Origin of the sequence: Brevundimonas sp. TWP2-3-4b2 (assembly GCF_049897345.1) — a bacterium.
Taxonomy (GTDB): domain Bacteria; phylum Pseudomonadota; class Alphaproteobacteria; order Caulobacterales; family Caulobacteraceae; genus Brevundimonas.
The window spans coordinates 54316-164881 of the sequence record NZ_JAFCWB010000003.1 but is presented as its reverse complement, the minus strand read 5'-3'; the positions used below and the strand labels follow the sequence as shown (position 1 = coordinate 164881).

Here is a 110566-nt window from a genome sequence, read left to right as displayed (position 1 = left end):
GAGAGGGTGCCATCGTCTTGCCGTGCGGGTCGCTGACACCCTATAGGCCAAGCGACACTCTCGCTGCTGATCCGCCAGGACCGACCATGCTCAAAGCGTTCCGCACCTTCGCCAAGTCAAAATGGGCCATAGGGCTGCTCGTCGTTCTCGCGATGGGACTGCTCGTCACCGGCGGCACCCAACTCGACATTCTCGGCAATATGGGCCCCAAACACGTGGTCAGCGCCGGAGAGCGCAGCCTCAGCCAGACCGAGTTCCGGTCCGAGATGGACCGTATCCTCCAGCAGTCCCAGGAGCAGGCCGGGCGCGCGCTGACCTTCGAGGAGCTGATCGGCCAGGGCGGCCTGGTCCAGTACCTGCAGCAGAAGTCCCAGCAGCTCGGTTTCCTGAACTGGGCCTGGCAGTCCGGCATCCGGCCCGGCAAGGAACTGGTTCTGCGGCAGATTCGCCAGGCACCGGGCTTCTTCGATTCAGTCACCGGCAAGTTCGACGAGAACCAGTACCGGGCTCGTTTGGCGGAAAGCAACGCCACGCCCGAGATGTTCGAGGAGCAGCTTCGGGACCAGTATTCGACCCAGCATTTCGGTGTCGCCCTCGGCGCCGGCATGCGCCTGCCCCGCATCTATGGTGCCATACTCGCCAGCCAGGCGCTGGAAACACGCGACGGTCGCTGGTTCACCGTCACCCAGGCCATGGCCGGCACGGCCCCTGCCCCGACCGACGCCCAGCTGACCACCTTCATGAACCAGAACGCCACCCAGCTGCGTCTGCCCGAGGCGCGCACGGCCTCGGTAGTGCTGTTCGATGACCAGGCCGCCGCCTCGACACCCATCACGGATGCCCGCATCGAGGAGCGGTTCAACTTCCGCCGTGACGCCCTGTCGCTGCCCGAGAAGCGTACCTTCGTGACGCTGACCGCCCCGAACCGAGCGGCCGCCGACCGTATCGCGGCCGCCCTGCGCGCCGGACAGACCCCGGCCGCAGTGGCCGGTGCCAACAACATCCAGCCCGCCGACTATGCGGACACGCCGCGCAGCGCGCTGGGCGACCCCGCCATCGCCGCCGCCGTGTTCGGACTGGCCGCGAACGAGGTATCCGCCCCGGTCCAGGCCAGCGTCGGCTTCGTCGTCGCCAGGGTTACGGCGATCACGCCCGGTCGCGCTGCGACGCTCACCGACGTGCGCGAGCAGGTTATTCAGGAGCTTCGCGCCGAAGATGCCCGCGCCGCCGTCTACAACCGGGTCGAGGCCTATGAGAAGGCGCGTCAGGACGGCAAGACGCTGGACGTCGCCGTGCGCGAGATCGGGGCCCGCATCATCCAGGTTCCGGCCATCCGCGAGGACGGAAATCTGCGCAACGGCCAGCCCATCAACCCCGCCCTGCCGCCCCAACTGGTTCAGGCCATGGCCACACTGGGCAAGGGGGCCGAAAGCGAAGTCATCGACATGGGCCAGGGCCAGTATTTCGTGGTTCGCGTCGACGAGGTCATCCCCGCCGCCCTGCCGCCGCTCGAGGGCATCCGCGGTCCGCTGGCCCAGCAATGGATTCTGCGTGAAAACGTCCGCCTGCTGACGACCCGCGCCAATGCCCTCGCTGCTCGCGTGCGTGGCGGCGAAGACATCGCCGCCGTGGCCGCATCGGCTGGTGCCACGATCCAGACCGCGACCGGGCTGACCCGACAAGCCGCACAGGCGCGGGGCCAGGGGGTCGTCCAGGGCGTGTTCAGCAGCGGCCGCGGCGAAATGTTCTCGCAGCAGAACACCGCCGACACCTTCGTGATTGGCCGCACCGACCGGATTATCGCCGCTCCCTCTGTCCTGGCAGCTCCGGTCGCCAACGAGTTCCGCCAGCGCATGGCCAGCGACAACGTCAACGCCGTCGGCGAAATGGCTCTGAAAGCCGCGGCGTCCGGCTCCAAGGCCCGCTACGACGAAGCCCTGGCCCGCGCTGCGCTTGGTTTGCCGGCCGAAGCGCCCGCGGCCACTCCGGGCGCGGCGACACCCGGCCGTCCGGCGCCCGCGCCGGGTCAATGACCGGAAGCAGCGACGCCGCAGCGTTCGACGACTTCCAGCGCGGGTGGGCCGCCGGCCTCCCGCGCGTCGTCGTCCGCCGGCTGGTGGACGACCTCGAGACTCCCGTCTCGGCGTTTCTGAAGGTCGGCCACGGTCGAACCCACGCCTTCCTGCTGGAATCGGTCGAGGGCGGCGCTGTCAACGGGCGCTATTCGATCATCACGCGAGAGCCGGACGTCGTCTGGCGCTGCCGGGACGGCCGCGCGGACCTGGCGCGCGGTCCGGCGATCGCTGCGGACCGGTATTCGGCAGAAGCCGGCGACCCCCTGGCTTCGCTGCGCCGGCTGATGGCGGCCTCTCGCTTCGAACTGCCCGATGGCCTGCCGCCGATGGCCGCAGGCCTGTTCGGTGTCTTCGGCTACGACATGGTTCGCCTGCTCGAACCCCTCGGCGCGCCCAACCCCGACCCGCTCGATCTGCCGGACGCCGTGCTGACCCGACCGGCCCTCGTCGCCATCTTCGATTCCGTCCGGCATGAGATCGTGCTGGTCTCGGCAAGCTATCCCGACAGCGGCGCGAGCGCCGGGGCTGCCTTCGCCGCCGCCGTCGCCCGACTCGATGCGTTCGAGGCCGAACTCCGCGCCCCCCTGCCGGCCCTGCCCGTGGCGATCGAGGCCCCGGCACCTGCTTTCGCCTCTCCGGTCGATGCCCCCGCCTTCAGCGCGCTCGTGGCCCGGGCCAAGGACTATATCGGTGCCGGCGACATCTTCCAGGTGGTGCTCAGCCATCGTTTCGCCGCGCCCTGGACCGCCGATCCCTTCGCCTTCTACCGCTCCCTTCGCCGGTCGAATCCTTCGCCCTATCTGTTCTTCCTCGACTTCGGCGACTTCCAGCTGGCCGGTTCGAGCCCGGAAATTCTGGTCCGGCTCAAGGACGGTCGCGTCACCATCCGCCCCCTGGCCGGCACCCGCCCACGCGGTGACACGCCCGAGGCCGACCGCGCGCTTGAGGCTGAGCTTCTGGCTGACCCCAAGGAACGGGCCGAGCATCTGATGCTGCTGGACCTGGGTCGCAACGACGTGGGCCGCGTCGCCGCGCCCGGCACGGTCGAGGTGATCGAGAGCTTCCGCATCGAACGCTACAGCTCGGTCATGCACATCGTCTCGGAAGTGCAGGGTAACGCCGATCCGAAGCTGGACGCCGTCGACACCTTGTTGGCCGCCTTGCCCGCCGGCACCCTTTCGGGCGCGCCCAAGGTGCGGGCGATGGAGATCATCGACGAACTGGAGACGACCAAGCGTGGCGTCGGCTACGGAGGCGGCGTCGGCTATATCTCGGCGGGAGGCGAGGCCGACATCTGTATCGTCCTGCGCACAGCCCTGTTCGCCGACGGCAAGATCCACGTCCAGGCCGGAGCGGGCGTCGTCGCCGACAGCGATCCGGCGGCCGAGTATGCCGAGACACAGGCCAAGGCCCGGGCCCCCATGCGGGCCGCGGAGGACGCCTGGCGCTATCCTTTCGGCAACCGCTAGCCCAGGGTCAGGGTTGGGCCGAGACGACCGTCTCGTCGAACCGGATGCCCGGCCCGAGGATCAGCACCCCGGCCATCAGCACCGCAGCCGTCGCCGCGAGGGCGGCCGCACCCAGGGTCGCGTACGGATTGGCCGGCCTGACCACAGGCGTCAGCAGCGTGCGGGCCTTCGAAATGGTCTTGTCGTTCATGGCCGGGCTCCGCTGGACTGTTCCAGTTCAGGACGGTTCGGTTAACGAAGACTTACGGCCGCACCCGCTTGGCGCAGGGCCCCGCAGCCCCTAGAAGCCAGACCATGATCCTGGTCGTCGATAACTACGACAGCTTTACCTACAACCTCGTCCACTACCTCGCGGAGCTGGGCGCGGAGACGCGCGTGGTCCGCAACGACGACCTGACCGCCACCGAGGCCTTCGCGTTGAAGCCCGAGGCGATCCTGCTGTCGCCGGGGCCCTGCACGCCCAACGAGGCGGGCATCTGCCTGGCGGTGATCGAAACTGCGCCGCACGACCTGCCGATCTTCGGCGTCTGCCTCGGCCACCAGGCCATGGGTCAGGCGTTCGGCGGTGAGGTGATCCGCGCGAAGACGCTGATGCACGGCAAGACCTCGCCGATCGAACATGCGGGTCAGAGCGTATTCCGGGGCCTGCCCTCGCCCTTCACCGCCACCCGCTATCACAGCCTCGCCGTCCGCCGCGAAACCCTGCCGGATGTGCTGGAGGTGACCGCCTGGACCGCCGACGGCGAGATCATGGGACTGGCGCACCGGACGCGGCCGATCCACGGCGTCCAGTTCCATCCGGAGTCGATCGCCACCGAACACGGCCACGATCTGCTGGCCAATTTCCTCGATCTGGCCAATGTCAAACGCCGGGCGATGGTCTGATGGCTGACGGCTTCAAGCCCCTGCTGGCCAAGCTGGTCGACGGCCGCGTGCTGTCCCCGGACGAGGCCCATGCCTTCTTCGCCGCCTGTCTGCGCGGCGAGCCCACCCCGGCCCAGGTCGCGGCGGCCGTGACCGCCCTGCGCATACGCGGCGAGACGGTGGAAGAGATCGCCGCCTTCGCCACCGCCATGCGCGATGCGGCCCTGACGCTGGACCATCCCTATGACGTCATCGACACCTGCGGCACCGGCGGTGACGGCCAGCACACCTTCAACATTTCCACCGCCGCCGCTCTGGTGCTGGCCGGTGCGGGCCTGAAGGTCGCCAAACACGGCAACCGGGCCATGAGCTCGAAATCCGGGTCCTCCGACGTCCTGTCGGTGCTCGGCGTCAATCTGCAGGCCAGCCCGGCCCAGCAGCGCCGCTCGCTGGACGAGGCCGGCATCGCCTTCCTCTTCGCCCCCGCCTACCACGGAGCCATGCGCCATGTCGGGCCGGTGCGCGCCGAGATCGGTTTCCGCACCGTCTTCAACCTCCTGGGGCCGCTGTCCAATCCGGCGGGGGCGAAACGTCAGGTCATGGGCGTCTATGACCCCCGCCTGCTGGAACCGCTGGCCGAGGTGCTGGGGCGACTCGGCGCGACCCGCGCCTGGACCGTCCACGGCCAGGGCCTCGACGAACTGACCACCACGGGCGAGACCGAGGTGGCGGAGTGGAAGGACGGGGCCGTCCGTCGCTTCACCGTCACGCCCGAGGACGCGGGCCTGCCCCGCGCCTCGATCGAAGCCCTGCGCGGTGGCGACGCCGAACAGAACGCCCTGGCCCTGCAAAATCTTCTGGCGGGTCAGGCCGGTGCCTACCGCGACATCGTGCTGCTGAACGCCGCCGCGGCCCTGGTCGTCGCCGACCGCGCCGCCGATCTGGCCGAGGGGGCGGCCCAGGCCGCCGCCGTCATCGACGACGGCCGTGCGGCAAAGGCCCTCGCCGATCTGGTCGCGGCCACCAACACCGTCATCGAGGAAGACCCCGCGTGAGTGATGTCCTGGCCGGTATCGCCGCCTACAAGCGTATCGACGTGGCCGCCCGCAAGGCCGCGACCTCGCAGGACGCCGTCGAGGCGCTGGCGCGTCAGGCCTCCGCCCCGCGCGGTTTCCGCGCCGCCCTTGACCGTCGCGCCACGCCCGGCCGCCCGGCACTGATCGCCGAGATCAAGAAGGCCAGCCCCTCCAAGGGCCTGATCCGCGCCGACTTCGACCCGCCCGCCATCGCCCGCGCCTATGAGCGGGGCGGCGCGGCCTGCCTGTCGGTCCTGACCGACGGCCCCAGCTTCCAGGGTGACGACACCTTCCTCGTCGCCGCCCGCGAGGCGACCGCCCTGCCCTGCCTGCGCAAGGATTTCCTCGTCGATCCCTGGCAGGTGGCCGAGAGCCGGGCCCTGGGTGCCGACTGCATCCTGATCATTCTCGCCATGATCGACGACGCCCTCACCGCCGATCTGCTGGCCGAGGCACGTCGGTTCGGGATGGACGCCCTGATCGAGACCCACGACGAGGCCGAAATGGCGCGGGCGTGCGATCTGGGCGGCGATCTGGTCGGCATCAACAACCGCTCGCTGCGGACCTTCGAGGTCGACCTGGCGGTGACAGAACGGCTGGCCCTGCTGAGCCCGGCCGGTGCCCTGCTGGTAGCCGAGAGCGGCATCTTCACGAAGGACGACGTCGCCCGCGTCTCGGACGGCCGCGCCCAGGCCATCCTCGTCGGCGAAAGCTTGATGCGTCAGGACGACGTCGAGGCCGCGACGCGAGCGCTGCTCGCCTGAAACCAACATCGTCATCCTCGGGCTTGACCCGAGGATCAGATCGTCCGCCTCGCGATACAGGCTGATGGGGCGCGGTCGTCGGGCCCTACCCGCCACCCGGACCCACGAACCTCTGATCCTCGGGTCAAGCCCGAGGATGACGGTCCAGGAGAGACGCGCTCCCGTTAAGTTGACATTAGGCAAGAACACTTACAGAACATCGGCAACGGTTCACGCCTTGTTCTGGACGATTCGACGCCATGCTCACGCGCAAACAGCACGAACTCCTGATGTTCATCCACGAGCGGATCAAGGAGACCGGTGTCTCCCCCTCGTTTGACGAGATGAAGGAGGCGCTGGATCTGGCATCCAAATCGGGCATCCATCGGCTGATCACGGCGCTGGAGGAACGCGGCTTCATCCGCCGTCTGGCGCACCGCGCCCGGGCACTGGAAGTCACCAAGATGCCGGAACAGGCCACCGCCGGTGCCCCGCGCGGTCGGGCGGGTTTCACACCTGGCGTCATCGAGGGCGGCGGCCGCTCTCTTCCCGCAAGTCCGGCCAACGACACCCGCGAGCTGTCGATGATGGGCAAGATCGCGGCCGGCACACCCATCGCCGCCATCGAACACGAGACCGCCCGCTATCCGGTGCCCGAGGCCATGCTGGGCGCGGGCGAGCACTATATGCTCGAGATCGAGGGCGACTCCATGATCGAGGCCGGCATCCTCGACGGCGACATGGTGGTCATCAAACGCGTCGACACCGCCTCATCGGGCGAGATCGTCGTCGCCCTGGTCGAGGGCGAGGAAGCCACGCTGAAGCGGCTGCGCAAGAAGGGCGGCTCGATCGCGCTCGAGCCCGCCAACCGCAACTATGAGACCCGCATCTTCGGCCCGGATCAGGTCGAGGTCCAGGGCAAGCTGGTCGGCCTTATCCGCCGCTATCACTGACCCCGTCCCGGATCAGGTCCGGGATGACAACGGCCTTTCCTAGTCATCCCGGAAGCGGCGCAGCCGTTATCCGGTCCGGGACCACGGTCGGTCGCCGCGTACGTCCGCTGACCAGACCGCACGCCAGCGCGGGCCGGATGGCGTGCGGTCACGCCACAGCTCAACGGCCCCGCCGCGCGCATAGTCGGTGCCGTCCAGCACCAGCCGTCCATCGCATGACGCCGGCAGTGCCGGAACAACCGGACGCACACTGACCACCAGGGCCGCACGGCACATCGCGTCGACCTGTTCCAGGGACGGGGCCCGATTGCCCCACCACAGGGCGAGGGGACCCGCCGACGGCGTGTCGGGCGCGCAGGAAGACCGGCTGCAGGTCCAGCCCGCCGGGGCCCGCTCGACCGGCAGCACACCGCGTCTCCGCGACCAGACATCGACCGCGAATTGGCGCACGCCGGGCCGCATGACCGTCGCCTGTCCCGCTTCGACAAACGCCGCATTGGTTCCCCCGTCGCCGATCCAGACATCCGGTGTGGGGCTGCGCGGCCACAGCATGACGGCGGCCGCGAACGGCAGTCCCAGCCACCGCAGCGGTCCCCGCCAAAGACAACAGAACAGCACGCCCAGAAAGGCGATCGGCAGGACGTAATCCGGCGCACTGGCCACCGTCCGCACCGCGCCCGGCAGTCCGGCCGTCCATGTGCCGATGGCCAGCATCAGTCCGATCCCCTGCCCCGCCAGCCACAGGAAGGGCGCGCCCAGTCCCGTCGGCTCCAGCAGGGCCCCCAGTGCCAGCATTGGCATGATCAGAAAGTCCGACACCGGTGCCGTCGCCAGGTTCGCCAACAGCCCGTACATGGCCGTGCGGTTGAAATGCTGCATGGCGAAGGGCCCGGTCGCCGCGCCCGCGACCAGACTGGCCAGAATGGCGGCACCCAGCCAGGCCCCGGCCCTCTGGACGATCAGGATCGGCAGGGGAGCCGAGAGTTCCTTCGGCCGCTGCGGCCAGGCCTCGACCAGGGCCACCAGAGCCGCGGTGGCCGCGAATGACATCTGGAAACCGGGCGTCACGATCGCCTCGGGCTGCATCAACAGAACCGCGAAGGCCGCCACTGCAAGGGCGTGCATGGTGATGGCCTGCCGGTCCAGCAGGATGGCCATAAAGGCGATGGACGCCGTAATCGCCGCCCGCTCGGCCGGCGGCGGCGCGCCCGAGACCACCAGATAGGTCCCGACCGCCAGCAGGCCCCCGACCGCCGCGACCTTCTTGCCCGACACGCGGAGCGCCAGCCAGGGCCAGGCGGCGACCAGCAGGCGCACGAGGAAGAACGCAAAGCCCCCGACCACAGCCATGTGAAGGCCCGAGATCGACAGGATATGCGCCAGTCCGGAATCCCGCATCACATCGACGTCGTCCGGGTTCAGCCAGGCCTCCTGCCCCGTGGTCATGGCGGCGGCGATTCCGCCGGTCCGCTCGCCCAGACGGGCGACGATGCGGCTGGCCAGGTCGAACCGCATCCCGTTGACCGCCATGGCCGCCCGCACCCGCCAGGGAGGCGGTGCCAGATACGCAGGTCGGGTCTCGCCGAGCGCGAACGCCACCCCGCCCAGGCTCTGGAAGTAGGCGTTGCGGCCGAAATCATAGGCCCCCGGGCTGGCCGGGGCCGGAGGCGGATTGAGGATGGCGAACAGCCGCACGGCCTGGCCCGGGGCCGGGACCTCGCCCCGCACGGTCGCGCGCAGGCGGACCGGCGTCTGTTCCGGCGTCAGCCCCCGGATACGCACCGGCGCGATCACCACCCGGGGCCCGGCCGATCCCGGACTGTCGACATCGATCACCCAGCCTTCGACGAGGGTCGGCTCGGCCATGGCCGGGACAATGGGGGCCGCGACGGCATCCGTCCGCCACTTGGCGACCGCGACCCCCAGGGTGAAACAGGCCAGCATCAGCAGCGGCAGGGTCCACATCCGGCCCAGCGCCAGCCGTCGGGCACCGAGCCACAGACCCGCCGCCACCATCGCCCCGACCCCCAGCGTCCAGGCGGACGGTTCGCTCTTCAGCGCGAAATAGCCGGCGCAACCGCCGCCGAACGCCACGGGCGACCACATCCGCCACCGCAGGGTCTGGGCCGCCACCTGGTCCCTCACGAAAAGACGCGCCCGTTCGCCGAGGCTGGGCTTTGGCGGCGTCGGCGCTATAACGCCCGCCATGGCCTCCCCATCTGATACCAAGCCCGCCGTCGTCACCCGCTTTGCCCCCTCGCCAACCGGTTCCCTGCACATAGGAGGCGCCCGGACGGCGCTTTTCAACTATTTGTATGCCAAGGGACACAACGGGAAGTTCCTCGTCCGGGTCGAGGACACCGATCGCGAACGCTCGACCGACGAAGCGGTAAAGGCCATTTTCGACGGTCTGAGCTGGCTGGAGCTGTTCGCCGACGAGGAACCGGTGTTCCAGTTCAGTCGCGCCGATCGCCACCGCGAAGTCGTCAACGCGCTGCTGGAGCGCGGGGCCGCCTACCGCGACTTCACCTCGGCCGATGAGACCGGCCGCCTGCGCGATCTGGCCAAGGCCGAACGCCGAACCTTCGAATCGCCCTGGCGTGACCGCGAACCGACGGTCGACGACCTGTCCCGGGCGCACGTCGTGCGCTTTCGCCGTCCCCTGCCCGGTCAGGTGACGGTCGAGGACGCGGTCCAGGGCACGGTCAACTGGGCCAATGACGATCTCGACGATCTGGTCCTGCTGCGCTCGGACGGGGCGCCGACCTACAATCTGGCCGTGGTCGTGGATGATCACGACATGGGCGTAACCCACGTCATTCGCGGCGACGACCACCTGAACAATGCCGCACGCCAGAGCCTGATCTATGACGCCCTGGACTGGGCACGGCCCGTCTTCGCCCACATCCCCCTGATCCACGGCCCGGACGGCGCCAAACTGTCCAAGCGTCACGGGGCCCAGGCGGTCCACGAATATGCCGCCATGGGCTATCTGCCCGAGGCCATGCGCAACTATCTGGCGCGGCTGGGCTGGGCCCACGGCGACGACGAACTGTTCAACGACGCCCAGGCGATGGAATGGTTCGACCTGGACGGGGTCGGCAAGGCCCCTGCGCGGCTGGACTTCGACAAGCTGGCCCATGTGAACGCCCACTGGATCCGCCTCGCCGATGACGACCGGCTGGCCAAGATGACCCTGGACATGCATCTGGCGCGCGGCCACGCGCTCGGACCCGACGACGAGGCGCGTCTGCTCAAGGCCATGCCGTTCGTGAAGGACCGGGCGAAAACCGCGCTCGAACTGGCCGACCAGACCGCCTTCGTGCTGCGGTCGCGACCGCTGAAAGTCTATGAAAAGGGCCTGCCCATGCTGACGGGCGAATCGGGCGAACGCATCGCCCGCCTGCGCGATCGACTAAAACTGTTCGCCAGTTGGGACGTCTTCGCGCTCGAGGCCGAACTCAAGGTCTTCGCCGAGGAAGAGGCGGTCGGCTTCGGCAAGATCGGCCCTGCGGTCCGCGCGGCCTTGACCGGAGACGGCGTCTCGCCCGACATCGCGAAAACATTGGCGGCTTTGGGGCGCGAAGAAAGCCTCGGACGCTTGGATGATGCGCTGCAACAGACTATCTGACAATTCATCAGACCGTGGATTGCGCCTCTCCGCGCCGGTCTCCGCCTAACCCCCAGGGGCTGCAATGACTGAACAAGCCAAACCCGCCGGCACGGCGACCCTCACCTACGGCGACAAGAGCGTCGAACTGCCTGTTCTGGCGGGTTCGACCGGTCCGAACGTCATCGACATTCGTAAGCTTTACGCCGCGACCGACGCCTTCACCTACGATCCCGGCTTCACCTCGACTGCCGCCTGCGAAAGCGCCCTGACCTTTATCGACGGCGACGTGGGCACCCTGCTGCACCGCGGCTATCCGATCGACCAGCTGGCCTCGCAATCCAACTTCCTCGAAGTCTGTCACCTGCTGCTGCACGGCGAACTGCCGACGGCAGCAGAGTATGAAGCCTTCGAGCGGAACATCACCATGCACACCATGCTGCATGCCCAGTTCGACCGCTTCTTCGAAGGCTTCCGCCGCGACGCCCATCCGATGGCGATCATGGTCGGTACCGTCGGTGCCCTGTCCGCCTTCTATCACGACAGCCTGGACATCCATGATCCGGTCCAGCGCAATATCTCGGCCATCCGGCTGATCGCCAAGATGCCCACGATCGCGGCCCGGGCCTATAAATACCACATCGGCCAGCCCTTTGTTTCGCCGCGTAACGAACTGACCTACGCCGAGAATTTCCTGCGGATGTGTTTCGCGGTCCCGGCCGAGGACTATGTGGTCAATCCGGTGCTGGCCAAGGCCATGGACCGCATCTTCATCCTGCACGCCGACCATGAGCAGAACGCCTCGACCTCGACCGTCCGCCTGGCCGGGTCTTCGGGCGCCAATCCGTTCGCCTGTATCGCGGCCGGCATCGCCTGCCTCTGGGGCCCGTCGCACGGCGGCGCCAATGAAGAAGCCCTGAACATGCTCAAGGAGATCGGCACTCCCGACAAGATCCCGGAGTTCATCGAGGGCGTGAAGGCCAAGAAATACAAGCTGATGGGCTTCGGCCACCGCGTGTATAAAAACTATGACCCTCGCGCCAAGGTGATGAAGGAGAGTGCCGACGAGGTGCTGGCCGCCGTCGGCGATCCCAACGACCCGCTGTTCCAGGTCGCCAAGGAGCTGGAGCGTATCGCCCTGTCGGACGAGTATTTCATCGAGCGGAAGCTGTTCCCGAACGTCGACTTCTATTCGGGTATCACCCTGTCGGCGATGGGCTTCCCGACCTCGATGTTCACCGTGCTGTTCTCGCTGGCCCGCACCGTCGGCTGGATCGCCCAGTGGCAGGAAATGATCGGCGATCCGACCCAGAAGATCGGCCGCCCGCGCCAACTCTACACCGGGCCGACCGAGCGGGACTATGTGCCGATCCAGTCGCGGGGCTGAGACTCAGAACCGGCCGTTGTCGTTGGCGGCTGTCGCCGGGATGGGCTGAACCACGTCCCAGTGTTCGGCGATCTTGCCGTTCTCGATCCGGTAGATGTCTATGACGGCCTGGCCGCGCTCGGTCGGGCTGTCACGCCAGTGCGAATGAACCACGACGAGGCTGTCGGCGGCGATGATGCGCTTGATGTCCACCGTCAGGCCGGGAACGGCGGCAAAATAACCGGTAAAGGCGGCGATGAAGGCGTCCCGCCCGGTCTCGATCGCCGGATTGTGCTGGATGTAGTCGACCGCGATCAGATCCGGCACGGCGGTGAGGTCCTTGCCGTTGAAGACGCGGCTGTAGAGCGCTTCCACGATCGCCCGATCCTCATCCGGACCGGCATTGGCAGGCCCGCCGAGCGCAAGCATGCCGACCACCACCAGGGCCAGGGTTCGCATCATCATCATGGCCGCCTGCCTTTCTGTATTGCGCCGTTCTCTCTAGCTGGTGTGTCCGGCGATGACCCGCAATATCGCCTCAGCCGCGATCTCCGACGGGTCACGTCCCTCCCGGCCCATCAGCTCCAGCGCGGCCGTCTGCCTTTCCGCCTGCACCCGCCGAGCCTCCGGGTCGGCCAGCAGACGGCCGACCGCCGCAGCCAGCTTCTCCGGCGTCGCATCATTCTGGATCAACTCCGGCGCGATCTCCGAATCGGCGGCGTGGTTGAACAGGGTGGCGTATTTGCCGGTGAAGAACGGCTTCATGATCGCATAGCTGAGCGGCTGGAAGCGGTAGGCGATGACCATCGGCGCGCCGGCCAATGCGAGTTCGGTCGAGACCGTCCCACTTGTGGCCAGCGCCACTGTGGCGGCACGCATGGCGGCGTATTTCTCGCGTTCGGCGACCAGATGCGCCCGGAACGGCCAGCCGGCCACACGGCCCGTGACATCGTCCGCCACCGTACCCGCTGCGACCACCGCGACCTCGAGCGCCGGGTCTGCTGCCTTGAGCTGCGCGATGGCGGCTTCATAGACCGGGGTCATCAGCCGGATCTCGGAGGGGCGACTGCCCGGCAGGACCAACAACAGCCGGGCATCGGTCGCGATACCCCGTAAAGCCCGCCACGCCGCCGGATCCGCTTCGCCGAAATCGACGTGCAGCGCCTGCGATCCCACGACCGTCGTCGGCAGACCCTCGCGCTCGAACCACGGTGCGTCGAAAGCGTACAAGGCCAGCAGATGATCCACGGACGCCGCCAGGGTCTTCGCCCGGCCAAGCCGCGACGCCCAGACCTGCGGTCCAACGTATTTGATCAGAGGTACCCCGGGCAGGGCCGTCTTCAGCGCCTTGGCGACCCGGATTGTGAAGCCCCAGCTGTCAATCAGGACCACGGCGTCCGGTTTCTCGGCGACAGCCAGCGCGACGGTGTCGCTCACCCGGCGCTTGACCAGGCCATAGGCCTTCAATCCCTCGATCCAGCCGAGAATGGACAATTCGGCAATATCGAACGGGCTGCGGACCCCCTGTTCGGCCATGCGCGGCCCGCCTACGCCGACAAAGGTCACCTTCGGACCCAGGCGAGCCTTCAGTGCCCCGGCCAGACCCGCGCCCAGGGCGTCGCCGGACGCTTCGGCAGCGACCAGCATGACCTTCAGCGGCCGGCTCATGCGCCCATCTCGCCCCAGACGAACAGGCCCAGCCGGTCGGCGGTCTCGACGATGGCGGCATGGTCGATCAGGATCAGCTTGCCGGCGACGCCGCCGACGCCTGCCAGACCCGCAGCCGCCGCCATCTCGATCGTGCGCGCACCCATGACGGGCATGTCGACGCGCAGGTCCTGGATCGGCTTGGGCGTCTTGCCGAGCGCGCCCTTTCGGTGGGTCGTTGATCCGCGCAGGTCCGCCGGCAATGCGGCAACCCGCGCCAGCATGGCGTCGGTCCCCTCCTGGGCCTCGACGGCCAGGACCAGGCCGTCGCAAACCACCGCGCCCTGACCAATGTCGAGTTCTCCCGCCTTTTCCGCAACATGTAGCGCTTTCCGGAGGTCGGATAACTGCTCCGGTGACGGTCGAACGGCACCGAGAGCTCCAGCCGGAAGCGTCTCACCGCCCAGAATGTCGTCAGCCCCCTCGATGGCGTAACCCTCATTCTCGAATACCGACAGGATCTTGCGCAACAGCGCATCATCGCCCTTCGTCGCCGCGGCCACGATGCCCGGCAACAGGGTCGCGCCCTTCAGGTCGGGCTTCAGAGTCCTGAAATCCGGTCGGTTCACCGTTCCAGCGAACGTCACCGCGGCACAGCCCGCCTTCTTCAGCGCCGACAAGACCTTGCCGATCTCGGCCAGGCCCGCCTCGATGCCGGGATAACGGGCCAGATGCGGATCAGCGAAGCCGGCAAGGCGCACCACGAACACCGGCCGTCCTTCGGCCTCACACCGGGCAGCGACCGATATGGGAAGCGCACCGCCGCCGGCAATCAGGCCCAGCTTGCTGCCGATCCCGGCGCCGCTCATTCGCCCGGCAGGCAAAGGGGCCGTTTGCCGTCCTCGCGAATGAAGGCCGTGATTTCCATGATCTCGGGCAGGTCCGCATAGCCGCCTTCAACCGCGTCCAGCCGCTCGGCAAAAGTCCCGCTGCCCTCGAAGAGGTCGCGATAGGCACCCAGCAGGCGGCGGATCGCCGTCCTGTCATAGCCCTTCCGCTTCAGGCCGATCAGATTCAATCCGTGCAGTTGGGCGTGATTACCCCAGGCCGAACCGTAGGGAATGACATCGCGCGTTACCGCAGCAAGACCACCGACGATGGCCCCCTGCCCCACCCGGCCGTTCTGGTGCACAGCGGCCAGACCGCCGAGGAAGACCTTTGAGCCAATGCGTGCATGACCGCCCAGTGTGGCATTGTTGGCCATCACGACATGGTCCCCGACGACGCAGTCGTGGCCGACATGGGCTCCGGTCATGAACAGGCCGTGGGAGCCGACGCGGGTCACGCCCGTACCCTGCGGTGTACCCCGGTTGAAGGTCGAGTGCTCGCGGATGCTGTTGTCGGGCCCGATCTCGAGCCGCACCGACTCGCCCTTGTAGCCCGTATGCTGCGGGTCGCCGCCCATGACGCAAAAGGGATGGATGACGGTGCGCGCCCCGACCGTCGTATCCTGCTGGACAACGGCGTGACTGACCAGCCGCACATCGTCTTCCAGAACCACGCCGGGGCCCACGACGCACCACGGCCCGATCTCGACCCCGTCGGCCAGCCGCGCACCGGGATCCACGACGGCTGTGGGATGGATTCGGCTCACGCGGGCACCGGCTTGTCGATCGTGACCATCATGGCGGCGAAGTCCGCCTCTGACGCCAGCTTGCCGTCGATGAAGGTCTCGCCACGGAACTTGAAGATGTCGCCCCGGATCTTCGTTACCACCACCTGCATCCGCAGCTGATCGCCGGGACGGGCCGGCTTGCGGAACCGCACGCCGTCGATCGACATGAACATGATCACCTTGCCCTCGACCTCGACATCCATCGACTTGGACATCAACAGCGCGCCCGTCTGGGCCATGGCCTCGATGATCATCACACCAGGCATGACCGGATCGATGGGAAAATGTCCCGGGAAATAGGGTTCGTTGTGCGTGACGTTCTTGATGCCGGTAATCGAGGTGTTGGCGACGAAGTCTTCCGCCTTGTCGACCAGCAGGAAGGGATAGCGATGGGGCAGACGCCGCATCACCTCGGCATAATCGATCTTGCCGTCTTCACTCATCCTGCGGGCTTCCTCGCCGTCGGCGCTTACGACCGCGCCTTTCCGGATGCCTGTTTGGCGAGCCAGATCGTTTCGCGCAAGAACTGACGCAGCGGTTTGGCCGGGTAGCCGGACCAGGTCTCGCCGGCGGGGACATCCGCGAGGACGCCGGCACCGGCCGCGATCCGTGCGCCTTCACCGATGCGAATGTGGTCGCCGATGCCCGCCTTGCCACCGAATATGACGTTGTCACCGACGATAACCGATCCGGAAATGCCGGTATTCGCCGCCATCAGGCAGTTGCGGCCGATCACGCAGTTGTGGCCGATCATGACCAGATTATCGATCTTCGTGTTCTCGCCGATCACCGTGTCGTCATAGGCACCGCGGTCGATACAGGAGTTCGCGCCCACGGTGACGCCGTCCTGCAGAATCACGCGGCCGAGTTGGGGAATGTCGATGGGGCCATCCTTTGACCCGGAGGCGCCGAATCCCGGCTCCCCGATGCGGGCTCCGGCCAGAATCTTCACTCGATCGCCGATCAGGGCGAATCCGATCGTGACGTTGGCGGCGATCTGGCAGTCGCGCCCGATCTGGACACCCGGCCCGATGACCGTATTCGCGCCGATACGGCTGCCGCGCCCGATGCGGACACCGGGCCCCAGCACAACGCCGGGCTCGACCACGACAGACGGGTCCTCAGACACCTCGCCCGCATCGGCGGCCCGGGCCAGGACGACCGGTCGGTGAAACAGGCTCGACGCCCGCGCCCAGGCCGCCTGCGCTTCGCCCGACACGATAACGGCCGCACCAGGCGGTGCCGATTCGATTGCGCTCTTCGGCAGGATCACACAGCCGGCGCGCGTTTCGGTCAGGGCGGAGAGGAATTTGCGGTCGCCGAGGAAAGCGACTTCGGTTGGCCCCGCCGAAGCCAGCGGGGCGACGGCGGAGACCCGAAGGTCTCCGCCTCTTTGCGTTTCGCCCCCGATCCGGTCGGCAAGCTCGGCGACGCTCAGCGCCGGCAGGCTGTCGAAAAAGCGCGGATCGGGCATGGCGGCCTTACTGCGCGGAAGCCTGGGCCGGCACCGGGGTGCGGTTGAAGCTCAGCGACGGCAGGGCCGTGTTCAGACGCTGGATGACCACGTCGGTGATGTCCATCGCCGGGTTGGAGATATAGACGGCCGAACGGTCCAGAAGCAGGCCGCAGCCGCGCTCCTGATAGACGGCGACCAGGATCGGATCGGCGGCCTGGGCGATAGCCCGGACCTGAAGCTGCTGGGTGTATTGCAGCTCGGCCTGGCGAGTCTGCTCCAGCTGCTGGGCTTCCTGCACCCGCTGCTGAAGCGCCTGACGACGCGTGCCTTGCGGGTCGGCTGCGGCACCGCCCTGTTGCAGCTGCTGCACCTCGGTCTGGATCACCGCGGCGTAGGGCTGGATCTCGCCCTGCACCTCCGTAACCAGGCGCTGCATACCGGCCTGAACCGACTGGCCGGCAGTGGACGTCGCGAGAAGGCGGTCGTTATGGAAGACGCAGACGCCTGCGATCACCGGGCCCGGGTTGGACGGAGCCTGCGCCTGGGCGGCGGCAGCGCCGGCGGCCAGGGAAGCGAGCGCGAAAGCGCCGAGAGCGAACAATTTCATCTTGAACCTTTGAAGCGGAAATCGGGTCCGCGGCTAGAACTGTGTTGAGGTCGAGAAGCGGAACGTTTCTGTTTTGTCGTAGATTTCCTTGCCGATGATCTGGCTCAGGTCGAATCGGATCGGCCCCATCGGCGAACGCCAGTGAATGCTGACACCCGCCGTGGCGCGGAGCTTCAGCTCATCAACGATGTTGGGGTCCGGGCTGCCCAGAGAATTCACCGTATAACGCGCGTCAAGCACGCCGAGTGTCCCCACATCGGCGAACAGGGACGTCTTGATCCCGTACTGTTCCGGCAGGAAGTTCGGGACGGTCAGTTCCAGGGTTCCGATGGCATAGAAATTGCCGCCCAGAGCATCTCTCGTGGTCAGATCGCGCGGACCCAGGCCGGCGGTTTCAAAGCCACGGAAACTGTTGCCGCCTTTGAAGAAGCGGTCATTGATCCGGATCGGATCCCCACCCCAGCCCGCGATATAGCCGGTCGAGGCCGAGGCCGTAACGACCCATTCCGGCGTGATACCCCAATAGGCAGAGACATCACCTTCGGTCTTCACATAGTTCACGTCGCCGCCGATGCCCGCGAAGTCCTGACGGAACGAACCGGTCCATCCGCGCGTGGGCCGGACGGGATCGTTCCGCCGGTCGACCAGCAGGGTGTAGCCCGCCGATGAATTGAGGAACGATCCGACCTGGTCACAAAGAGCGCTCGAGCCTGAACCGGAGGCGTTGCAATAGCCTGTGGGAACGATGATCTCGTCGCTCTTGAGGAAGTAGCGCGTGCTCAGCAAGGTGTAGCCGTTCAACGGGTACGACAGCCGCAGCCCCCCACCGGTCGAGCGGTAGTCATATGACGAGTATTTGCTCAGGTCATAGCGCGAGTGGAACGCGTCGAACCCGGCGCGAAGATCGCGGCCGAGGAATTTGGGCTCGGTGAAGCGGAAGTCGATCTGCTGGCGCAACGAGCCCCACTCGAGACGCGCCACGACGTTCTGGCCACGGCCGCGGAAGTTGCGCTCTGTGATGCCAAGGTTGACGACAAAGGAGTCGACCGAACTGAAGCCCGCACCGACCGAGAGTTCGCCGGTGGGCTGCTCGGTGACGGTCACATTGACCACGGATCGGTCAGGCGCCGATCCACGCGCCTCCTCGACCGTGACGTCCTTGAAGAAGCCCAGGGCCCGCAGATTGTTGCGCGAACGCTCGAGGAGCGTGCGATTGAAAGCGTCGCCCTCCGTCAGCATCATCTCGCGGCGGACGACGTTGTCTAGGGTGCGGGTGTTGCCGATCACATTGATCCGGTCGACGTAGACCCGCTGGCCTTCCTTGATGTTGAAGGTGACATCGACGGTGTCGGTCTCGGGATTGGCCCTGTAGGTCGGCTCAATCTCGACAAACGCATAGCCCGCCGAACCGGCGGCGAAGGTCAGGGCATCAACCGCCGTCTCGATCTTGTCGCTCTCGTACAGATCGCCGCTCCTGATCGGCAGAAGCAGCTTCAGGAACTCGGGGTTCAGCCGGTCGTTCTCGGTGACCACATCCACTGTGCCGAAATTATACCTGTCCCCTTCGTCCACCGTCATGGTGATGCCGAAGGCGGTGTCATTGGGCGTCAGTTCCGAGATCGCCGACAGAACCCGGAAATCATAAAAGCCGCGGTTGGTGTAGAATTTCCGAAGTTGCTCGCGGTCATAGTCCAGGCGGTTGGGATCGTAGTTGTCGTTGGTCGTGAACAGCCGGTACCAGGCCGACTGCTGTGTGACCATGACACCGCGAAGATCGTTGTCCGAGAAGGCGCTGTTGCCGAGGAAGGTGATCGCACGCACGCCGGTTTCAGGACCTTCGTCGATCTCGAACACCACGTCGACGCGGTTCTGTTCCAGCTGGACGATCTTGGGCGTGACGGTCGCAGAAATACGGCCGGACAGGCGATACAGCTCGACGATCTTGCCGACGTCTTCCTGGATGCGGGCGCGGGTGTAGATGCCCCGTGGCTTCAGCGTAACTTCCTTGGTCAGCTTGTCTTCGCTGAGCGCCCCGTTCCCCTCGAACACCACCTGGTTGATGATGGGGTTCTCGACGATCTCGACGATCAGATCGCCGTTCGAGATCCCGAGCTGGACGTCTGCGAACAGCTGGGTCCGGGTCAGGGTGCGGACAGCGACGTCGAGGACCGAGGCATCGACCACATCACCGGGCTGGATCGGCAGATAGGACAGGACTGTGGTCTGATCGATGCGCTGGTTGCCACGCACCAGGATGCGGTTGACGACCAGCCGCTCTTCCTGGACAGGCGCGGCCTGGGCTGCCGGAGCCGGTTCGGCCGGCGCGCCGGCCTGCATGGCGGAAGCTGCCGCCGGCGCGGACTGAGCCAGCACCGGGCCAGCCATTCCGGCCGCGACCACAAGGGCTAGCAAGCTCGGGCTCAGGCGCCGGGCGAAACGGAGGGCAGACGCGTCTTGTCGGATCATGCGGGAAACCATCGGGGGCTGGCGTCGGCTCGTCATGCGAGCCCGCCGAGGAATTTGAACAGGCTCAGCTTTTGCAAGTCGTTCCAAGTGGCGAACAACATCAATCCCGCCAGCAAAGCAAGGCCGACGCGATAGCTGACCTCCTGAACGCTGGCGGGGACTGGCCTGCGGGCCACAGCTTCATATGCGTAAAACAGCAGATGCCCCCCATCCAGAACCGGAATCGGCAAGAGGTTTACAATGCCAATTCCGATCGAAACTATGGCGGCGAACTGAAGAAACGTCAGCGCGAGGTTCGCCGCCATCCAGATCGGGTCGGGATTCGCCGCCACAGCCTGACGGGTGACCCCCCCGGCCGCCTTGGCGATTCCGAGCGGTCCGTTCAGCAGGTCACCCGATTCCTTGCCCGTGAAGATGCGGCCGATGTAGGTGGCGGTCGTTCCCACGGTCTCGCTGATCGTCTCGGCACCCTTGCCGGCGGCCTCAAGCGGATTCAGGCGGCGGAAGCGGTAGTCCTGCGCCAGCGGTGCCATCTCCAGCCCGATGCGAGCGATCTTGACCCGCCCGGCCAGTTCATCCTGCTCTTCGCGGCGCTGCGGCGTGGCCGTCAGGAACACCTGCTGTCCTCCGCGGTCCACGGTGAACCGGAGGGGATCGCCGGCGCTCATGATGACGATGCGCGTGACCTCGGCACCTTCCTGAACCGCCTCGCCGTTGACGGCTACGATCAGATCGCGAGGCTGGAAGCCTGCCTCGGCCGCGGGCGTGCCGGGAACGACCCGCGCCACGCGGGGGGCCACGATCTGCTCACCCACGACACTGAACAGGATTGTGAAAAGCACGATGGCCAGCAGGAAGTTGGCCGCCGGTCCCGCGGCGACGATCAGCGCCCGCTGCCAGATCGGCTTGAAATGGAAATAGTCGCGCTCGGCCCCGGCACCGTTCTCGGCGATGACCCGCTGGCGTAGTTCAGCCAGCCCGGCGTGGTCAGGCACGCTGGACGCGTCCAGATCGCCTGAAAACTTGACGTATCCGCCCAGAGGCAGCCAGGCCAGACGCCATTCCGTACCGTGCCGGTCAGTCCGGGCGACGATCGTCTTGCCGAAGCCGATCGAGAACCGGTCGATCTTCACGCCGAAAGCGCGCGCGACGAGGAAATGGCCCAGCTCGTGGATGGTGACGATAAACGTCAGCACCAGCAGGAAGGGTACGATGGTCAGCAGTGCCTGGCCGAGAAAGCCCGTCATCCGGTTTAGGGTCCCTTCGCCGTCAGGCTGCCGCCGCGATGCCCTGGAGGATCAATTCCGCCGTCCTTCGTGCCTGCGCATCAACCTCGAGGGCCGCGTCGCATGCATCGTTGGAAGAGGAAACTGCCCCCGGGCCCGTCACGCGCGACAAGGTGTCGGCGACGACTGCGGCAATATTGAGAAAGCCCAGGCGACGGTCAAGAAAAGCCAGGGCCGCAACCTCGTTGGCCGCATTGAATACGATCGGCGCGACGCCCCCGGCCTCGAGTGCCTGACGGGCCAGTTTCAGGGCCGGGAAGCGCGCCTCGTCCGGTGCCTCGAACGTCAACTGCCCCAGGCGGGCGAGATCCAGACGCGGTGCCTGCCAGGCGATCCGGTCGGGCCAACCCAGGGCAAAGGCGATCGGCGTCTTCATGTCCGGCGGCCCCATCTGGGCGAGCGTCGAGCCGTCGATGTATTCGACCATGCTGTGGATGATCGACTCGGGATGCACCACCACCTCGATCCGCTCGGCTGGCATGTCGAACAGATAGGCCGCCTCGATCGTTTCCAGTCCCTTGTTGGCCATGGTCGCGCTGTCGACCGAAATTTTGGCCCCCATGCTCCAGTTCGGGTGGGCCACGGCCTGTTCCGGCGTGATCGCGCCCAGCGCTTCGCGCGGCAGGGTCCGGAACGGTCCGCCCGACGCCGTCAACACCAGTTTGGCGACCTGTTCGGGCGCGTCGTGCGGGAACACCTGATGGATGGCCGAATGCTCGGAGTCGACCGGGATCAGCCGCCCGCCGGATTGTTTCACCCGATGGATCAGGGCCGGGCCACAGCAGACCAGGCTCTCCTTGTTCGCGAGCGCCAGAGTGCCGCCCGTCGAGGCCGCGGCCCAGGCCGAACGCAGCCCCGCCGCACCGACGATGGCCGCCATGATCCAGTCCACCGGCCAGGTGGCCGCCTCAATGATCGCCGCCTCGCCTGCCGCCACCGCCACGCCTGTTCCGGCGAGACCGTCGCGCAGCGCCTCCAGCCGCGCCGGATCCGCGGTCACCGCAATCTGCGGCTTCCAGCGGCGGGCCTGTTCCACAAGCCGCGCGATATTGGCCCCGCCCGTCAGGGCTATAACCTCGAATGTCCCGGCACCTGCGCTCTCGATCTGATCCATCAGATCCAGCGTCGAACAACCGACCGAGCCGGTCGAACCGAGAACCGTGATGCGACGGTGGATCATGCGCCTCCCCCGAAGAGCCCGACCAGCAGGCGGCCGCAGGCCACCACCACAACAGCAAACATCAGTCCATCGACCCGGTCCAGCAGGCCACCGTGGCCGGGGATCAACTTGCCGGCGTCCTTGACGCCAAAGCGCCGCTTGAGAGCGGACTCCCACAGGTCGCCGGCCATGGTCGCCAGCGCCGCTGCCAGGCCCAGGACCGCGCCCCAGACCGGACCGATGCCCAGCTCAAGGAAGGTCGCCAGCAGGCTGCCCGCAACCGTCCCGGCCGCCAGTCCGCCGATAAAGCCTGACCATGTCTTGTTCGGCGAGAATCGCGGCCACAGCTTGGGACCGCCGACCAGATTTCCCACCACATAGGCCATGATGTCCGAAGCCCAGGCGATGGCGAACGCGGACACCGTCCAGGCCAGACCCGCCTGGCTCTCGGAATCCCGCAGCCAGATCAGCAGCACCGCCGGCCAGCCGAGGTAGAGGACACCATAGGCCGCATCCAGCGCTTCCTGTCCCCGATTACGCGCGAACAAACCCGCCGCAACGGCGCCGAAGACAAGCATGACCAGCGCCAGAGACAGCTGCTGCGCGTAGGCCGCCACGACTCCCGCCACCAGGCCGAAGCCGACGGCACCGGCCATGACGCGCCATGCCCGCGAGGCGCTCATCCTCGCCCATTCGACAGCCAGCAGGGCGCACGCCGCCAGCATCAAACCCAGGAACCACGGCCCGCCGGCCCAGATGGCCAGCACGGCTGCCGGTGCGAGCACAATGGCCGACAGGGCCCGCGGCCCGAGGTCGCTGACCTTGACCGCCATCAGCCGACCGCGAGGGCTGGGGCCGCATACGGCGTCGCCCGGCCGCCGAAACGCCGGTCCCGGTTGCGATACTGCAAGACGACATCGGCCAGCGCTTCAGGGCCATAGTCCGGCCACAGCACGTTCTGGTAGACCAGCTCGGCATAGGCCGCCTCCCACAGCAGGAAGTTCGAAAGCCGCTGCTCGCCCGAGGTGCGCACGATCACATCGACGGGAGGCGCGCCGGCAGTGGACAGACCCAGGCCCAGGGTCTCCTCATCAAGCGGACCCGTCGCCTTGCCGGCGAGGACCAGATCGACATGACGCTGCGCCGCATCGACGATGTCGGCCCGGCCGCCATAGTTGAAGGCGACCTGAAGGATGAATTTGTCATTGTGGGCTGTCGACTTCTCCGCCCGTTCAATGATGGCTTCAATGTCGGCGGGCAGGCCCGTTCGGCGGCCCAGCACCCGCACCTTTACGCCCTCGCGTTCCAGGCGCTTCAGGTCACTGGCGACATACGACCGGACCAGCCCCATGAGGTCGGAAACCTCTTCGGCCGGCCGCCGCCAGTTTTCGGTCGAGAAGCCGAACACCGTCAGACATCCGATGCCCAAATCGGGCGCGGCCTGAACCGTCCGCTTCAACGCCTGCACCCCCTCGCGATGGCCAACGGCGCGCGGAAGGCCTCGCGCTTCCGCCCAGCGCCCATTGCCGTCCATGATCAGGGCGACGTGACGCGGCCCTTCAATCGGCGCGGCGGGCTGGGAGGGTTTGGCGAACATGGACGCTTATCCTACGACAAATCGCGCCGTCAAACCTGCATGATCTCGACTTCCTTGGCCCTCAAGGCCTCGTCGATGCGTTTGATGGCCGCATCGGTGTCCTTCTGGACCTCTGTTTCCATCTTCTTCTGCTCGTCCTGGCTGATCTCGCCCGCCTTCTCGGCCTTCTTCAGGTCCTCATTGGCGTCACGGCGAACGTTGCGGACGGATATCTTCTGCTGTTCGGTGTATTTGCCGGCCAGCTTGGCCAGGTCCTTGCGACGTTCCTCGGTCAGGGGCGGCACCGGAATGCGCAGGGTCTGACCGTCGACGATCGGGTTCAGGCCCAGTCCCGCGGCGCGGATGGCCTTCTCGACCGGCCCGACCATGGACTTGTCCCAGACACTGACCGAGATCATGCGCGGCTCGGGCACACTGATGGCGGCGACCGAGTTCAAAGGGGCATTGGAGCCATAGGCCTGCACCTGCACAGGATCCAGCAGGCCGACGTTGGCCCGGCCCGTGCGCAGGCCGTTGAACTCTTCCTTCAGGGCGGACACAGACTTGTCCATGCGGTCGCGGTAGGTCTTGAGGTCGGGCTTGGCCATGGTCGTTTCTCTCGCGTTTTCTTGTCTTTGGCGGCTCAGGCGGCTTTTTTGGACGAGATGACCGTAAAGGTCCCCTCCCCCTTCAACGTCCGACGCAGCGAATTGTGTTCCCGGATCGAGAAGACCACGATCGGGATGCCCGAGTCACGCATCAGGGCGATGGCCGAGGCGTCCATGACCTTCAGGTCTTTCGCCAGCACATCGTGATAGGTCAGGGTCTCGTAACGCGTGGCGGTCGGGTCCTTCTTCGGATCGGCCGTATAGACGCCGTCCACGCTGGTGCCCTTCAGCAGGGCGTCGCAGCCCATCTCGGCGGCGCGCAACGCGGCGCCCGAGTCGGTGGTGAAGAACGGCGCACCCACGCCGGCGGCGAAGATCACCACCCGGCCCTTTTCGAGATGACGCAAGGCCCGGCGGCGCACATAGGGCTCGGCTACGGCGTTCATGGTCAGGGCGCTCTGCACCCGCGTCTGGACGCCGATTTTCTCGAGCGCGGCCTGCATGGCCAGGGCGTTCATGACGGTCGCCAGCATGCCCATATAGTCGGCCGTCGCGCGCTCCATATCGCCGGCGGCCTTGCTCAGTCCCCGGAAGATGTTGCCGCCGCCGATGACCAGGCAGATTTCCACGCCCTCGCGTGCGACGTCGGCCACGGCCTGGGCAACGCCGGCCACCGTCGCCATGTCGATCCCATAGGCCTGCTCGCCCATCAGCACCTCGCCCGAGACCTTCAGCAGGACGCGCTTGTAGAGAAACTCGGGGGGTGCGTCGGGCATGAGGGAGGTCCTGGGCGGCGGATTCGGCTCCTTATAGGAAGCGAACCCGCCCGTTCAAAGGCCTGACTACCCGGATTAGAGCCGAAGAATGATCGTTTCCACGATCGGGCGGCGATCCCAGATCTGCTGGCTGGCCTTCTTCAACGCCCGGGCGACGGCCTGTTCGATGACCATCTCGTCCTCCAGCGATGCGCCCTTGAGCTTCATCACCGCCTGCTCGGCGCGCTCGGCCAGGCTGTCCAGCGAGTCTCCCAGCGGCGATTGTGCATCACCCGGCAGGCCGATGGCGCGGACGTCGATGTCGCTGACGATCTTGCCACGCTTGTCCATGGCGAAGCTGACGATCAGCACACCGTTGGTCGAGGCATGACGACGCTCATTCAGGGCCTCGCCCTGTTCGGTGACCAGACGCCCGCCGTCGACGTACAGCCGGCCGCTCGGGACCTCGTCGATGATGGCAGCCGGCCCGGGAGCCAGACGCACCATGTCGCCATTCCTCGGCGTGACTGTCTCCGGCACGCCCATGTCCTTGGCGAGGTTGGCGTGCTCGGCCAGATGGCGGCGCATGCCGTGGGTGGGCACCGCGATCTGCGGCCGCGCCCAGCGATACATCTGGCGCAGTTCCTCGCGGCACGGGTGGCCGGAGACGTGAATGCCCGGATGGTCCTTCTCGGTGTAGAGGCGCACGCCGCGGTCGGTCAGCTTGTCCTGCAGACGGCCGATGGAGAGCTCGTTGCCCGGGATGACACGCGACGAGAAGATACAGTGATCGCCCTTGCTGAGCTTGATGTAGGGGTGGGTCCCCTCGGCGACGCGCGACAGGGCCGCCCTCGCCTCGCCCTGGCTGCCGGTGCACAGATACAGGATCTGGTCGGCCGGCCAGACGCGGGCCTCCTCGTCCGACAGGAACGGCTTAACGTCGTTCAGCATGCCGACGGACTTGGCCGCCGAGGTGATGCGATGCATCGACCGTCCCGCCAGCGAGACGCGCCGCCCGGCCGCCTCGGCGGCGCGGATCACGCTGTCCATACGGGCCACGTTTGAGGCGAAACAGCCCACCGCGATTCGGCCCTTCAGACCGCCGATCAGATCGATCAGAGCGTCGCGGACGCCGCCTTCGGAGCCCGCCGATCCCTCGACGAAGACGTTGGTGGAATCACAGACCATGGCCAGGACACCGTCATCGCCCAGGCGGGTGATGGCACCCGCATCGGTGACCTCGCCGATGATGGGATCGTCGTCGATCTTCCAGTCGCCGGTGTGCAGCACCGTGCCCAGCGGCGTCTTGATGGCCAGGCCGTTCGGCTCGGCGATCGAATGGGTCATGGTGACGAAGGTCACCTCGAACGGCCCCAGATCGACGGTGCCTCCCAGCGGCACCTCGATCAACTGGACCTGATCCAGAATGCCCGCCTCGCGCAGCTTCTCGCGGATCAGGAAGGCGGTGAAGGGCGTGGCGTAAAGGGGTGCCTTCATCCGCGACCACAGCCAGCCCAGGGCCCCGATATGGTCCTCATGCGCGTGGGTCAGGACGATGCCGCGGATCGTCTCGCCTTCCAGGAAGGCCGGATCGGGCACGATCACGTCCACGCCGGGCGTCGACAGGTCGCCGAAGGTCACGCCCACATCGACCACGAGCCACTCGCGGTTCGCCTCGGGGCCGTAGCCGTAGAGGTTCAGGTTCATACCGATTTCGCCCGACCCGCCCAGCGGCAGGAAGACGAACTCGTCGTTGGTTTTCTTTTTCATGTGTCCTTTAGATGGGTGTTCCGCCGCCAGATTTCGAGCAGGCCGCGGATGGTCAGGTCCGGATCAAACCGGTCGATTGAATCTGTTGCGCCTTCGAACAGCGAGGCGACCCCGCCGGTTCCGATGACCGTCATGGGCTTGCCCCACTCGGCCTTGATGCGCGCAACCAGGCCTTCGATCAGGGCGACATAGCCCCAGAATACGCCCGATTGCATGTTGGAGACGGTGTCCTTGCCGATCACCCGGTCCGGCTTCTGGATGGCGATACGGGGCAACATTGCGGCGGCCTCATGCAACGCCTGCAGCGACAGATTGATCCCCGGGGCGATCAGACCCCCCTCGAAAGCCCCGTCAGCGGCCACGACATCGAAGGTGGTGGCGGTGCCGCTGTCGATCACGATCAGGTCGCCGGGATAGAGCAGGTGCGCGCCGATGGCATTGACCAGCCGGTCCGCCCCGGCCTCGCTCGGCTTGGTGATCCGCGCGGTCATGCCGAGGTCGACATTGTCGCCGACGACCAGGGGTTCGACCGACAGATAGCGGCGCGCCAGGTTGCGCAGGTTGAAGATCGACTGCGGCACCACGCTGGAAATGATGCAGCCGTCCAGTTGGCTGATCGACAGGCCGCGCATGGAAAGAAGCTGGCTCAGCCAGACGGCGTATTCGTCGGCGGTGCGGTTGGCGTGTGTGGCCGTGCGCCACTGGGCGACCCATTCGGTCCCGTCATGCACCGCAAACAGCGTGTTGGTGTTGCCCTGCTCGATCGCCAGAAGCATTACGCGGCCTCCCCGAAGAAGACATCGCCGGCCGAAATCAGCCGCAGCGAACCGTCCGCCAGTCTCAGTTTCAGCGCGCCGTCCGGTGCCACGCCCTCGGCCCGTCCCTCGACGGTCTCGCGGCCCAGCCGGGCCACCGCCGGCCCGTCCAGCCCCGGTGTCCGGGCCTGCCAGGCGTCAAGGATCGGCTGGAAGCCCAGCGTTTCCCAACGCTCCATCCAAACCGCGAAGGCCTCGGCCAGGGTCGCAGCGGCGGCTTCGACGGTCGGCGGCACCGTCACGTCACCGCGCAGATGATGCACCAGCGCCGTCGCGGGCCGCTCGGTCGCCTGCGGGGCATGGGCCAGGTTCACCCCGATCCCGACCGCCAGCCACAGGCCCCCGGTCTGATGGGCCCCGGACTCGACCAGGACGCCCGAGACCTTGTCACCCGCCAGCATCACGTCATTGGGCCATTTGATCGTGACCAGGGACGGCGGCGCAAAGGCATCGATCAGGTCGGCGACGGCCAGTGCGGCGACAAACGTCACCTGCGCCGCTTCGGCCGGCGGTTTTCGGGTCAGTTGCAGCAAGGTGGAAAACAGGTTTCCCCCTTCGCTCTCCCAATTGCGCCCTCGCCGTCCGCGACCGGCGGTCTGACGGCGCGCGACGATCCACAGCGGTCCCGTCTCGCCCGCGTCGGCGCGGCGGCGGGCGTCCGCATTGGTCGAGTCGGTCTCCTCCAGCAACAGGATCGGGGCGGCGGGCATCGCGCCCTATCCGGCTCCGAACCCGACGGCGGCGGCCCGGCTCAGGGGCTCGATCCACGTCAGACCGACGATCACCAGCGGGAAAGAGAAGGCCGCGGCGACCCAGGCGATGGTCTTCGCCTCGATCGGCGAAGCATCCGTCGGCTCGATGCCCTCGGGGGCCTTGTCGAACCACATCAGCTTGATGATCCGCAGATAGTAGAAGCCCGCCACGACCGAGGCGACCAGGCCCGCCGCACCGACCATCCAGTAACCGGCGTCGGCGGCCGCACCAAAGACGTAAAACTTGCCCCAGAAGCCCGAGAACGGCGGCATGCCCAGGACCGACAGGCATAGCGCGGTCAGGGCCAGGGCCGTCACCGGCTTGTCCCTGCGCAGACCGGCAAGGTCCGAGATCTGCCGGATCGGCCTGCCACCGCGCGACAGCGACAGCAGGATGGCGAAAAAGCCGAACTGGTCGATCACATACAGGGTCATGAAAACCAGCATGGCCTGGATGCCCGCCGTCGTGCCGGCAGCAATGCCCAGAAGGGCGTAGCCGATGTTGGCGATCGACGAATAGGCCAGCAGGCGCTGGAGATCCTTCTGCGCCAGACCGCCGAACGCGCCGACAGCGAAGCTGATCAGCGAGATCAGGATCAGCACCTGCGCCCACTGGTCGTGCGATCCGGCGAAGGCGCCCTCCAGCGTGCGGGCGATCAGCACCATGGCCGCGACCTTGGGCGCGGTGGCGAACAGGGCGACGACGGGCGTGGGCGCGCCCTCATAGACGTCGGGCGTCCACATGTGGAATGGCGCGGCCGAAACCTTGAACGCCAGACCGCAGATCAGGAACACCAGCCCGAAGATCAGGCCCGGCGACGGGTTGGTCGCGGCATAGGCGGCGATCTCGTCGAACCGCATCGAGCCCGAGAAGCCGTAGATCAGGCTGGCCCCATAGAGCAGCAGGCCCGACGACAGGGCCCCAAGCACGAAATACTTCAGCCCGGCCTCTGAGGCCTTGAGGTCGTCGCGGTGGAAGGCGGCCAGCACATACAGGGCCAGCGAATGCAGCTCGATGCCGATGTAGAGCGAAATCAGATCGCCCGACGACGCCATCATCCCCATGCCGGCCGAGGCCAGCACGATCAGGATCGGGTATTCGAACCGCGCGATCCGCGCCCGCTGCATCCAGCCGCCGCCGAGGATGATCGCCACCGCGCTCGACAGGAAGATCACCGCCTTGCCGTACACGGCCAGTGGATCGGCGACATAGGCCCCGTTAAAGGCCCGCCCCAGCGGACCCGTCACGGTGACGGCGGTTGCGGCGACCAGCAGGGCCACAGACAGGATCGACACCAGCCGCGCGCTCTTCTCGCCCATGAAGGCGCCGAGCATCAGCAGCACCAGGCCGCCGACGGCCAGCGTCGCTTCCGGAGCGGATAGGTGAAGGGCGGAAATCAGGTCAGGCATGATCGTCTCACCCACCGATCGCGATACGATAGGCGGAAGTCAGGGCCTCGACCGAGGCGGCGGTATAGTCCAGCACCAGACCGGGCTGCACGCCCAGCCACAGGGTGCCGATGATCAGCGGCGCGAAGATCAACAGCTCGCGCTTGTCGATGTCGGTGATGGCCTTCAGCGCCGGATTGGTGATCTCGCCGAACATGACATTGCGGTACAGCGTCAGGGCATAGACGGCCGAGAAGATCACGCCGGTCGCCGCGAACAGCGCTGTCCAAGTCGACACGCCATACACGCCCGTCATGGTCAGGATTTCGCCGATGAAGCCCGATGTGCCCGGCAGGCCGACATTGGCCATGGTGAACATCAGGAAGATGGCCGCGAACCAGGGCATCCGGCTGGTCAGACCGCCGTAGAAGGCGATCTCGCGGGTGTGCATCCGGTCATAGACCACGCCGACGCAGAGGAAGAGCGCGCTCGAGATCAGGCCGTGGCTCAGCATCTGAAACACTGCGCCCTGAACGCCGAGGGCGTTGCCGGCGAAGATACCCATGGTCACGAAGCCCATGTGCGCCACCGAGGAATAGGCGATCAGCTTCTTGATGTCCGTCTGACGGAAGGCGACCAGCGAGGTGTAGACGACGGCGATGGCCGACAGGGCGAAGACCAGGGGCGCAAACATCTTCGACGCGTCCGGGAACATGGGCAGGTTGAACAGGATGAAGCCGTAGCCCCCCAGTTTCAGCAAGATGCCGGCCAGGATCACCGAGCCTGCCGTCGGGGCCTGCACGTGGGCGTCGGGCAACCAGGTGTGCACCGGCCACATCGGCATCTTCACCGCGAACGAGGCGAAGAAGGCCAGCCAGAGCAGCGGCTGAACCGAGGGGCTGAAGGCGTATGCCTTGAGGTCTGGAATGCTGGTCGTGCCCGTCTCGGCCGCCATCCACAGCATGGCCAGCAGCATCAGCACGGACCCCAGCAGGGTGTAGAGGAAGAATTTGTACGAGGCATAGATCCGGTTCGCCCCGCCCCACACGCCGATGATGATGAACATCGGCACCAGGGTGCCTTCGAAGAAGATGTAGAACAGGAACAGGTCCAGCGAGGTGAACACCCCGATGACCAGCGTCTCCAGCACCAGGAAGGCGATCATATAGTCGACCACGCGGTCAGTGATCGTCTTCCAGCTGGCCAGGATGCAGATCGGCATCAGGAAGGCCGTCAGCAGCACGAACAGGATCGAAATCCCGTCCACGCCCATGTGGTACTGCGCACCCGCGAACCAGTCTTGCCGCTCCACGAACTGATAGGCCGCGCTCGACGGATCGAAGGTCGCCACCAGCACGGCCGAAACCGCCAGGGTCACCAGCGTGGCCGCCATGGCGATCCAGCGCGCCGCATTGTCAGCCGAACCCTTGTTGACCAGGCGCGCCAGCAGGATCAGGCCGGCACCCACCATGGGCAGGAAGGTGACGAGACTGAGGATGTAGGGGATCTGGGGCAAGATCAGGCTCCCCACGTGAAGATGGCAAAGGCGAGGAAACCGGCCAGGCCGAGCAACATCACGAAGGCGTAGAAATAGACATAGCCGGACTGGAACCGGGCCAGACCGCCCGCGAACATCCGCGACACCCAGGCCATGCCGTTGGGTCCGCCACCGTCGATGATCTTCACGTCGCCGATCTTCCAGAACAGGTCGCCGAGCGCCTTGGCACCGCGCACGAACACGGCGTCATACAGCTCATCGAAATACCATTTGTTGTAGAGGAAGGCGTGGATCACGCTGCCCCTGTCGGCCATCCGGCGGGCCATGCCTTCCTTGAGGACATAGAGCCAGAAAGCGGCGAAGGTGCCGATCAGCGTCAGGATCAGCGGCGACCATTTCACCCACGTCGGAACGTCGTGGCTCTCGTGCAGGACGTAATTGTCCGGCCCGGTGAAGATCGCCCCGCGCCAGAACGCATGCTCGCCATCACCGATGAAATGCGGTGCGAAGGCGAAGCCTGCCGCGACGGCCCCGACGGACAGCAGGATCAGCGGAACCAGCATCACCCACGGACTCTCGTGCGGCTTCAGCGGACCATGATGGCCGTGGTCGTCATGGGCATGCCCGTCGTCGGCGTGCGTGTCGGCGATCGGCTCGGAGTGGGTCTCCAGCTGGGCATGGGAGGCGTGGTCGTCATGGGCGTGATCAGGCGCATGCTCGTCGTGATGCGCGTCCTTCCAGACAGGCGTGTTGTGGAAGGTCATGAACACCAGACGCCACGAATAATAGGCCGTCAGGCCCGCGGCGAGGATGCCGATCATGAAGGCGAACAGGCCCATGGCGCTGTGGCCGCTGGAGAACGAGGCAAAGGCGCTCTCGATGATCGAGTCCTTGGAGTAGAAGCCCGCGAATCCGCCGACGCCGGGGATGCCCAGGCCGGTGATGGCGATGGTGCCGATGGTCATCACCGCATAGGTGACCGGCAGCAGCTTCCACAGCCCGCCCATCTTCCGCATGTCCTGCTCGTGGTGCATGCCGTGGATCACCGAGCCGGCCCCCAGGAACAGCAGGGCCTTGAAGAAGGCGTGGGTGAACAGGTGGAACATGGCGGCCTGATAGGCGCCGACGCCCGCCGCAAAGAACATGTAGCCCAGCTGCGAACAGGTCGAATAGGCGATGACCCGCTTGATGTCGTTCTGCGCCAGACCGACCGTGGCCGCGAACAGGGCGGTCACCGCCCCGACCAGGGCGACAATCGCCGAGGCGACCGGCGCATATTCGAAGATCGGGCTCAGCAGACAGACCATATAGACGCCGGCGGTGACCATGGTCGCGGCATGGATCAGCGCCGACACGGGAGTCGGGCCCTCCATCGCGTCCGGCAGCCAGGTGTGCAGGAAGAACTGGGCCGACTTGCCCATGGCGCCGATGAACAGCAGGAAGGCCGCCAGATCGATCGCCGACCAGGTGTGGCCCAGGAACGCCCAGCCCGTGCCCGCCTTCGAGGCGATCATCGGGAACAGCTCGGCGAACTGGATCGTGCCGAACATCCAGAAGACGGTGAAGATGCCCAGGGCAAAGCCGAAGTCGCCGACCCGGTTGACGACGAACGCCTTGATGGCGGCGGCGCTGGCGGTCGGCTTCTTGTACCAGAATCCGATCAGCAAATAGGACGCCAAGCCCACCCCTTCCCAGCCGAAGAACAGCTGCATGAAATCGGCGGCCGTCACCAGCGCCAGCATGGCGAAGGTGAACAGCGACAGATAGGCGAAGAACCGCGGCTTGTCGGGGTCCTCGGACATATAACCCCAGGAATACAGGTGCACGAGCGATGACACCGTGGTCACCACCACCAGCATGGTCGCCGACAGGGCATCGATCCGGATCGACCAGACGGACTGGAAGTCGCCGACATTGATGAAGGGGAACAGCTCGACGGTGAAAGCCTGAAGACCGCCCCAGGTCCACTGGCTGAACACCGTCCAGGACACGGCGCAGGCGAAGAACAGCAGGCCCGTGGTGATGGATTTTGAAATCAGGTCGCCGAGCCGGCGGCCCGACAGGCCGACGATGACCGCGCCGAGCAGCGGGGCGAAGACGCCGAGGGTTACGAGGGTCTCGATACTCACGGTCAGCCCTTCATAACCGAGGCGTCGTCAACCGCGATGTCGCCGCGGTTGCGGAAGAAGGTCACCAGGATGGCCAGACCGACGGCGGCCTCGGCGGCGGCCACGGTCAGGACGAACATGGCCATGATCTGCCCCTGCACGTCATTGAGATAGGCCGAGAAGGCGACGAAATTGATGTTCACGGCCAGCAGGATCAGCTCGATCGACATCAGGATGATGATGACGTTCTTGCGGTTCACGAAGATGCCGAACACGCCGATGGTGAACAGCATGGCGGCGACCGCCAGATAGTGTTCGAGGGTGACGACCATCAGACCAGATCCTCGGGGGTAATGCCCGCGCCGGTCGTGACCGACTTCACTTCCATCGCCGTCTTCGCGTCGCGGCCGACCTGGCGCGCGACGTTCTGGCGTTTGATGTTGGGCTTGTGGCGAAGGGTCAGGACGATGGCCCCGATCATGGCGATCAGCAGCACGATCCCCGCCGCCTGGAAGACATAGACATAGTCCGTGTACAGAACGCGTCCGATAGCCTCGACATTGGACATTTCCGCCGTCGACGCGACCGGCCCGATGGCGTCGGCTGCCGCGCCGCCGCTGACCACGGTCAGCGAGATCATGATCATCTCGGCCAGCAGGATCCCGGCCACGATCATCGCCAGCGGCAGATAGCGCGCATAGCCCTCGCGCAACTTCACAAAGTCCACGTCCAGCATCATGACGACGAACAGGAACAGCACCGCCACCGCGCCGACGTAGACGACGACCAGCAGCATGGCCAGGAACTCGGCCCCCAGCAGGACGAACAGCCCCGCCGACGAGAAGAAGGCCAGGATCAGCCAAAGCACACTGTGAACAGGGTTCCTGGCCGTGACGACCATCAGGCCACCCAGCACGGCGACCGCCGAAAGAATATAGAAGGCCAGGCCTTGCAAGAGCATCGCGCAATCGGCTCCTAACGCCTTGCCGGCGAGCGAAGCGGCGGCCAGCGAATCGTTCAGACAAAAACCGAAACCCGGTTGCGAATCCCGCCCGGAATGCCTCGGAAAGCGCGCGACTTCTAACCGCCGCCGGGGCCTTTGCAAAGACCGAATACGACGGCCGACAACCGCGCCTTCCCATCTTGCCCCGGGGGGGCCGCGGTCCCAGTTTGGAGAGCAGGCAAGGAAACCGTCATGAGTGAAGAACGCGACTATCTTCTGGGCACTCATGACGGCGAGGTCGAGCGTCTCGGTCTGCAACACCGGGTCTGGCGGCCGCGCGTGCTGGACGCGTGGCGGCGGGCGGGAATCACCGTCGGCTCGAAGGTTATCGACGCCGGGGCCGGTCCAGGTTGGGCCAGTCTGGATCTGGCCGAGATCGTCGGAGCCGGGGGCCGCGTTCACGCCCTGGAGCGATCGGCCCGGTTCGTCGATGTGCTCAGTCGATCCGCCGAAGCGCGGGGTCTGCGCAACATCGACGCCGCGACCGTGGACCTCGTCACCGACCCCCTGCCCGCCGCCGGCGCAGACGCCTTCTGGATTCGCTGGGTCCTGGCCTTCGTCAGCGATCCGGCACTGGTGCTGGCCAAGCTGCACGCCGCCCTGCGCCCCGGGGGGGTGGCGGTGATCCACGAGTATCTCGATTACAACACCCTCGCCATACTGCCTGACCAGCCGGCGATGGAGGAGTTGAAGCAGCTTGTGGTCGAGGACTGGCGCGCGACCGGCGGCGAGCCCAACATCGGTCGCGCCCTGCCCGCCCTGCTGCCCGCCGCAGGCTTCCGCATCCGCTCGATGCAGCCGATCGTCGAGACGGTGCGCAAGGGCGATCTGGTTTGGCAGTGGCCGGCGACCTGGGGCCGCAACTATCCGCGCCATCTGGTCGAGGCCGGCAAGGTCGACCAGGCCTGGGCCGATCGCGTCACCGCCGCCTTCGACGCCGCCGAGGCCGATCCGAACGCGGTGATGATCACACCGATGGTGCTGGAGATCATAGCCGAGAAGATCTGAGTCCGTCTCCTCCTCGCAGTGCGGGGAGGAGCCCGGTCACCGGTAAGGCGCGTCGAGTTCCAGATTCTTCGCGATCAGCCGTTCCCAGCGGTCGCCGTTCGCGAGCAGTCGATCCTTGTCGTACAGCAGCTCTTCGCGGGTCTCGGTCGTGAACTCGGAGTTCGGCCCCTCGACGATGGCGTCCACCGGGCAGGCTTCCGCGCACAGGCCGCAGTAGATGCATTTGACCATGTCGATGTCGTAGCGGGTCGTGCGGCGACTGCCGTCGGCGCGCGGTTCGGACTCGATGGTGATGGCCTGGGCCGGGCAGATCGCCTCGCACAGCTTGCAGGCGATGCAGCGTTCCTCGCCGTTGGCATAGCGGCGCAGGGCGTGCTCGCCGCGGAAGCGCGGCGACTGCGGATTGCGCTCGAACGGATAGTTTACGGTCGCCTTGGGGCGGGCCATGTATTTGAACGACAGGCCGATCGCACCGATGGCGTCGATCAGCAGCGCGCCCTTCGCGGCCTGGACGAGACGGTTGAACATTAGGGTCTGGCTCCGGACACGCCGCGGCAAAGCTCTTCCTTGCGCGGGTCGTCCTCTTTTGTGATGCGGCACAGGCGTTCGCGCTCGGCCTGCCGGCGCTGGATGCCTTCCTGGCGCCGTTCCCACTGATAGACCGACACGGGATCGGCCTCATAGGTCGGGATGGTGCAGGCGCTGGTCATGGCTGCCAGCAGCCCGAGGATCAGGATCCGGCTCATGCACCCACCGCGAACACGCGCCAGGCGGCGACCACGACGACGCAGACCAGCGAGGTCGGCAGGAAGATCTTCCAGCCCAGCCGCATCAGCTGGTCATAGCGGTAGCGCGGCACGAAGGCCTTCACCAGGGCGATGAAGAAGAAGACGACGACGATCTTGGCGAGGAAGGTGACCAGATAGATCGCCTGTTCCAGCCAGCCCGGCAGGGCGTCAAGCCAGTCCTGCGGCACGCCCGGGTTCCAGCCGCCGAGGAACAGCAGGCTCATCATGGCGCACATGAAGACGATGTTGGCGTATTCGCCGATCATGAACAGCAGATAGGGGGTCGAGGAATATTCGACCTGGTAGCCGGCCACCAGTTCCGACTCGGCCTCGGGCAGATCGAACGGCGGGCGGTTGGTCTCGGCCAGGGCCGAGACGAAGAAGATCACCGCCATCGGGATCATCACCACAATGGTCGGCCAGGTCCCTGCCCCGCCGCCGAAGGCGAACCAGTTCCAGAACATGCCCTGCTGCTGTGTCACGATCGACGACAGGTTCATCGTCCCGGCCAGCAGGATCACGTTGATGATCACCAGACCGATGGACACCTCATAGGACACCATCTGCGCCGCGCTGCGCAGTGACCCCAAGAACGGATACTTCGAGTTCGAAGCCCAGCCGCCCATGATGATGCCGTACACGCCGAGGCTCGAGATGGCGAAGATGTACAGGATGCCGACGTTCAGATCCGAGATCACCCAGCCCGGCGCAAACGGAATGGCTGCCCAGGCGATGAAGGCGAGGATGAAGGTCAGCAGCGGCGCAAGAAGGAAAACAAGCTTGTCGGCACCGGCCGGGACGATGATTTCCTTGAGCACGAATTTGAAGAAGTCGGCGAACGACTGCAGCAGGCCGAAGGGCCCCACCACGTTGGGGCCTTTGCGCATCTGCACGCCCGCCCAGATCTTGCGGTCCGCCAGCAGCAGGAAGGCCAGCGAGATCAGGATGCCGACGGTGACGATCAGAATCCCGCCGATGGTGGCGAGGGTCCAGCCGAGCGGAGTGGTCCAGAATTCCATCGGGCCTTACTCCGCCGCCATGGCGACCGGGGCGATCCGCAGGGCGGACAGCTCGGCCATGGTCACGCTGGCGCGCGTGATCGGGTTGTTCAGATAGGGGTCGCGCACCGCCGAGGTGAAAACGACGTCGCCGAGATCGCCCTTCTTGCCCAGCGCGCCGACGTCGAACGCTGCCGGGGTCGGCAGGTAGTCGATGCGGCCGAAGGTCGGATGATCGGCCATCAGCTTCGTGCGCAGCGCGTCCAGGGTATCGTACGGGAGGGTCTGGCCGACCTTGGCCGACAGCGCCCGCAGGATGGCCCAGTCCTCTTTCGCCTGCCCCTTGGGGAAGACGACGCGTTCGGCCATCTGCACCCGGCCCTCGGTGTTCACATACAGGCCCGACTTCTCGGTATAGGCCGCGCCCGGCAGGACCACGTCCGCGCCGTGCGCGCCGCGGTCGCCGTGGCTGCCCAGATAGACGCGGAACGCCTTCGACGCCGTCGGATTGACCTCGTCGGCACCTAGCAGGAACAGCACGTCCAGGGCGTCCGGCTTCAGCATGGCCGACACCGTCAGCCCGCCCTCGCCCGGCACGAAACCCATGTCCAGACCGGCCACGCGCGATGCGGCGGTGTGCAGGACGTTGAAGCCGTTCCAGCCTTCGGAAATCACGCCGACCTTTTTGGCCAGTGCACCGATCGCGTTCAGCACCGCCGGCCCGCCCTCACCCGCCAGGGCTCCGCCGCCGACGATGATCGCCGGCCGCTCGGCCTTCATCAGCGCGTCCAGAGCGGCCTTGGGCAGTTTGGCCAGCGCCTTCGAGCCGGCGCCGAGCCAGCTGTAGTCATAGGTCAGTTCCGCCTGATCACCGATCAGGCCGATCTCCGATGCGCCCGCCAGCCACGCCTTGCGCAGCCGGGCGTTCAGCAGCGGGGCCTCGGTGCGCGGGTTGGCCCCGATGATCAGCACGGCGTCGGCCTTCTCGACGCCCGCCAGACCCGAGTTGAACAGCCAGCTCTCGCGCGGGCCATGGCCCAGCGGTGACCCGTCCTGACGGCAATCCGTATTGTTCGAGCCGAGGGCGCGGAACAGGTCCAGCGCCGCCTTCATCGATTCCGCGTCCTGCAGGTCGCCGGCGATGACGCCGATCCGGTCGGCCGGGGCCGCCGTCAGCCTGGCCGCAACGACGCCCAGGGCCTCGTCCCAGGACGCTGCGCGCAGCTTGCCATTCTCGCGCACATACGGCTGGTCCAGCCGTCGGGCCTGCAGGCCGTCGACGGCGTAGCGGCTGACGTCGGACAGCCACTCCTCGTTGATGCCCTCGTGGACACGCGGCAGGATGCGCATCACCTCGGAGCCCTTGGCATCGGCGCGGATGTTCGAACCCAAGGCGTCCATCACGTCGATGGTCTCGGTCTTCTTCAGTTCCCACGGGCGATAGTGGTACTGCCACGGCCGGTGGGTCAGGGCACCGACGGGGCACAGGTCGTTGACGTTGCCCGACAGTTCGCTGTCGACCGCCTTTTCCAGATAGGTCGTGATCTCGGCGTCCTCGCCGCGCGAGATCATGCCGATGTCCGGCACGCCCGCCACTTCGGTCACGAACCGCACGCAGCGGGTGCACTGGATGCACCGCGTCATGAAGGTCTTGATGGTCGGACCCATGTTCTTTTCTTCGACCGCGCGCTTGTTCTCGGCATAGCGGGAACCGTCGCGGCCGTAGCCCATGGCCTGGTCCTGCAGGTCGCACTCGCCGCCCTGGTCGCAGATCGGGCAGTCCAGCGGGTGGTTGATGAGCAGGAACTCCATCACCCCTTCGCGCGCCTTCTTGACCATCGGCGTGTCAGTGAAGATTTCCTGGCCCTCGGCGGCCGGCAGGGCGCACGACGCCTGCGGCTTCGGTGGTCCGGGCTTCACCTCGACCAGGCACATGCGGCAGTTGCCGGCGATCGACAGCCGCTCGTGATAGCAGAAGCGCGGAATCTCGTGCCCGGCGCGCTCGGCGACCTGGAGCACGGTCATGCCGGGCTCGAATTCGGTTTCTACGCCGTTGACCTTGGCGACGGGCATCAGCGGGCCTCTTGCTCAGCAGCCACGGAATAGGTTTCCGTCGCGGTGCTCCCATCGGGGAGCGTCGTGTTGATGGTGATGGCGTCGCCGTCAAGGACGAAGCGCGCCACGGGGTCGCCGGACTGGTTCATCCAGCGGTCCTGTGCGGGATTGGTCGCGCCGACCGGCTTCCAGGTGACGATGTCGCCGTCGACCCGGCACTGGGCCCGGCGGCGGCCGCCATCGACCGGCGCGCGCCACGAGGCGTTGGCGACCTGGCCTTCCAGGCCGTCGATCTGGATGTCCTGCAGGCCCTGACCATGGATCGCGGCCAGACCGGCGCGACACACGCGGCGCAGGTTGGCGGCGGTCAGCACGACCGGCACGCTGGCCTCGGCGTCGGACGCCGGGTTCCCGGCCGAGACCGTCTCGGCCGGCGTCGGTGCGGGCGAGTTCGCGCGCTCGCCGCAAGCGGCGAGAGCCACAACGGTCCCGAACATGACGGCGTGCGCGCGCATCCCTACTCCGCCGCGATCGCGTGGCCGGCGAAGTTCGCACGGCGGCTGCGGTAGGAGGCGATGCGCTCCTCGATCTCGTGGCGGAAATGCCGGATCAGCCCCTGCACCGGCCAGGCGGCGGCGTCGCCGAGCGCGCAGATGGTGTGGCCCTCGATCTGGGTCGAGACCTCCAGCAGCAGGTCGATTTCGGACGGGTCGGCCTCGCCGACGGCCATCCGCTCCAGCACCCGCCACATCCAGCCCGTACCCTCGCGGCACGGCGTGCACTGGCCACAGCTCTCATGCTTGTAGAAATAGCTGATGCGGGCGATGGCGCGGACCAGATCGGTCGACTGGTCCATGACGATCACCGCCGCCGTGCCGAGGCCCGACTTCATGTCGCGCAAGGAGTCGAAATCCATCAGCGCGACTTCCGACATCTCGCGCGTGATCAGCGGCACCGAGGAGCCGCCCGGGATGATGGCCTTCAGATTGTCCCAGCCGCCGCGCACGCCGCCGCAATGGTCTTCCAGCAGCTGACGCAGCGGGATCGACATCGCCTCCTCGACATTGCACGGCCGGTTCACATGGCCGCTGATCGACATGATCTTGGTGCCGGTGTTGTTCGGCCGGCCGAAGCCCGCGAACCACTCGGCCCCGCGGCGCAGGATGGTGCCGACCACCGCGATCGACTCGACGTTGTTCACCGTGGTCGGACAGCCGTACAGACCCGCGCCGGCCGGGAACGGCGGCTTCAGCCGCGGCTGGCCCTTCTTGCCCTCGAGCGACTCCAGCAGCGCCGTCTCCTCGCCGCAGATATAGGCCCCCGCGCCGTGGTGGATATAGACGTCGAAATCCCAGCCATGGACGTTGTTCTTGCCGATCAGCTTGGCCTCATAGGCCTGCTTGACCGCGGCCTCCATGCGCTCGCGTTCCAGCACATATTCGCCGCGCAGATAGATGTAACAGGCGTGCGCCTGCATCGCGAAGCTGGCGATCAGGCAGCCCTCGATCAGCAACTGCGGATCGTGGCGCATGATCTCCCGGTCCTTGCAGGTCCCGGGTTCGGACTCGTCTGCGTTGACGACCAGATAGTGCGGCCGGTCCTTCACCTCTTTCGGCATGAAGGACCACTTCAGACCGGTCGAGAAGCCAGCGCCGCCGCGGCCGCGCAGGCCCGAATTCTTGACGTTGGCGATGATCCAGTCCCGACCGAGGTCGAGCATGTCCTTGGTCGCGTTCCACGCGCCGCGCTTCTTCGCCCCCTCGAGGCCCCAGTCCTGGAGCCCGTACAGGTTGGTGAAGATGCGATCCTTGTCTTCGAGAATTCCGACCATGATTCAGTCCATCTCCGCCATGCGGCGGCGGTGATAACGCGTACGAAGGAAGATGGCCGCCAGCATCAGCGCCCAGCCGAAGGCCAGACCGGCATAGCCCGCCCATTGCACGGCCGGGCCCGCAGCCCCGGCAAAGCTCGCGGACCAGACCGCGATCGCCCCGAGAACGACGAGGGCGAACCCGGCCAGGCGTTGGTTACGGCCGACCGTGCGCAGTTCGGCACGGTACTCGGCGATCTTCGCATCATCGGACAGATCGGGCTTGGCCATCACAAACACCCGTTCATCCCGGCGAAAGCCGGGAACCAGTTCTTTGGGCGATCGGTGGTGCCGCTGACCCGCCCGGCCAGTCCCATGCACCCAGCCTCATGAAAGGACTGGGTCCCGGCTTTCGCCGGGATGAGCGGAGTGACAACGATCATGCCGTCACCGGATCGGAGTTCGGCAGTTTCTTGATCGTCTTGCCCGCCGTGCCGTCATAAAGTTTCGGATCGGTCAGGGTCAGGGCCCCGCCCTCGGGCTCGGAGCTGGCGCGGCCGACGCGCGAGCCGGGCTTCGGTTTCTTGCCGGCGGCGAAGTCGTCGATGATCTGGCCCATCGTCTCGGCCGTCAGGTCTTCGAAATAGTAGTCGTTGATCTGGGCCATCGGTGCATTGGCACAGGCCCCCAGGCATTCGACTTCCTGCCAGGTGAAGCGGCCGTCGGCGCTCAGCGTGTCCTTCGGACCGATCTTCTTCTTGCAGACGTCCATCAGGTCGCCCGCGCCGCGCAGCGCGCAGGGCGTCGTGCCGCACACCTGGATCAGCGCGCTCGTGCCGACCGGCTCGAGCATGAACATGGTGTAGAAGGTCGCGACCTCCAGCACCCGGATATAGGGCATGGCCAGCAGCTCGCCGATGGCGCGCAACGCCGGCTCGGGGCACCAGCCCTCCTGCTTCTGCACCAGCCACAGGATCGGGATCACCGCCGACTGACGGCGGTTTTCGGGATATTTGGCGATCCACCAGTCGGCCTTAGCCTTCGTCGCCTTCGAGAAGGCGAACGAGGCGGGCTGTACCTTGGCGAGACGACGAACGCTCATCAGACTTCCATTTCAGAGGCGACGACGCCTTCGCCCATCATTTTCTTGCGGATGGTCAGCACCTTGTGCTGTCCCTGCCGGCTCAGCAGGAAATTGTGCTTCCACGTCTCCCCGCCGCTGTCGGTCACCGTATAGCCGACCACCGCCCAGCCCTGCCGGACCGCGTCGCTCAGAGGTTTGTCGGTCACCGGGCCGGCTCCGACGCGGCTGGAGTCCTCTGGAACGGCAAATAGTCCGCGCGGGTGATCTGACAGTTCTGCACGCGATAGATGACGACGGCCCGTCCGCCGCCCTGCGCCCACGAAACCGTCTCATCGTCGACGACGTAGTCGCCGGAAACGATCCGGGTCTCGATGACCACCTCTGCCGGTCCCCGCGTTGCGAAGGCCTGGGCGTAGCGCGCCTGGATAGCCTCGCGGCCGCTGAACGTCACCACGCCCGGGTGATCCGCCATCACCGCGTCGGCGGCATAATGGGATGCAAACGCCTCCGCGTCGCGCGCGCGCCATGCGGCGAGCTGCTGGTCGACGACGGCAGCGGGATCGCAGTCGAACATCACCGGTCGACTTCCCCGAACACGATGTCCAGCGAGCCGAGAATGGCTGACACGTCAGCCAGCATGTGGCCGCGGTTCATCCAGTCCATCGCCTGCAGCGAGCGGAAGCCGGGGGCCGAAATCTTCACCCGGTACGGCTTGTTGGTGCCGTCCGAGACCAGATAGATGCCGAACTCGCCCTTCGGGGCCTCGACCGACGCGTAAACCTCGCCCACCGGCGTCTTGAAGCCTTCGGTGTAGAGTTTGAAGTGGTGGATCAGCGCTTCCATCGACCGCTTCATCTCACCGCGCCGCGGGGGGACGATCTTGTTGTCCTCGACCATCACCGGCTCGCCGGGGCAGTTGCGCAGTTTGTGGATGCACTGCTCCATGATCCGGACCGACTGCTTCATCTCCTCGATGCGGCAGAGGTAGCGGTCCCAGCAGTCGCCGTTCTTGCCGACCGGAATGTCGAACTCCATCTCGGCGTAGCATTCGTAGGGCTGCGACTTGCGCAGGTCCCACGGAATGTCCGAGCCGCGCAGCATCACCCCGGTGAAGCCCCAGTCCAGCGCCTGCTGTTTCGACACCACGCCGATGTCGACGTTGCGCTGTTTGAAGATGCGATTCTCGGTGACGAGGGATTCGATGTCCTTCAGCGCCGCCGGGAACTCGAGGCACCAGCGGCCGATGTCGTCGATCAGGGCGTTGGGCAGGTCCTGATGCACGCCGCCGGGGCGGAAATAGTTGGCGTGCAGACGCGCACCCGAGGCGCGCTCGTAGAACACCATCAGCTTCTCGCGTTCCTCGAAGCCCCAGAGCGGCGGCGTCAGCGCGCCCACGTCCATGGCCTGGGTGGTCACGTTCAGCAGGTGCGACAGGATCCGGCCGATCTCGGAATACAGCACCCGGATCAACTGGGCGCGGTACGGAATATCGAGCCCCAGCAGCTTCTCGATGGCCAGGCAGAAGGCGTGCTCCTGGTTCATCGGCGCGACATAGTCGAGGCGGTCCAGATACGGCACGTTCTGCAGATAGGTCCGCGCCTCCATCAGCTTTTCGGTGCCGCGGTGCAGCAGGCCAATGTGCGGATCGACGCGCGTGACCAGCTCCCCGTCCAGCTCCAGCACCAGACGCAGCACGCCATGGGCGGCCGGGTGTTGCGGGCCGAAATTAATCGTGAATTTGCGGTCGTCCAGCGCGCGGGCGTGTTCGGTCAGACCGTCGTCGAAGATGTCCGTGGCCCCGATCGGCAGGGGCGTGTTGTGGCCGTCAGCCATCAGCGGAATCCTCGTCGTGCAGCCGTGTCTTGCGGGTCAGGGCCACGACCCAGCCCAGAGCCAGGGTCAGCACGCCCATGCCCGAGACCGCGGCCGTCGAGAGCTCCCAGTTGCCGGTCAGCACCGCCAGCGCCAGCGGCGTCGACAGCAGCACCGCCGAAGCGCCCAGCAGCGCGCTCTGCAGCTCGCCGGGGGTCAGCCGGCGAATGCCAGCGCCGACGGCCAGACAGACCACAGCGACCATGATGGCCACGCCGAGAGCCTGAAGCTGCTGGGCGGGGATCTCCGGCGCGCGCGTGAACCAGCCGGTCAGCCGGGCACCGAGGGTAAACAGGAACGCCGTCGAGAAGGTCACCAGGAAGAAGAATGACGCCGAACGGATCGCTGCACGATTCATGGCCATGGATCACCGCGCTTTCTCGTCCCCTGGCAGAACGGTCGCCGGGTATTCGGCACCTTCCCAAGGCGACAGGAAGTCAAAGTTCCGGAATTCCTGTGTCAGTTTTACGGGTTCGTAGATCACCCGCTTCTGTTCCTCGTCGTACCGGACCTCGACATAGCCGGTCATGGGGAAGTCCTTGCGCAGCGGATGTCCCTGGAAGCCATAGTCGGTCAGCAGCCGGCGCAGGTCCGGATGGCCCTCGAACAGCATGCCGTACATGTCGAACGCCTCGCGCTCGAACCAGTCGGCGCAGGGGAAGACACCGACGGCGCTGGGTACCGGCTGGACCTCGTCGGTCGTCAGCTTGACCCGCACCCGCACGTTCCGCGTCATCGACAGCAGGTGATAGACCACCTCGAAGCGCTCGGCCCGATCGGGGAAGTCCACCCCGCACAGATCCAGCAACTGCTGGAAGCCGAACCGGTCCTTCAGCGACGTCAGCACCGACAAAATATTGCCCCGCGTGGCGATCAGCGTCAGCTCGCCGAACGCGATCTGCGCCTCGACGCCCAGCTCGCCGACCATCTCGGCACCCAGCGGTGTCAGCGCGGTCTCGATCTCTTCAACACGAGCGAGCGCGTTCATCGGTCGATCGTCCCTGTCCGCCGGATCTTCTTCTGCAGCTGCAACAGCCCGTAAAGAAGCGCCTCCGCTGTTGGCGGGCAGCCCGGTACATAGACGTCTACAGGAACAACACGGTCACAGCCGCGCACTACACTGTAACTATAGTGATAATACCCGCCGCCGTTGGCGCATGAACCCATCGAGAGCACATAGCGTGGGTCCGGCATCTGATCGTATACTTTACGGAGCGCCGGAGCCATCTTGTTCGTCAGCGTGCCGGCCACGATCATCAGGTCGGATTGCCGCGGGCTGGCGCGCGGGGCCATGCCGAACCGCTCCATGTCGAAGCGCGGCATCGAGGCCTGCATCATTTCCACGGCGCAGCAGGCGAGACCGAACGTCATCCACATCAGCGACCCCGTCCGGGCCCAGTTGATGACGTCGTCCAGCGAGGTGGTGATGAAGCCGCGCTCGCCCAGTTCGGCGTTCACGGCCTCAAAGAATTTGTCGTGGATGGCAGGGTCATAGCCCTCGACCGACGAACGGGCGCCGGTGTTGAACATGGTCGTGCTCATCGGCCCTGCCAGGCGCGAGGACGCCGGCCCCACGGGCGAGGCGCCCTGGTTGCCGACCCCGATCAGCGGGACGGTGTTGGTCGTCACTCCCATTCGAGCGCGCCCTTCTTCCATTCGTAGATGAAGCCGACGGTCAGCACGCCCAGGAAAACCATCATCGACCAGAAGGCGAACACCATGCCCGCCTGCGACAGGTCGAACATCGACACGGCCCAAGGGAACAGGAAGGCGACTTCCAGATCGAAGATGATGAACAGGATGGACACCAGATAAAACCGGACGTCGAACTTCATCCGCGCATCGTCGAAGGCGTTGAACCCGCACTCATAGGCCGACAGCTTCTCCGAGTCCGGGTTCTTCGGGGCCAGCACCCAGGCCGCGAGCATGAAGCCGAGCCCAAGCACGGCCGCGATCCCCGTAAAGATCACGATCGGCAGATATTCAAGAAGGAATGCATTCATCCTGGGGGACCTTGTCCGCCTTTGAAGGGAGGGGCGGATTCGGCGCTTTCTAGCCCCGGAACCGCGCCCGTTCAAACCCCCGTTCGACCCCATATGACGAAAGGTTTTTCTTGAGAACGGTTCGCAGTTTTTGGGACAGCGTGTCGCAGGCCCGGCACCTTGCCTCGAAACACCCGCTCACGCCCTATGGCCCCTCATCCAGGGATCGTCGGGGAGGGACGCATGGCCATGGGAAACCGGGTGCTGAACGGCATCGAACGCATCGGCAACCGGCTGCCCGATCCCGTATTTCTTTTCCTGTGGCTGATCGGCGCACTGATCGTTCTCAGTCTGGTCGGAGCCGGCCTCGGCTGGTCTGCGGTCAATCCCGTGACCGGAGACACGCTCGTCGCCGAAAGCCTGCTGTCGCCTGCCAATCTTGAACGACTGCTCATCGGCATGCCCTCGACCCTGACGAACTTTCCGCCGCTCGGGATCGTGGTCATCATCATCTACGGTGCCTCGGTGGCCGAGCGTAGCGGCCTGTTCGCGACGGCTATCCGCGGCGCGTTGCTGAACGCGCCGAAAGCGATGTTGACCCCTGTCATCGTGATCACCGGCATGGTCTCGCATCACGCCTCGGACGCCGCCTATGTGGTGGTGATTCCTCTGGCCGCCGTCATGTTCGCCGCCGCGGGTCGTCATCCCCTGGCCGGCCTGGCCGCGGCCTTCGCGGCGGTGTCCGGCGGCTACGCCGGCAATCTGTTCCCGGGTGCCCAGGACGCCTTGTTGCTCGGCATAACCGAGCCCGCCGCGCGTCTGATCGATCCTTCCTACTCCGTGAACATCGCGGGCAACTGGTTCTTCATCGTCGGCGTCGTGATCGTCTTCACCCCGATCGTCTGGTTCATCACCGACCGGATCATCGAGCCTCGCCTCGGACCCTGGGCACCGAAAGGCACGTCCTCGCCGACCGCGGACGAGAAGCAACCCCTGTCCTCCGACGAGAAACGTGGCCTGGCATTTGCGGGTCTGGCGGTCGTCGCAATGATCGCCCTGTGGGCCCTGATATCCGCCCTGCCCGGCTCGCCCTTCGTCGACCCTGACGCCGATCCCCAGGAGCGGTTCAACCCGCTCTTCAAGTCCCTGGCCGCCTTCTTCGCCCTGACGTTCTTCGTGTCGGGCGCGGCCTTCGGCTTTGGCGCGCGCAGCGTCACCAGCCACCGGGATCTGGTCCGGATGATGGGAGAGGGCATCATCCAGCTGGCTCCCTATCTGGTCCTGGTCTTCTTCGCCGCCCATTTCGTGGCCATGTTCAACTGGTCGGGTCTCGGCCCCATCCTGGCGATCAACGCCGCCGAACAGCTGCGCCAGATCAACATGCCCGCGCCGTTGTTGTTGATCAGCGTCGTCCTCGTCTCCTGCTTCTTTGACCTTTTCGTCGGTTCGGCCTCGGCCAAATGGTCCGCGCTCGCCCCCATTGTGGTGCCCATGTTCATGCTGCTCGGCATCAGCCCGGAGATGACCACGGCGGGCTACCGCATGGGCGATTCGGTGACCAACATCGCCACCCCGCTGATGAGCTATTTCCCGCTGATCCTGACCTTCGCCCAGCGCTGGGATCCGAAATTCGGTCTTGGATCGCTGATGTCGACCATGCTGCCCTATGCGGGAGCCTTCCTCGTGGCGGGTCTGACCATGGTGGCGCTGTGGGTCACGCTGGACCTGCCGCTGGGTCCGGGCGTCGGCGTCTACTATGAGCCACCTGCCCCTGCGGTCGCCGTTCAGTTACCCGCCGATGGCGGTATCGCGGGCCCGGTCGCCCCGCCCGAGGCCGCCGCCGTGGCGGGGCCGGGGGTCAGGGCACGATGAGCGTCGTTTTCCTCTCCAGACTCGCTTGACAGTGCGAGCCCCCCCCGCCTAAACGACGCCCCTCGCCGCGACGCAACGTTCAGCGCCGCGGCCGGGATACGCGGGTGTAGCTCAGTTGGTTAGAGTGCCGGCCTGTCACGCCGGAGGTCGCGGGTTCGAGTCCCGTCACTCGCGCCATTCCTTTTGATCTTGCGATCAGGGAATGGCGCGACACCGCCCGTCTCGATCATTTCAGCGTCAGAACCGCATCATCGACCGTCAGCGCATGGTCACTGCCGTCCGCTCCAGCCGTGATCTGGACGAAGGTGAACCCCCGCGCGGACAACTCATCCAGCAGACCCGGCAGGGCCCGAATCATCTGCGGCCGGGTCTCATGCAGGATCAGCAGCCCGCCCTGATTTTCCTCGATGACCGTCAAGGCAACGCGGGTGATGGAACTTGCGGAATAGCCGCGCCAGTCGTCGGTGCCACCCTCAGCCGAAACCACAATGATCCCGCGCCGGTTCAGCCACTGGCTCATGAACGCACCCTCCCCCAGGCCGGGAAAGCGGAACATCGGTTCCAGCCGGGCACGCTCTTCAGGCGGCGAGTCGGCGAGCGCAGCCTCAAGCGCTTCATATCCCCGGCGGACCTCCCGGACCTGCGCATCCGGCGACAAGTGGCGAAGTCTGGTCGGATGAGACCAGCTGTGGCTGCCGACATTGTGGCCCCGCCTGACCACTTCGCGGACCTGCTCGGGATGGGCTTGTGCGTACTGACCGACGAAGAAGAAGGTCGCCTTGATGCCTCGCGCATCGAGAATATCCAGCACCCGGCCGTTGTAGGTCGGGTCGGGCCCGTCATCGAAGGTCAAGGCCACGGACCGCGGCGGCAAGGGTGTGCGGATGTGCTGAAGATTGCCGAACCGCCCCGGTTCAATCGAAAGCAGGGCCTGGTTGACGCCAAGGACCGGCAGTACAGGCTCGGGAACTTCCCTGCCCTCGGCGGGCGGGCGGGGAAGCCAGACGGCGAAGGCGACCGTCAGGGCGATCAGAAACAGACGCACACACCATCCCCCGAAGCCAGGCCGCACGCTAATCAAGGTTTGCCGCCCGGCGAGCCCGCGCAACCCGTGGGGGAGAAGAGGGTTTAGGGGGCCCGCCCGGCCACCAGCACGTTCTGGACGCGCCGCCCTATAGGATCACGGGACTGCCAACTCTCGCCGACCGCAGCCTCGATCACCGTGGTGCAGAAGCGTGGCACAAGCATATAGGGGCGGATATCTGTCAGGCAGATCCGGTCGCCGCTGACCGTCCAGCGGGCAGCCAGCCTTCGGCCATCGGAAAATTGGGCGGCGTAGCTGCCGTCAGGGTTGAACCAGTGCTTGACCCAGCCACCGTCGGGATAGCGAGACACGACCGTATTGCCGAAGGCGGAATTCATATCGGCCCGAACCGAACCGGCCATCAGGCAAGCGACCGCCAGGATCGCGACGCCGAGCGTACGCAGCATACTGTTCCCCCACCAACCCTTCCCGACGCGGACTATTAACAAACGTTTAAGAAATGCCAACCCCTGCCGGGACGCGACACGAATAGTTGACTCTGTGGTGGGACTTCTATACCCGGCGCACGTTCGGGACAGGACTGGCGAATTCGCGCCGCCCGCTCGCCCAGAGATTCAGGGCGGTTCCGCGACATCGCACGACGGCCCGATGCGCGGGACGTCCTTCTTCCAGTCCCAAGGACCCATGACCGAATTCTCAATGCTGGGCCTGTCGCCCACGACCCTCAAGGCCGTCGCCGATACCGGCTACACGACCGCCACCCCCATTCAGGCCTCGGCCATTCCGGTCGCCCTGGCCGGCCGTGACATTCTGGGCATCGCCCAGACGGGTACCGGCAAGACCGCCGCCTTCACCCTGCCGATGATAGACCGGCTGTCGTCCGGCCGGGCCAAGGCCCGCATGCCGCGCGCCCTCGTTCTCGCCCCCACTCGCGAACTCGCCGACCAGGTCGCCTCGTCCTTCGAGAAATATGCCAAGGGCACCAAGCTGAGCTGGGCCCTGCTGATCGGCGGCGTCTCCATGGGCGACCAGGTGACCCTGCTGAACAAGGGCGTCGACGTCCTGATCGCCACCCCGGGCCGCCTTCTGGACCTGTTCGAGCGCGGCAAGGTCATGCTCAACGGCGTCGAGATCATGGTCATCGACGAAGCCGACCGCATGCTCGACATGGGCTTCATCCCCGACATCGAGCGCATCTTCAAACTGACGCCGCCGCGCCGCCAGACCCTGTTCTTCTCGGCCACCATGCCACCCGAGATCACGCGGCTGACGACCCAGTTCCTCAAGGATCCGACCCGGCTCGAGGCCTCGCGCCCCGCCATGACGGCCGAGACCATCACCCAGTATCTGGTGCGTATCCCGACCAGTGATCCGAAGGCCAAGCGCGCCGCGCTGCGCGCCCTGATCGGTCGCGCTGACGTGCGCAACGGTATCGTCTTCTGCAATCGCAAATCCGAAGTCGATGTCGTCGCAAAGTCGCTGAAACAGCACGGCTTCGATGCGGCACCAATCCACGGCGATCTTGACCAGTCGCTGCGGATGAAGACGCTGGCGGCCTTCCGCTCCGGCGAACTCAAGCTGCTGGTGGCATCCGACGTCGCCGCTCGTGGGCTCGATATTCCGGACGTCAGCCACGTCTTCAACTACGACGTCTCGCACCACGCCGACGACTACGTCCACCGCATCGGCCGTACGGGCCGAGCCGGCAAGACCGGTCAGACCTTCATGATCGTGACGCCGGGTGACGACCGTTCGCTCGACAAGGTCCTGAAGTTGATCAAGATGGATCCCGAGGAACTGGTGCTGGACGGAGTCGATTTCGCCCCCGGCAAGGCTCCGGCGACCCGCGACAGCGATCGCTCGGACACGGCCCCGGCTCGTGGCCGCAGCCGTGGTGCCCGCGCGCCGAAGGCAGAGTCCGCTCCCGCGGCCCAGGCTGAACCGGCACCGCCCGTCGAGCCCGATGCCCCGGTCCACGTTTCCAACGAAGTCGTCTCCGAGCTCGCCACCGCCGCCGCACCGGCCGCTCGCCGCTCGCGCAGCCGCCGCAGCGCCAAAGCCTCCTCGGTGCCAGGAGCGGAGGTCGCCGCACCCGCCCCCGGGCCCGCCGAGTCCACGCCCGTCTCCGCTTCGGCCCCCGCACCCGCAATGGCCACCCCGTCGGACCGCCCCGTTCAGGAAACCCACCTGCGCCAGTCCGACCGCCGCGGCGACCGGGCCGACGCCCAGCCGGACCGCTCGAATGGCCGCCCTTTCGGAGAGGGCGACGTGCCCGCCTTCCTGCGTCGCCCCATTTCTCTCAAGGGTTGAAAACGCTCACCTATCGACCAGACTGACTGCAATTTAACCCGCCGTTACCAACCCCCGAGGCATAGCTCGACCGCACGGGATCGCTGCGTCGTCCTGGTGTTGGGGGATTTGCATGACGGCCAAGGTCGAAACCACCCTGCGAAGTCCGCAAGCATACGGGCTCGCGCGTCAGGTTGTCGACGAGATAGAAGCCGCCGGAGTCTGGCCGACGCCGCTGAATTTCGAGCTTTGGGCCCATGCGCTCGGTGACCCCGACGGTGCGCTCGCCGGCGAGATCAAGCGCCTCGTAGCAGCGTCCGAACCCTTCACCGAAGCCGTCACCGACATGCTGGCGGCCGAGCACCTTCCGCGCAGTCGCCTGACCGAGCAGATCCGCGACGCCGGCCGGGTACTGGACCGCGAACTGTCCAGCGTCTCCAGCGTCATCGCCCAGGCGCACAAATCACAGGCTGCCTACGGCCAGACCCTGGATCAGGCCGCCACAAGCATCGAGGCCGCTGCTAATGGCGACGGGCTCAGGACCATCGTATCGGGCCTGACCACGGCCACCCGGCAGGTCCAGCACGAGACCGAATCCCTTGAGAAGAAGCTGGAAGTCTCGACCCAGGAGGTTGTCCGCCTGCGCGAACACCTGGAACTGGTGCGTCGTGACGCGATGACCGATGCCTTGACCGAACTCGCCAACCGCAAGGCCTTCGACGAGCACCTGGCCGCAGCCTGTGACCATGCCGAGAGCAGCGGATCGGCTCTGACCCTGGCGGTGCTGGATATCGACCACTTCAAACACTTCAATGACACCTGGGGTCATCAGACCGGCGACCAGGTCCTGCGCTACGTCGCCAGCGTCATTGGGCGGACAGCTGCCACGCCCCGCTTCGCCGCCCGCTACGGTGGCGAGGAGTTCGCCATGGTCTTCCACCATGAGAGCGTCACCATGGTCGAAGCCGCGCTCGAGAGCGTCCGCAAGGAAATCGCCTCGCGGAGCCTGCGCCGCCGCTCGACCAATGACGAACTGGGCGCGGTCACCGTGTCCGCCGGATTCGCCGTCCGGCAGACCGGCGAGACGGCATCTGCCTTCCTCGAACGGGCCGATGCCGCCCTCTACGCCTCCAAGCGCAGCGGACGTAACCGTGTGTCCTGTGCCGAACGGTTGCCCAAGGCGGCCTGAAGCCTTTCCCGTCCGCCAATTCGCGCGATAGTCGCCGGATGCGCAGTTTCGCTTTCAACATCGCCTACTGGGTCCTGTCGATCACCTATGCCTCGGCGGCGGCCTTCGCGGCCCTGGCCCCCGGGCGAGGTGCCACCAGCTGGATCATCCGCCGCTATGTGAAGCGCATGGTCCAAGTCATGCGCCTGCTGGCCGGCATCCGCATTCAGGTGCGCGGCCGAGAGCGGCTTCCGCAGGGGGCTTTTATCATCGCGTCGAAACACCAGAGCTGGGGCGACGGCTTCGCCACCTATGACCAGTTCGACGACCTCGCCTTCGTCACCGGGGACCATCTGGAAAAATTTCCCCTGCTGGGCACGGTGTTGCGCAAGCTCGGGGCCATCGTCGTCAACAACTGCGGCGGCCGTGAAGCCCGCGAGGCGCTGAAGCACCGTTCAGCCGACGCCCATGCCGCCGGGCGCAGGATCCTGATCTACCCGGAAGGCAACCTGGCCAGGGTGGGCGAGAAATTCCGCTATCGCTCGGGCGTCTGGCACATGTACCGCGACTTCGACATGCCGGTGGTGCCGCTGGCCACCAACCTGGGGCTGTTCTGGCCGCAGGAGGCATTCGCAAAGACACCGGGCACGGCGACGCTCGAATTCCTCGCCCCCATCCCGACCGGACTGGGCAAGGACGAGTTCCTGTCCCGGCTGGAAGCCGCCGTCGAAGGCAAGACCGCCGAGCTGATCGCCGAGGCTACGGGCCAGCCGGTCACGCCGGCCGTCCTGGTGCAGGCCCCCGATGAAGTGGCGAAGGCGGCCAGACTGGCAGGCTCTACGGCTTAGGCCTGGGCTTTCGCACCTTCTTCGCCGCCGCCTTTCTCAGGGCCGCATCGATCGATTGCCTGGCCCAGTCCACGGCCTCATCCGGATCGTCCAACGCGCTTTCCGGCAGTGACCAATAGGCCATCGCCATCTGGTTCCCGTCCTTGGTCGGATAGGTGAACTGCCGCGCCCCCGCAGCCTGCAGAACCGGCGCATTGACCTCGTCGGCCTTCAGCCAGATCACGCCGTCATCCAGCAGGGCGAAGATCAGGCCGTTGGCGTAGACTGAGGCCCCACCGAACATTCGCTTGATCTCAAGCTGCCCCAAGGCCGCGAAATGCTCGCGCACCCATTCGCCGAAATCCGGGTCGTACGCCATCAGGCTGCCGGGATCACTGCGCCGTCGTATTTGGCGGCGATGAAGTCCTTGACCGCTTGGCTGCGCAGCATGGCCGCCAGGGCCACGATCCGGGGATCGGTCCGGTTGTCCGCACGCGTCACCAGATAGTTCACATAGGGGCTGTCCGCGCCTTCCAGCGTCAGGGCGTCGGTCTTCGGCTTCAGCCCGGCGTCCAGGGCGTAGTTGGTGTTGATCACGGCCATGTCGACCTGGTCCAGCACCCGCGGCAGCGTCGCCGATTCCAGCTCGCGGAAGCGCAGGTTGCGGGAATTGTCGACGATGTCACGCAGGGTCTGCAGCGGATTCGCCGGATCCTTCAGACGGATCAGTCCGGCCTTCTGCAACAGGATCAGCGAGCGTCCGATCGACGAAGCGTCGTTCGGCACCGCCACCTCGGCCCCGTTCGGCAGCTGGGCCAGTGAGCGGAAGCGGCGCGAATAGGCACCCAGGGGCTCGACGTGCACGCCGGCGACGGTGACCAGATCGGCTCCTCGCGACGCGTTGAACTCGTCCAGATAAGGCTTGGTCTGGAAATAGTTGGCGTCCAGACGGCGTTCGACCAGCTGGGTGTTCGGCTGAACATAGTCATTGAACACCTTGATCTCGATCTGGATTCCATCGGCGGCCAGCAGCGGCTTGATATGTTCCAGGATCTCCGCGTGCGGAACGGCCGTGGCTCCCACGATCAGTGGCGCATTGACGTCCGCCTGTTTGGCACCGCCCTGCCCGCAGGCGGCGAGGACAAGGGCGGCGGCGGCGAGGGTCAGGAGCGAGCGGCGGAGCATGGGCGGGCCTTATCGAGAAGTGTGATCAGCGGTGGGAAACGGAGGCGACCAGACGGTCACCGAGCATCTGAAGGATCTGCACCAGCAGGAGCAGCAGCACGACGGTAACCACCATGACATCGGTCTGGAAACGCTGATAGCCGAAGCGGATGGCCAGGTCGCCCAGACCCCCTGCCCCGACGACACCGGCCATGGCGGTATACGACACCAGGGCGATTGCGGTCACAGTCGCGCCGGCCAGAATGCCCGGCATGGCCTCGGGCAACAGAGCGCGGGTGACGATCTGCCAGGTCGAGCCGCCCATGGCCTGGGTCGCCTCGACCACGCCCTTGTCGACCTCGCGCAGCGCCGTCTCGACCAGGCGCGCATAGAAGGGCGCGGCCCCGACGACCAGCGGCGGAATGGCCCCCGCAACGCCCAGCGAGGTCCCGACCAGCAGCACCGTCACCGGCAGCATGACGATCAGCAGGATGATGAACGGCACCGACCTCAGGATGTTGACGATCAGCGACAACAGGCTGTTCAGCACGGGATTGGCGGCCAGCCGCCCCTTGCCCGAGAGGTACAGCAGCACACCCAGCGGAATGCCGAACACCACGGTCAGGGCCATCGATCCGCCCAGCATCAGCAGGGTGTCGCGCGTCGCCCGCGCGATCTCGGGCCAGTCGATGTTTGCGAAAAAAGCGTCCATCACGCGGTCGCTCCGACACTCTCAACCACCACGCCCCGCGCGGTCAGCTGGGCGACGGCCGCCTCGGCATCGCCGCCTGTGAAGGCCACGACCAGCTGGCCGTAGGGCTCGCCCCGGATCCGGCTGATACGGCCCGACAGGATGGAATAATCCACGCCCACCGAGCGCGCGACGCGGCTCAGTTCCGGCTCATAGGTCGAGCCCCCCCGGAACGTCAGCTTCGCCAGCCGCCCGCCCGTCGGCACGTCGGCGGCCTCGAACCCTTCCTCGCCCTCGGCCAGCATGGCGCGGGTCGCGGCGTGTTTCGGATGCAGGAAGACGTCGGCGGTCGCCCCCTCCTCCACCACCCGCCCGTCCTTCAGGACCGCGACCCGGTCACAGACGCGACGGACCACCTCCATCTGATGGGTGATCAGAACGATGGTCAGCTTCAGGTCCCGGTTCAGCTGGTCCAGCAGGGTCAGGATTTCGTCGGTCGTCTCGGGGTCCAGCGCGCTGGTGGCCTCGTCGCAAAGCAACACGCCCGGCTCGCAGGCCAGGGCCCGGGCGATGCCGACCCGCTGCTTCTGACCGCCCGAAAGTTGGGCCGGATGCTTCCTGGCATGTTCGGACAGCCCCAGCTGTTCCAGCAGCTCGGCGACGCGCCGGTCCACCTCGGCGGACGGCCGGCCCTCAAGCCGCAGCGGGAAGGCCACGTTCTCGGCGATGGTCTTGGCATTGAGCAGGTTGAAATGCTGGAAGATCATTCCGATCCGCCGCCGCGCCGCCCGCAGATCAGCCGGCGACAGGGCCGTCATGTCGCGACCATCGACGGTCACGGTGCCCGCGTCCGGCCGCTCCAGCAGGTTGATCGTCCGGATCAGGGTGGACTTGCCCGCACCCGAACGCCCGACCACGCCGAACACCTGACCCGCCGCGACGGTCAGATCGACCGCGTCCAGAGCCACACGTTCGCCCGCAGCGCTTCGAAAGCGCTTCGTCACACCCTCGAGCCGGATCATCAGTCGGCGTCCAGAGCCTTGGCCGGGATGATGGTGACGCTCTCGCCGCAGCCGCAGGCGTCGGTCTGGTTCGGATTGCGGAACACGAATTTCGAAGCCAGCTTGGTCGTCGCGTAGTCGATCTCCGACCCGATCAGGAACAGGATCGCCTTGGGATCGATCAGGACGGTGACGCCCTTGTCCTCGACCACCTCGTCCATGGGCTCGATCGTTTCGGCATAGGCGAAGGTGTACTCCTGCCCCGCACAGCCGCCGTTCTTCACCCCGACGCGCAGACCGACGTAAGGCCTGGCCGCATTGGCCATGATTTTAATCACGCGCGCGGCGGCGGCGTCCGTCAGGCTCACGGCCTTGGGACGCGGACGGCGGGGGCGGGTCGTGGTCTGAAGCTCGGTCATGCGCTCACTCAGAACATGTTCAGGGCCAGCTTGGCCTCGTCACTCATCTTCGAAGGGTCCCAGGGCGGTTCGAACACCAGGTTGGCGCGCGCCGACTGGACGCCCTCCACCTTCTTGACCGCATCCTCGATCCAGCCGGGCATCTCTCCCGCCACCGGACAGCCGGGTGCCGTCAGGGTCATGTCGATCAGCACCTCGCGGTCGTCGGACAGGTCGACCTTGTAGATCAGGCCCAGCTCATAGACGTCGACCGGAATTTCCGGATCGAAGACCGACTTCAGCGCCGCGATGATGTCGTCCGTCATCCGGTCGATCTCGCCCTGGGCCAGGGCGCTCTTCTGCGGCGCGTCCCAGGCTTCGGCGAAGGCCGCTGAATCGGCCGCCGGGATCGTTGCGGGGGTCGTCGGGTCGCTCATGCGAAAAACTCTCGGGCCTTGATCAGGGCGTCGGCAAAGGCGTCGACGTCCTCATGGGTGTTATATAGGGCGAAGCTGGCGCGGGCGCTCGAAGTGATGCCGAACCGGCGCGACAGTGGCTCGGCGCAGTGCAGGCCGGCACGGACGGCGACGCCATAGCGGTCCATGACCTGGGCGATGTCATGGGCGTGGGCCCCGTCGACGGTGAAGGTGAAGATCGCCCCCTTTCCCGCCGCCGTGCCGATCTCGGTCAGCCAGTTCCGGCCCTCCAGTCGCTCGCGCACGCGGTCCATCAGCGCCTGTTCGTGGGCCCTGACCGCCGCCGCGTCGGACTGCACCAGCCAGTCGATCGCCGCCCCGAGGCCGATGACCTCCAGGATCGGCGGTGTTCCCGCCTCGAACCGGTGCGGCAGGCCGGCATGGGTCACGCGGTCCTCGGTCACCGTGGCGATCATCTCGCCGCCGCCCTGGTAAGGCGGCAGGGCCTCCAGCGCCGCGCGCTTGCCGTACAGCCCGCCGATGCCGGTCGGGCCGAACAGCTTGTGCCCGGTGAAGACATAAAAATCGGCGTCCAGCGCCTGGACATCGGGACTGCAGTGCACCGCCCCCTGACAGCCGTCGACCAGCACCAAAGCGCCCGCCGCATGGGCCAGGTCGGCGATGGCGCGCACATCATTCACCGTGCCCAGGACATTGGACATATGGCTCACGGCCACCAGCCGCGTCCTCGGCCCGATCAGCGCCGCCAGCGCCGCCATGTCCAGCGCGCCGTCGTCCAGCACCGGGGCCCATTTCAGCACCGCCCCGAACCGCTCGCGCAGCATATGCCAGGGCACGATGTTGGCGTGGTGCTCCATCTGGGTAATGACGATCTCGTCACCCGGCTGGATCGACTGACCAATCCCCGCCGCCACCAGATTGATCGCCTCGGTCCCGCCCTTGGTCCAGACAATCTGATCAGGGCTTTCGGCATTGAGGAACCTGGCCACGGTCTCACGCGCCTGTTCGAACGCCTCGGTCGTCTCATTGGCCAGGGTATGCAGGCCGCGGTGCACATTGGCGTAGGAGTGCTCCATCGCCGCCGTCAGGGCGTCGATCACCGCCCGCGGCTTCTGCGCCGAGGCGGCCGAGTCCAGATAGACCAGCGGCTTGCCGTTCACCGTCCGCGACAGGATCGGGAACTGCGCCCGGGCGGCGTAGGGGTCGAAAGCCCTCACAGTCGAGCCGTCAGCCATTCCCGCACCACCTCTCTCGCGCCGTCGTGTTCGATCCGGTCGACGACCTCGATCAGGAAGGCCTGCGTCAGCAAGGCCCGCGCCTCGTCGGCCGGCAGGCCGCGCTGTTGCATGTAGAACAGGGCGCTCTCATCCAGATTGCCGACGGTGTTGCCATGCGCGCACTGCACGTCGTCGGCATAGATTTCCAGCTCCGGCTTGGCGTCCACCTCGGCCCGTTCGCCCAGGATCAGGGCATGGTGCCCCATCCGCGCATCGGTGCCGTCCGCGCCGCGCTCGACCACGATCTTGCCTTGGAAGACCCCGCGCGCCGTGTCGCGTACCACGCCCTTGGTCAGTTGGGAGGTGACGCCGTTCAGGCTAGCGTGACGGACCACCGTGGTCAGGTCGGTCTGGCGCTCGCCGGACAGGGCATAGAGGCCATCGAGACGCACCGACGCCCCCTCACCCGGATGCACGACCTGCGTCTCAAGCCTTTGCAGTTGCGCGCCCGAAGCGATGGTCGTCTGGGCGAAGGCCGCGCCCTTCGACAGATGAACTTCCGCCGACGAGATCGAGATGGCGCTGGCCGGTTCCTCGATAAGGACGATCCGCTCAAGGGTCGCGCCTTGCTCGATGAAAATCTCGACCAGATGGTTGGCCAGATAGGCGTCGCCCCAGCCTTCGTAGGATTCCAGCAGTGTCGCGTTCGCCCCTGCCTCCACCACAATGCCGACGCGCGCGTGATGGCCCGTCTTCACCGCGTCCGACAGCCAGCGAAGCGCCAGCGTCCGGGGACCGCCCGCCTTGAACGAAACGATGAACACGTCGTCCAGCGCCTTGGCCGCGGCCAGGGCCGCCATCGGCATCACTTCCGCCATGCGCGGAGCACTCGGCGACGCATGGCTGGCAACCTCGACACCCTCGGTCAGATCGTCTTCCGACCACCAGTTCATCCGCCCGTTGGCGATCAGCAGCTCGTTGCTGGTCAGCGCCTTGAACGGTCCATCGTTCGGCTCCCCCTCAGGCAGTTTGGGCGAGATCGGCGGCTCGTCGCGCAGGTACCGGCGCAGGTCGGAGTATTTCCACGCCTCCGTCCGGCGGGACGGGATCGTGGAGACGTCCTTCAGATCGATGCGGACCGGAGCGTTCAAGCCGCCTCCGGCAGATACTTGTCGTACCCTTCCGCCTCCAGCTGCAGCGCCAGCTCCGGTCCGCCCGACGCCACGATCCGGCCACCGGCCAGCACATGCACCCGATCCGGTTTGATATAGTCGAGCAGCCGCTGATAGTGGGTGATCACCAGCATGGCGCGGTCGGGGCTGCGCAGGGCATTCACCCCCTCCGACACGATCCGCAGGGCGTCGATGTCGAGGCCGGAATCGGTCTCGTCGAGGATCAGCAGCGACGGCTCCAGCAGGGCCATCTGCAGGATCTCCATCCGCTTCTTCTCGCCGCCCGAGAAGCCGACGTTGAGCGGCCGCTTGAGCATGTCGAAATCCATCTTCAGCGCCGTCGCCGCCGCCTTGACCAGCTTCAGGAAGTTCGGCGCCGAGACCTCCTCCTCGCCGCGCGCGCGCTTCTGGGCGTTCAGCGCCGTGCGCACGAACGTCAGCGCCGGAACGCCGGGGATCTCGATCGGATACTGGAACGACAGGAACACGCCCCTGGCCGCCCGCTCGGCGGGCTCCAGACCCAGCAGGTCTGCGCCCTTCCACGACACGCCGCCTTGCGTCGCCTCATAGCCGGGCCGTCCGGCCACGGCGTAGCCCAGCGTCGACTTGCCGGCCCCGTTCGGCCCCATGATGGCGTGCACCTCGCCTGCCGGAACGTCGAGCGTCAGGCCCTTGAGGATCGGCTTGTCGCCGACGGAGACGTGGAGGTTGGATATGGAGAGCATTACGCGCCTAGCACTTCGACTTGGTGAGTTTTGTAGATTCCCTGAGCCAACCCTTTGGGGAGACGGATGGAGACGCGAATCTCTCCGTCGTGCTCAGCCTTGCGACGATCGACCGTCCCTTCGGACTTCTCAGGAATGTTTCGAATGGAGTTGTCGGAAGCCCACTTGGCGTGGGTCTTCACCAAAACCCGAACTTTGGCTTCGCAATGGACCGATCGCCCATATGCGTCATTGCCCCGGAAGCTATCCGCGCTCACCCAACGCTCCCCTCAAGACTGATCGCCACTAGCTTCTGCGCCTCGACGGCAAACTCCATCGGCAGCTTCTGCATCACGTCGCGGACGAAGCCGTTGACCAGCAGGGCCACCGCCTCCTCCTGCGACAGCCCGCGCTGCTGGGCGTAGAACAGCTGGTCGTCGGACAGGCGGGTCGTCGTCGCCTCATGCTCCAGCTGGGCCGAGCCGTTGCGGGCCTCGATATAGGGTACGGTGTGGGAGCCGCAGTCCTTGCCGATCAGCAGGCTGTCGCACTGGGTGAAGTTGCGCACCCCGGTCGCCTTGGGATGCACCGAAACGAGGCCACGATAGGTCGAGTCCGACTTCCCGGCCGACACCGCCTTGGCGATGATCCGCGACTTCGAATTCTTGCCCAGGTGGATCATCTTGGTGCCGGTGTCGGCCTGCTGATGTCCGTTGGTGATGGCGATCGAGTAGAATTCGCCCGAGCTCTCCTCGCCCTTGAGGATGCAGGACGGATATTTCCACGTCACCGCCGAGCCGGTCTCGACCTGCGTCCACGACACCTTCGAGCGGTCGCCGCGGCAGTCGGCCCGCTTGGTGACGAAATTGTAGATGCCGCCCTTGCCCTCGGCGTCGCCGGGGTACCAGTTCTGCACCGTCGAATATTTGATCTCGGCGTCGTCCAGCGCGACCAGTTCGACCACGGCCGCATGCAGCTGGTTCTCGTCGCGCATCGGGGCGGTGCAGCCCTCCAGATAGGAGCAGTAGCTGCCCTTGTCGGCGATGATCAGGGTCCGTTCGAACTGGCCGGTGTTCGAGGCATTGATGCGGAAATAGGTCGACAGCTCCATCGGGCAGCGCACGCCCGGCGGGATGTAGACGAACGATCCGTCGGAAAATACCGCGCTGTTCAACGCCGCAAAATAGTTGTCCGAGACCGGCACCACCGACCCCAGATATTTGCGCACCAGCTCAGGATGTTCGCGCAAAGCCTCGGAAATCGGCATGAAAATCACGCCCACTTTCGCCAGCTCGGCCTTGAAGGTGGTGACCACCGAGACACTGTCGAACACCGCATCCACGGCATAGCGCGGCGCGCCCTCGACCCCGGCCAGAACCTCCTGCTCCTTCAGCGGGATGCCCAGCTTGGCGTAGATGGCGAGGATTTCCGGATCGACCTCGTCCAGCGACTTGAGGCCGACCTTCTCCTTGGGCGCGGCGTAGTAGAACAGGTCCTGATAGTCGACCGGCGTGTATTTCACCGACGACCAGGTGGGTTCCTCCATGGCCAGCCAGCGCTCATAGGCGGCCAGACGCCATTCCAGCATCCACGCCGGCTCGCCCTTCTTTTCCGAGATGAAGCGGACGATGTCTGCGCTCAGCCCCTTGGGGGCGTATTCCGTCTCGATGTCCGAGGTGAAGCCGTGCTCGTACTTCTCCAGCGCGGCGACGGCGTCGATGGTCTTCTGAACAGCGGCCATCAGGCGACTTCTTTCGCGCGGGCGGCGGTCCGCTCACGGTGTTTGGCATAGGCGGCCGGCCAGGCCTCGGCGAACCGCTTCCAGTCCTCCTCGACCGTGCCCCAGCCACCCGAAATGCGGATGCCGCCGGTGGCCAGGCTGGTCCGCCCGGTCGCCAGAATGGCCCGCGACGGCTTGGTCTTGCCCGACGAACAGGCTGATCCGGCTGACACCATCAGCCCCATCAGGTCCAGCGTGATCAGTTGTTGCGGACTGTCCCAGTCGGGCACGGCCATGAACAGGGTGTTGGGCAGGCGTTCGGCCCCCTCGCCGATGATCGTCGCGCCGGCCGCCTTGACCACCGCCTCGGCCGAGTCGCGCCAGACCGCGTGTGCCATGGCCTCGGACAGGTCGCGCGCGGCACAGACGGCCGATGCGCCAAAGCCGGTGATGCCGGGCACATTCTCGGTGCCGGCCCTGAGCCCACGCTCCTGGCCCGCGCCGTGCACGATGCGGATCGCCTCGCGTGCCTCGCCCATGACCAGGGCACCGACACCCTGAGGTCCGCCCAACTTGTGCGCCGACAGGGTCAGGCTGTCGGCCTTCAGCGTCCGGATATCGACCGGGATCTTGCCCGCCGACTGGATGGCGTCGATGTGCAGCCAGCCGCCCGCGGCGCGCACCAGCCGCGCCGCCTCGGCGATCGGCTGGATGACGCCGCTCTCGTTGTTGGCGTGATGGATCGCCACCACCGCCTTGCCGGGTCGTTCCAGCAACTGGCTCAGCTTGTTCAGGTCGACGACGCCGCGCCCATCCACCGGCAGCATCTTCACCGGCTTGCCAGAGGCAACGGCCGCTTCGGACACGCACGGATGTTCGGTCGCGCTGACGACCAGCCGCTCGCAGCCGGCCGCCAGCGAGCTCAGGATCGCCTGGGCATTGGACTCGGTGCCGCCCGACGAGAAGATCACCGCCGTCGCATCGGCCCCGACCAGATCGGCGACCTGCGCCCGCGCGGTCTCGACGCGCGCCCGGGCCCGGCGTCCGGCCGCATGCACCGCCGACGGATTGCCGTTGTCGGCCAGAGCCCTGGCCATCACGTCCTGCACCTCGGGACGCACCAGACCCGAGGCATTGTAGTCCAGATAAATCCCGCTCACGCCGCTACCCCGACTTCTTCGTCCGTCGCGCGCCGACGGGCACCCGTGCGGTTCATGACCACGTCTTCCAGCGAAACCCCGGCCAGATAGCGGTGAATCTCGTCGCCCAGATCTTCCCACAGATTGTGGGTGATGCAGCGCTCGCCGGCCAACATACAGCCCTTGGGCGACGAATGGCCGCTGCAGCGGGTGGCGCGGATCGGCTCGTCGACCGCCAGCACGATCTCGGCCACAACCGTCTCGTTCGCGCCCTTGGCCAGCCGATAGCCGCCGCCGGGCCCACGCACGCTCTGCACCAGACCGCTTTTCCGCAGGCGCGCGAACAGCTGCTCCAGATAGCTGAGCGAGATTTCCTGACGCGTCGCAATTTCCGCCAGGGACACGGCCCGGACGACGCCGTCGGCCTGCCCGTTCCGGGCCAGATCGGCCATTGCCATCACGGCGTATCGTCCCTTGGTCGACAGACGCATCACGGACCTTCAAAAATCGCGCGCTTTTCGAGGGTCCTGTGCTAGAACCCGCGCCTTCGCGAAGGCGTCGGCGCGCACGTTGGACTTAGAAAGTCCTACCGCTGCGGTCAAGTATTACGCCGGTGCGAAACGACAGTTGAACACGGATTTTCGCCGCTCATGCCTGAAGTCATCCTGCCCGGCGCCTCTGGCCGTATCGAAGGCCGCTACTCGCCCGGCAAGCGCCCGAACGCGCCGATCGCCCTGATCCTGCATCCGCACCCCAAGGCGAACGGGCATATGAACAACCCGGTCACCGTGACCCTGTACCAGCTGTTCCAGAAGCGCGGCTTCGCGACACTGCGCTACAACAGCCGTGGCGTGGGCAAGTCGCAGGGCGAGTTCGACAGCGGCATCGGCGAACTGGCCGACGCGGCCACCGCCCTCGACTGGCTCCAGTCCAACAATCCCGGGGCCTCCCAGACCTGGGTCGGCGGCTATCAGTTCGGGGCCTATATCGGCATGCAGCTGCTGATGCGCCGTCCCGAGACGGACGGCTTCATCTCGGTCTCGCCGCCCTCGAACATGTACGACTTCAGCTTCCTGGCCCCCTGCCCGGCCTCTGGCCTGTTCCTTCACGGCACCAATGATACCGTTGTGCCGCCGGTCGAGGTCGAGCGCGTGGTCAACAAGCTGCGCACCCAAAAAGGGATCGTCATCGACTACGAACTGGAAGAGGGCGCGACCCACTTCTGGCAGGACCATATCCCGGCCGTCGAACGCCGCGTCGGGGCCTATCTGGACAAGCGGCTGGCTGAGAAGCCGGCGTAACAACACTCCCATTCCGTTCATCCCGGCGAAAGCCGGGACCCAGTTCTGTCCAGCTTGACGCTGGCGCTCCGGGATTGGCGGCTGGGCATACTCGGATGGACCGTTCGTCCAAAGCACTGGGTCCCGGCTTTCGCCGGGATGAGCGGATATTTTGATAGCTCAATACAGCAGGTACGGCTTCCTCAGCTCCACCCACACCGCCTCATCCGGCCCCGCCAGCGTGTCCAGATCACCCGGCGTCGCCGCCGCGTCATCGACCCATTCCCGCAGACCCGGCCCGCCGTTGATGACGTCGATGGCCAGTTTGTCGAAGACGTATTCGTACGGGAAATCCCGCCATAACGGATAGTCCGGATACAGCCGCCGGATCGCCTTGAACCCCAGCGCCTGCAGCCGCCAGGGCTTGAACGCCGCATGGTCATAGGCAGGGTCGTCGACGTGGATCTGCACCCCGTTGCACAGCTTGCCCACGTGCTTGTGGAAGGTCGGCTCGAACCAGCAGTCGCGCAGCCGGCAGCCCGCCAGCCACTGTGGCGCGAAGGCCTGCATCTCGGCGATCACGGCTCGCGCATCGATATCCGGAGCCCCGAACAGCTCCAGCGCCCGCGTCGTGCCCCGGCCCTCGGACAGGGTCGTCCCCTCCAGCATCACAGTGCCCGCATAGGCCCGCGCCATCGACAGGTTCGCCGCATTGGGACTGGGGTTGATCCAGCTGCGCTCCCCGATCGGCCAGCCGAAACCGGGCCCCTGATCCGGCGCCCAGCCCTGCATCTCGATGACGCGGTGTTCGACGTCCAGTTTGAAGTGGTCGATGAACCAGCGGCCCATCTCGCCCAGGGTCAGGCCGTGGCGCATCGGCATCGGCCCGGCCCCGACGAAACTCTCCCAGCCCGGCAGCAGCGTCGTGCCCTCGACCGGCCGACCGGCGGGGTTGGGTCGATCCAGCACCCAGACCGCCTTGCCGTGCTTCGCCGACTCTTCCAGCACATAGAGCAGGGTCGTCACGAAGGTGTAGATGCGGCAGCCCAGGTCCTGCATGTCGACCAGCAGGACGTCGAACGTCCCCATCGCCTGACCGCTGGGCCGGCGCACCTCGCCGTACAGGCTGAAGACCGGAATGCCGTGCCGCGGATCGGTGAAGTCCGGAGACTCCATCATATTGTCCTGCAGATCGCCCCGCATGCCGTGCTGCGGCCCGAACGCCGCTGTGACGTTCAGGTCGGGACAGGCCATCAGGGCGTCGAGCGAATGCGTCAGGTCCGCCGTCACCGAGGCTGGATGGCCCAGTAGCGCCACCCTGCGCCCGTTCAGATCGGCCCGGAGCGCTGGCTCGGACAGCAGGCGGTCGATGCCGAATTTCATGGGCGCTCCATGGCGGACAGGTCGAAGGCGAAGGCGGCGGCGTGATGGAAGTCCGGCTGGCCGGACGGATGGGCCAGCGCCCACCACGCCTTGTCGCCGTCCGCATCCTCGATGACAGCCGAGAGCCCGAGTCGCCAGTCGGATCGCGCCAGTTCCGGAATGGCGCCGAGGTCGATCAACGCCTCCAGTTCGTAGCGATCAGGATAGGTTCGGCTTTCAATCTGGGGCGGGGGCACATCGAGGTTCGCCATACCGTCACGATAGCCCGCGAAACGATAGGCCGCCCACCGGGTCGAGGGGGACAGATTGATCTCATAGTAGGCGTCGCCCGTCGGGGTCCGGACAAAGGCTTCAAGGCAGGTGTGCCGCCACAGGCCATCGACGCGGCTTGAGTCCGCGATCGGCGGCAGGCGCAGTTCCTCTGCCGGGGCATGGATCACATACCGCAGGGCGAGGCGACCATGCTGCGGACGCCAGGCGGTCGCCTCGACGCGGGACGCCGCCTCACCGACGGAGTCGGCGTGACGCTGCAAAGACAGTCGCTGTCCGGGCGTCCCGGCGGTTCGCGCTTCCATTTGCCCGTGCTACACGCCCCTTCCCTCCCAAGCCAAGCCTGATCCCCAAGTCCGAGCCCATGACCGAGCCCGCCTTCCAGTCCGACTTCCTGCGAACCCTGCAGGCGCGCGGCTACATCCATCAGATCACCCACCCGGTCGAGCTGGACGCCGCGGCCGCCGCGGGCGTGGTCACCGGCTACATCGGCTTCGACGCCACCGCCCCGTCGCTGCACGTCGGCAGCCTGATCCAGATCATGATGTTGCGCCGCCTCCAGCAGGCCGGCGGCAAGCCCATCGTCCTGATGGGTGGCGGCACCACCAAGGTGGGCGACCCGACCGGCAAGGACGCCTCTCGGCCCCAGCTGACCGACGAAACCATCCAGGCCAACATCGCCTCCATCAAGACGGTGTTCGAGAAATTCCTCACCTTCGGCGACGGCCCGACCGATGCGGTCATGGTCGACAATGACGCCTGGCTGTCGACCTACGGCTATGTCGAATTTCTGCGCGAATACGGCACGCATTTCACCATCAACCGGATGCTGGCCTTCGATTCGGTCAAGCTGCGGCTGGAACGCGAACAGCCGATGACCTTCCTCGAGTTCAACTACATGCTCATGCAGTCGGTGGACTTCCTCGAGCTGAACCGCGCCCGCGGCTGCACCCTGCAGATGGGCGGCTCGGACCAGTGGGGCAACATCGTCTCGGGCGTCGATCTGGTCCGCCGCGTGGACTACAAGGCCGCCTTCGGCCTGACCACGCCGCTGCTGACGACCGCCTCGGGCGGCAAGATGGGCAAGACGGCGCAGGGCGCGGTCTGGCTCAATGCCGAACAGCTCAGCCCCTATGACTACTGGCAGTTCTGGCGCAACGCCGATGACGCCGACGTAGGCAAATTCCTGCGCCTGTTCACCGACCTGCCGCTGGACGGGATCGCCGGGCTCGAAGCACTGGACGGCGCGGCGATCAATGACGCCAAGAAGGCATTGGCCGATGCAGCGACGACGATGCTGCACGGTGCTGATGCCGCTGCGACGGCCCGGGCGGCGGCCGAGGGGGCCTTCGAGCGCGGCACGCTGTCGTCCGACCTTCCGACCATCGACCTGCCGTCGAGCGAGGTCATCGGTGCGATGCTGGCTGCCGTCGCAACCCGCGCGGGCCTGACAGCCTCAAACGGCGAGGCGCGCCGCCTGGCCCAGGGCGGCGGCCTGCGACTGAATGACGAGGCGATCGCGGACGGCGCGCGGCTTATTGAGGCCTCCGACGTCAATGCGGACGGCGTTCTGAAACTGGCGGCGGGCAAGAAGAAGCTTCTGCTCGTGCGCCCCATCTGACCGGGGGACGACCATGACTGACATACCTGAAGGCACCAGGGCCCCCGCGTTCGACATGCCAGCCGACGGCGGCGGCCGCGCCACCCTCTCGGGTCCGACCGTGGTCTATTTCTATCCGAAGGCCGACACACCGGTCTGCACCAATGAGGCGAAGGACTTCTCTGAACACGCCGACGCCTTCGCCGCAGCCGGCGTTTCCGTCATCGGCGTGTCGAAGGACCCGGTGAAGAAGCTCGACAGGTTCAAGGCCAAATACGATCTGAAGGTCGTCCTCGCCTCGGACGAAGAGGCCGGCGTCACCGAGTCCTGGGGCGTCTGGGTCGAGAAGAGCATGTACGGCAAGACCTATATGGGGATCGAGCGCGCCACCTTCCTGATCGACGGCGCGGGCGTCGTTCGCCGGGTGTGGCGCAAGGTCTCAGTCAAGGGTCACGCAGCGGAAGTCTTGGCCGCCGCCCAATCGCTCTGACTACGGACTGTTCTCCGCAACCTCAGATGTAACAACCGTTACACAGATTCGCGCACTCGCCTCGCAGGCGTATTTTGGACGCGAATACCGCTCTGGTTCGCGCGAACACGCTCAGGCGTGGTTAACAGATCGTGAAGAGACTTGCCCCGACCGGATCGCCCGGCGCATATACCCGATCGTACGTGGGGGCGTTGCGTGATGACCGAACACGATCCGACCGTCGGACGGTCTCTGATCGGAAAGTGGTTTCCGACCCGATACCTGTATCTGCGTGATGGCGAGGCCGTTCGCGCCTGGGCGCTGACTCCCGGAAAACAGGTTCTGGCGGCCGTCGCGGCCGTCCTGATCGGCGGCTGGACCCTGACGGCCTCGGGCAGTCTGATCTACGACATGGTGGCGCAGAGCCAGGCCGATCGCACCGTCGCCCGCGCCCGCGCCGCGTCCGAGCGCATGAATGCCGACCTCCAGGCCCGTCTCGACAGCGCCGTCGTCCGCATGACCGCGACCACCGGTTCGCTCGACGAAATGGCGCAGATGGTCGAACGGCGGCATGCGGCCCTGACCCAGGTCATGGGCATGTTCCGCGGCGTGGACGGAGCCCAGGCAGCCTTGCGTCCGGCCATACTGCTCGATTCCGGCCGATCCTCACCCGTGCAGCGGATGATCGCGGTCCGCATGGATCAGGAACGGCTGATCGCGCGCGCTGAAAGCGAGGCCCAGACCCGGGCCGAGCGCCTGCGCCTCGCCTTCCGCCTCGCCGGTCTGAACCCGGCCGCCTACACCCCGCACGACGCAGCATTGGGCGGCCCGCTGGTCGAAGCCCGCGATCCTCGCGCCCTCGCCGCCGTGCTGGACGTCGACGAACCGTTCGCCATCCGCATCCGCCACGCCGCCGACGACCTGAAGGATATGCGCAACCTGGCCAATGCGGCCGAGGGCATGCCCTTCCGAAGGCCGACCCAGGCGCGTACCACCTCTGGCTTCGGCGTTCGGTTCGACCCCTTCAACGGCCGCCCCGCCCTGCATCAGGGACAGGACTTTGCGGCCCCGCTGAACACGCCGATCTATGCCCCGGCTCCGGGAATCGTCTCTTTCGTCGGTGTCCGTTCAGGGTATGGCAACACCGTTGAGATAGATCATGGCCGCGGTTTCAAGACGCGCTACGCTCATCTCAACGCCACGGCGGTGACGCCCGGCCAGCGGATTCCGCTCGGCCGGCGCATCGGCGCCATGGGAACCACAGGACGCTCGACCGGTGTCCACCTGCACTATGAGGTGTGGATGGACGGCCGGCCGCAAAACCCCGCCCGCTTCATGAGAGCCGGAGACCAACTTGTTCAATAAAACCAAATCCCCCGTCCCGTCGCCCGAGCCCCGCGCCAACAGCGGCTCGTCGATTCCGCCCCTGCCCGACCTGCCGACTCCCGGCGGCACCGCGGCCGGCGCATCGCGCGCGGCCGCGCCCGCACCGGTCAACCAGCGCGGTCTGTCCACCCTCTCTGCAGACCTTCAGTTTGATGGCAACATCACGGGCGGCGGCGATCTGCAGATCGATGGCGCGATCAAGGGCGATGTCCGGGTCGGCCGGCTGATCGTCGGCGAGACCGGTGCTGTCGAAGGCAATGTCTCGGGCGACTATGTCGAGATCCGCGGCCGCGTCGTCGGCGCCATCTCGGGCAAACAGGTCAAGCTGATCGCCACCGCCTATGTCGACGGCGACATCACCGCCGAGCAGATGTCGATCGACATCGGCGCCTATTTCCAGGGCCGCGTGCTGCAGGGCCGTCGCGAAGCCCCGGCACCGACCCCGGCACCGCGCCCGGCGGCACCCGAGCCGGCACCGCAGATCATCGACATGAAGGGCCCGACCTGACCTTACGGGACGTCTGAAACACAAAAGGCCCCGGAGCGATCCGGGGCCTTTTCCTTATTCGACGGTCGATCCGCGCGTCTCGCCGACCCGGGCAGCCAACGCTGCGCCCATGAACAGGTCCAGATCGCCGTCCAGCACCCCTTGCGTGTCCGAGGTCTCGACGTTGGTCCGCAGGTCCTTGACCATCTGGTACGGCTGCAGGACGTAGGACCGGATCTGGTGGCCCCAGCCGATGTCGGTCTTGGCGTCCGCCACCGCCTGGGCCGCCGCCTCGCGACGTTGCAGCTCGAGTTCATAGAGTCGCGCCCGCAGCATCTTCCAGGCCTGTTCGCGGTTCTGGTGCTGCGACCGGCCCGCCTGACAGGCCACGACCGTATTGGTCGGAATGTGCGTCAGACGGACCGCCGAGTCGGTCTTGTTGATGTGCTGACCGCCCGAGCCCGAGGCGCGGTAGGTGTCGGTGCGCACGTCGGACGGATTGATGTCGATCTCGATGGCGTCGTCGACCACCGGCGAGACCCCGATCGAGGCGAACGAGGTGTGTCGCTTGGCGGCCGCATCATAGGGGCTGATGCGCACCAGCCGGTGCACGCCCGATTCCGACTTCAGCCAGCCATAGGCATTGGGTCCGGTGATCAGGATCGTGGCCGACTTGATCCCGGCCTGGTCGCCGGATTCCTCGGCCTCCAGTTCGACCTCATAACCGTGCGCCCGGGCCCAGCGCGAATACATCCGCAGCAGCATACCGGCCCAGTCGCAGGACTCGGTACCACCGGCACCGGAGTTCACCTCCAGATAAGCATCGTTGCCGTCGGCCTCGCCGGACAGCAGGGCTTCCAGTTCAGCCCGCCCGGCGCGGTCCTTGATCGCCTTCAGCGAGGCGCGCGCCTCTTCCAGCGTCGCCTCGTCATTTTCCTCATCGGCCATTTCGGACAGCATGACGCCATCCTCGAGGCCACTGGCCATCTCGCGGACGGTGTTGATCTGGCTCTCGAGCCGCGAGCGGTCGCGCGACACGATCTGTGCGGCTTCCGGGTCGTTCCACAGCGTCGGGTCCTCGACCCGCGCGTTCAGCTCATCGAGTTTTCGAAGCGCGACATCCCAGTCAAAGACGCCTCCTGAGCAGAGCGATGCTCTGCTCGATGTCGGCCTTCATGGCCTCGACATCCGGTCTCATCGCATTCTCCAGCGATACAAAAGTGAGGCGCGGACATAGGACGCGCCGGAGCAGGTGGCTAGTGGTTAGTGGCTAGTGGCTGGTGGTTAGTGGTTGCAGCTTCACTCTGGGCGGAAGAGCGGCGCTGTCCGTGCGGCCTCGCGGGCTGCGACCAGTCACTAACCACCAACCACCTAATACAGTCCGCTCAAATCCTCCGCCGGCTCCTTCTTCGGTGGCGGCGGTGTAGTGACCGGCGGCGGGGCGGACGGCGACGCCGCGGAGGGCCCCTCCTGCTCGCGCCGGACCACGTCGTTATAGGTCTGCGGCCCGAGCGGAATCTGCTCCACCGGGGCGCGCTGTTCTTCCTCGCGACGACGTTCAGTACCGGGGCGGAAGGCTTCCTCAATGCCGTTGACGGTGCGGAAGACCGCGTTGCGGGGTCGCACGAACGGTCGCGCCGGACGTTCACGCAGCGCAGCCCGCATAAAATCAGCGAACACCGGCACGGGCCCGGTGGCACCTGTCTCGCCCGATCCCAGAGGGCGGTTGTCGTCGAAGCCGATGAACACCCCCACCACGATGTCGGACGAGAAGCCCACAAACCAGGCGGACCGGTATTCGTTGGTCGTACCGGTCTTGCCGCCGACGTTGGGCCCGAGGCCGGCCGCGCTGGCCGCCGTGCCGCGCTGGATAACACCCTGCAGCATGGAATTGACCTGGTAGGCGGTGATCGGATCGATGACTTGGGTTCCGCGCTGCTCCAGCCGGGGCGACTCCTGCCCGGTGAACGGCCGTCCGCAGTCGCGGCAACGCCGCCGGTCGGCGCTGAAGATCGTCTCGCCGTCCCGGTCCTGGACCATGTCGATCAGATAGGGATCGACGCGCCGCCCCCCGTTGGCAAAGGCGGCATAGGCGGCGGTCAGTCGGTACGGCGTCGTCTCCCCGGCCCCCAGGGACACCGACAGATTGGGTTGAAGATTGTCCGACACGCCCATCTTCTTCGCCAGATCGACGACATTGCGCATGCCGATGGCCTGGGCCAGCCGCACGGTCATGACATTGCGCGACAGTTCGAGCCCGCGGCGCAGGGTCTGCGGGCCATAATACTCGCGACTGTAGTTTTCCGGAGTCCAGCGCTCCCCGTTGCGGCCTCCGGCGAAGCTTATGGGTGCGTCGAGGATGATCGACGCCGGCGTGTAGTCGCCCTCCAGCGCTGTTGCATAGACGAACGGCTTGAACGCCGACCCCGGCTGCCGGTTGGCCTGGGTCGCCCGGTTGAAGCTGGACAGGGCGTAGGAATAGCCGCCGACCATGGCCAGGACCCGTCCCGACTGGGGCTCGATGGCGACCAGCGCGCCGTTCACACGCGGCACCTGTTTCAGGGCGTATTGACCACCCTGCGCTTCCACAAAGATCAGGTCGCCCCGCTTCAGAGGCTTGTTCGCATTGGCCCAGGCCGCATCCCCGGTCAGCAGATAGCCGGTACGGTCGTCGCGGGCCGTGCGAATGCGCACACTGTTCCCCGCGACGTTCTCGACGGCGGCAGCTTCCCAGGCCCGGCGTTCCGGCGGACGCTGGCCCCGAACAGCCGTCTGCCGCCAGCCGTCGGCGAAGTCCGTCGTGCCCCAGGCCCCGCGCCAGCCGTGGCGGCGGTCATAATTCTCAAGCCCCTTCATCAGGGCGTCACGCGCCGCCGACTGTAGCGAGGGGTCCAGCGTCGTGCGCATGTAATAGCCGCCGCGGTTGACCTCTTCCTTGCCGAAGCGGTCGATGGCCTCACGGCGGGCCTGTTCGACGAAGAAGTCGGCATCGGCATACTGGGCCCGGCGCGGCGCATCCTGGGTGGTCAGCGGCCGGGCGCGTGCGGCGACCAGGTCCGTGTCGCTCAGCCACCCGCTCTGGTTCATCTCGCCCAGCACCCAGTCCCGACGACCCTTGGCGGCGGCCGGGTGCCGTTTGGGGTGGTAGTTGTTGGGCCCCTTGGGCAGGGACGCGAGGAAGGCCGCCTCGTCCGGCGTCAACTGGCTCAGCGACTTGCCGAAATAGTTGTAGGCGGCCGCCGCCACGCCGAAGGAGCGATAGCCGAGGAAAATCTCGTTCAGATACAGTTCGAGGATCTGCTGCTTCGTCAGCGTCGCCTCCAGCCGGTTGGCCAGGATGGCTTCCTTGACCTTGCGGTTGATGCTGCTCTCATTGGTGAGCAAGACGTTCTTGGCCACCTGCTGGGTGATGGTCGAGCCACCTTCCAGCCGCCGTCCCGTGGCCGCGTTGAACACGTTCTTGAACATGGCCCGGCCCAGGCCGCCCACATCGATGCCGCCGTGGTTGAAGAAGTTGCGATCCTCAGCGGCCAGGAAGGCCTGGATCACCGGCAGAGGGATCTGCTCATAGGGCACATAGATGCGCCGCTCGTCAGAGAACTCGCCGATCAGGGTGCCGTCGCCGGCATAGACCCGCGTCGCCGTCGCCGGCCGATAGTCAGCCAGGTCTGAGGCGTCCGGCAGGTCATGGAACAGCCAGGCCGCATAGACGGCGACGATCAGCCCCGCCAGGGCGATCGCGCCCAGCAGCGCGACACCCGCCATTACGAACCAGCGTTCGGCAATCTTCACCGCAGTCTCCGAAAGGCGGGCCCGGCCACGGGTTTAGCTTGCGTCGTCCGCGTCCGCCATAGCAACCGTCACACCCCCGGCGCGACGAGCGATTTCCTGTCGCGCGGCGGCCACGACATCGATGTCCATATCCTCCTCCCCGGCCATCCAGCGCAGATAGTCGTCGGGTGGCTCGGCCCATGTCTTGCCGCGATGCTTGCCGAAGGGAATGCGGTCCAGGCGGCGCGGCTCGTTGGTCCAGGCGATCATCTGCTCGACGGTCGATTCCTTGAGCAGGTCCATCAGGATGTGGGCGGTAACCCAGGCGTCCGGCCCCGCCCGATGCGCCGGATCGGCGAGCGCCGGATCGAGCGGAAAGCCGCGCCAGTATCGCAGCACCTGGTTGGAATGCCCCGGTGCCTGCGGCCACACAGCCTTGGCCGAGCGCACGGTACAGATCCACGGCACGCCCCCGACCGCCGTATCGGCGATGAAGCCCCGCTCGAACCGCGCGCTGTGCGCCACCATCACGTCGGCCGGCTCTGTGAACATCTCGCGCAGCGCGTATTCGTCACAATGCGGATCGTCGGCACAGAAATGAGCCGGCGTCAGATGGTGCACCGCCATGGCGTGAAACGAGATGTCGCCGCGCGGCCGGAACAGTTTCGACACCGGCGGCAGCGCCCGCCACCCTTCCCCGTCGCGCACCACATCGACGAACCCGACCTCGATGATTTCCGAGGTCCGGTCTCCCCCGCTGGTTTCCAGATCGACGACTCTCAGACGCATGAAGCGGAGATACGGGTTTTGGTTCGCAAGGGCGAGGTCGATCTCCGGATCCCGGTCCGGCGCCCGGGGCTGCCAGAGCGAGGGCGCGTTCCTCGTCCGGCGACCGCCTAGGGCTGCCCCTGGGCCCCGCCGACCGAGGCCATCTGCAGTGTCCCCGAGGGTTCGCGGAAATAGCGGTCGATGCCCTCGGCGACCGCGCGCATCAGGCGACGACGGGCGCGGTTGTCATTCAGCAGCCGCTCGTCCTCGGGATTGGTGATGAAGCCCATTTCCAGCAGCACGGCGGGCACATCGGGAGCCAGAAGCACGGCCAGGCCGGCGTCGCGGTGGCTGCGGCGCAGCAGCGGGTGGTCGGCCCCCTCCAGCTCGCCCAGCAGCGTCCGGGCCAGCTGGGCCGAGCGGTTCTGGGTGGCGCGCTGGGTCATATCCAGCAGGATGCGGTCCACCGACGGATCGCGCCCCGGCAGATTGAGGCTGCGGTGCCAGTTGTCGCCGCGCGTGAACTCGCGCACGGCCCGGCCCGCCCCCTGTTCAGACAGGGTGTAGACACTGGCACCGCGCGTGGCCGGATCGGACCCGGCGTCGGCGTGCAGGGAGATGAACAGGTCGGCATCGGCCTGACGGGCGATGGAGACGCGGCGGTACAGGGCGACATAGGCGTCGCTTTCGCGCGTCAACCGCACGCGGTACCGGCCTGTGCGCTCCAGCTCCTGTTTCAGGGCCTGCGCCGCCGCCAGGGTGATGGCACTCTCACTGGAGCTCGCGCCATGGGCCCCGGGATCGCGCCCCCCGTGACCGGCGTCGATGAAGATCAGGGGTTTTTCGGCCGCCCGGGCAGGGGCCCTCGACTGGGGGCGCCCGGGCTGACGGGTCGGTGCACGGCCCGTGGCCTTGAGGTCGATGACATAGCGATAGTGGGCGATCCCGTCGCCGGGCGGCAGCAGGAAGCGGCGCTCGATCTCGGCACTGGTGGCCAGGTCGAGCTCGACCCGCGAGGCCACGCCTGCCCCGGCGACGCGCCAGCCGCGCACCAGTCCGGTGCCCGTGCCGTTCAGCCCGCGCTGCGGCGCGACGCCGGCCAGCGACAGCACAACCTGTCCCTCATCGCCGGACTGGATCACCTGTCCGCGCGAGGTCCGGTCCAGATCGACCACCACGCGCGTGTGCTCGGCGTCGCCACCCAGCCGCACGCGCAGAACCTCACCCATGGCCCCCGATGCCAGCCCCCGCCCGGCCGCGAACGCGGCGACACAGAAGACAACGAAGGCCAGAGCCGTCATCGCCCACTCGCGAGCCGTCATCCTCCGGCTTGACCGGGGGAGCCATTGCGCCAGGTTGATACCGAACAGTCCGTGCATTGTGACGGCAGACCCACCTTCCAGGTTGGGGCCATCATGACGCAACGTCGTCGCCAACCGGTTAAAGCGCGCGGCGCTTTTATTTTACGATCCACATGCCTATGCTTGTTCCATCCGCGAATGATCGCGTCCCCTGATCATCAGGCCGGGCGCGCCCTCCTCGCGGCGTGACTTTCACTTATCCGAAAGCCGGCCGGGTTTGCGCTCGCCGGTTTGAAGACGGGACCGGGACGCGCCTGAGACGGCGCGTTCGGCCCCAGGACCGTACTGAAACCCCATGGGCTCTATCGCCTGCGCTCCCTTCCGGTCTGAACAGACCGACACCGCCCGCGGCCTTCGTCGCGGCGACGGGATGCCGTCTGCGCCTGCCCTCAATCCCATTCGGCGAGCCGCCTGCCCCCTTCGCGGGGATGGCCGCGCGCGCCAGAGAGAAAATTTCCATGTCAAAGACCATGTTGATCGATGCGGCGCACGCGGAAGAAACCCGCGTCGCCATCGTCGAGGGCCGTCAGGTCGAGGAATTCGACTTTGAATCCCGCGCGAAGCGCCAGCTTCGCGGCAATATCTATCTCGCCAAGGTCGTTCGCGTAGAGCCCAGCCTGCAGGCTGCGTTCGTGGAATACGGTGGCAACCGCCACGGCTTCCTCGCCTTCAGCGAAATCCACCCGGACTATTACCAGATCCCTGTCGCTGACCGCGAAGCCATCATGGCCGAGGCGCATTCGGACGACGACGACCACGACGAACACGCCCGCGAGGGCGATGACGAATCCGAAGGCGGCATGGCCGAGGAAGAGCGGCTCAAGCGCCGCCTGATGCGCCGCTACAAGATCCAGGACGTCATCAAGCGCCGCCAGGTCATGCTGGTCCAGGTCGTCAAGGACGAGCGCGGCGGCAAGGGCGCGGCCCTGACCACCTGGCTGTCGCTGGCCGGCCGGTACTGCGTGCTCATGCCCAACACCGGCAAGGGCGGCGGCATCTCGCGCAAGATCACCCAGGCCACCGACCGCAAGCGCCTGAAGGCCGCCGCGGCCGCCCTGCATGTGCCCCAGGGCATGGGGCTGATCATCCGCACCGCCGGCGCCAAGCGCACCAAGGCCGAGATCAAGCGCGACTATGAATATCTGCTGCGTCTGTGGGAGACGATCCGCGAGACCACGCTGAAGTCGAACGCCCCGTCGATCATCTATGAGGAAGAAAACCTCGTGCGCCGCGCCGTGCGCGACATGTTCGACAAGGATTTCGACGGCATCCAGGTCGAAGGCGTCGAGGGCTTCAAGGAAGCGCGCGATTTCATGCGCGTGCTGATGCCCTCCCAGTCGAAGAAGGTGCATCTGTACCAGGGTGCGCGTCCGCTGTTCGCGACCAACGGCATCGAGGAGATGCTGACCCAGATCCACCAGCCGATCGTGCCCCTGCCGTCGGGCGGTTATCTGGTCATCAACCAGACCGAGGCGCTGGTCGCCATCGACGTCAACTCGGGCCGGTCGACGAAGGAACGCAACGTCGAGGCCACCGCTACCAAGACCAATATCGAAGCCGCCGTCGAAGCGGCCCGCCAGCTGCGGCTGCGTGACCTCGCCGGTCTGATCGTTATCGACTTCATCGACATGGATGAGTCCAAGAACAACCGCACCGTCGAAAAGGTGCTGAAGGACGCACTGGCCAAGGACCGGGCCCGCATCCAGATGGGCCGCATCTCGGGCTTCGGCCTGATGGAAATCAGTCGCCAGCGCCGCCGCCTGGGCGTGATCGAGGGGGCCACCGAGGTCTGCCCGCACTGCCAGGGTGCTGGACGCGTGCGCTCGGCCGAAAGCGCCGCGCTGATGACCCTGCGCGCCGTCGACATCGAAGCCGGCAAGAACGGCGCGGGCTCTGTGAACCTGCGCCTTTGCACCGCAGTCGCCCTCTACATCCTCAACCACAAGCGCGACTATCTTCAGCGCCTGATGGCCCAGCGCGGCCTGAACGTCGTCATTCTGATCGATGACAGCCTGGGCCAGGGCGACCATTCGCTGGACCGCACCGAGACCAATGAGGACTTCGTGCCGGAAGTCCGGCCCGAAGCGTTTGTCGACCTCGACGACGATTTCGACGACAGCGCCTATGACGACGAAGACGACAGCGACGACGAGGAAATCATCGCCGACGACGACGCGCTGGACAGCGAGGACACCGACGACGACGAACCGCGCGAGCGTGCAGAGCGGGTCGAGGGCGACAGCGGCCGGGGCCGTGGGCGCCGTCGTCGCGGTGGACGCCGCGACAGTTCGGAAGGCTCTGCTGACGAGGCCGTGGCAACGGCACCCGTTCCGGCCGCCGGCGAGGACGATGACGACAGCGAAAACGGCCGTCGCCGCCGGCGCGGGCGCCGTGGCGGACGTCGCGTCCGCGAGGAAGGCAGCGAGCGCGACGGCTTCAACTGGGTGCGCGGCCGCACGCCGTCGCTCGAAGACCCCTACGTCTGGTTCGACCCGATCAATCCCGAGCGCACCGAAGCGCGCGAAGACAACGTCGTCGCCGCCACGCCGATCGGCGATGTCGACGAGATTGTCGGCGAACGCTCCGAAGGAGAGATCGGCGGCGAACGCGGACCTCGCTCACGCCGCCGTCGGGGTCGCGGTCGCGGCCGGGATCGCGGCAGCGATCAAGGCCTGACCCACGAAACCAAGGTCGAGACCCGCGCCACCAACGAAGGCATGCCCGCTGACGGGTCGGTCGACACGCCGATGGCCGTGATCATCGACGACATCGAAACTCCGCCGGTCGCCATCGTCGAAGAGCCCAAGCGTCGCCGCGTGCGCCGCAAGGTCTCGACCAGCGACGCCGTCGAGGCGGAAGCCGAGGTCGTGTCGGCACCGGTCGAGGCGAGCGATGCAGAGCAGGAAGCCACGCCCGCTGTACTGGACGTCATGCCCGCCGAAGCCGCCGAAGCTCTGGTCACGCCCGAGCCAAAACTGGCCGAAATGGTCGAGGCGGTTGCAGCGCCGCAGCCCGAGATCGACGTCGCCGCCCTGATCGCGGAAGACCCGAACCAGATCGTCGCACCACCCGAAAAGCCGAAACGCGGATGGTGGCGCCGCTGAAAGGCCGCGATTAGGTTGTGACCATCGGCCGGGCGGGGGCGTAGACTGGGTATGAGGAGTTCGACTTGAACTGGCTGTCCCGAAACGCGTCCGCCCGGCTGTCATGCGCAGTCGTCGTCGTCGGCCTGTTGCTGGCCGCGGCGTCGCCTGTCTCGGCCCAGAGCGCCATTCGCGACACCGAGATCGAAGGCATCATCCACGCGTGGTCGGACCCCGTGTTCACCGCCATGGGGCTTGAGCCGTCCGAGATCGAAATCCTGCTCATCAACGAAAACGACCTGAACGCCTTCGCGACGCGCGGCCGCATACTCGGCGTCAACACGGGCCTGATCCTGAAGACCCGCAGCGCCAACGAGCTTCTCGGTGTGATCGCCCACGAGGCAGGCCACATCAAGAATCGCCACACCCTGCGCGACGGAGCCCAGGGTGCCGGCATGCAGCCGATGTTGATGACCATGGCCCTTGGAGCGCTGGCCATCGCCGCCGGCGCGCCGGACGCCGGGGCGGTCCTGCTGGGCAACAGCCAGTATTTCGGCACGCTGAGCGCGCTTCGCTACATGACCCATCAGGAGGGCGAGGCGGACAATACCGGTGCCCGCGCGCTCCAGAATGCCGGAGAATCAGGCCGCGGACTGGTCTCCTTCTTCGAGAATTTCCGGTCGCAGGAAGTCTTCTCCGATCAGCGCCGCTTTCCGTATTTCCGCAGCCACCCCCTGTCGTCCGAGCGGATCGAAAACCTGCGACGCTTCGTCGCCGAACAATCGAACTACGGCCATCAGGACAGTCCGGAACGCGTCGCCGAGCACGCCCTGATCCTGGCCAAGATCCACGCCTTCATGGACGCGCCGAACCAGACGCTGCGTGACTATCCCGAAAGCGATACCTCCGTGCCCGGCCGCTATGCCCGCGCGATCGCCCTGTATCGTGACGGCCAGACGGAAAGAGCCCTGGCCGCGGTCGAAGTCTTCCTGACCGAACAGCCCGAGAACCCTTATTTCTGGGAACTGAAGGGCCAGATCCTGTTCGAGGAGGGCCGCCCGGCTGAAGCCATCGGCGCCCACCAGCGGTCGGTCGAGTTGAAGCCTGACGCGCCCCTGTTGCGCATCAACCTGGCCCATGCCCTGCTGGAAACCCGTGACCCGGCCAGGCTGGCCGAGGCGGTGAACCAGCTGAAGCGCGCCACCGCGCTGGAGCATGACAACACCCTGGGGTGGCGATTGCTGAGCCAAGCCTACGCCAGCCAGAACAAGGAAGGCGAGGCCCGTCTGGCCTCCGCTGAAATGTATTTCGCCATGGGAGCCGAACGGCAGGCCACCCAGTTCGCCCTGCGCGCTCGCGACATGCTGACGCCCGGCACGGCTGACTGGACCCGCGCGATGGACATCGTTTTCGCCTCAGGTGCCACCCAGGACGACGTCGACGACGTCGACCGCCGCAACAGTCGCCGCGACCGGGGCGGCGTCATACCGGCCGCCGGCTGACCCCTTCCCTATCGAGACTCCCATGACCGACGCGCCAGACCCGACGCCCGCAGCCGCGCGATCTGCCGGCTTCTTTGACCGCCCCCGTTCGAGCATGGCGGCGATGGCCGTGTCGCTGGTCGCCCTCGGCCTGGCGGCGGCACCCTATGCGACCGGCAGCGATTTCGATGGACGGGTGCGGACCTATCTGCTGAAAAACCCTGAAATCCTGCAAGAAGTCAGCGCAGCCCTCCAGGAGAGGGAGTCGATCGTTCAGGCCCGGGAGAACGGCGTCCGCACCGATGCGATCAACCAGCGCGCCGCGGGCAACCCGTCCCTCCTGGCCGTCAGTGCCCGGGACCCGGCCTTTGGTCCGGTGGACGCCAAGGTGACGGTGATCGAATTCTTCGACTTCCGCTGCCCCGGGTGCAAGGCGACGGCACCCGACGTCCTGCGCCTCATGCAGGCGCATCCGGACGTTCGCTTCGTATTCAAGGACTGGCCGATCCTGGATCGCGGCACCGACGACGTCTCGCATTATGCCGCACGGGCCGCCCAGGCCGCACATCGTGAGGGCAAATACCTGGTCGTATTCCGCGCCCTGATGGCCGAACCGGCGCTGAACAAGGCGGCGATCGACGGCATTCTGGCGGCGAACGGCGTCGCCACACCGGCGGCACAGACGGCCATGGCGTCGCCGGAGACCGCGCGCCATCTGGCGGATGTCCAGACCTCGGCCTCAGGCCTCGGCCTGATCGGCACCCCGACCTTCTTCATCAATGGCCGGGCCAGCGCCAGCATCCAGCCCGCGGACATCGACCGCGCCATCCGGGCGGCGAAGGCGGGCTGAGCCCGCCTCCGGGCGGCCTCAGCCGATCGCGCCGACGCAACCTTCCTGACCACCGACCGGCAGCACCGTGTCGGTCAGGGACAGGGTCCAGCCATGATGGTTCGCGAGACCGCGACGACGGATACCGCCACCATCTCCGGCGTCCCCGCCGGCGTCGACGATCACGCGCCGGCCGGTGGGAAGCGCCGCCGGATCGATCCGCCCGACGGCCAGTGCAGTCGGCGTCGTCCCGCCGAAGCCGTCGAACACGCTGAGCATCGACCATTCGCGGCGCAGGCCGGTCCACCAGGCGCTGTCGGCGTTGACCGCCAGAACGGCGACGCCATGGCCTTCTGCGGCCCAGGCCAGCGCCGCCTCGGGATCGCGAACGGCGCGCATGTCGGCGGCGGCCCCGAAGCGCAGGCGGGCGCCGTCAAAGGCTCGGGTCGGCTCGACCGGCGACCAGACCTGCACCTTGATCCGCCCCTGACGGGCCAGGCCCCAGCCCACGATCTGTCGCCACAGGGACTCTACCGCCTCACGGTTGTCGGGACGGGCCCGGGCCAGCATCCGCGCCAGCACGGCCTGTTCGCGGTCGGGACGAAGCTTCACATGAGGGCCGGCGGGCGCGTCCTTGGCCTGGCCGACGCGGGCGGCGATGGTGAGACGCCGTTCGAACAGGGCCAGCAACTCGTCATCGAGGGCGTCAATCTCGTGACGCAGGACGGCGAGCGCCAGGTGCTCGGGCGAGATATCGGTTATGACGGCACCGCCGGGGGCGGGCCAGGGTTGCTGGAGAGCAGGCTTGATACTGGAAGGGGGCACGGGAGAAGACTTTCGGTTTCGATCACGGCGGTGAGGGTTTTTGCGAGCCGCCGCCCCGTCGCGGGGCGGTCGCCGGCGAGGCCGTCAGGACGATGTCCCCGACGCCTCAGCCGGCGTATCGAAAGCCGTAGAAATACAGGTCCGCAGCCGCGAAAACGCGGGCGAATGCAGTCGCAGCGATGGCTTGCGAACGGACCATGCCGCTCAAAGGCCGCACGGATCGTGCGGCGTCAACCCGCTTTGATGCTCAACAGGACAAAGCGTGTGCGATTGTCGCTCGAATCCTGAATATCGTTGCGCAGGATCGACAGTTCGTAGACTTCGGCGGCGCGGGCCGGTGCGACAGCGGCGCGCGTGAGGTCGCCGGCTTCGGCCACGGCGCGGGCGGCACCCGCGGTGTCGAACGCCTCGACGGGGGTCAGGCCCATGGCCGCCAGCGAGTCCGGGCATTGTCGCAGGGCGATCGGATGGCTTTCCGCCGTCTTCACCGTTCGCAGGGTGGCCCCCGGTGGGGCCATCAGTGCCAGGCGGATCGGTCGCCAGACTTCCGAGACGATAGTGAGCCCTGCGGCCTCGACCAGTGACGCCGCCGGTTCGACCCGGCCGATGGTGGTGTTCTCGACCGGGATCAGCGCGCAGCCGACCTCGCCCGATTTCAGGGCTTCCAGAGCCGCCTCGAAGGTCGGATAGGCGACCGCGTCATCCCAAGGCCTCAGATCCAGACAGGCTTCGTGGCTGAACGCGCCCGGCGCACCCTGATAGGCGCAGCGTCCGCCGATATCATCGCCCGCGGGCCTGCCGACACCCACCGCGCTCATGCCGCCTCCGACCGGGACCGTCGTCCGGATTTCAGCCGCTCGGCGACCAGGAAGGCCAGCTCGAGGGCCTGGTCCGCGTTCAAACGCGGATCGCAATGGGTGTGATAGCGGCTCGACAGATCATCCTCCGTCAGGGCCTGCGCGCCGCCCAGACATTCGGTGACGTTCTGGCCCGTCATCTCCAGATGCACGCCGCCGGGATGGACGCCCTCGGCCTCGGCCACGTCGATGAAGCCGCGGACCTCGGCCAGAATGCGCTCGAACGGGCGGGTCTTGTAGCCGTTGCCCGCCTTCAGGGTATTGCCGTGCATCGGGTCGATCGACCAGACCACGCGCCGCCCCTCGGCCTTCACCGCCTTCATCAGCCGCGGCAGGCGGTCGCCGACCTTGTCCGCGCCGAAGCGGCCGATCAGGGTCAGACGTCCGGGCGTATTGTCCGGGTTCAGGACGTCGATCAACGCCAGCAGATCGTCGGGCTCCATGGTCGGCCCGCATTTCAGGCCGATCGGGTTCCGGATGCCGCGCGCGAACTCGATATGGGCCCCGTCCAGCTGGCGCGTGCGTTCGCCGATCCAGACCATGTGGGCCGAGGTGTCGAACCATTCGCCGGTTGCCCCGTCGAGACGGGTCAGGGCGCTTTCGAGGTTCAGCAGCAGGGCCTCGTGGCTGGTGAAGACCTCGACCCGGCTCAGGTCCGGGTGGCTCTCGGGCGTGACGCCGACCGCCTCCATGAAGGTCAGGGCCTCGGTAATCTTGTCGGCCAGTTCGCGGTATTTGTGGCCGTAGGCGCTGTCGGTCGCGAACCCCATGGTCCAGCGGTGGATGTTGTACAGGTCGGCGTAACCGCCGCCGGCGAAGGCACGCAGCAGGTTCAGCGTCGAGGCGGACTGGTTGTAGGCGCGCAGCAGCCGCTGCGGATCCGGCACCCGCTCTTCCGGCGTGAAGGCCATGCCGTTGATGATGTCGCCGCGATAGCTGGGCAGGGTCTCGTCGCCGATGGTCTCGAGCGACGACGAGCGCGGCTTGGCGAACTGGCCGGCGATGCGGCCCACCTTCACCACCGGCTTGCCGCCGGCGAAGGTCAGGACCACCGCCATCTGCAGGATCAGCCGGAAGGTGTCGCGGATGTTGTCGGTCGAGAACTCCTTGAAGCTCTCGGCGCAATCGCCGCCCTGGAGCAGGAAGGCCTTGCCCGCCTCGACCTGGGCCAGTTTGGCGGTCAGATGCCGCGCCTCACCCGCGAAGACGAGAGGCGGCAAGGCGCGCAGCTCATCCTCGACCCGGCCAAGCGCGGCCATGTCCGGATAGTCCGTCGGCATCTGCACGACGGGCTTTTGTCTCCAGCTATCGGGGGTCCAGCGGCTACTCATGCCGCCAAGATAGGCGGATGGTCGCCCCGGGACAATGAACCCGGTGTCGCGTTTGTCAGCCTGCCGACATATTTCCGGGCTGCTGCTTGTCTTTCAGCGTCACCAGCTCCTCGGCCATGGTCGGGTGGACCGCGCAGGTCGCATCCCACTGGGCCTTGGTCAGGCCGGCCTTCACGGCGATGGCGGCCAGCTGGATCATCTCGGGGGCCTCGGGGCCGACGATGTGGACGCCGACGACCTTCTGGCTCTCGCCGTCGACCACCAGCTTCATCAGCATCCGCTCGTCCGAGCCGGTGAAGGCGTATTTCATCGGTCGGAAGCGGCTGACGTAGACATCGACCGCCCCGGGACAGGCGTGGCGCGCCTCGTTCTCGGACAGGCCGACGGTGCCGACCGGCGGCTGGCTGAAGACGGCGGTGGCGACCCCTTCATAGTCGAAATGCTGCGGATTGTTCCGGTAGACCGTCTCGTGAAAGGCCACGGCCTCGCGGATGGCGACGGGGGTCAGGTTCATCCGGTCCGTGACGTCGCCGATGGCCCAGATGTTTTCAGCCGTCGTCCTCGACAGCGTATCGACCTGGATCGCGCCCTTGTCGGTCAGCGCCACGCCGGCGGTCTCAAGACCGAGATCCTTGACGTGCGGGACGCGGCCGGTCGCGAACATGACCACATCGGTCTCGATCTCCATGCCGTTTTCCAGCTTGTTGACCAGGCCGGTCGCCGTCTTCTCGATGGACGCGTGCTGGCAGCCGAGGATCACCTTGATGCCGCGTTTCTCGATCTCGCCGGCCAGATGGGCGCGGACGTCGTCGTCGAAGCCCCGCAGGATGTTGGGCCCGCGATAGATCAGGGTGGTCTCGACACCGAGCCCGGCGAAGATGCCGGCGAACTCCACGGCGATATAGCCGCCGCCGGCGATCAGGATGCGCTTCGGCAGTTCCGGCAGGTGGAAGGCCTCTTCCGAGGTGATGGCGTGTTCGACACCGGCCAGATCCGTCGGCATCCACGGCCGGCCACCGGTGGCGATCAGAATCTTTTCTGCCGTGATGGTCTGGCTCTCCCCGCCGTCGCGGTGCGTCACCTCGACCGTGTGCGCGTCCTTCAACACCGCACGGCCGTGGACCAGGTCGACGCCCGCCTTGCCCAGATTGGCGACATAGATGCCCGACAGGCGGGCGATCTCGACGTCCTTGACCTGAAGGAATTTGGGCCAGTCAAAGGCGGCGTCAATGGTCCAGCCATAGCCCTCGGCCGTATGGAACTGGTGCGAGAAGTCCGAGGCCATGACCATGAATTTCTTGGGCACACAGCCGCGGATCACACAGGTGCCCCCGACCCGGAACTCTTCGGCGATGGCGACACGCTTGCCGCCCAGCGCCGTCAGCCGCGCGGCGCGGACTCCGCCCGAGCCGGCACCGATGACGAAGAGGTCGTAGTCGTAGGTCGTCATAGAGGCTCCGGATTCAGACTCTGGCGTAACAAAAACCGCGTCTGAATAGTCTGAATCGTCTGAAATCAGCGGCGAGTGGACTGACGCGTGCCCGCACTTAGGCGTTGCACCGAACCGTCGCTAGAGCACCCTCGCCTCGACTCCGGTTTCAGTACCGATGATCGCCTCGTCCGCGAGATCGAGGAACAGGCCGTGTTCGACCACGCCGGTGATCAGTTTCAGATCGTCGGCCAGACGCACCGGATCGTGGATCACGCCACATCTCGCGTCATAGATCAGATTGCCGCCGTCAGTCCGGACCAGGCCGCGCTCGGCCATGCGGACCCGCGCGGGCATGGCGATGTCGTGGTCGGCCAGCACATCGGCGATGCGGTTGGCGGTGGTCTTGTGGCCGAAGGCGACCACCTCGATCGGCAGGGCGAAGGCACCGAGCGTCTTCACCACCTTGGCGGTGTCAGCGATGACGATACAGCGCGTCGACGCCTCCCAGACCAGTTTCTCACGCAGCAGGGCCGCGCCGCCGCCCTTGATCAGGGCCAGGCCCGGCCCGATCTCGTCGGCCCCGTCGACGGTCAGGTCGATGCGCGGGGTGTCCTCAAGGGTCGACAGGGTCAGGCCGAGTTCGCGGGCCAGTTCGGCGGTCGCCTCCGACGTCGGCACGCAGCGCAGGCCGGTCAGGTTGCGGGCGGCCAGCGCCTTGACGAACCACGCCGCGGTCGAGCCGGTGCCGAGACCGACGACCATGCCGGCTTCGACCCGGAGGGCGGCGGCTTCGCCGGCGTGGCGCTTCTGATCGTCCGCGCTCACGTCTTCGCCGCCTTCTTCGCCCGCATGGTCGCCATGAACCGCGCCGCCCAGCCCGCCCTGGCCGTCTGCTCGCCGCGCCCCAGCGCCAGATCCCCCGGTGCCACGTCCTTCGTAATCACCGATCCCGACCCGACCATGGCGCCCGCGCCAATGGTCACCGGTGCCACCAGCGCGCTGTTGGAGCCGACGAAGGCTCCGTCCCCGACCACCGTCCGATGTTTGAAGAAGCCGTCGTAGTTACAGAAGATCGTGCCCGCGCCGATGTTGGCCTTCGCCCCCACCTCGCCGTCGCCCAGATAGGCCAGGTGGTTGGCCTTGGACCCGGCGTCCATGCGGACGTTCTTGACCTCGACGAAATTGCCGACCTTGACCCCCTCGCCCAGATCCGCGCCGGGACGCAGTCGGGCGTAGGGACCGACTTCGGCACCCGGGGCTACGACGGCCCCCTCGATATGGCTGAAGCTGCGGATCCGGGCTCCGCCGGCGATCTTCGCGCCGGGGCCGAACACGACATAGGGCTCGATCGTCGTGCCGCCACCCACCTGGGTGTCGAACGCGAAATGCACGGTGTCGGGGGCCGGCATGGTCACGCCGGCGGCCAGAAACGCCTCGCGCTGAACCTTCTGGAACAGGGCCTCGGCCACGGCCAGTTCGCCCTGGGCGTTGACGCCCATGACCGCGTCCTCATCGGCGAAGACGGCCCGGGTCGGAGCGCCGCGCCTGCGGGCCAGCTCGACCACGTCGGTCAGATAGAATTCGCCCTTGGCGTTGTCGTTCTTCACCTCGGCCAGCAGGTCGAACAGCAGGCCGACCGGCGCGGCCATGACACCCGAGTTGCAGGCCGTCAGGGCCAGAACCTCGGGCGAGGCTTCCTTGGCCTCTGTGATGGCGGCCAGCGCGTCGCCGTCCATGACCAGCCGACCATAGGCTCCCGGATCGCGGGCCTCGAAGCCGATGACGGTGACGCCCTCGTGGGCGGCGAAGACCGGCTCGATGTCGGCGGCGCGCAGCAGGGGCACGTCGCCATAGGTGATGACCACCTGGCCCACAAAATCGCCCAGCACGGCCTCGGCGGCGCGGACGGCGTGGCCGGTGCCCAGCGGCGGGTCTTGAACGGCGATGGCGTCCTCGCCCAGCCGTTTGACGACGTGGTCGCGTACCTCGGGCGAATGGGCCCCGACGACAACCACGATGCGCTCGCAGCCCAGGGCCTCGGCGGCGTCGATGGCGTGGTCCAGCATGGCCCGGCCGCCGACCGGATGCAGCACCTTGGGCAAGGCCGACTTCATGCGCGTGCCCTGACCGGCAGCGAGGATGATGGCGGCCCTTCCCTGGACAGGATGGGACTGGGGATGGGTGGTCATGAATCGGTCCGGAGGCTAATCACGCCCGAGGTCTAGCCCATCGGGGCAGCCAACGGGAGAGACGGGTGACAGAGCGCGACCTGGAAGGCTGGACCATCGCCTTCGATCTGGACGGGACGCTGGTGGAGACGCACCTCGACCTGGTCGGGACGCTGAACCGGATGCTGGTCCGCCACGGCCTGCCTGAGGCCCCGATGGAGAGCGCCTCGTCTCTGATCGGCGGCGGCGCCCGGGCGCTGCTTCAGCATGGTTTCGAGCGCGCCGGCGCACCCTGGAACGAGGCGCAGGCCCCCGATCTGTTCGATGCCTTCATCGCCGACTACATCGACCATATCGCCGACCATTCGCGTCCGTTCGACGGCGTGGTCGAGACGCTGGAACGGCTGGCGGCGCGGGGGGCGATCCTGTGCGTCGCGACCAACAAGCGGACCGACCTGTCCCTGATGCTGCTCGACCGCCTCGACCTGACGCGCCATTTCGCGGTCGTGGCCGGACCGGACCGGGTCAGCGCGCGCAAGCCCTCGGGGGCGCACCTGAGGGATGCGGTCACCCTGGCGGGCGGCGATCCGGCGCGCGCCATCATGGTCGGTGACGCCGCCCCTGACACCGGTGCAGCGCGGGACGCGGACATGCTCTGTATCGTGGCCACCTTCGGCTACAGCCCCATCCCTCCCGAGGACCTGGGCGGCGACGTGCTGATCGATTCCTTCGAAGACGTCGAGGAGGCGATCGACGGCCTGCTGTCAGACCTTTATGTTCTGCGGGCCCTGTCGAAGGTCTGAGCCGCCGACCCCGCCGACCGGGCGGCGGTATCTCCCATCTTGCGCCACGCGGGCCAGCGGGCTATGTCGCCGCCTCCCCGTTTCGACGGGGCACGACTGATGGATGCGTAGCTCAGCGGGAGAGCACCTCGTTCACACCGAGGGGGTCACAGGTTCAATCCCTGTCGCATCCACCATCTCCCCTTCAGTCCCTCAGCGCCCGCCCGCCGCCGCCGCGACCGCCGGCAGGCGCACGATGACGTCGTCCACCTGCACCCCGCCCCGGTCGACGACCAGATTCTGGTAGTTGCGCTGGCCGTCCTGGGTTTCGGATTCGACGCCCTCGACCTGGTCGCGGAACTGGCGACGCAGATAGGTGGCCAGCTCACCGGCGGTGACCAGCCGGTCGCCGTCGCCGTCGGCCTCGCCGCCCATGCCCGCGCGCAGGAAATGGGACAGATAGCCGCCGGCCTGGAACTTGTCGGCCACGGCACTGGTCAAGTCTTCTTCCGAGCTGAACAGGCCCATCACGCCCGGCCGATCGACGACATTGCGCGCGAAACCGCCCGAGAAGCAGCTGTCCAGGACCAGCAGTGACAGCCGGGTGCGCAGGCTGCCGAACAGGCCGGCCATGTCGACATCGCTGATCTCGCCGTCACGCAGGACGATGGCCTCGGACTTGCCGTCCGGTTCCAGCCCGCTGACCGGGATCTCCGACTGGTCACCGTGGCCCGAGAAGAAGAACAGGAAGGTGTCCTCAGGCCCGGCCTCGGCTGCGACCTGGGCGAAGGCCCGACGCACGCCGGCGACCGTGGCCTCGGCATTGGTCAGGACGATGCTGGCGTCATTCAGCGAGCCGTCCGTGCGCAGGGTCTCGGACAGTTTGCGCGCGTCCTCGTCGGTGAAATCGAGATTGTTCTGGGCCCCGCCATAATCGGACACCCCGACCATGACCGCGAACACCCTCGCCCCGCCCTGTACCGAGGCCTGGCGCGGTGAGCCGAGGCTGGGGCTGACACTGAAGCGGTAGGAGCCCGTTTCGCCGGGGGCGTAGGAGGTCACCAGGACCTGGTATTCGCCATCCTCGGACAACACGGTGTCGAGCCGGCTGTCGTGGCCGCCGTCGCGGGCGTCGTCATTCTCCTGCTGGTCGCCCGATGGGGTGGTCAGGATGGTGTAGGCGTCAAAGGCCGAGGAGGTCAGTTCCACCGCCACCCGCTGGCCGCGCTGGCCGGTGAAGCGGAAGCGGTCGACATATTCACCCGTCTCCAGCGTGCCGTCGCCGGCATCCAGAGAGCCACTCACGGCCTGGCCGATGGCGATCTCGCCGGTCGCCGAAGCGCGTTCGGACGGGCGGACCGCCGGGGGCGCGGGCGTTGCAGCCCCGGTACCGTCCAGCACGGCCAGCCGATAGCCCCCCTGCTCGCCCGAGGCATAGCTGGTCGCGGTGATGCGGTAGTCGCCGTCGGCCGGCAGGGTCACGACCAGCCGGCTGTTCCGCCCGTCGTTGACCGCCGGATCGTCGTCGTTGAAGGTTGAAAAGCCGTCCGGGCCGCTGATCGCGACATAGGGGTCGAAGGCCGAGGAGGTCATCCTCAGGTCCAGCGCCTGCCCACGCCGTCCCCGCAGCACATAGCTGTTGATGTATTCGCCGCTGTCGAGTTGGCGGTCCCCGGCACCGAGCCGGCCGTCGACGGTCTGGCCGAGCCGAACGGTACGGTCCGAGGCGGCCACGGCCGCCCGGGACGCGGCGGGCGTCGCAGCGGCCCCGCCCAGCGTCAGGGTGTAGGCCCCTGTCTCGCCGCTCTGATAGCTGGTCGCCGACACCACCACCAGTCCGTCGGCCGGGGCGGTGAATCGCACCCGGCTGTCGCGCGAGCCGCGCGCGGCCGGATCGTCGTCATTGTCCTCACTCAGCCCCCCGGGGCCGCGGACGATCAGATAGGGGTCGAAACTCGCAGCCGAGAGACTGAGCTCATAGCTCTGGCCGCGCCGGACCGCAAAGGTCCAGTCATCGGCGTATTCGCCGCTCTGCAGGGTGTCATCGCCCCGTGCCAGCTGGCCGCGAACGGGCCGTCCGCTGGTCAGGGAGCCCGCCCCCTGGGCCTCGGGCATCGATGTCTGTTGCGCGGTCGGAGCGGTCTGAACCGGCCTCTGCGGCGGTGTCAGCGCCTGGGCGCAGGCGGCACCGGCCATCGAGACGAGCGTCAGGGCCGTGGTGGCGGCGAGTATGGTCTTCAGCATGCGGTCCCCCTAGAGCCAGTCTGCCCCCGGAACGCCGGTCTGTCAGTCGTCATTTTCAGCGGGCAGATGTCGACAGGGCCACCCTTCGGCCTTGTTCCGGGCGCAAACACCGCGCCCTTCGCCGGTCGCCCTCTCTCCGGGGCGAGACTGGCGCGCGCCGCGTTGGCGCCTTACGGACTGCCCATGCCTTTCCCCGCCAGTCATCCCGCGCTTGACCGCGCCCTTTCCGAACGCGGCTATGCCGAGCCCACGCCGGTACAGTCCGCTGTCCTGGACGCCGCACCCAATGAAGACGGCTCCGGTCGCGACCTGCTCGTCTCGGCCCAGACCGGTTCAGGCAAGACCGTCGCCTTCGGTCTGGCGCTGGCCCCCACCCTTCTGGGCGAGGCCGAGAAATTCGCCGAGTTCGGAGCGCCCGTCGCCCTGGTCATCGCCCCGACCCGCGAGCTGGCCCTGCAGGTGTCGAACGAACTCCAGTGGCTCTACGCCCAGACCGGTGCCCGGATCGTCTCCTGCGTCGGCGGCATGGACCCCAAGGTCGAGCGCCAGGCGCTGAACCGCGGCTGCCACATCGTCGTGGGCACCCCCGGCCGCCTGCGCGACCACGTGGAGCGCGGCTCGCTGGACCTGTCGACCCTGAAGGCCGTCGTGCTGGATGAAGCCGACGAGATGCTGGACATGGGCTTCCAGGAAGACCTGACCTTCATCCTCAACGCCGCGCCGGCCGAACGCCGCACGCTGATGTTCTCGGCCACCCTGGCGCGCGACATCGTGCAACTGGCCAAGACCTATCAGAAGAACGCATTCCGGATCGACACGGTCGCGGGCAACGCCTCGCACGCCGACATCGAATACAAGGCCATTCGCGTCGCCCCGAACGAGGTCGAACTGGCCGTCGTCAACGTGCTGCGCTATTTCGAGGCCCCTGGCGCGCTGGTGTTCGCCAACACCCGCGAGCGGGTCAAGCATCTGACATCCAGCCTGCGGGAACGCGGCTTCTCGGTCGTCGGCCTGTCCGGCGAACTGACCCAGAGCCAGCGCTCGGAAGCCTTGCAAGCGCTGCGTGACGGCCACGCCCGGGTTTGCGTCGCCACCGACGTGGCCGCTCGCGGCCTCGACCTGCCGGACCTGGGTCTGGTCATCCACGCCGAGATCCCGGTCAACAAGGCCGGCCTGCTGCACCGTTCGGGCCGTACCGGTCGCGCCGGCAAGAAGGGCGTCTCGGTCCTGCTGGTCAGTTACACGCGCCGCCGCAAGGTCGAGCTGATGCTGCAGTCGGCCTCGATCAAGGCCGAATGGTCCGGCCCGCCTTCGGCCGAGATGATCCTCGCCAACGACCATGTCCGGATGCTGGCCGATCCGGTGCTGATCGCGCCGGTCGAGGACGAGGCCGTCCTGGCCCTCGGCAAGCAGTTGCTGGAAAAGAGCACGCCCGAGCAGATCGCGGCCGCCCTGATCCGCCTCTATCAGCAGAAGCTGCCGGCTCCGGAAGACGTCTATGACGACGACCGGATGAAGCGCCAGCAGGAGACCGGCAAGAACGACAAGGGCCAGGCCGATGTTCCGTACACGGACTTTGCCCGTGGCGGCGACATGACCTGGTACCGGATCAACATCGGCCGCGACAAGAACGCCGATCCGAAATGGCTGATGCCGACCATCTGCCGCCTCGGCCATGTCACCAAGCGCGACATCGGCTCGATCAAGATCTTCGAGCGCGAGACCAAGTTCGAGATTACCCAGGAAATGCAGGCCAAATTCGAGGCCGCGATCGCCCTGGGACTCGAGGACGGCGTCAAGATCGATCCGGCGGTGAAGCCGGGCCCGGGCGAGAAGCCGGTCAGCCGCTGGGACAAGAAGCCCGCGGGCGACCGCCCGACCGGCGACCGTCCCGAGCGCAAGCCCTGGGCCGGGCGCGAGGACGGGGGCGACAAGCCCGCGTGGAAGCCGCGCGAAGGCGATGGCGCGAAAAAGCCCTGGGTGAAGCGCGACGAGGCCGCGCCTGCAGACGGCAAGAAGCCCTGGGTCAAGCGTGACGACAGCGCGGCTCCGGCCGCGAAAAAGCCGTGGAAGGCCCGCGAGGAGGGTGGCGACAAGCCCGCCTGGAAGCCCCGCGAAGACCGCCCGGAAGGTGAGAAGAAGCCCTGGGTGAAGCGCGAGGACTCCCCTGCGCCCGCCGCCGAGGGCAAGAAACCCTGGGTCAAGCGTACGCCGAACGATCCGACCCCGGAGGGCAAGAAGCCCTGGGTGAAGAAGCCCCCGGTCGAGGGCAAGACACCGTGGGCCCCGCGCTCTGACGCCGAGGCCGCCCCGGCCGCCGCCGGCGACAAGCCGTGGAAGGGCAAGCCCAAGGGCGGCGATCGTCCGTGGGCCGCCAAGGACGCGCGCGGCAAGCCCGCCGAGGCGCGGGCACCCTACAAGGGCAAGGGTCCCCGCTAACCCCTGCCCGCCCCGCTCGAGGTGAGGATTGATCCGCTCCTGTAACCGTTTACGGTGACCGCAAAATCCGGCCTGAAGCCGCGCGAAGCGCGGCAGGCCAACCAGGAAACTGCGGGCAGGAAACAGTATGGCGGACGTCCGGCTGACCGGCGTGACCAAGAGCTTCGGCACCACAGAGGTGCTGAAGGGAATCGATCTCGACATCGCTGACGGCGAATTCGTGGTCTTCGTCGGGCCGTCGGGCTGCGGCAAGTCCACCCTGCTGCGCACCATCGCCGGGCTGGAAGAGGAAAGCGGCGGCGACATCGCCATCGGCGGGCGGTCGGTCACCGGCCTGTCGCCGTCCGACCGGGGCATCGCCATGGTGTTCCAGTCCTACGCCCTCTACCCGCACATGAGCGTCTACGAAAACATGGCGTTTGGTCTGAAGCTGGCGAAAGCCGACAAGGCCGAGATCGACCGGCGGGTGCGCGGGGCGGCCGAGACGCTGAACATCACCGACTATCTGGACCGCAAGCCCAAGGCCCTGTCGGGCGGCCAGCGCCAGCGGGTCGCCATCGGCCGGGCCATCGTGCGGGAGCCGCAGGTCTTCCTCTTCGACGAGCCCCTGTCCAACCTCGACGCCGCCCTGCGGGTGCGGATGCGCTATGAGTTCGCCAGCCTGCACGAGCGGCTGAAGACGACCATGGTCTATGTCACCCACGACCAGGTCGAGGCCATGACCCTGGCCGACCGGATCGTGGTGCTGAATGCGGGCCGGATCGAGCAGGTCGGCGCGCCGATGGACCTGTACCAACACCCGCGCAACCTGTTCGTGGCCGAGTTCATCGGCAGTCCGAAGATGAACCTGCTGGCCGCCGAGATCGTTACCGCGACCGCAAAGGGCGCGACGGTGCTGACGGCGGCGGGCGAGACACTGAAGGTCGCGGTCAATGCGGCGCGGGCGAAGGTCGGCGACAAGGTCACCCTCGGCATCCGGCCCGAACATCTGACCTTGGCGGGCAAGGGCGATTCCGTGAGCGCGAAGGTCACCTTCGTGGAGACGCTGGGACACGCGACCTATGCCTATCTGGCGGCGGGCGACGCGCCGGTGACGGTCCTGCTGCCCGGGGATGCGCGACCCTCGGCGGGCGAGACGCTGAGCCTGCGCGTGCCGGCTGATCAGGCGCATCTGTTCGACGCGAACGGCGAGGCGTTCGCCCGGCACTAGCCACCTCGTGTTGCATCGCACAACGCAACGCTTCTAGATGATCGGATGCCCGCACCGGCCACGCTCACCGTTGACCTGAATGCCCTCGCCGCCAACTTTCACACGTTGGAAGCCGCAGGCGGCGTCGCCGTGCATCCGGTGGTCAAGGCCGACAGCTACGGGCTGGGTGCCGCGGCCTGCGCGGCGCGGCTGATGGCTGAGGGCGCGCGGACCTTCTTCGTGGCCCGGACCAGCGAGGGCGAACGACTGCGTGCCGCCCTGGGCGCGGCACCGGCCATCTATGTGCTCGACGGGTGTCTGACCGGACGGGCGGCCCGGCTGAGGTCCGCCGACCTTCGCCCGGTGCTGAACACCGGAGCCCAGCAGTCCGAATGGCAGGCGGCGGGCGGCGGGCCGTGCGGCCTGCAGATCGACACCGGCATGAACCGGCTCGGCTTCCGGCCCGAGGACGCCCCCGAGCCGTTCGCAGGGCTGGATCTGGTCCTGAGCCATCTGGCCTGCGCCGACGATCCGGCCGAGCCGATGAACGCCCGGCAGCGGGATGCCTTTGCCGCAGCGGCCGGGCACTATCCGGGGACGGTCCGGTCATTCGCCAACTCCGGCGGCGTGTTCCTGGGCCCGGACTATGCCTTTGACGCGCTGCGGCCCGGCGTCTGTCTGTACGGCGGCGGACCGGAGGGTCGGCCCGATGACCGCATCCGGCCGGTCGCCACGCTCGCGGCCGAGGTGTTGCAGGTGCGCGAGGTCCCCGCGGGCGAAAGCGTCGGCTATTCGCGCGGCTTCATCGCCAGTCGCCCCGCCCGGATCGCGACCTGTGCCACAGGCTATGCCGACGGCGTGCTGCGCAGCTACAGCCCGCGCGGGCTGGTCTTTGTCGCCGGCGAGATGCGGCCCATCGTCGGCCGGGTGTCGATGGATGTCTGCGCCGTCGACGTCAGCGGCCTGGAGGTCACGGTCGGCGACCGGGTGGAACTGTTCGGCGCCAACCGGATGCTCGATGACGCGGCCAATGCGGCGGGAACGATCGCCTATGAGCTGCTGACCTCGGTTACAGCGCGAGTGCCGCGCGTCTACGCCGGCTAGCCCCTTCAGCGTGCGTCGCGCACGACGGCCCCGCCCTTGATGACCACCGGCACCGTCTCAAGAGCCCGCACATCCGCCAGCGGATCGCCCGACACCGCGATCAGGTCGCCGTAGCGGCCCGCAACGACCGCGCCGACGTCGCCCTCGCGGCCCAGCGCCTGCGCCGCGTTCCAGGTCGCCGAGCGGATCGCCTCGGCCGGGGTCATGCCGTAGTCCACCATGACCGCGAACTGTCTGGCGTTCTGGCCGTGCGGATAGATGGCAGCGTCCGAGCCGAACACCATCCGGGCCCCGGCCCGGTGGGCGGCGCGGAAATTGTCGCGCTGCAGCTGGCCGATCTCGCGGTCCTTGCGCAGATTGTCCTCGGTCACGCCGAACTCGATGCCCGTCGCCTGGGTGAAGTCGGTGTTGTAGATGTCCATCGATAGCCAGGTGCCGTGCTGGACCGCCAGGCGGATGCCCTCGGCGTCGATCAGCGAGGCGTGTTCGATGGTGTCGATGCCGGCGCGGATGGCGTCGGCGATGCCCGCGGCGCCGTGGGCGTGGGCGGCGACCTTGAGGCCCCACATATGGGCCTCGTCGGCGACGGCGGTCAGTTCGGCCAGGGTCATCTGCTGCTGGCCGGGCTCGGTGTTGCGCGAGAAGACCCCGCCGGTGGCGCAGACCTTGATGACCTGGGCCCCGTATTTGCGCACTTCGCGCACCGCATGGCGGGCGTTCTCGACGCCATCGGTGTTGAAGGGACTGGCCTTGGCGAACGAATACGGCAGGCCGGTCGTGTCGCAGTGCCCGCCTGTGGCCCCGAACGAGGCACCGGCCGGAATGACGCGGGGTCCCGGCACGAAGCCGCCGTCGATGGCCTGTCGCAGGGCGACATCGGCGAAGGCGGGGCCGCCGACGTTGCGCACGGTGGTGAAGCCGGCGTTCAGCGTCGCCAGGGCATTCGGGACCTGCAGCACCGCGCCGAAGTCATCCGCATAGTCCAGCTCGTTCCAGCCCGACACATAGGGGGTCGAGGCCAGGTGCACATGCATGTCGATCAGGCCGGGCAGCAGGGTCAGGCCCGGCAGGTCAAGGCAGCGCGCGTCCGCCGGCAGGCCGGCGGGGACAGCGGTCCCGACCGCGGTGATGCGACCGTCCGTGACGACGACGACCGGATTTGCGACATAGCGGCCGCGCTCGACATCGACCATCCGGGCGGCCGTGACGACCAGGGTGTCGGCGTGGGCGGGGGCGGCGAGGCCGAGCGTGAGCGCAATGGCGGCGGCGGCCAGACGGTGCAGCATGAATATTCTCCCTGTGACGGCCACGCTCGCACAGCGAGGGCGGCAGGGGCAACGGGGCACCAAAAACACCGTGCATCCCCGCGAAGGCAGGGATGCACGGACATTGCGGGGAGCGGCACGAAAGGAGATACGTCGGTTCCGGACGTACCGCACGCCACGCCCCCTGCCCCGGCGTGCGCGACTCCTGTAAGCCGGTCTCATGGCGAGAGACGGCGCGATCTATGTTTGTCAGTCCTGCGGGGCGGTCCACGGCAAGTGGTCCGGCCAGTGCGGCGCTTGCGGCCAGTGGAACTCGATCGTCGAGGAGAGCCGCGCGGCCCCGCCCGGCGCGATGAAGCCCTCGACCAGCGCGGCGGCGCGCGGGCGCGGGGTCCAGTTCGAGGGCCTGCAATCCGAAACGCCCGAGCCGCCGCGAATCATCACCGGCGTGACCGAGTTCGACCGCGTCTGCGGCGGCGGCGTGGTGCCGGGCTCGGCCATCCTGCTCAGCGGCGACCCGGGCGTGGGCAAGTCGACCCTGCTGCTGGACGTGGCCGGTAGAGCAGCCCTGTCGGGGCGGCGGGTGGCCTATATCTCGGGCGAGGAGGCGGTCGAGCAGATCCGGGCGCGGGCGCGGCGCATGGGGCTGGAAAAGGCTCCGGTCGAACTGGCCTCGGCCACCGCGCTGCGGGACATCCTCGGCACGCTGAAGCGCGAGAAATTCGACATCGTCATCGTCGATTCGATCCAGACCCTGTGGTCCGACGCCCATGAGGCGGGACCGGGCTCGGTGACCCAGGTGCGGGCCTGCGCCGGGGAGATGGTGCGTCTGGCCAAGTCGCAGGGCGTGGCCGTGGTGCTGGTCGGCCATGTCACCAAGGACGGCCAGGTCGCAGGTCCCCGTGTCGTCGAGCACATGGTCGACGCCGTGCTGAGCTTCGAGGGCGAGCGCGGCTATCCGTTCCGCATCCTGCGGGCGGGCAAGAACCGGTTCGGGGCCACCGACGAGATCGGCGTGTTCGAAATGGGCGATGCCGGCCTGCGCGAGGTGGCCAATCCGTCGGCTCTCTTCCTCGGCGAGGGCAAGGACCGGGCGCCCGGCGCGGCGGTGTTCGCGGGCATAGAGGGCTCGCGGCCCGTGCTGGTCGAGATGCAGGCGCTGGTGTCGAAATCGGCCTATGGCACGCCCCGACGGGCGGTGGTCGGCTGGGACACCGGGCGGCTGGCCATGGTGCTGGCGGTGCTGGAGGCGCGCTGCGGCTTCGGGTTCGGCGATCAGGACGTCTATCTGAACGTGGCGGGCGGTCTGCGCATCAACGAGCCGGCGGCCGATCTGGCGGCGGCGGCGGCCCTGATCAGTTCGGCGACCGACACTCCCCTGCCCCAGGGCTGCGTCGTCTTTGGTGAAATCAGCCTGTCCGGCGAGGTCCGCGCCGTCGGCCGGGCCGAGGCGCGGCTGCGCGAGGCGCAGAAATTGGGCTTCGATCAGGCCCTGACGCCGCCCCTGACGGTCAAGGACAAGGGTGTGAAGGTGACGGCCGTCAACCGGCTGACGGAAGCGGTCGAACGAATCTCGCAAAACCGGTATTGAGATTGAACCAGCTTCAGTTCGAGCGCGCATGACCGGTTTCGACGTTATCGCCCTTCTGGTCATCCTCGCCTCAGCCGCGGCCGGCTGGGTGCGCGGGGGCACGCGCGAGATCATCACCCTCCTGAGCTTCGTGCTGGCGGCCTTCATCGCCCTGGTCGCCCTGCCGCTGACGGCCCCGCTGGGGCGGGTCCTCGTCGATCCCGACTGGGCGGGTACCATCGCGGCGGCCATTGCTTCCTTCCTCGCGATCTATTTCGGCATCCGCATCTTCGGCTCGATCCTGTCGAAGCGCGCGCAGGCTCATCCGCAGCTGGGCAGCCTCGACCGGATCGTCGGCATCTTTGTCGGCGCGGCGCGATCGCTGGTGCTTCTGGGGGCCATCCATCTGGTCATCGTCGCGGCCTTGCCCGGCGAGAAGACCCCGCGCTGGCTCAGCGAGGCGGCCCTGCGGCCGGTTACGGCGGGCGCGGCCCGGATGATCCAGATCGTCCTGCCGGGCATCGGGCGGGGCGCGGACGCGCTGTCACCGGTCGTCAGTTCGTCCGTGAGCAAAGGGTTTTCCGATGAGAATGCCTTGCCCCCGCCCCAAAGAAACAATACTTCGCGCCCGTCCGCCGCACGCTAGCGTTCCCTGCTTCATCGGAGCCCCACGATGAGCCGCCCAGAGCATTCCATCGCCGATCCGGTCGTTCACCGGGATCACTATCGCGACGCCGACGACGATCGTCCGCGCCTCGAATGCGGCGTCTGCGGCGTCTGGGGGGCCGAAAAGGACGCGGCGTCCGCCGTTGTCGCCTTGGGCCTGCACGCCCTGCAGCACCGCGGACAGGAAGCCTGCGGCATGGCCAGCGTCAACGAGACGCGCTTCCACACCGAACGACACATGGGTCTTGTGGGCGAGGCGTTCGGCGGGGCCGACCTGTCGACCCGGATGCCGGGCTCGGCGGCCGTCGGCCATACCCGCTATTCCACCGCAGGCGGCAGCTTCCTGCGCAACATCCAGCCGATGTTCGCCGATCTGGACCAGGGCGGCATCGCCATCGCCCACAACGGCAACCTGACCAATTTCCTCTACCTGCGGAACCAGCTGGTCGGCGAAGGGGCCATCTTCCAGTCGACCTCGGACTCGGAGGTCATCCTTCACCTGATCGCCCGGAGCCGTAAGGCCAAGATCGTCGACCGCTTCATCGACGCCATCGGCCGTATCGAGGGCGGCTATGCCCTGGTCTGCGCCACCCGGTCCAAGCTGATCGGCGCGCGCGATCCGCTGGGCATCCGCCCGCTGGTGCTGGGCCGCCTCGGCGACGCCTGGGTGCTGGCGTCCGAGACCTGTGCGCTCGACACCATCGGCGCGACCTTCGAGCGCGACGTCGAACATGGCGAAGTGGTCGTGATCGACCACGAAGGCCTCAAGTCGCTGAAGCCCTTCCCCACGCGCGCGGCCCGACCCTGCCTGTTCGAATACGTCTATTTCTCGCGCCCCGACAGCGTCGTGAACGGCCGCTCCGTCTATGGCGTGCGCAAGCGGATGGGTATGAAACTGGCCCGCGAGCATGCGGTCGAGGCCGATGTGGTCGTCCCCGTACCGGACTCGGGCGTGCCGGCCGCGCTGGGCTATGCGCAGGAAAGCGGCATCCCCTATGAGATGGGGATCATCCGCAGCCACTATCTGGGCCGCACCTTCATCCAGCCCAGCCAGGGGGCCCGACAGAAGGGCGTGCGGATGAAGCACAGTCCCAACGGCTCGGTGCTGAAGGGCAAGCGGGTGGTGCTGATCGACGATTCCATCGTGCGCGGCACGACCTCGGTCAAGCTGGTCCGCGCCGTGCGCGCGGCGGGCGCGACGGAGGTGCATCTGCGCTCGGCCAGCCCGCCGATCCTGTGGCCGGACTTCTATGGCATCGACATGCCCGAGCGGGACCAGCTGATCGCCGCCAACAAGACGCTGGAGGAGATGCGGGCCTTCCTCGAGGTCGACTCCCTCGGCTTCCTGTCGGTCGACGGCCTGTATGACGCCATGGAGGCGGGTCCCCGCGATCCGCACAATCCGCAGTTCACCGACCACTATTTCACCGGCGAATACCCGACCCGGCTGCTTGATCGCGAGATCGAGGCCGGGGGGCGCGACGTGGCGGCACGGCAACTTTCCCTGCTGGTCAGCGCTTAAGGGTCAATCCGTTTCTTCAGAGGCGTCGCATGGTTCAGCTAGGCTATTTCACCATCGACACCCCGGATGTCGGGAAGGCGCGGGCCTTCTATTCGGCCCTGTTCGGCTGGTCGTTCAACGAGGCTGAGTCCGGCCCGACCTATGCCCATGTCGCCGGCAGCGATCCGGCGTTCGGCTTCACCAAGGCCGAGCGGCCGGGCCAGTTTCCTCACCTGTATTTCCGCGTCGATGACGTCGACGCCCTGTGCAAGCGGGTGGTCGAGCTCGGCGGCAAGACGGCCGTGCCCGCCGACGGCTCGACCGGGCGCTCGGTCGCGGTCAGCGATGATCAGGGCGTCAGTTTCAGCCTGTGGCAACCCGCACCGGGGTTTTAGGGAAGCTCTTCAGGCCCGGCGGACCACGCTGTCCAGTTCTGCGCGGTATGGTAGATTCTCAGGATGCGGAGTTGGCCTTCGGGTCCGCCCACCAGCGAATAGATCACCAGATACGCCGTTCGGAGAACCGCCTTCTCATAGGTTCCCTCGCGCTGACCGGGACGCCCGATGGGACGGCGCGCCAATCCTTCAACGGTCGGCTGGATGCGTTCGGCCAGCGCCTCCGCCGAATCCGGGTTGCGTTCCGCCAGATAGTCGATGGCGTTTTCGTATTGGTCGATCGCGGTTTCCGACCAATCGACGGCCCTCAAGGCTGCTTCTTGTGCTTGTCGAGCGTGGCACGAATCCGCCGCATGGCCTCTGCGTGGGGTACCGTTCGACCCGCACGGAAGTCCTCAAGGCTTTGGTCGACGGCCGCCATCATCTCCAGCTCTCGATCCAGAAAGACCTCGAGCGTGCGTTCGGCCACCGACGACGGCGTCCGGTTGGTCTGTTCGGCGAACCGGCCGAGTTTGTCCTTGAGCGCTTCACTGACCCGAAGCGTGAGCGTGGCCGTCTTAGCCATGACCTGACCCCATTGGATTGTATGACAACGTAACACATTGACCCCGCAAGACGCCATGCCTACCAACCCGCCATGACCGACCTGCACCTCAAAGACCGCATCGCCCTCGTCGTGGGGGCTTCGCGCGGCATCGGCTACGAGACCGCGCTGGCCCTGGCGAAGGCCGGGGCGCATGTCATCGCCACGGCCCGCACGGTGGGGGGTCTGGAAGAACTGGACGATGCCATCTTCGCCGCGACCGGCAAGCACGCGACCCTGATTCCCTTCGACCTGGTGGACGGGGGGGCCATCGACCGGCTGGGCGGGGCGATCTATGAGCGGTTCGGGCGGCTGGACGTCTGGGTTCAGGCGGCGGCAACCATGGGGGCCTCGGGCCTGACGCCGGTCAGCCACGCCGACCCGCGCGTCTGGGCCAAGGTCGAAAAGACCAATTTCACCGCCGTCTATCGCCTGATCCGCTCGCTGGAACCGTTGCTGAAGGCGTCGGACGCCGGACGGGCCGTCTATGTCACGACCAGCGTCGCCGCCGCGCCCAAGGCCTTCTGGGGCATGTACGCCGCCACCAAGGCCGGAGCCGAGGCCCTGGTCAAATGCTGGGCCGACGAGATTGAATCCACCCCGGTGCGGGTTGCGATCCTGGATCCGGGCCGGATGCGCACGGCCATGCGGGCCCAGGTTTATCCGGGCGAGGATCCGCAGGACGTCATCCACCCCGCGGCCATCGGCCCGCTGATGGTCGAACTGGCGCGCGGGGACCTGGAGCCGCCGCTGGAGGTGACGTTCAAGGACTGGGCAAGCGAGCCGAACGTGGCGGCGCTGATCTGACAATGCACCGGCCATTCGCAGCAGCAGCGGCCTATTTCTGTATCGTCGTCAGCCTTGCGTTTGTGCTGGGCGTCATCCGCACGCTCATCGTTGCTCCCAGAACAGGCGACGTCGTCGCCGTGCTCATCGAGACCCCGATTGTCCTGTTCATCAGCTGGCTCGCCGCCGGTTGGACCGCCCGCAGGTTTTCCGTTCCGGCGAGAGCACCGGCAAGGCTGACGATGGGCCTCACCGCCTTCGCCTTGCTCATGGTGGCCGAGACGTCGCTGTCGCTGCTGATGTTCGATCGCCCGCTTGCCCGGCAGGCTGCGGCCTTCGCAACCCCCGCCGGCGCGATCGGCCTACTCGGCCAGGTCGTGTTCGGCTTGATGCCGCTTCTGGCCGCCCGCCGCCGTTGATCGCCGGAGAAGCTTACTTCTTCGGCAGGTGCTTCTGCCCCGTCCGCACGCGGCCCGACCGCGACACCTGACGCGCCCCACCACGGGCGCCCTTCTGTACGGCCACCGACGAACCGGCCTTCTTGGACGCGCTGGCTTTCAACCCGGCGATCGGCTTCAGCTTCGTCTTGCCCGCCTTCTTCTGCTCCAGCGCCTTGCCGGGCAGGTTGGACAGCATCTCGGCGCGCTCGGCCTTCTTGATGACCTTGCGCGGCGCGGTCTTGGCGTCGCCCTTGTAGCGTTCAGGGCCCGACTTGGAGCCGCCCGGCGCATAGGGGTTCTCGCTGCCCGACTTGACGATCAGACGGATCGGCGTGCCCGGCAGGTCGAAACTCTCCCGCAGATTGTTGACCAGATAGCGCTTGTACTGTTCCGGCATGGCTTCGGCGCGGCTGGCCATCAGCACGAAGGTCGGCGGGCGGGCCTTGGTCTGGGCCATGTATTTGGGCTTGATCCGCTTGCCGTCGACGGCGGGGGGCGGATGCCTCTGGGTCGCCATGGACAGCCAGTCGTTCAGGTCCTTGGTCTTGACCTTGACCGACCAGGTGGCATGGGCCTGAAGCACTGCGGGCATGAGCCGTTCGACACCGCGCCCGCTGTGCGAGGACAGGGCGACGAAAGGCGATCCCTTCAACTGGGGCAGTTTGTCCTCGGCCATCTGGCTGAGCTTGGCCAGTTTGGCCTGGGGGCTTTCCTCGAGGTCCCATTTGGCGGCCACATAGACCAGGGCCCGGCCCTCGCGCTCGACCAGATCGGCCAGCTGCAGGTCCTGGGTGTCGAAGGCGTCATCCTTGTCCATGACCAGCACGACCACCTCGGCGAAGGTGATGGCGCGGATGGTGTCGGCAACCGACAGCTTCTCGAGCTTCTCCTGCACCCGGGCCTTGCGGCGCATGCCGGCGGTGTCGACGAGGCGGATGTTCTGGCCCTCGTATTCCCAGTCGACCGAGATGGAATCGCGCGTGATGCCGGCCTCGGGGCCGGTCAGCATGCGATCCTCGCCGATCAGGCGGTTGATCAGGGTGGACTTGCCGGCGTTGGGGCGGCCGATGATGGCGATGCGGATCGGCTTGTCGGGCTCGTCGACCTCTTCGATGAAGATGTCGGTGCTGGCCGCGACCACCGCCGCATAGAGGTCGGCCATGCCCTCGCCGTGCTCGGCCGAGATGGCGACCGGCTCGCCGAAGCCCAGCGACCAGGATTCGCCGATGCCGCCGCCGCTCTCGCGGCTCTCGGACTTGTTGGCCAGCAGGATCACCGGCTTGTGCTGACGGCGCAGACGGTCGGCGAAGATCTCGTCCAGCGAGGTCACGCCTTCGCGCGCGTCCATCATGAACAACAGCAGGTCGGCGTCTTCGATGGCGGCCTCGGTCTGCTCGCGCATCCGCGATTCGAGGCTGTCGTCGGTGATATCCTCGTAACCCGCCGTGTCGATCAGCGTCAGATCCATGTCGCCGATGTTGCCGTCGGCGTAGCGGCGGTCGCGGGTCACTCCCGGTCGGTCATCGACCAGCGCGAGACGCTTGCCGACGAGTCTATTGAACAGTGTCGACTTGCCCACATTGGGGCGGCCGACGATGGCGACTTTGAGAGCCATGTCGGCCTTCTAACGCAGTTTGTGGTCAGACGTCAGCGAATGCTGACGAGGTCGCCCTTGTCGCTCAGAACGTAGAGCGCGCCATTGTATGCGGCGGGAGCCAGATAGACCGGACCGGCCCCCAGTTTGAGAGAGGCTGTCTGGGCACCGGTCTTGGGATCGAGGGCAACCAGTTCACCGTCCGAATTGGTCAGGACCAGCCGGTTTGACGCCAGCATCGGGCCGGACCACTCGGGACGCACCGTACGGTCGAAGAAGCCGAGCAGCCCGCCCTCCTGACGCACGCGCCCCTCATTGAGGTCACGGCTCCAGTAGATCTGGCCGGTATCGCGATTGATGACGGTCAGTTCGCCATCCTTGGACACGACATAGATGACATCGCCCACCGGCAGCGGCGCATTGACACCCGCGATCGGCAAGGGGGCCCATTTCGGCTGTCCCGAGCGGATGTCGAGCGCGGACAGCTGTCCGGAGTGGCTGACCGCATAGACGACGCCGCGGCTGATGACTGGACGGCCGGCGATGTCGCGGATTTCGGACAGGGCGCTGGTCCGGCTGGTCCGTGACAGGACCTGCTGCCAGACCGACTGGCCGGTCGAGGCACGAAGGGCCACGACCTCGCCGGACGAGAACGGGGCAATGACGGTGTCGCCGGTCACCGCCGGGCTGGAGGCGCGCATGATGCGGGCCGGCTCCGGAATGCCGCGGTAGGACCAGACCTGGCTGCCGGTGGCGATATCGAAGGCCTGGATCTGGTTCTCGACGTCAACGACGAACACCCGATTGCCCGAGACGGTCGGAGCCCCGTGGATCGGCACATCGACCGGCGTGGTCCAGAGCACCGCGCCCGTGGCCTGGTCGAGGGCGGTGACGATGCGATAACCGGATGAGACAAAGACCTTGCCGCCGCCCACGGCCACGCCGCCGCCGAAGCCGCCGCCGGTCGTTCCGCCCGTGCCGCCGATGCCGAAGAAGCCGCGGCTGCCGCCTTCGCGTTCATCCGGCCTGATATTGACCTTCCAGGCCTGGGCACCCGTGCCGGCGTCAAGCGCGGACACCGTGGACTCGCCGTCCAGCACAAAGACGCGGCCGTTATCGGCCACCACGGGGGCCATGATCTGGCGCGTACGCCCCGAGCCCGCGCCGACGCCGCGACGCCAGGCGACGGTGAACGCCGGTGCGGCGATCACGTGCTCGACAGAGTTGTCGGCATTGCCCCCGGGTTGGGTCCAGGCCGTGGCGGCCTGGGGGCCCGGGAGGAAGAAGTCACGGCCCGACAGGGCCGCCGACGGGGCCAGTTGCTGCTCAAACTCAAGCACCGAAATCCGTTGGCCCACGGTCGCCGTGGCCTGGGGTTCATCCTTGCCGCCGAGCCCGAACGGCAAGGCGCTCCGCACGCTGGCGCACGAGGCGAGGGAGACGGCCAGACCGCCCAGCAGAGCGACTTTGAGTACGCGATTCATGGCGGACGTCCTGGAAACGGGGGTCACGGGCGGGCCGGAGCGGCGGCCGGCGCGGCCTGGGCAGGCGCTCCGGCCTGGGCGGCGGCGGCGGGCAAGCCGGCCGGGGCCGCCGGAAGGTTCCGCTGGGCCTCAACGATCTTCTTCAGATTGCCGGCCGAACCGGAGTCGATGGCCGCGATCGCGAGATCCGCGCGCTGGCTGACGATCTCCGGCGTGTCGAGACCGTTCTTGAGCAGAAGCAGCGCCTCGCGGGCCGGCGCAACCTGCCCGTTCTGCAGCCGCGCCATGGCCAGGGCCTCGATGGCGAACACGCTGAACGGACGACTGTCCTTGGTCAGCGGCGTCAGGCGGGCTTCGATCTGGGCGAGCGTCTCGGTATCCATGGCCAGCCAGGCACTCTTCAGCGCGGCGGCGTCCGACAGGATGGGATCACCCGACGCCTTGGCGGCGTCGTCCAGCATCCGGATGGCGTCCGGAATCCGGTTGGCCTCGACGGCAATGCCGGCTCGCTGCATCACGGCCATGGACTTGTAGGCCCCGTTACCGTCCTTGGCCGCCTGGGTGAAGGCGGCGTCTGCACCGACCGCATTGTTGGCCTGGAGCGACTGCATGCCGCGATCATAGGCGATAGACGCCTTGTCGGCCTTCGACGTCTGCAGGCTGTCCCAGCCCCAGAACACCAGCGCCGCGATCAGGGCAACCAGAAGAACGCCGCCGACGACGGGCAGCCAGGTGCGGGCGAGCCGCTTGTAGCGGTCGGAGCGAAGCTCCTCCTCGACCTGCTCGAAGACATCAACCACGGATATGTCGCCCCCAGAAAACGGCACCGAGGCCGCTGAAATTCAATCCAGCCGGACCCTAGAGGCTCGGCCTGCCCGCCGCAACGCACGGCTTAGGGCGTGACGGGCTTTTTCGAGAAGTAGGTCTCGACTTCGGCAGGAAAACGGCGGGCTTTCACGTCGGCGGCATAGGCACCCACGGCCCGGTCGATTTCGCCGCGCATATCCGCATAGCGGCGGACGAATTTCGGCGTCCAGTCGAACAGGCCCAGCATGTCCGGCGTGACCAGGATCTGGCCATCGCAGGCGGACGAGGCACCGATGCCGATCGTCGGCTTGTCGACAGCGGCGGTGATGTCCCGGGCCAGCCCCTCGGCGACGCCTTCGATGACGATCGAGAATGCGCCTGCGTCAGCGGTGGCCTCGGCCTCGGACATGACACGCAGGCGTTCCTCGTCGGTCCGCCCCTTGGCCTTGAAAGCCCCGTCCGTCAGCACGGCCTGGGGGCGCAGGCCGACATGGCCCATGACCGGGATGCCGCGCTGGACCAGATAGGCGATGGTTTCGGCGACGGTCGGGCCGCTTTCCAGCTTCACCCCCTGGGCCCCGGTTTCCTTCATCACCCGGGCGCAGTTTTCGTAGGCCAGTTCCTTGCCGCCCTCATAGCTGCCGAACGGCATGTCGATGACGACCATGGCCTTTTTCGAGCCGCGCATGACGGCCTGGCCGTGGAGAATCATCATCTCCAGGGTGACGCCGACGGTGTTGGGCAGGCCATGGACCACCATGCCGACGCTGTCGCCGACCAGCAGCAGATCGCAGTGGTCATCAAGAAGGGCAGCGGTGGGCGCATCATAGGCCGTCAGGCAGACGATCGGCTCACCGCCCTTGCGCGACCGGATGTCGGGTGCGGCGAGGCGCCGGACGGTTTCCTGCTTCTGGCTGGACATGGCGAGGCTCCTGTTCGGAGCCCTAGATAGCGACGCGGCCCCTCCCCGTCATCCCTGGCAGAGAATGACGGGGCAGGATCACATCTCCTGGGACAGCTTCATCACCCCGGCCGCGGCCAGGGCGATCAGGGCACCGGCGGCGATCCAGAACATCTGCATGCCGCCCAGGGACCCCAGTTCCAGACTACCGAGGCCGAACTGGTCCAGCCCACCCTGGACCGAACTCTGGATACCCAGAGAGGTGGAACGAATGCCCTGGCCAAGGGCGTCGCCGGCGACCACGCCGTCCCCGCCGGTCAGACCCAGGTTCACGCTCATCGTCTCGCGGATCGCCACGGCACCGCCGATGACACCGGCAAGCCCCAGGGCAAGGACACGGACGCGGGACCCCTTCTGAAGGCGTTGCTCGACCCGTGCGTTGAACAGGGCCGCATCGGACAGATGCGGCGTGCGCGCGAACAGGCGCTCGATTTCGGGATCGAACTCGTCAGCCGACATGCTGCGTCCCTCCCAGGGGCTGCGCGGATTGCGGCTGGAGCCGCGCGCGGAGTTTATCCAGACCACGTTTGACATGAGACTTCACCGTGCCGAGTGGCAAATTCAGGGCGGCGGCGATCTCGGGATGCGCCATGCCGGCCCCGTGACAAAGGGAGACACACATTCGTTCGGGCTCACTGAGCCCCTTGAGCGCCTCGTCGAGATCCATCAGGCCCGCATGATCGGTCGTGGGCGCGACGTCTTCCTGTTCGACTTCAGCGATATAGCGAGCTTCCTTGGCGACCCGCTTTATGTAGAGACGGGCCGCGATCCGCTTGACCCAGGCGGCGAAGGTGCCCTCACCGCGGAATTCGGCGCACCGCTCGAACGCCTGGATGAAGGCGTCCTGGGCGATGTCGTCGGCGAGGGTGGCTTGCGCCCCCATCCGCCGCAGCAGGCCGCGCACCGCCGAACCGTGGCGACGCACCAGCTCGCCGAACTCGCGCCGTCCGCCCGCCGCCGCAAGGGCGGCGAGCTCGACGTCGTGCCGGTCGATCAGATCCTGGGTCATCTTCTCTCCCCCGTCCGACCCGGCTCAGTCCTTGTTCTTGTTGAAGAAACTCAGGACGAGGAAGGCTAGGCCGATGGTGACGGGAATGGCCGCGATGCCCAACAGGCCGTCGCCGGCATTGTCTTCCCAGCCGCCGTTCAGCGAGCTGAAGTCGTTGATCAGGCCGAAGGCGGCGATGCCGATGCCGACGGCCAGCCAGATGACGCCGCGGCGAATGTCGCGGGTGCGCGAGGGCAGGTTCTTGGTCACGTCCCGGGTCAGGGCGTCGAGCACCTCGGGCGGCAGCGGCTGGCCCTTGTCGATGGCGCGGCGAACCGTCTCCTGGGTTTCGCGGCGTTCGCGGAATTTCAGATAGGTCGGGCCAAAGGCAATCGCGGTGATGGTGCCGAAGACCGACAGAATGGCCACCAGCGGGATGAAGTCTTCCATGTGGGTATCCCCTCTTTTGTCAGACCGAAGCGTGATGCCCCGGCCTTCTGACGACAAGAGGCGGTGAAGGGCGTCCATGGATGCGGCGCACCACGTGAAACTTTCGTAAGGCGGTTCAGCCCGGGCTGAAGCGGCGCGACAGGGCCTGGGCCGCGACGGCGCTGACCGCCACACCGGCGAGGGCAGCGGCGGCAGGCACCAGCGCGCTCAACGCCTGCGTCAGGGGCGGGATCACCGGGATCAGCGCCCACAGCACCGCCGTCGCCGCGACACCCCAGGGCACCATCGCCGCAACCGTCATCCACGCCCGGCGCAGGGCGATCCTCTGGGCTACGCGCGCCTGAAACGCATGGTCGCGCGCCGGCGGAGCCTCGGCAGCGAACAGGGCCTGGAGTTTCTGTTCAGGCGTCATCCGGACCTCCCAGCGCTTTCAGCAGTCGCGCCCGTCCACGGGCAACATGGGACTTCACCGTGCCCAGTGGCAAGTCCAGCGCCAAGGCCGCCTCGCCATGCGACCAGCCGTCGGCCAGGCACAGGGCGACGCAGGCACGGACGTCCGCCGGCAGGTCGGCCATGGCCGCGACCAGGGACAGCCGGTCCTCGTGCGACACGCCCGACGGCAAATCTACCGTCTCCAGCCAGACGCTGTCGCGCGCGGCACCTCGCCTTGAAGCCCGCACCCGGTCCTGGGCCTTGCGCCAGGCGATGCCGCACAGCCAGGGCCGGACGGCGGTCGGATCCCTGAGCGAGCGCAACGACCGCCAGGCGGCGAGGAAAGCGTCCTGGGCCACGTCGTCCGCCTCGGCCCAGCCGCTGCCCAGCGCCCGGCGCAGAAAGCCGCGCACCGCCGACTGGTGCCGTTCGACCAGCCGCGAAAAGGCGGTGTCCGAACCGGCGAGCGCGCGGCTCACCAGTTCGGCATCGGTCTGAAATCCCCCCATGGCTCCGGTTCCGGTCAGACATCAGCGCCCGGGCCGGCGTCCCACCAGGGCCGAGACGAGGCTGGCAAGGCACAAGGCCCCCAGGACAAACGCCACAATCAGAAAGGCCTCGCCCGCACCATAGATATCGGACCAGCTGGCATAGGCGAAGCCGGCGCTCATGACCCCGAACAGGACCACCGAGAACCACGATCCATCGCCGGGCCGGCCGTCGCGACGCGTGCGCCAGGAATCGTCATCGGCATCGATCGGCCGTTCCAGCACCTTGAGCAGGGCGGCCGGCGGCTCCTGGCCCTTGTCGGCATAGGCCTGGATCAGCTTCAGCGTATCCTTCTGGCGGCGGTAGTTGAGCAGGGTCGAAAAGCCGGACGCCACGAACCAGCCGAGCGGAAAGATCAACCACCAATAGGAACGGAAAAGGTCTTCCAT

The 110566-nt window shown here is 66.9% G+C and carries 110 protein-coding genes and 2 tRNA genes; 33 read left to right on the top strand and 79 right to left on the bottom strand.

Features of this window, described 5'->3' with window-relative positions:
* Positions 1–86: 86 nt before the first annotated feature.
* Positions 87–2033 (top strand): peptidyl-prolyl cis-trans isomerase, encoded by a 1947-nt coding sequence (locus ACP7AS_RS07810; RefSeq protein WP_426028305.1) that lies wholly within the window; start codon positions 87–89, stop codon positions 2031–2033.
* On the top strand, positions 2030–3544 hold the full coding sequence (trpE, locus tag ACP7AS_RS07805; protein WP_426028304.1) for an anthranilate synthase component I: 1515 nt from the start codon (positions 2030–2032) through the stop codon (positions 3542–3544). The genes ACP7AS_RS07810 and trpE overlap by 4 nt, the downstream gene beginning before the upstream one ends.
* Positions 3545–3551: 7 nt before the next feature.
* On the opposite strand, the gene ACP7AS_RS07800 is transcribed toward trpE, so the two are convergent.
* Entirely contained in the window at positions 3552–3734 is a 183-nt protein-coding gene (locus tag ACP7AS_RS07800) for a peptidoglycan-binding protein (RefSeq protein WP_426028303.1), read from the bottom strand.
* Between the two features lie 104 nt (positions 3735–3838).
* Between ACP7AS_RS07800 and ACP7AS_RS07795 the strand changes: the two genes are divergently transcribed.
* From ACP7AS_RS07795 to lexA, 4 genes are all read left to right on the top strand, one after another.
* Positions 3839–4429 carry an anthranilate synthase component II gene (locus ACP7AS_RS07795; RefSeq protein ID WP_426028302.1) on the top strand — a complete coding sequence of 197 codons (591 nt, stop codon included), beginning with the start codon at positions 3839–3841 and terminating at the stop codon, positions 4427–4429.
* Positions 4429–5463 carry an anthranilate phosphoribosyltransferase gene (gene trpD, locus ACP7AS_RS07790; RefSeq protein ID WP_426028301.1) on the top strand — a complete coding sequence of 345 codons (1035 nt, stop codon included), beginning with the start codon at positions 4429–4431 and terminating at the stop codon, positions 5461–5463. The genes ACP7AS_RS07795 and trpD overlap by 1 nt, the downstream gene beginning before the upstream one ends.
* Positions 5460–6248: an indole-3-glycerol phosphate synthase TrpC gene (gene trpC / locus ACP7AS_RS07785; RefSeq protein WP_426028300.1), complete on the top strand. Its 789-nt coding sequence runs from the start codon at positions 5460–5462 to the stop codon at positions 6246–6248. Before trpD ends, trpC begins: the two co-directional genes overlap by 4 nt.
* Positions 6249–6487: 239 nt before the next feature.
* Entirely contained in the window at positions 6488–7180 is a 693-nt protein-coding gene (gene lexA / locus ACP7AS_RS07780; protein WP_426028299.1) for a transcriptional repressor LexA, read from the top strand.
* Positions 7181–7246: 66 nt separating this feature from the next.
* On the opposite strand, the gene ACP7AS_RS07775 is transcribed toward lexA, so the two are convergent.
* Positions 7247–9388, bottom strand: a complete 2142-nt coding sequence (locus ACP7AS_RS07775; protein WP_426028298.1) for a ComEC/Rec2 family competence protein — start codon at positions 9386–9388, stop codon at positions 7247–7249.
* Between ACP7AS_RS07775 and gltX the strand changes: the two genes are divergently transcribed.
* Both gltX and gltA read left to right on the top strand, forming a co-directional pair.
* Entirely contained in the window at positions 9387–10811 is a 1425-nt protein-coding gene (gene gltX / locus ACP7AS_RS07770) for a glutamate--tRNA ligase (RefSeq protein WP_426028297.1), read from the top strand. The genes ACP7AS_RS07775 and gltX overlap by 2 nt on opposite strands.
* A 64-nt stretch (positions 10812–10875) precedes the next feature.
* Complete coding sequence (gene gltA, locus ACP7AS_RS07765) at positions 10876–12177, top strand: citrate synthase (protein ID WP_426028296.1); 1302 nt, start codon at positions 10876–10878, stop codon at positions 12175–12177.
* Between the two features lie 3 nt (positions 12178–12180).
* Here gltA and ACP7AS_RS07760 read toward each other — a convergent pair whose 3' ends face one another.
* From ACP7AS_RS07760 to ACP7AS_RS07655, 22 genes are all read right to left on the bottom strand, one after another.
* The gene (locus ACP7AS_RS07760; RefSeq protein WP_426028295.1) at positions 12181–12621 is read right to left on the bottom strand and encodes a nuclear transport factor 2 family protein; all 441 of its coding nucleotides are present in this window, start codon (positions 12619–12621) and stop codon (positions 12181–12183) included.
* 36 nt (positions 12622–12657) lie between these two features.
* A complete protein-coding gene (lpxB, locus tag ACP7AS_RS07755) occupies positions 12658–13824 on the bottom strand; it encodes a lipid-A-disaccharide synthase (protein WP_426028294.1) in 1167 nt (388 codons plus the stop codon).
* Entirely contained in the window at positions 13821–14672 is an 852-nt protein-coding gene (gene lpxI, locus ACP7AS_RS07750) for a UDP-2,3-diacylglucosamine diphosphatase (RefSeq protein ID WP_426028293.1), read from the bottom strand. The genes lpxB and lpxI overlap by 4 nt, the downstream gene beginning before the upstream one ends.
* Complete coding sequence (gene lpxA, locus ACP7AS_RS07745; RefSeq protein ID WP_426028292.1) at positions 14669–15457, bottom strand: acyl-ACP--UDP-N-acetylglucosamine O-acyltransferase; 789 nt, start codon at positions 15455–15457, stop codon at positions 14669–14671. Before lpxA ends, lpxI begins: the two co-directional genes overlap by 4 nt.
* The gene (fabZ, locus tag ACP7AS_RS07740) at positions 15454–15921 is read right to left on the bottom strand and encodes a 3-hydroxyacyl-ACP dehydratase FabZ (protein WP_426028291.1); all 468 of its coding nucleotides are present in this window, start codon (positions 15919–15921) and stop codon (positions 15454–15456) included. Before fabZ ends, lpxA begins: the two co-directional genes overlap by 4 nt.
* A gap of 26 nt (positions 15922–15947) precedes the next feature.
* A complete protein-coding gene (lpxD, locus tag ACP7AS_RS07735; RefSeq protein ID WP_426028290.1) occupies positions 15948–16952 on the bottom strand; it encodes a UDP-3-O-(3-hydroxymyristoyl)glucosamine N-acyltransferase in 1005 nt (334 codons plus the stop codon).
* Between the two features lie 7 nt (positions 16953–16959).
* A complete protein-coding gene (locus tag ACP7AS_RS07730; RefSeq protein WP_426028289.1) occupies positions 16960–17541 on the bottom strand; it encodes an OmpH family outer membrane protein in 582 nt (193 codons plus the stop codon).
* A 33-nt stretch (positions 17542–17574) separates the two neighbouring features.
* Complete coding sequence (bamA, locus tag ACP7AS_RS07725; RefSeq protein ID WP_426028779.1) at positions 17575–19926, bottom strand: outer membrane protein assembly factor BamA; 2352 nt, start codon at positions 19924–19926, stop codon at positions 17575–17577.
* A gap of 113 nt (positions 19927–20039) precedes the next feature.
* Positions 20040–21254, bottom strand: coding sequence for a M50 family metallopeptidase (locus ACP7AS_RS07720; RefSeq protein WP_426028288.1), 1215 nt, complete (start codon positions 21252–21254; stop codon positions 20040–20042).
* Positions 21255–21276: 22 nt separating this feature from the next.
* A complete protein-coding gene (gene dxr / locus ACP7AS_RS07715) occupies positions 21277–22473 on the bottom strand; it encodes a 1-deoxy-D-xylulose-5-phosphate reductoisomerase (RefSeq protein WP_426028287.1) in 1197 nt (398 codons plus the stop codon).
* Positions 22470–23285, bottom strand: a complete 816-nt coding sequence (locus ACP7AS_RS07710) for a phosphatidate cytidylyltransferase (protein WP_426028286.1) — start codon at positions 23283–23285, stop codon at positions 22470–22472. The genes dxr and ACP7AS_RS07710 overlap by 4 nt, the downstream gene beginning before the upstream one ends.
* Positions 23285–24049 carry a polyprenyl diphosphate synthase gene (uppS, locus tag ACP7AS_RS07705; protein ID WP_426028285.1) on the bottom strand — a complete coding sequence of 255 codons (765 nt, stop codon included), beginning with the start codon at positions 24047–24049 and terminating at the stop codon, positions 23285–23287. Before uppS ends, ACP7AS_RS07710 begins: the two co-directional genes overlap by 1 nt.
* A gap of 29 nt (positions 24050–24078) precedes the next feature.
* Positions 24079–24636, bottom strand: a complete 558-nt coding sequence (gene frr / locus ACP7AS_RS07700; RefSeq protein ID WP_426028284.1) for a ribosome recycling factor — start codon at positions 24634–24636, stop codon at positions 24079–24081.
* A 35-nt stretch (positions 24637–24671) separates the two neighbouring features.
* On the bottom strand, positions 24672–25412 hold the full coding sequence (gene pyrH / locus ACP7AS_RS07695; RefSeq protein ID WP_426028283.1) for a UMP kinase: 741 nt from the start codon (positions 25410–25412) through the stop codon (positions 24672–24674).
* Between the two features lie 75 nt (positions 25413–25487).
* Positions 25488–27161 carry a ribonuclease J gene (locus ACP7AS_RS07690; protein WP_426028282.1) on the bottom strand — a complete coding sequence of 558 codons (1674 nt, stop codon included), beginning with the start codon at positions 27159–27161 and terminating at the stop codon, positions 25488–25490.
* Positions 27158–27937: a type III pantothenate kinase gene (locus ACP7AS_RS07685; protein ID WP_426028281.1), complete on the bottom strand. Its 780-nt coding sequence runs from the start codon at positions 27935–27937 to the stop codon at positions 27158–27160. Before ACP7AS_RS07685 ends, ACP7AS_RS07690 begins: the two co-directional genes overlap by 4 nt.
* Positions 27937–28686: a biotin--[acetyl-CoA-carboxylase] ligase gene (locus ACP7AS_RS07680; protein WP_426028280.1), complete on the bottom strand. Its 750-nt coding sequence runs from the start codon at positions 28684–28686 to the stop codon at positions 27937–27939. Before ACP7AS_RS07680 ends, ACP7AS_RS07685 begins: the two co-directional genes overlap by 1 nt.
* A gap of 6 nt (positions 28687–28692) precedes the next feature.
* A complete protein-coding gene (nuoN, locus tag ACP7AS_RS07675) occupies positions 28693–30138 on the bottom strand; it encodes an NADH-quinone oxidoreductase subunit NuoN (RefSeq protein ID WP_426028279.1) in 1446 nt (481 codons plus the stop codon).
* Between the two features lie 7 nt (positions 30139–30145).
* The gene (locus ACP7AS_RS07670) at positions 30146–31624 is read right to left on the bottom strand and encodes an NADH-quinone oxidoreductase subunit M (RefSeq protein ID WP_426028778.1); all 1479 of its coding nucleotides are present in this window, start codon (positions 31622–31624) and stop codon (positions 30146–30148) included.
* A gap of 11 nt (positions 31625–31635) precedes the next feature.
* Complete coding sequence (gene nuoL, locus ACP7AS_RS07665; protein ID WP_426028777.1) at positions 31636–33738, bottom strand: NADH-quinone oxidoreductase subunit L; 2103 nt, start codon at positions 33736–33738, stop codon at positions 31636–31638.
* 8 nt (positions 33739–33746) lie between these two features.
* Positions 33747–34055 carry an NADH-quinone oxidoreductase subunit NuoK gene (nuoK, locus tag ACP7AS_RS07660; protein ID WP_426028278.1) on the bottom strand — a complete coding sequence of 103 codons (309 nt, stop codon included), beginning with the start codon at positions 34053–34055 and terminating at the stop codon, positions 33747–33749.
* Entirely contained in the window at positions 34055–34684 is a 630-nt protein-coding gene (locus tag ACP7AS_RS07655; RefSeq protein WP_426028277.1) for an NADH-quinone oxidoreductase subunit J, read from the bottom strand. The genes nuoK and ACP7AS_RS07655 overlap by 1 nt, the downstream gene beginning before the upstream one ends.
* Positions 34685–34918: 234 nt before the next feature.
* Between ACP7AS_RS07655 and ACP7AS_RS07650 the strand changes: the two genes are divergently transcribed.
* Complete coding sequence (locus ACP7AS_RS07650) at positions 34919–35734, top strand: methyltransferase domain-containing protein (RefSeq protein WP_426028276.1); 816 nt, start codon at positions 34919–34921, stop codon at positions 35732–35734.
* A gap of 36 nt (positions 35735–35770) precedes the next feature.
* Here ACP7AS_RS07650 and nuoI read toward each other — a convergent pair whose 3' ends face one another.
* The 15 genes from nuoI to ACP7AS_RS07575 all read right to left on the bottom strand — a co-directional run bounded on the left by nuoI (position 35771) and on the right by ACP7AS_RS07575 (position 46344).
* Positions 35771–36262 carry an NADH-quinone oxidoreductase subunit NuoI gene (gene nuoI / locus ACP7AS_RS07645; RefSeq protein WP_426028275.1) on the bottom strand — a complete coding sequence of 164 codons (492 nt, stop codon included), beginning with the start codon at positions 36260–36262 and terminating at the stop codon, positions 35771–35773.
* On the bottom strand, positions 36262–36480 hold the full coding sequence (locus ACP7AS_RS07640; protein WP_426028274.1) for a hypothetical protein: 219 nt from the start codon (positions 36478–36480) through the stop codon (positions 36262–36264). Before ACP7AS_RS07640 ends, nuoI begins: the two co-directional genes overlap by 1 nt.
* The gene (gene nuoH, locus ACP7AS_RS07635; protein ID WP_426028273.1) at positions 36477–37541 is read right to left on the bottom strand and encodes an NADH-quinone oxidoreductase subunit NuoH; all 1065 of its coding nucleotides are present in this window, start codon (positions 37539–37541) and stop codon (positions 36477–36479) included. Before nuoH ends, ACP7AS_RS07640 begins: the two co-directional genes overlap by 4 nt.
* Before the next feature lie 6 nt (positions 37542–37547).
* On the bottom strand, positions 37548–39593 hold the full coding sequence (gene nuoG, locus ACP7AS_RS07630) for an NADH-quinone oxidoreductase subunit NuoG (protein ID WP_426028272.1): 2046 nt from the start codon (positions 39591–39593) through the stop codon (positions 37548–37550).
* Positions 39593–40090 (bottom strand): hypothetical protein, encoded by a 498-nt coding sequence (locus tag ACP7AS_RS07625; RefSeq protein WP_426028271.1) that lies wholly within the window; start codon positions 40088–40090, stop codon positions 39593–39595. The genes nuoG and ACP7AS_RS07625 overlap by 1 nt, the downstream gene beginning before the upstream one ends.
* 2 nt (positions 40091–40092) lie before the next feature.
* Complete coding sequence (gene nuoF / locus ACP7AS_RS07620; protein WP_426028270.1) at positions 40093–41406, bottom strand: NADH-quinone oxidoreductase subunit NuoF; 1314 nt, start codon at positions 41404–41406, stop codon at positions 40093–40095.
* Between the two features lie 3 nt (positions 41407–41409).
* Positions 41410–41676: a hypothetical protein gene (locus tag ACP7AS_RS07615; protein ID WP_426028269.1), complete on the bottom strand. Its 267-nt coding sequence runs from the start codon at positions 41674–41676 to the stop codon at positions 41410–41412.
* Positions 41677–41824: 148 nt separating this feature from the next.
* Positions 41825–42487, bottom strand: a complete 663-nt coding sequence (nuoE, locus tag ACP7AS_RS07610) for an NADH-quinone oxidoreductase subunit NuoE (RefSeq protein WP_426028268.1) — start codon at positions 42485–42487, stop codon at positions 41825–41827.
* Complete coding sequence (locus ACP7AS_RS07605) at positions 42487–42675, bottom strand: hypothetical protein (protein WP_426028267.1); 189 nt, start codon at positions 42673–42675, stop codon at positions 42487–42489. Before ACP7AS_RS07605 ends, nuoE begins: the two co-directional genes overlap by 1 nt.
* Complete coding sequence (locus tag ACP7AS_RS07600) at positions 42672–43043, bottom strand: SgcJ/EcaC family oxidoreductase (protein WP_426028266.1); 372 nt, start codon at positions 43041–43043, stop codon at positions 42672–42674. Before ACP7AS_RS07600 ends, ACP7AS_RS07605 begins: the two co-directional genes overlap by 4 nt.
* Positions 43043–44302 (bottom strand): NADH-quinone oxidoreductase subunit D, encoded by a 1260-nt coding sequence (locus ACP7AS_RS07595; protein WP_426028265.1) that lies wholly within the window; start codon positions 44300–44302, stop codon positions 43043–43045. Before ACP7AS_RS07595 ends, ACP7AS_RS07600 begins: the two co-directional genes overlap by 1 nt.
* Entirely contained in the window at positions 44295–44705 is a 411-nt protein-coding gene (locus ACP7AS_RS07590; protein WP_426028264.1) for a hypothetical protein, read from the bottom strand. Before ACP7AS_RS07590 ends, ACP7AS_RS07595 begins: the two co-directional genes overlap by 8 nt.
* Positions 44706–44708: 3 nt before the next feature.
* Entirely contained in the window at positions 44709–45302 is a 594-nt protein-coding gene (locus tag ACP7AS_RS07585; RefSeq protein ID WP_426028776.1) for an NADH-quinone oxidoreductase subunit C, read from the bottom strand.
* Between the two features lie 23 nt (positions 45303–45325).
* Positions 45326–45997 (bottom strand): NuoB/complex I 20 kDa subunit family protein, encoded by a 672-nt coding sequence (locus tag ACP7AS_RS07580; RefSeq protein WP_416173301.1) that lies wholly within the window; start codon positions 45995–45997, stop codon positions 45326–45328.
* A complete protein-coding gene (locus ACP7AS_RS07575; protein ID WP_426028263.1) occupies positions 45967–46344 on the bottom strand; it encodes an NADH-quinone oxidoreductase subunit A in 378 nt (125 codons plus the stop codon). Before ACP7AS_RS07575 ends, ACP7AS_RS07580 begins: the two co-directional genes overlap by 31 nt.
* A gap of 222 nt (positions 46345–46566) precedes the next feature.
* Here ACP7AS_RS07575 and ACP7AS_RS07570 point away from each other — a divergent pair, with 222 nt between their 5' ends.
* Positions 46567–48195 carry an AbgT family transporter gene (locus tag ACP7AS_RS07570; protein WP_426028262.1) on the top strand — a complete coding sequence of 543 codons (1629 nt, stop codon included), beginning with the start codon at positions 46567–46569 and terminating at the stop codon, positions 48193–48195.
* Positions 48196–48295: 100 nt separating this feature from the next.
* Positions 48296–48372: transfer RNA gene (locus ACP7AS_RS07565), tRNA-Asp, on the top strand.
* Between the two features lie 49 nt (positions 48373–48421).
* On the opposite strand, the gene ACP7AS_RS07560 is transcribed toward ACP7AS_RS07565, so the two are convergent.
* The gene (locus ACP7AS_RS07560; protein ID WP_426028261.1) at positions 48422–49240 is read right to left on the bottom strand and encodes a polysaccharide deacetylase family protein; all 819 of its coding nucleotides are present in this window, start codon (positions 49238–49240) and stop codon (positions 48422–48424) included.
* Between the two features lie 83 nt (positions 49241–49323).
* On the bottom strand, positions 49324–49686 hold the full coding sequence (locus tag ACP7AS_RS07555) for a hypothetical protein (protein WP_426028260.1): 363 nt from the start codon (positions 49684–49686) through the stop codon (positions 49324–49326).
* A gap of 238 nt (positions 49687–49924) precedes the next feature.
* Between ACP7AS_RS07555 and ACP7AS_RS07550 the strand changes: the two genes are divergently transcribed.
* The 3 genes from ACP7AS_RS07550 to ACP7AS_RS07540 all read left to right on the top strand — a co-directional run bounded on the left by ACP7AS_RS07550 (position 49925) and on the right by ACP7AS_RS07540 (position 53545).
* A complete protein-coding gene (locus tag ACP7AS_RS07550) occupies positions 49925–51550 on the top strand; it encodes a DEAD/DEAH box helicase (RefSeq protein ID WP_426028259.1) in 1626 nt (541 codons plus the stop codon).
* A gap of 112 nt (positions 51551–51662) precedes the next feature.
* Positions 51663–52718, top strand: a complete 1056-nt coding sequence (locus tag ACP7AS_RS07545) for a GGDEF domain-containing protein (protein ID WP_426028258.1) — start codon at positions 51663–51665, stop codon at positions 52716–52718.
* A 38-nt stretch (positions 52719–52756) separates the two neighbouring features.
* Complete coding sequence (locus tag ACP7AS_RS07540) at positions 52757–53545, top strand: lysophospholipid acyltransferase family protein (RefSeq protein WP_426028257.1); 789 nt, start codon at positions 52757–52759, stop codon at positions 53543–53545.
* On the opposite strand, the gene ACP7AS_RS07535 is transcribed toward ACP7AS_RS07540, so the two are convergent.
* The 12 genes from ACP7AS_RS07535 to ACP7AS_RS07480 form a co-directional block, all read right to left on the bottom strand.
* Positions 53535–53903, bottom strand: a complete 369-nt coding sequence (locus tag ACP7AS_RS07535; protein WP_426028256.1) for a TfoX/Sxy family protein — start codon at positions 53901–53903, stop codon at positions 53535–53537. The genes ACP7AS_RS07540 and ACP7AS_RS07535 overlap by 11 nt on opposite strands.
* Positions 53903–54709 (bottom strand): MetQ/NlpA family ABC transporter substrate-binding protein, encoded by an 807-nt coding sequence (locus tag ACP7AS_RS07530; RefSeq protein ID WP_426028255.1) that lies wholly within the window; start codon positions 54707–54709, stop codon positions 53903–53905. The genes ACP7AS_RS07535 and ACP7AS_RS07530 overlap by 1 nt, the downstream gene beginning before the upstream one ends.
* Positions 54710–54734: 25 nt before the next feature.
* Positions 54735–55400, bottom strand: a complete 666-nt coding sequence (locus ACP7AS_RS07525; RefSeq protein WP_426028775.1) for a methionine ABC transporter permease — start codon at positions 55398–55400, stop codon at positions 54735–54737.
* The gene (locus ACP7AS_RS07520) at positions 55400–56401 is read right to left on the bottom strand and encodes a methionine ABC transporter ATP-binding protein (protein ID WP_426028254.1); all 1002 of its coding nucleotides are present in this window, start codon (positions 56399–56401) and stop codon (positions 55400–55402) included. The genes ACP7AS_RS07525 and ACP7AS_RS07520 overlap by 1 nt, the downstream gene beginning before the upstream one ends.
* Complete coding sequence (locus tag ACP7AS_RS07515) at positions 56401–56799, bottom strand: HesB/IscA family protein (RefSeq protein WP_426028253.1); 399 nt, start codon at positions 56797–56799, stop codon at positions 56401–56403. Before ACP7AS_RS07515 ends, ACP7AS_RS07520 begins: the two co-directional genes overlap by 1 nt.
* 8 nt (positions 56800–56807) lie before the next feature.
* The gene (locus ACP7AS_RS07510; protein WP_426028252.1) at positions 56808–57215 is read right to left on the bottom strand and encodes an SUF system Fe-S cluster assembly protein; all 408 of its coding nucleotides are present in this window, start codon (positions 57213–57215) and stop codon (positions 56808–56810) included.
* Positions 57212–58450: an aminotransferase class V-fold PLP-dependent enzyme gene (locus ACP7AS_RS07505; RefSeq protein ID WP_426028251.1), complete on the bottom strand. Its 1239-nt coding sequence runs from the start codon at positions 58448–58450 to the stop codon at positions 57212–57214. The genes ACP7AS_RS07510 and ACP7AS_RS07505 overlap by 4 nt, the downstream gene beginning before the upstream one ends.
* The gene (gene sufD, locus ACP7AS_RS07500; RefSeq protein ID WP_426028250.1) at positions 58429–59583 is read right to left on the bottom strand and encodes a Fe-S cluster assembly protein SufD; all 1155 of its coding nucleotides are present in this window, start codon (positions 59581–59583) and stop codon (positions 58429–58431) included. Before sufD ends, ACP7AS_RS07505 begins: the two co-directional genes overlap by 22 nt.
* Positions 59580–60329, bottom strand: coding sequence for a Fe-S cluster assembly ATPase SufC (sufC, locus tag ACP7AS_RS07495; protein WP_426028249.1), 750 nt, complete (start codon positions 60327–60329; stop codon positions 59580–59582). The genes sufD and sufC overlap by 4 nt, the downstream gene beginning before the upstream one ends.
* 253 nt (positions 60330–60582) lie before the next feature.
* Complete coding sequence (gene sufB, locus ACP7AS_RS07490; protein WP_426028248.1) at positions 60583–62049, bottom strand: Fe-S cluster assembly protein SufB; 1467 nt, start codon at positions 62047–62049, stop codon at positions 60583–60585.
* Positions 62049–63188 carry a cysteine desulfurase family protein gene (locus ACP7AS_RS07485; protein ID WP_426028247.1) on the bottom strand — a complete coding sequence of 380 codons (1140 nt, stop codon included), beginning with the start codon at positions 63186–63188 and terminating at the stop codon, positions 62049–62051. Before ACP7AS_RS07485 ends, sufB begins: the two co-directional genes overlap by 1 nt.
* Positions 63185–63658: an Rrf2 family transcriptional regulator gene (locus ACP7AS_RS07480; protein ID WP_426028246.1), complete on the bottom strand. Its 474-nt coding sequence runs from the start codon at positions 63656–63658 to the stop codon at positions 63185–63187. The genes ACP7AS_RS07485 and ACP7AS_RS07480 overlap by 4 nt, the downstream gene beginning before the upstream one ends.
* 159 nt (positions 63659–63817) lie before the next feature.
* Here ACP7AS_RS07480 and ACP7AS_RS07475 point away from each other — a divergent pair, with 159 nt between their 5' ends.
* Positions 63818–64468, top strand: a complete 651-nt coding sequence (locus ACP7AS_RS07475) for an alpha/beta hydrolase (protein ID WP_426028245.1) — start codon at positions 63818–63820, stop codon at positions 64466–64468.
* Between the two features lie 159 nt (positions 64469–64627).
* Here the strand turns inward: ACP7AS_RS07475 and ACP7AS_RS07470 are convergent, their stop codons facing one another.
* Both ACP7AS_RS07470 and ACP7AS_RS07465 read right to left on the bottom strand, forming a co-directional pair.
* Positions 64628–65830 carry an exo-beta-N-acetylmuramidase NamZ family protein gene (locus tag ACP7AS_RS07470; protein ID WP_426028244.1) on the bottom strand — a complete coding sequence of 401 codons (1203 nt, stop codon included), beginning with the start codon at positions 65828–65830 and terminating at the stop codon, positions 64628–64630.
* Positions 65827–66363 (bottom strand): DOMON-like domain-containing protein, encoded by a 537-nt coding sequence (locus ACP7AS_RS07465; RefSeq protein WP_426028243.1) that lies wholly within the window; start codon positions 66361–66363, stop codon positions 65827–65829. The genes ACP7AS_RS07470 and ACP7AS_RS07465 overlap by 4 nt, the downstream gene beginning before the upstream one ends.
* A 101-nt stretch (positions 66364–66464) precedes the next feature.
* On the opposite strand from ACP7AS_RS07465, the gene tyrS reads away from it, so the two are divergent.
* From tyrS to ACP7AS_RS07445, 4 genes are all read left to right on the top strand, one after another.
* On the top strand, positions 66465–67721 hold the full coding sequence (tyrS, locus tag ACP7AS_RS07460; protein WP_426028242.1) for a tyrosine--tRNA ligase: 1257 nt from the start codon (positions 66465–66467) through the stop codon (positions 67719–67721).
* A 13-nt stretch (positions 67722–67734) separates the two neighbouring features.
* Positions 67735–68190 carry a peroxiredoxin gene (locus ACP7AS_RS07455; RefSeq protein WP_426028241.1) on the top strand — a complete coding sequence of 152 codons (456 nt, stop codon included), beginning with the start codon at positions 67735–67737 and terminating at the stop codon, positions 68188–68190.
* Between the two features lie 198 nt (positions 68191–68388).
* On the top strand, positions 68389–69534 hold the full coding sequence (locus ACP7AS_RS07450; protein ID WP_426028240.1) for a peptidoglycan DD-metalloendopeptidase family protein: 1146 nt from the start codon (positions 68389–68391) through the stop codon (positions 69532–69534).
* Positions 69524–70063, top strand: a complete 540-nt coding sequence (locus ACP7AS_RS07445; protein WP_426028239.1) for a bactofilin family protein — start codon at positions 69524–69526, stop codon at positions 70061–70063. The genes ACP7AS_RS07450 and ACP7AS_RS07445 overlap by 11 nt, the downstream gene beginning before the upstream one ends.
* A 54-nt stretch (positions 70064–70117) precedes the next feature.
* On the opposite strand, the gene prfB is transcribed toward ACP7AS_RS07445, so the two are convergent.
* The 4 genes from prfB to ACP7AS_RS07425 form a co-directional block, all read right to left on the bottom strand.
* Positions 70118–71240, bottom strand: a protein-coding gene (gene prfB / locus ACP7AS_RS07440) for a peptide chain release factor 2 (RefSeq protein WP_426028238.1) whose coding sequence is annotated in 2 segments (ribosomal slippage) — positions 70118–71170 and positions 71172–71240 — 1122 coding nt in all. Because the reading frame shifts where the segments join, the coding sequence is not laid out codon by codon here.
* A 173-nt stretch (positions 71241–71413) separates the two neighbouring features.
* On the bottom strand, positions 71414–73807 hold the full coding sequence (locus tag ACP7AS_RS07435; RefSeq protein WP_426028774.1) for a penicillin-binding protein 1A: 2394 nt from the start codon (positions 73805–73807) through the stop codon (positions 71414–71416).
* A gap of 60 nt (positions 73808–73867) precedes the next feature.
* On the bottom strand, positions 73868–74602 hold the full coding sequence (locus ACP7AS_RS07430; RefSeq protein ID WP_426028237.1) for an exonuclease domain-containing protein: 735 nt from the start codon (positions 74600–74602) through the stop codon (positions 73868–73870).
* A gap of 107 nt (positions 74603–74709) precedes the next feature.
* Entirely contained in the window at positions 74710–75903 is a 1194-nt protein-coding gene (locus tag ACP7AS_RS07425; RefSeq protein ID WP_426028236.1) for an N-acetylmuramoyl-L-alanine amidase family protein, read from the bottom strand.
* A 497-nt stretch (positions 75904–76400) separates the two neighbouring features.
* On the opposite strand from ACP7AS_RS07425, the gene ACP7AS_RS07420 reads away from it, so the two are divergent.
* The 3 genes from ACP7AS_RS07420 to ACP7AS_RS07410 all read left to right on the top strand — a co-directional run bounded on the left by ACP7AS_RS07420 (position 76401) and on the right by ACP7AS_RS07410 (position 81356).
* Entirely contained in the window at positions 76401–79046 is a 2646-nt protein-coding gene (locus ACP7AS_RS07420) for an Rne/Rng family ribonuclease (protein ID WP_426028235.1), read from the top strand.
* A gap of 65 nt (positions 79047–79111) precedes the next feature.
* Complete coding sequence (locus ACP7AS_RS07415; RefSeq protein ID WP_426028234.1) at positions 79112–80527, top strand: M48 family metalloprotease; 1416 nt, start codon at positions 79112–79114, stop codon at positions 80525–80527.
* 22 nt (positions 80528–80549) lie between these two features.
* Entirely contained in the window at positions 80550–81356 is an 807-nt protein-coding gene (locus ACP7AS_RS07410; RefSeq protein WP_426028233.1) for a thioredoxin domain-containing protein, read from the top strand.
* 18 nt (positions 81357–81374) lie between these two features.
* Here the strand turns inward: ACP7AS_RS07410 and ACP7AS_RS07405 are convergent, their stop codons facing one another.
* The 6 genes from ACP7AS_RS07405 to glmU form a co-directional block, all read right to left on the bottom strand.
* Positions 81375–82160, bottom strand: coding sequence for a chorismate mutase (locus ACP7AS_RS07405; RefSeq protein WP_426028232.1), 786 nt, complete (start codon positions 82158–82160; stop codon positions 81375–81377).
* Positions 82161–82390: 230 nt separating this feature from the next.
* Positions 82391–82978, bottom strand: coding sequence for a prephenate dehydratase domain-containing protein (locus tag ACP7AS_RS07400; protein ID WP_426028231.1), 588 nt, complete (start codon positions 82976–82978; stop codon positions 82391–82393).
* Positions 82975–84348, bottom strand: a complete 1374-nt coding sequence (locus ACP7AS_RS07395) for a class II 3-deoxy-7-phosphoheptulonate synthase (RefSeq protein ID WP_426028230.1) — start codon at positions 84346–84348, stop codon at positions 82975–82977. The genes ACP7AS_RS07400 and ACP7AS_RS07395 overlap by 4 nt, the downstream gene beginning before the upstream one ends.
* A 55-nt stretch (positions 84349–84403) precedes the next feature.
* Positions 84404–85798 carry a glutathione-disulfide reductase gene (gene gor / locus ACP7AS_RS07390; RefSeq protein WP_426028229.1) on the bottom strand — a complete coding sequence of 465 codons (1395 nt, stop codon included), beginning with the start codon at positions 85796–85798 and terminating at the stop codon, positions 84404–84406.
* A gap of 120 nt (positions 85799–85918) precedes the next feature.
* Positions 85919–86605, bottom strand: coding sequence for a ribose-5-phosphate isomerase RpiA (gene rpiA, locus ACP7AS_RS07385; RefSeq protein ID WP_426028228.1), 687 nt, complete (start codon positions 86603–86605; stop codon positions 85919–85921).
* On the bottom strand, positions 86602–87969 hold the full coding sequence (glmU, locus tag ACP7AS_RS07380) for a bifunctional UDP-N-acetylglucosamine diphosphorylase/glucosamine-1-phosphate N-acetyltransferase GlmU (RefSeq protein WP_426028227.1): 1368 nt from the start codon (positions 87967–87969) through the stop codon (positions 86602–86604). Before glmU ends, rpiA begins: the two co-directional genes overlap by 4 nt.
* Positions 87970–88034: 65 nt before the next feature.
* Between glmU and ACP7AS_RS07375 the strand changes: the two genes are divergently transcribed.
* Both ACP7AS_RS07375 and ACP7AS_RS07370 read left to right on the top strand, forming a co-directional pair.
* Positions 88035–88751: an HAD hydrolase-like protein gene (locus ACP7AS_RS07375; RefSeq protein WP_426028226.1), complete on the top strand. Its 717-nt coding sequence runs from the start codon at positions 88035–88037 to the stop codon at positions 88749–88751.
* Between the two features lie 101 nt (positions 88752–88852).
* A tRNA-Val gene (locus tag ACP7AS_RS07370) sits at positions 88853–88927 on the top strand.
* Positions 88928–88943: 16 nt separating this feature from the next.
* Here ACP7AS_RS07370 and ACP7AS_RS07365 read toward each other — a convergent pair.
* Positions 88944–90974, bottom strand: coding sequence for a pre-peptidase C-terminal domain-containing protein (locus ACP7AS_RS07365; protein ID WP_426028225.1), 2031 nt, complete (start codon positions 90972–90974; stop codon positions 88944–88946).
* A 183-nt stretch (positions 90975–91157) separates the two neighbouring features.
* On the opposite strand from ACP7AS_RS07365, the gene ACP7AS_RS07360 reads away from it, so the two are divergent.
* The 3 genes from ACP7AS_RS07360 (at position 91158) to alr (ending at position 95706) form a co-directional block, all read left to right on the top strand.
* Positions 91158–93413 carry a DEAD/DEAH box helicase gene (locus tag ACP7AS_RS07360; RefSeq protein WP_426028224.1) on the top strand — a complete coding sequence of 752 codons (2256 nt, stop codon included), beginning with the start codon at positions 91158–91160 and terminating at the stop codon, positions 93411–93413.
* Positions 93414–93540: 127 nt separating this feature from the next.
* On the top strand, positions 93541–94623 hold the full coding sequence (locus ACP7AS_RS07355; protein WP_426028223.1) for an ABC transporter ATP-binding protein: 1083 nt from the start codon (positions 93541–93543) through the stop codon (positions 94621–94623).
* Between the two features lie 45 nt (positions 94624–94668).
* Positions 94669–95706 carry an alanine racemase gene (alr, locus tag ACP7AS_RS07350; RefSeq protein WP_426028222.1) on the top strand — a complete coding sequence of 346 codons (1038 nt, stop codon included), beginning with the start codon at positions 94669–94671 and terminating at the stop codon, positions 95704–95706.
* Positions 95707–95711: 5 nt separating this feature from the next.
* On the opposite strand, the gene ACP7AS_RS07345 is transcribed toward alr, so the two are convergent.
* Positions 95712–96992, bottom strand: coding sequence for an amidohydrolase family protein (locus ACP7AS_RS07345; RefSeq protein WP_426028221.1), 1281 nt, complete (start codon positions 96990–96992; stop codon positions 95712–95714).
* A gap of 199 nt (positions 96993–97191) precedes the next feature.
* On the opposite strand from ACP7AS_RS07345, the gene radA reads away from it, so the two are divergent.
* The 4 genes from radA to ACP7AS_RS07325 are packed head-to-tail and all read left to right on the top strand — an operon-like array spanning position 97192 to position 101103.
* The gene (radA, locus tag ACP7AS_RS07340; RefSeq protein ID WP_426028220.1) at positions 97192–98562 is read left to right on the top strand and encodes a DNA repair protein RadA; all 1371 of its coding nucleotides are present in this window, start codon (positions 97192–97194) and stop codon (positions 98560–98562) included.
* Positions 98563–98590: 28 nt separating this feature from the next.
* Positions 98591–99187: a CvpA family protein gene (locus ACP7AS_RS07335; protein ID WP_426028219.1), complete on the top strand. Its 597-nt coding sequence runs from the start codon at positions 98591–98593 to the stop codon at positions 99185–99187.
* A 27-nt stretch (positions 99188–99214) separates the two neighbouring features.
* On the top strand, positions 99215–100729 hold the full coding sequence (purF, locus tag ACP7AS_RS07330) for an amidophosphoribosyltransferase (protein ID WP_426028218.1): 1515 nt from the start codon (positions 99215–99217) through the stop codon (positions 100727–100729).
* Between the two features lie 29 nt (positions 100730–100758).
* Positions 100759–101103, top strand: a complete 345-nt coding sequence (locus tag ACP7AS_RS07325; RefSeq protein WP_426028217.1) for a VOC family protein — start codon at positions 100759–100761, stop codon at positions 101101–101103.
* On the opposite strand, the gene ACP7AS_RS07320 is transcribed toward ACP7AS_RS07325, so the two are convergent.
* Together ACP7AS_RS07320 and ACP7AS_RS07315 are read right to left on the bottom strand one after the other, a co-directional pair.
* Entirely contained in the window at positions 101100–101414 is a 315-nt protein-coding gene (locus ACP7AS_RS07320) for a type II toxin-antitoxin system RelE/ParE family toxin (RefSeq protein ID WP_426028216.1), read from the bottom strand. The two genes, ACP7AS_RS07325 and ACP7AS_RS07320, sit on opposite strands and share 4 nt — an antisense overlap.
* Positions 101411–101668, bottom strand: coding sequence for a CopG family ribbon-helix-helix protein (locus tag ACP7AS_RS07315; RefSeq protein WP_426028215.1), 258 nt, complete (start codon positions 101666–101668; stop codon positions 101411–101413). Before ACP7AS_RS07315 ends, ACP7AS_RS07320 begins: the two co-directional genes overlap by 4 nt.
* A gap of 72 nt (positions 101669–101740) precedes the next feature.
* Between ACP7AS_RS07315 and ACP7AS_RS07310 the strand changes: the two genes are divergently transcribed.
* Positions 101741–102493, top strand: coding sequence for an SDR family NAD(P)-dependent oxidoreductase (locus ACP7AS_RS07310; RefSeq protein ID WP_426028214.1), 753 nt, complete (start codon positions 101741–101743; stop codon positions 102491–102493).
* A 2-nt stretch (positions 102494–102495) separates the two neighbouring features.
* Positions 102496–102891 (top strand): hypothetical protein, encoded by a 396-nt coding sequence (locus tag ACP7AS_RS07305; protein WP_426028213.1) that lies wholly within the window; start codon positions 102496–102498, stop codon positions 102889–102891.
* Positions 102892–102904: 13 nt separating this feature from the next.
* On the opposite strand, the gene der is transcribed toward ACP7AS_RS07305, so the two are convergent.
* From der to ACP7AS_RS07255, 10 genes are all read right to left on the bottom strand, one after another.
* The gene (der, locus tag ACP7AS_RS07300) at positions 102905–104527 is read right to left on the bottom strand and encodes a ribosome biogenesis GTPase Der (protein ID WP_426028212.1); all 1623 of its coding nucleotides are present in this window, start codon (positions 104525–104527) and stop codon (positions 102905–102907) included.
* 32 nt (positions 104528–104559) lie between these two features.
* A complete protein-coding gene (locus tag ACP7AS_RS07295; protein WP_426028211.1) occupies positions 104560–105990 on the bottom strand; it encodes a PQQ-binding-like beta-propeller repeat protein in 1431 nt (476 codons plus the stop codon).
* Positions 105991–106013: 23 nt separating this feature from the next.
* Entirely contained in the window at positions 106014–106790 is a 777-nt protein-coding gene (locus ACP7AS_RS07290; protein WP_426028210.1) for a tetratricopeptide repeat protein, read from the bottom strand.
* A gap of 92 nt (positions 106791–106882) precedes the next feature.
* Positions 106883–107719, bottom strand: coding sequence for a 3-methyl-2-oxobutanoate hydroxymethyltransferase (gene panB / locus ACP7AS_RS07285; RefSeq protein ID WP_426028209.1), 837 nt, complete (start codon positions 107717–107719; stop codon positions 106883–106885).
* Positions 107720–107797: 78 nt separating this feature from the next.
* Entirely contained in the window at positions 107798–108217 is a 420-nt protein-coding gene (locus ACP7AS_RS07280; RefSeq protein WP_426028208.1) for a hypothetical protein, read from the bottom strand.
* Positions 108207–108767 (bottom strand): RNA polymerase sigma factor, encoded by a 561-nt coding sequence (locus tag ACP7AS_RS07275; protein ID WP_426028207.1) that lies wholly within the window; start codon positions 108765–108767, stop codon positions 108207–108209. Before ACP7AS_RS07275 ends, ACP7AS_RS07280 begins: the two co-directional genes overlap by 11 nt.
* 24 nt (positions 108768–108791) lie before the next feature.
* Positions 108792–109196 carry a DUF6249 domain-containing protein gene (locus ACP7AS_RS07270; RefSeq protein ID WP_426028206.1) on the bottom strand — a complete coding sequence of 135 codons (405 nt, stop codon included), beginning with the start codon at positions 109194–109196 and terminating at the stop codon, positions 108792–108794.
* 115 nt (positions 109197–109311) lie between these two features.
* A complete protein-coding gene (locus ACP7AS_RS07265; protein ID WP_426028205.1) occupies positions 109312–109608 on the bottom strand; it encodes a hypothetical protein in 297 nt (98 codons plus the stop codon).
* A complete protein-coding gene (locus ACP7AS_RS07260; RefSeq protein ID WP_426028204.1) occupies positions 109598–110137 on the bottom strand; it encodes an RNA polymerase sigma factor in 540 nt (179 codons plus the stop codon). Before ACP7AS_RS07260 ends, ACP7AS_RS07265 begins: the two co-directional genes overlap by 11 nt.
* 21 nt (positions 110138–110158) lie before the next feature.
* A complete protein-coding gene (locus ACP7AS_RS07255; RefSeq protein ID WP_426028203.1) occupies positions 110159–110566 on the bottom strand; it encodes a hypothetical protein in 408 nt (135 codons plus the stop codon).

Excerpts from the sequence above, each read along its gene's own strand:
- ACP7AS_RS07795 (WP_426028302.1), top strand. The coding sequence starts at position 3,839 with ATGATCCTGGTCGTCGATAACTACGACAGCTTTACCTACAACCTCGTC.
- ACP7AS_RS07685 (WP_426028281.1), bottom strand. The coding sequence starts at position 27,937 with ATGCTTCTGGCGATCGAGCAGGGCAACACCAACACGCTGTTTGCGGTG.
- ACP7AS_RS07260 (WP_426028204.1), bottom strand. The coding sequence starts at position 110,137 with ATGGGGGGATTTCAGACCGATGCCGAACTGGTGAGCCGCGCGCTCGCC.
- ACP7AS_RS07360 (WP_426028224.1), top strand. The coding sequence starts at position 91,158 with ATGCCTTTCCCCGCCAGTCATCCCGCGCTTGACCGCGCCCTTTCCGAA.
- ACP7AS_RS07760 (WP_426028295.1), bottom strand. The coding sequence starts at position 12,621 with ATGATGATGCGAACCCTGGCCCTGGTGGTGGTCGGCATGCTTGCGCTC.
- ACP7AS_RS07395 (WP_426028230.1), bottom strand. The coding sequence starts at position 84,348 with ATGAGTAGCCGCTGGACCCCCGATAGCTGGAGACAAAAGCCCGTCGTG.
- glmU (WP_426028227.1), bottom strand. The coding sequence starts at position 87,969 with ATGACCACCCATCCCCAGTCCCATCCTGTCCAGGGAAGGGCCGCCATC.
- ACP7AS_RS07420 (WP_426028235.1), top strand. The coding sequence starts at position 76,401 with ATGTCAAAGACCATGTTGATCGATGCGGCGCACGCGGAAGAAACCCGC.
- ACP7AS_RS07810 (WP_426028305.1), top strand. The coding sequence starts at position 87 with ATGCTCAAAGCGTTCCGCACCTTCGCCAAGTCAAAATGGGCCATAGGG.
- ACP7AS_RS07615 (WP_426028269.1), bottom strand. The coding sequence starts at position 41,676 with ATGGCCAAGCCCGATCTGTCCGATGATGCGAAGATCGCCGAGTACCGT.
- tyrS (WP_426028242.1), top strand. The coding sequence starts at position 66,465 with ATGACCGAGCCCGCCTTCCAGTCCGACTTCCTGCGAACCCTGCAGGCG.
- ACP7AS_RS07655 (WP_426028277.1), bottom strand. The coding sequence starts at position 34,684 with ATGCTCTTGCAAGGCCTGGCCTTCTATATTCTTTCGGCGGTCGCCGTG.
- nuoE (WP_426028268.1), bottom strand. The coding sequence starts at position 42,487 with ATGAGCGTTCGTCGTCTCGCCAAGGTACAGCCCGCCTCGTTCGCCTTC.
- ACP7AS_RS07435 (WP_426028774.1), bottom strand. The coding sequence starts at position 73,807 with ATGGCGGGTGTCGCGCTGCTGGGCGCGATCGCCCTGGCGGGGCTGATC.
- panB (WP_426028209.1), bottom strand. The coding sequence starts at position 107,719 with ATGTCCAGCCAGAAGCAGGAAACCGTCCGGCGCCTCGCCGCACCCGAC.
- pyrH (WP_426028283.1), bottom strand. The coding sequence starts at position 25,412 with ATGCCCGACGCACCCCCCGAGTTTCTCTACAAGCGCGTCCTGCTGAAG.
- gor (WP_426028229.1), bottom strand. The coding sequence starts at position 85,798 with ATGACGACCTACGACTACGACCTCTTCGTCATCGGTGCCGGCTCGGGC.
- ACP7AS_RS07475 (WP_426028245.1), top strand. The coding sequence starts at position 63,818 with ATGCCTGAAGTCATCCTGCCCGGCGCCTCTGGCCGTATCGAAGGCCGC.
- ACP7AS_RS07310 (WP_426028214.1), top strand. The coding sequence starts at position 101,741 with ATGACCGACCTGCACCTCAAAGACCGCATCGCCCTCGTCGTGGGGGCT.
- ACP7AS_RS07680 (WP_426028280.1), bottom strand. The coding sequence starts at position 28,686 with ATGCCCGCCGCCCCGATCCTGTTGCTGGAGGAGACCGACTCGACCAAT.
- ACP7AS_RS07580 (WP_416173301.1), bottom strand. The coding sequence starts at position 45,997 with ATGGAAGAAGGGCGCGCTCGAATGGGAGTGACGACCAACACCGTCCCG.
- ACP7AS_RS07555 (WP_426028260.1), bottom strand. The coding sequence starts at position 49,686 with ATGCTGCGTACGCTCGGCGTCGCGATCCTGGCGGTCGCTTGCCTGATG.
- nuoN (WP_426028279.1), bottom strand. The coding sequence starts at position 30,138 with ATGCCTGACCTGATTTCCGCCCTTCACCTATCCGCTCCGGAAGCGACG.
- ACP7AS_RS07530 (WP_426028255.1), bottom strand. The coding sequence starts at position 54,709 with ATGCTCCGCCGCTCGCTCCTGACCCTCGCCGCCGCCGCCCTTGTCCTC.
- nuoI (WP_426028275.1), bottom strand. The coding sequence starts at position 36,262 with ATGTTCAACCGTCTCGTCCAGGCCGCGAAGGGCGCGCTGCTGATCGAC.
- ACP7AS_RS07455 (WP_426028241.1), top strand. The coding sequence starts at position 67,735 with ATGACTGACATACCTGAAGGCACCAGGGCCCCCGCGTTCGACATGCCA.
- lpxD (WP_426028290.1), bottom strand. The coding sequence starts at position 16,952 with ATGCCCGATCCGCGCTTTTTCGACAGCCTGCCGGCGCTGAGCGTCGCC.
- ACP7AS_RS07305 (WP_426028213.1), top strand. The coding sequence starts at position 102,496 with ATGCACCGGCCATTCGCAGCAGCAGCGGCCTATTTCTGTATCGTCGTC.
- ACP7AS_RS07525 (WP_426028775.1), bottom strand. The coding sequence starts at position 55,400 with ATGGACGCTTTTTTCGCAAACATCGACTGGCCCGAGATCGCGCGGGCG.
- ACP7AS_RS07505 (WP_426028251.1), bottom strand. The coding sequence starts at position 58,450 with ATGGCTGACGGCTCGACTGTGAGGGCTTTCGACCCCTACGCCGCCCGG.
- gltA (WP_426028296.1), top strand. The coding sequence starts at position 10,876 with ATGACTGAACAAGCCAAACCCGCCGGCACGGCGACCCTCACCTACGGC.
- alr (WP_426028222.1), top strand. The coding sequence starts at position 94,669 with ATGCCCGCACCGGCCACGCTCACCGTTGACCTGAATGCCCTCGCCGCC.
- ACP7AS_RS07515 (WP_426028253.1), bottom strand. The coding sequence starts at position 56,799 with ATGACCGAGCTTCAGACCACGACCCGCCCCCGCCGTCCGCGTCCCAAG.
- dxr (WP_426028287.1), bottom strand. The coding sequence starts at position 22,473 with ATGATCCACCGTCGCATCACGGTTCTCGGTTCGACCGGCTCGGTCGGT.
- ACP7AS_RS07430 (WP_426028237.1), bottom strand. The coding sequence starts at position 74,602 with ATGCGTCTGAGAGTCGTCGATCTGGAAACCAGCGGGGGAGACCGGACC.
- nuoG (WP_426028272.1), bottom strand. The coding sequence starts at position 39,593 with ATGCCCGTCGCCAAGGTCAACGGCGTAGAAACCGAATTCGAGCCCGGC.
- ACP7AS_RS07650 (WP_426028276.1), top strand. The coding sequence starts at position 34,919 with ATGAGTGAAGAACGCGACTATCTTCTGGGCACTCATGACGGCGAGGTC.
- bamA (WP_426028779.1), bottom strand. The coding sequence starts at position 19,926 with ATGGCTGGCCCGGTGCTGGCTCAGTCCGCGCCGGCGGCAGCTTCCGCC.
- trpE (WP_426028304.1), top strand. The coding sequence starts at position 2,030 with ATGACCGGAAGCAGCGACGCCGCAGCGTTCGACGACTTCCAGCGCGGG.
- ACP7AS_RS07625 (WP_426028271.1), bottom strand. The coding sequence starts at position 40,090 with ATGCGCGCGCACGCCGTCATGTTCGGGACCGTTGTGGCTCTCGCCGCT.
- ACP7AS_RS07710 (WP_426028286.1), bottom strand. The coding sequence starts at position 23,285 with ATGGCGGTCAAGGTCAGCGACCTCGGGCCGCGGGCCCTGTCGGCCATT.
- ACP7AS_RS07540 (WP_426028257.1), top strand. The coding sequence starts at position 52,757 with ATGCGCAGTTTCGCTTTCAACATCGCCTACTGGGTCCTGTCGATCACC.
- ACP7AS_RS07400 (WP_426028231.1), bottom strand. The coding sequence starts at position 82,978 with ATGAGCGCGGTGGGTGTCGGCAGGCCCGCGGGCGATGATATCGGCGGA.
- ACP7AS_RS07275 (WP_426028207.1), bottom strand. The coding sequence starts at position 108,767 with ATGACCCAGGATCTGATCGACCGGCACGACGTCGAGCTCGCCGCCCTT.
- trpD (WP_426028301.1), top strand. The coding sequence starts at position 4,429 with ATGGCTGACGGCTTCAAGCCCCTGCTGGCCAAGCTGGTCGACGGCCGC.
- lpxI (WP_426028293.1), bottom strand. The coding sequence starts at position 14,672 with ATGAGCGGCGCCGGGATCGGCAGCAAGCTGGGCCTGATTGCCGGCGGC.
- gltX (WP_426028297.1), top strand. The coding sequence starts at position 9,387 with ATGGCCTCCCCATCTGATACCAAGCCCGCCGTCGTCACCCGCTTTGCC.
- ACP7AS_RS07595 (WP_426028265.1), bottom strand. The coding sequence starts at position 44,302 with ATGGCTGACGGCCACAACACGCCCCTGCCGATCGGGGCCACGGACATC.
- radA (WP_426028220.1), top strand. The coding sequence starts at position 97,192 with ATGGCGAGAGACGGCGCGATCTATGTTTGTCAGTCCTGCGGGGCGGTC.
- ACP7AS_RS07470 (WP_426028244.1), bottom strand. The coding sequence starts at position 65,830 with ATGAAATTCGGCATCGACCGCCTGCTGTCCGAGCCAGCGCTCCGGGCC.
- ACP7AS_RS07335 (WP_426028219.1), top strand. The coding sequence starts at position 98,591 with ATGACCGGTTTCGACGTTATCGCCCTTCTGGTCATCCTCGCCTCAGCC.
- ACP7AS_RS07730 (WP_426028289.1), bottom strand. The coding sequence starts at position 17,541 with ATGAAATTGTTCGCTCTCGGCGCTTTCGCGCTCGCTTCCCTGGCCGCC.
- ACP7AS_RS07720 (WP_426028288.1), bottom strand. The coding sequence starts at position 21,254 with ATGACGGGCTTTCTCGGCCAGGCACTGCTGACCATCGTACCCTTCCTG.
- ACP7AS_RS07325 (WP_426028217.1), top strand. The coding sequence starts at position 100,759 with ATGGTTCAGCTAGGCTATTTCACCATCGACACCCCGGATGTCGGGAAG.
- ACP7AS_RS07345 (WP_426028221.1), bottom strand. The coding sequence starts at position 96,992 with ATGCTGCACCGTCTGGCCGCCGCCGCCATTGCGCTCACGCTCGGCCTC.
- ACP7AS_RS07570 (WP_426028262.1), top strand. The coding sequence starts at position 46,567 with ATGGCCATGGGAAACCGGGTGCTGAACGGCATCGAACGCATCGGCAAC.
- uppS (WP_426028285.1), bottom strand. The coding sequence starts at position 24,049 with ATGTTCGCCAAACCCTCCCAGCCCGCCGCGCCGATTGAAGGGCCGCGT.
- ACP7AS_RS07280 (WP_426028208.1), bottom strand. The coding sequence starts at position 108,217 with ATGTCGGCTGACGAGTTCGATCCCGAAATCGAGCGCCTGTTCGCGCGC.
- fabZ (WP_426028291.1), bottom strand. The coding sequence starts at position 15,921 with ATGAGTGAAGACGGCAAGATCGATTATGCCGAGGTGATGCGGCGTCTG.
- ACP7AS_RS07425 (WP_426028236.1), bottom strand. The coding sequence starts at position 75,903 with ATGACGGCTCGCGAGTGGGCGATGACGGCTCTGGCCTTCGTTGTCTTC.
- ACP7AS_RS07315 (WP_426028215.1), bottom strand. The coding sequence starts at position 101,668 with ATGGCTAAGACGGCCACGCTCACGCTTCGGGTCAGTGAAGCGCTCAAG.
- ACP7AS_RS07510 (WP_426028252.1), bottom strand. The coding sequence starts at position 57,215 with ATGAGCGACCCGACGACCCCCGCAACGATCCCGGCGGCCGATTCAGCG.
- ACP7AS_RS07690 (WP_426028282.1), bottom strand. The coding sequence starts at position 27,161 with ATGAAAAAGAAAACCAACGACGAGTTCGTCTTCCTGCCGCTGGGCGGG.
- ACP7AS_RS07265 (WP_426028205.1), bottom strand. The coding sequence starts at position 109,608 with ATGACGCCTGAACAGAAACTCCAGGCCCTGTTCGCTGCCGAGGCTCCG.
- ACP7AS_RS07355 (WP_426028223.1), top strand. The coding sequence starts at position 93,541 with ATGGCGGACGTCCGGCTGACCGGCGTGACCAAGAGCTTCGGCACCACA.
- nuoF (WP_426028270.1), bottom strand. The coding sequence starts at position 41,406 with ATGGTCGGAATTCTCGAAGACAAGGATCGCATCTTCACCAACCTGTAC.
- ACP7AS_RS07600 (WP_426028266.1), bottom strand. The coding sequence starts at position 43,043 with ATGTTCGACTGCGATCCCGCTGCCGTCGTCGACCAGCAGCTCGCCGCA.
- ACP7AS_RS07480 (WP_426028246.1), bottom strand. The coding sequence starts at position 63,658 with ATGCGTCTGTCGACCAAGGGACGATACGCCGTGATGGCAATGGCCGAT.
- ACP7AS_RS07255 (WP_426028203.1), bottom strand. The coding sequence starts at position 110,566 with ATGGAAGACCTTTTCCGTTCCTATTGGTGGTTGATCTTTCCGCTCGGC.
- frr (WP_426028284.1), bottom strand. The coding sequence starts at position 24,636 with ATGGCCAAGCCCGACCTCAAGACCTACCGCGACCGCATGGACAAGTCT.
- ACP7AS_RS07295 (WP_426028211.1), bottom strand. The coding sequence starts at position 105,990 with ATGAATCGCGTACTCAAAGTCGCTCTGCTGGGCGGTCTGGCCGTCTCC.
- ACP7AS_RS07450 (WP_426028240.1), top strand. The coding sequence starts at position 68,389 with ATGACCGAACACGATCCGACCGTCGGACGGTCTCTGATCGGAAAGTGG.
- sufC (WP_426028249.1), bottom strand. The coding sequence starts at position 60,329 with ATGCTCTCCATATCCAACCTCCACGTCTCCGTCGGCGACAAGCCGATC.
- ACP7AS_RS07520 (WP_426028254.1), bottom strand. The coding sequence starts at position 56,401 with ATGATCCGGCTCGAGGGTGTGACGAAGCGCTTTCGAAGCGCTGCGGGC.
- der (WP_426028212.1), bottom strand. The coding sequence starts at position 104,527 with ATGGCTCTCAAAGTCGCCATCGTCGGCCGCCCCAATGTGGGCAAGTCG.
- purF (WP_426028218.1), top strand. The coding sequence starts at position 99,215 with ATGAGCCGCCCAGAGCATTCCATCGCCGATCCGGTCGTTCACCGGGAT.
- ACP7AS_RS07775 (WP_426028298.1), bottom strand. The coding sequence starts at position 9,388 with ATGGCGGGCGTTATAGCGCCGACGCCGCCAAAGCCCAGCCTCGGCGAA.
- ACP7AS_RS07800 (WP_426028303.1), bottom strand. The coding sequence starts at position 3,734 with ATGAACGACAAGACCATTTCGAAGGCCCGCACGCTGCTGACGCCTGTG.
- ACP7AS_RS07575 (WP_426028263.1), bottom strand. The coding sequence starts at position 46,344 with ATGAATGCATTCCTTCTTGAATATCTGCCGATCGTGATCTTTACGGGG.
- sufB (WP_426028248.1), bottom strand. The coding sequence starts at position 62,049 with ATGGCCGCTGTTCAGAAGACCATCGACGCCGTCGCCGCGCTGGAGAAG.
- ACP7AS_RS07640 (WP_426028274.1), bottom strand. The coding sequence starts at position 36,480 with ATGAGCCGGATCCTGATCCTCGGGCTGCTGGCAGCCATGACCAGCGCC.
- nuoH (WP_426028273.1), bottom strand. The coding sequence starts at position 37,541 with ATGGAATTCTGGACCACTCCGCTCGGCTGGACCCTCGCCACCATCGGC.
- ACP7AS_RS07410 (WP_426028233.1), top strand. The coding sequence starts at position 80,550 with ATGACCGACGCGCCAGACCCGACGCCCGCAGCCGCGCGATCTGCCGGC.
- ACP7AS_RS07590 (WP_426028264.1), bottom strand. The coding sequence starts at position 44,705 with ATGGCCATGAATCGTGCAGCGATCCGTTCGGCGTCATTCTTCTTCCTG.
- ACP7AS_RS07365 (WP_426028225.1), bottom strand. The coding sequence starts at position 90,974 with ATGCTGAAGACCATACTCGCCGCCACCACGGCCCTGACGCTCGTCTCG.
- ACP7AS_RS07535 (WP_426028256.1), bottom strand. The coding sequence starts at position 53,903 with ATGGCGTACGACCCGGATTTCGGCGAATGGGTGCGCGAGCATTTCGCG.
- ACP7AS_RS07550 (WP_426028259.1), top strand. The coding sequence starts at position 49,925 with ATGACCGAATTCTCAATGCTGGGCCTGTCGCCCACGACCCTCAAGGCC.
- lpxB (WP_426028294.1), bottom strand. The coding sequence starts at position 13,824 with ATGAGCCGGCCGCTGAAGGTCATGCTGGTCGCTGCCGAAGCGTCCGGC.
- ACP7AS_RS07545 (WP_426028258.1), top strand. The coding sequence starts at position 51,663 with ATGACGGCCAAGGTCGAAACCACCCTGCGAAGTCCGCAAGCATACGGG.
- ACP7AS_RS07270 (WP_426028206.1), bottom strand. The coding sequence starts at position 109,196 with ATGGAAGACTTCATCCCGCTGGTGGCCATTCTGTCGGTCTTCGGCACC.
- nuoK (WP_426028278.1), bottom strand. The coding sequence starts at position 34,055 with ATGGTCGTCACCCTCGAACACTATCTGGCGGTCGCCGCCATGCTGTTC.
- lexA (WP_426028299.1), top strand. The coding sequence starts at position 6,488 with ATGCTCACGCGCAAACAGCACGAACTCCTGATGTTCATCCACGAGCGG.